The 113,317-nt window shown below is 72.9% G+C and carries 103 protein-coding genes (2 of these 103 running past the window's edge); 43 read left to right on the top strand and 60 right to left on the bottom strand.

What is annotated here, in order from left to right:
- Positions 1-665: the 3' portion of a mandelate racemase/muconate lactonizing enzyme family protein gene (locus EIY87_RS34480; protein ID WP_125314082.1), read on the top strand. The gene continues 589 nt to the left of window position 1, outside the view; 665 of the gene's 1,254 nt are visible here — the last part of the coding sequence; its start codon lies beyond the left edge, outside the window; the stop codon is at positions 663-665.
- Between the two features lie 228 nt (positions 666-893).
- Here the strand turns inward: EIY87_RS34480 and EIY87_RS34475 are convergent, their stop codons facing one another.
- Together EIY87_RS34475 and EIY87_RS34470 are read right to left on the bottom strand one after the other, a co-directional pair.
- On the bottom strand, positions 894-1,634 hold the full coding sequence (locus tag EIY87_RS34475) for a ribonuclease activity regulator RraA (protein WP_125314081.1): 741 nt from the start codon (positions 1,632-1,634) through the stop codon (positions 894-896).
- Positions 1,635-1,725: 91 nt separating this feature from the next.
- A complete protein-coding gene (locus EIY87_RS34470) occupies positions 1,726-2,745 on the bottom strand; it encodes a zinc-dependent alcohol dehydrogenase (RefSeq protein ID WP_125314080.1) in 1,020 nt (339 codons plus the stop codon).
- 65 nt (positions 2,746-2,810) lie between these two features.
- Between EIY87_RS34470 and EIY87_RS49345 the strand changes: the two genes are divergently transcribed.
- Positions 2,811-3,401, top strand: a complete 591-nt coding sequence (locus EIY87_RS49345; protein WP_125314079.1) for a TetR/AcrR family transcriptional regulator — start codon at positions 2,811-2,813, stop codon at positions 3,399-3,401.
- 9 nt (positions 3,402-3,410) lie between these two features.
- On the opposite strand, the gene EIY87_RS34460 is transcribed toward EIY87_RS49345, so the two are convergent.
- Entirely contained in the window at positions 3,411-3,974 is a 564-nt protein-coding gene (locus tag EIY87_RS34460; RefSeq protein WP_125314078.1) for a hypothetical protein, read from the bottom strand.
- 104 nt (positions 3,975-4,078) lie between these two features.
- Positions 4,079-4,669, bottom strand: a complete 591-nt coding sequence (locus tag EIY87_RS34455) for a TetR/AcrR family transcriptional regulator (protein ID WP_125314077.1) — start codon at positions 4,667-4,669, stop codon at positions 4,079-4,081.
- A gap of 103 nt (positions 4,670-4,772) precedes the next feature.
- Here EIY87_RS34455 and EIY87_RS34450 point away from each other — a divergent pair, with 103 nt between their 5' ends.
- On the top strand, positions 4,773-5,378 hold the full coding sequence (locus EIY87_RS34450; RefSeq protein WP_225440214.1) for a chorismate mutase: 606 nt from the start codon (positions 4,773-4,775) through the stop codon (positions 5,376-5,378).
- A gap of 20 nt (positions 5,379-5,398) precedes the next feature.
- On the opposite strand, the gene EIY87_RS34445 is transcribed toward EIY87_RS34450, so the two are convergent.
- Positions 5,399-6,433, bottom strand: a complete 1,035-nt coding sequence (locus EIY87_RS34445; RefSeq protein ID WP_125314075.1) for an aldo/keto reductase — start codon at positions 6,431-6,433, stop codon at positions 5,399-5,401.
- Positions 6,434-6,506: 73 nt separating this feature from the next.
- On the opposite strand from EIY87_RS34445, the gene EIY87_RS34440 reads away from it, so the two are divergent.
- From EIY87_RS34440 to EIY87_RS34425, 5 genes are all read left to right on the top strand, one after another.
- Positions 6,507-7,043, top strand: coding sequence for a TetR/AcrR family transcriptional regulator (locus EIY87_RS34440; RefSeq protein WP_125314074.1), 537 nt, complete (start codon positions 6,507-6,509; stop codon positions 7,041-7,043).
- Positions 7,044-7,101: 58 nt separating this feature from the next.
- On the top strand, positions 7,102-7,278 hold the full coding sequence (gene trpM / locus EIY87_RS48150; RefSeq protein WP_191984375.1) for a tryptophan biosynthesis modulator TrpM: 177 nt from the start codon (positions 7,102-7,104) through the stop codon (positions 7,276-7,278).
- Between the two features lie 79 nt (positions 7,279-7,357).
- Positions 7,358-8,587, top strand: a complete 1,230-nt coding sequence (trpB, locus tag EIY87_RS34435; protein WP_125314073.1) for a tryptophan synthase subunit beta — start codon at positions 7,358-7,360, stop codon at positions 8,585-8,587.
- On the top strand, positions 8,584-9,378 hold the full coding sequence (trpA, locus tag EIY87_RS34430) for a tryptophan synthase subunit alpha (RefSeq protein ID WP_125314072.1): 795 nt from the start codon (positions 8,584-8,586) through the stop codon (positions 9,376-9,378). Before trpB ends, trpA begins: the two co-directional genes overlap by 4 nt.
- 103 nt (positions 9,379-9,481) lie before the next feature.
- Complete coding sequence (locus EIY87_RS34425; protein WP_125314071.1) at positions 9,482-10,186, top strand: DJ-1/PfpI family protein; 705 nt, start codon at positions 9,482-9,484, stop codon at positions 10,184-10,186.
- Between the two features lie 9 nt (positions 10,187-10,195).
- Here EIY87_RS34425 and EIY87_RS34420 read toward each other — a convergent pair whose 3' ends face one another.
- Complete coding sequence (locus EIY87_RS34420; RefSeq protein ID WP_125314070.1) at positions 10,196-11,056, bottom strand: helix-turn-helix transcriptional regulator; 861 nt, start codon at positions 11,054-11,056, stop codon at positions 10,196-10,198.
- 126 nt (positions 11,057-11,182) lie between these two features.
- Between EIY87_RS34420 and EIY87_RS34415 the strand changes: the two genes are divergently transcribed.
- The gene (locus EIY87_RS34415) at positions 11,183-12,070 is read left to right on the top strand and encodes an oxidoreductase (RefSeq protein ID WP_125314069.1); all 888 of its coding nucleotides are present in this window, start codon (positions 11,183-11,185) and stop codon (positions 12,068-12,070) included.
- 112 nt (positions 12,071-12,182) lie between these two features.
- Here EIY87_RS34415 and EIY87_RS34410 read toward each other — a convergent pair whose 3' ends face one another.
- Positions 12,183-13,070 carry a LysR family transcriptional regulator gene (locus EIY87_RS34410; RefSeq protein WP_125314068.1) on the bottom strand — a complete coding sequence of 296 codons (888 nt, stop codon included), beginning with the start codon at positions 13,068-13,070 and terminating at the stop codon, positions 12,183-12,185.
- 89 nt (positions 13,071-13,159) lie between these two features.
- On the opposite strand from EIY87_RS34410, the gene EIY87_RS34405 reads away from it, so the two are divergent.
- Positions 13,160-14,002, top strand: a complete 843-nt coding sequence (locus EIY87_RS34405) for a TIGR03620 family F420-dependent LLM class oxidoreductase (protein ID WP_125314067.1) — start codon at positions 13,160-13,162, stop codon at positions 14,000-14,002.
- 50 nt (positions 14,003-14,052) lie between these two features.
- Positions 14,053-14,928 carry a fumarylacetoacetate hydrolase family protein gene (locus EIY87_RS34400; RefSeq protein ID WP_125314066.1) on the top strand — a complete coding sequence of 292 codons (876 nt, stop codon included), beginning with the start codon at positions 14,053-14,055 and terminating at the stop codon, positions 14,926-14,928.
- Positions 14,929-14,937: 9 nt separating this feature from the next.
- On the opposite strand, the gene EIY87_RS34395 is transcribed toward EIY87_RS34400, so the two are convergent.
- From EIY87_RS34395 to EIY87_RS34365, 7 genes are all read right to left on the bottom strand, one after another.
- Complete coding sequence (locus EIY87_RS34395) at positions 14,938-16,239, bottom strand: MFS transporter (RefSeq protein WP_125314065.1); 1,302 nt, start codon at positions 16,237-16,239, stop codon at positions 14,938-14,940.
- A 2-nt stretch (positions 16,240-16,241) separates the two neighbouring features.
- Positions 16,242-16,952 carry a VOC family protein gene (locus tag EIY87_RS34390; protein WP_158641416.1) on the bottom strand — a complete coding sequence of 237 codons (711 nt, stop codon included), beginning with the start codon at positions 16,950-16,952 and terminating at the stop codon, positions 16,242-16,244.
- Positions 16,953-17,215: 263 nt separating this feature from the next.
- Positions 17,216-18,211, bottom strand: a complete 996-nt coding sequence (locus tag EIY87_RS34385) for an amidohydrolase family protein (protein WP_125314063.1) — start codon at positions 18,209-18,211, stop codon at positions 17,216-17,218.
- A complete protein-coding gene (locus EIY87_RS34380) occupies positions 18,208-18,648 on the bottom strand; it encodes a cupin domain-containing protein (RefSeq protein ID WP_125314062.1) in 441 nt (146 codons plus the stop codon). The genes EIY87_RS34385 and EIY87_RS34380 overlap by 4 nt, the downstream gene beginning before the upstream one ends.
- Before the next feature lie 17 nt (positions 18,649-18,665).
- On the bottom strand, positions 18,666-19,856 hold the full coding sequence (locus tag EIY87_RS34375; protein WP_125314061.1) for an FAD binding domain-containing protein: 1,191 nt from the start codon (positions 19,854-19,856) through the stop codon (positions 18,666-18,668).
- A complete protein-coding gene (locus tag EIY87_RS34370; protein WP_125314060.1) occupies positions 19,856-21,235 on the bottom strand; it encodes an MFS transporter in 1,380 nt (459 codons plus the stop codon). Before EIY87_RS34370 ends, EIY87_RS34375 begins: the two co-directional genes overlap by 1 nt.
- 20 nt (positions 21,236-21,255) lie before the next feature.
- Entirely contained in the window at positions 21,256-22,746 is a 1,491-nt protein-coding gene (locus tag EIY87_RS34365; RefSeq protein ID WP_191984374.1) for an aldehyde dehydrogenase family protein, read from the bottom strand.
- Positions 22,747-22,865: 119 nt separating this feature from the next.
- Here EIY87_RS34365 and EIY87_RS34360 point away from each other — a divergent pair, with 119 nt between their 5' ends.
- The 3 genes from EIY87_RS34360 (at position 22,866) to EIY87_RS34350 (ending at position 27,499) form a co-directional block, all read left to right on the top strand.
- Positions 22,866-24,599: a helix-turn-helix domain-containing protein gene (locus EIY87_RS34360; RefSeq protein WP_125314059.1), complete on the top strand. Its 1,734-nt coding sequence runs from the start codon at positions 22,866-22,868 to the stop codon at positions 24,597-24,599.
- Between the two features lie 385 nt (positions 24,600-24,984).
- Positions 24,985-26,601, top strand: a complete 1,617-nt coding sequence (locus EIY87_RS34355) for an enoyl-CoA hydratase-related protein (protein WP_225440213.1) — start codon at positions 24,985-24,987, stop codon at positions 26,599-26,601.
- A gap of 79 nt (positions 26,602-26,680) precedes the next feature.
- Positions 26,681-27,499, top strand: a complete 819-nt coding sequence (locus tag EIY87_RS34350; RefSeq protein ID WP_125314058.1) for an IclR family transcriptional regulator — start codon at positions 26,681-26,683, stop codon at positions 27,497-27,499.
- Between the two features lie 19 nt (positions 27,500-27,518).
- Here the strand turns inward: EIY87_RS34350 and EIY87_RS34345 are convergent, their stop codons facing one another.
- The 9 genes from EIY87_RS34345 to EIY87_RS34305 are packed head-to-tail and all read right to left on the bottom strand — an operon-like array spanning position 27,519 to position 37,061.
- Positions 27,519-28,988 (bottom strand): dihydroorotase, encoded by a 1,470-nt coding sequence (locus EIY87_RS34345; protein WP_125314057.1) that lies wholly within the window; start codon positions 28,986-28,988, stop codon positions 27,519-27,521.
- An 8-nt stretch (positions 28,989-28,996) separates the two neighbouring features.
- The gene (locus EIY87_RS34340) at positions 28,997-30,376 is read right to left on the bottom strand and encodes an FAD-dependent oxidoreductase (protein ID WP_125314056.1); all 1,380 of its coding nucleotides are present in this window, start codon (positions 30,374-30,376) and stop codon (positions 28,997-28,999) included.
- On the bottom strand, positions 30,373-31,005 hold the full coding sequence (locus EIY87_RS34335; protein WP_125314055.1) for an aspartate/glutamate racemase family protein: 633 nt from the start codon (positions 31,003-31,005) through the stop codon (positions 30,373-30,375). The genes EIY87_RS34340 and EIY87_RS34335 overlap by 4 nt, the downstream gene beginning before the upstream one ends.
- On the bottom strand, positions 31,005-32,354 hold the full coding sequence (locus EIY87_RS34330; RefSeq protein WP_225440212.1) for an MmgE/PrpD family protein: 1,350 nt from the start codon (positions 32,352-32,354) through the stop codon (positions 31,005-31,007). The genes EIY87_RS34335 and EIY87_RS34330 overlap by 1 nt, the downstream gene beginning before the upstream one ends.
- Positions 32,351-33,052: an ABC transporter ATP-binding protein gene (locus EIY87_RS34325; protein ID WP_125314054.1), complete on the bottom strand. Its 702-nt coding sequence runs from the start codon at positions 33,050-33,052 to the stop codon at positions 32,351-32,353. The genes EIY87_RS34330 and EIY87_RS34325 overlap by 4 nt, the downstream gene beginning before the upstream one ends.
- Entirely contained in the window at positions 33,039-33,773 is a 735-nt protein-coding gene (locus EIY87_RS34320) for an ABC transporter ATP-binding protein (protein ID WP_225440211.1), read from the bottom strand. Before EIY87_RS34320 ends, EIY87_RS34325 begins: the two co-directional genes overlap by 14 nt.
- Complete coding sequence (locus tag EIY87_RS34315) at positions 33,770-34,810, bottom strand: branched-chain amino acid ABC transporter permease (protein WP_125314052.1); 1,041 nt, start codon at positions 34,808-34,810, stop codon at positions 33,770-33,772. The genes EIY87_RS34320 and EIY87_RS34315 overlap by 4 nt, the downstream gene beginning before the upstream one ends.
- Positions 34,807-35,820, bottom strand: coding sequence for a branched-chain amino acid ABC transporter permease (locus EIY87_RS34310; RefSeq protein WP_225440210.1), 1,014 nt, complete (start codon positions 35,818-35,820; stop codon positions 34,807-34,809). The genes EIY87_RS34315 and EIY87_RS34310 overlap by 4 nt, the downstream gene beginning before the upstream one ends.
- On the bottom strand, positions 35,817-37,061 hold the full coding sequence (locus EIY87_RS34305; protein WP_125314050.1) for an ABC transporter substrate-binding protein: 1,245 nt from the start codon (positions 37,059-37,061) through the stop codon (positions 35,817-35,819). The genes EIY87_RS34310 and EIY87_RS34305 overlap by 4 nt, the downstream gene beginning before the upstream one ends.
- A 246-nt stretch (positions 37,062-37,307) precedes the next feature.
- Between EIY87_RS34305 and EIY87_RS34300 the strand changes: the two genes are divergently transcribed.
- The 6 genes from EIY87_RS34300 to EIY87_RS34275 all read left to right on the top strand — a co-directional run bounded on the left by EIY87_RS34300 (position 37,308) and on the right by EIY87_RS34275 (position 44,643).
- Positions 37,308-38,495 carry a CaiB/BaiF CoA transferase family protein gene (locus tag EIY87_RS34300; RefSeq protein ID WP_125314049.1) on the top strand — a complete coding sequence of 396 codons (1,188 nt, stop codon included), beginning with the start codon at positions 37,308-37,310 and terminating at the stop codon, positions 38,493-38,495.
- Positions 38,492-39,307 (top strand): HpcH/HpaI aldolase/citrate lyase family protein, encoded by an 816-nt coding sequence (locus tag EIY87_RS34295; protein WP_125314048.1) that lies wholly within the window; start codon positions 38,492-38,494, stop codon positions 39,305-39,307. Before EIY87_RS34300 ends, EIY87_RS34295 begins: the two co-directional genes overlap by 4 nt.
- Positions 39,304-40,125: a cyclase family protein gene (locus EIY87_RS34290; RefSeq protein WP_125314047.1), complete on the top strand. Its 822-nt coding sequence runs from the start codon at positions 39,304-39,306 to the stop codon at positions 40,123-40,125. The genes EIY87_RS34295 and EIY87_RS34290 overlap by 4 nt, the downstream gene beginning before the upstream one ends.
- Positions 40,122-41,525 carry an MmgE/PrpD family protein gene (locus EIY87_RS34285; protein WP_191984372.1) on the top strand — a complete coding sequence of 468 codons (1,404 nt, stop codon included), beginning with the start codon at positions 40,122-40,124 and terminating at the stop codon, positions 41,523-41,525. The genes EIY87_RS34290 and EIY87_RS34285 overlap by 4 nt, the downstream gene beginning before the upstream one ends.
- Positions 41,526-41,950: 425 nt before the next feature.
- A complete protein-coding gene (locus EIY87_RS34280) occupies positions 41,951-43,621 on the top strand; it encodes a PQQ-dependent sugar dehydrogenase (RefSeq protein ID WP_125314046.1) in 1,671 nt (556 codons plus the stop codon).
- Between the two features lie 53 nt (positions 43,622-43,674).
- A complete protein-coding gene (locus tag EIY87_RS34275; RefSeq protein ID WP_225440209.1) occupies positions 43,675-44,643 on the top strand; it encodes an SMP-30/gluconolactonase/LRE family protein in 969 nt (322 codons plus the stop codon).
- A 199-nt stretch (positions 44,644-44,842) separates the two neighbouring features.
- Here the strand turns inward: EIY87_RS34275 and EIY87_RS34270 are convergent, their stop codons facing one another.
- On the bottom strand, positions 44,843-55,765 hold the full coding sequence (locus EIY87_RS34270) for a calcium-binding protein (RefSeq protein WP_125314044.1): 10,923 nt from the start codon (positions 55,763-55,765) through the stop codon (positions 44,843-44,845).
- 96 nt (positions 55,766-55,861) lie between these two features.
- Positions 55,862-56,557, bottom strand: a complete 696-nt coding sequence (locus EIY87_RS34265; RefSeq protein WP_125314043.1) for a helix-turn-helix domain-containing protein — start codon at positions 56,555-56,557, stop codon at positions 55,862-55,864.
- Between the two features lie 150 nt (positions 56,558-56,707).
- On the opposite strand from EIY87_RS34265, the gene EIY87_RS34260 reads away from it, so the two are divergent.
- Both EIY87_RS34260 and EIY87_RS34255 read left to right on the top strand, forming a co-directional pair.
- Positions 56,708-57,118 carry an ArsR/SmtB family transcription factor gene (locus EIY87_RS34260; RefSeq protein ID WP_125314042.1) on the top strand — a complete coding sequence of 137 codons (411 nt, stop codon included), beginning with the start codon at positions 56,708-56,710 and terminating at the stop codon, positions 57,116-57,118.
- Complete coding sequence (locus EIY87_RS34255) at positions 57,115-58,749, top strand: SulP family inorganic anion transporter (protein ID WP_125314041.1); 1,635 nt, start codon at positions 57,115-57,117, stop codon at positions 58,747-58,749. Before EIY87_RS34260 ends, EIY87_RS34255 begins: the two co-directional genes overlap by 4 nt.
- Here EIY87_RS34255 and EIY87_RS34250 read toward each other — a convergent pair.
- Both EIY87_RS34250 and EIY87_RS34245 read right to left on the bottom strand, forming a co-directional pair.
- The gene (locus EIY87_RS34250; protein WP_125314040.1) at positions 58,734-59,345 is read right to left on the bottom strand and encodes a hypothetical protein; all 612 of its coding nucleotides are present in this window, start codon (positions 59,343-59,345) and stop codon (positions 58,734-58,736) included. The two genes, EIY87_RS34255 and EIY87_RS34250, sit on opposite strands and share 16 nt — an antisense overlap.
- Positions 59,342-60,229, bottom strand: a complete 888-nt coding sequence (locus tag EIY87_RS34245; protein WP_125314039.1) for a helix-turn-helix transcriptional regulator — start codon at positions 60,227-60,229, stop codon at positions 59,342-59,344. The genes EIY87_RS34250 and EIY87_RS34245 overlap by 4 nt, the downstream gene beginning before the upstream one ends.
- Positions 60,230-60,364: 135 nt before the next feature.
- Between EIY87_RS34245 and EIY87_RS34240 the strand changes: the two genes are divergently transcribed.
- Positions 60,365-61,303 carry an aldo/keto reductase gene (locus EIY87_RS34240; RefSeq protein ID WP_125314038.1) on the top strand — a complete coding sequence of 313 codons (939 nt, stop codon included), beginning with the start codon at positions 60,365-60,367 and terminating at the stop codon, positions 61,301-61,303.
- A gap of 4 nt (positions 61,304-61,307) precedes the next feature.
- Here the strand turns inward: EIY87_RS34240 and EIY87_RS34235 are convergent, their stop codons facing one another.
- The 4 genes from EIY87_RS34235 to EIY87_RS34220 all read right to left on the bottom strand — a co-directional run bounded on the left by EIY87_RS34235 (position 61,308) and on the right by EIY87_RS34220 (position 67,234).
- Entirely contained in the window at positions 61,308-64,028 is a 2,721-nt protein-coding gene (locus EIY87_RS34235; RefSeq protein ID WP_125314037.1) for a helix-turn-helix transcriptional regulator, read from the bottom strand.
- Between the two features lie 57 nt (positions 64,029-64,085).
- Positions 64,086-64,556 carry a hypothetical protein gene (locus EIY87_RS34230; RefSeq protein WP_125314036.1) on the bottom strand — a complete coding sequence of 157 codons (471 nt, stop codon included), beginning with the start codon at positions 64,554-64,556 and terminating at the stop codon, positions 64,086-64,088.
- Between the two features lie 32 nt (positions 64,557-64,588).
- Positions 64,589-65,161: a VOC family protein gene (locus EIY87_RS34225; protein WP_125314035.1), complete on the bottom strand. Its 573-nt coding sequence runs from the start codon at positions 65,159-65,161 to the stop codon at positions 64,589-64,591.
- A gap of 288 nt (positions 65,162-65,449) precedes the next feature.
- Complete coding sequence (locus EIY87_RS34220) at positions 65,450-67,234, bottom strand: putative Ig domain-containing protein (protein WP_449657969.1); 1,785 nt, start codon at positions 67,232-67,234, stop codon at positions 65,450-65,452.
- A gap of 277 nt (positions 67,235-67,511) precedes the next feature.
- Between EIY87_RS34220 and EIY87_RS34215 the strand changes: the two genes are divergently transcribed.
- From EIY87_RS34215 to EIY87_RS34205, 3 genes are all read left to right on the top strand, one after another.
- A complete protein-coding gene (locus tag EIY87_RS34215) occupies positions 67,512-68,531 on the top strand; it encodes a LuxR C-terminal-related transcriptional regulator (RefSeq protein WP_125314033.1) in 1,020 nt (339 codons plus the stop codon).
- A gap of 188 nt (positions 68,532-68,719) precedes the next feature.
- Positions 68,720-69,622 (top strand): universal stress protein, encoded by a 903-nt coding sequence (locus EIY87_RS34210; protein WP_125314032.1) that lies wholly within the window; start codon positions 68,720-68,722, stop codon positions 69,620-69,622.
- Positions 69,623-69,631: 9 nt separating this feature from the next.
- Positions 69,632-70,531 (top strand): DMT family transporter, encoded by a 900-nt coding sequence (locus tag EIY87_RS34205; RefSeq protein WP_225440207.1) that lies wholly within the window; start codon positions 69,632-69,634, stop codon positions 70,529-70,531.
- Here the strand turns inward: EIY87_RS34205 and EIY87_RS34200 are convergent.
- From EIY87_RS34200 to EIY87_RS34155, 11 genes are all read right to left on the bottom strand, one after another.
- Complete coding sequence (locus tag EIY87_RS34200; RefSeq protein ID WP_125314031.1) at positions 70,507-71,184, bottom strand: helix-turn-helix transcriptional regulator; 678 nt, start codon at positions 71,182-71,184, stop codon at positions 70,507-70,509. The genes EIY87_RS34205 and EIY87_RS34200 overlap by 25 nt on opposite strands.
- An 8-nt stretch (positions 71,185-71,192) precedes the next feature.
- Positions 71,193-71,375 (bottom strand): hypothetical protein, encoded by a 183-nt coding sequence (locus EIY87_RS34195; protein ID WP_125314030.1) that lies wholly within the window; start codon positions 71,373-71,375, stop codon positions 71,193-71,195.
- Positions 71,372-71,734, bottom strand: coding sequence for a DUF488 domain-containing protein (locus EIY87_RS34190; protein ID WP_125314029.1), 363 nt, complete (start codon positions 71,732-71,734; stop codon positions 71,372-71,374). The genes EIY87_RS34195 and EIY87_RS34190 overlap by 4 nt, the downstream gene beginning before the upstream one ends.
- Positions 71,731-72,159, bottom strand: coding sequence for a MarR family winged helix-turn-helix transcriptional regulator (locus tag EIY87_RS34185; protein WP_225440206.1), 429 nt, complete (start codon positions 72,157-72,159; stop codon positions 71,731-71,733). Before EIY87_RS34185 ends, EIY87_RS34190 begins: the two co-directional genes overlap by 4 nt.
- A gap of 17 nt (positions 72,160-72,176) precedes the next feature.
- Positions 72,177-73,076 carry a universal stress protein gene (locus EIY87_RS34180; RefSeq protein ID WP_158641415.1) on the bottom strand — a complete coding sequence of 300 codons (900 nt, stop codon included), beginning with the start codon at positions 73,074-73,076 and terminating at the stop codon, positions 72,177-72,179.
- A 70-nt stretch (positions 73,077-73,146) separates the two neighbouring features.
- The gene (locus tag EIY87_RS34175; protein WP_125314026.1) at positions 73,147-73,608 is read right to left on the bottom strand and encodes a GreA/GreB family elongation factor; all 462 of its coding nucleotides are present in this window, start codon (positions 73,606-73,608) and stop codon (positions 73,147-73,149) included.
- A gap of 90 nt (positions 73,609-73,698) precedes the next feature.
- Positions 73,699-73,875: a hypothetical protein gene (locus tag EIY87_RS47845; protein WP_158641414.1), complete on the bottom strand. Its 177-nt coding sequence runs from the start codon at positions 73,873-73,875 to the stop codon at positions 73,699-73,701.
- A 5-nt stretch (positions 73,876-73,880) separates the two neighbouring features.
- Positions 73,881-75,143: an NAD(P)/FAD-dependent oxidoreductase gene (locus tag EIY87_RS34170; RefSeq protein WP_125314025.1), complete on the bottom strand. Its 1,263-nt coding sequence runs from the start codon at positions 75,141-75,143 to the stop codon at positions 73,881-73,883.
- Positions 75,144-75,252: 109 nt separating this feature from the next.
- Complete coding sequence (locus EIY87_RS34165; RefSeq protein ID WP_125314024.1) at positions 75,253-76,791, bottom strand: PucR family transcriptional regulator; 1,539 nt, start codon at positions 76,789-76,791, stop codon at positions 75,253-75,255.
- Between the two features lie 35 nt (positions 76,792-76,826).
- Positions 76,827-77,258 (bottom strand): hypothetical protein, encoded by a 432-nt coding sequence (locus EIY87_RS34160; RefSeq protein WP_125314023.1) that lies wholly within the window; start codon positions 77,256-77,258, stop codon positions 76,827-76,829.
- A gap of 44 nt (positions 77,259-77,302) precedes the next feature.
- Complete coding sequence (locus EIY87_RS34155) at positions 77,303-78,151, bottom strand: LysR family transcriptional regulator (protein WP_125314022.1); 849 nt, start codon at positions 78,149-78,151, stop codon at positions 77,303-77,305.
- A gap of 90 nt (positions 78,152-78,241) precedes the next feature.
- Here EIY87_RS34155 and EIY87_RS34150 point away from each other — a divergent pair, with 90 nt between their 5' ends.
- Positions 78,242-79,072: a TIGR03620 family F420-dependent LLM class oxidoreductase gene (locus EIY87_RS34150; RefSeq protein ID WP_125314021.1), complete on the top strand. Its 831-nt coding sequence runs from the start codon at positions 78,242-78,244 to the stop codon at positions 79,070-79,072.
- Positions 79,073-79,079: 7 nt separating this feature from the next.
- Here the strand turns inward: EIY87_RS34150 and EIY87_RS34145 are convergent, their stop codons facing one another.
- Positions 79,080-79,466: a Dabb family protein gene (locus EIY87_RS34145; protein ID WP_125314020.1), complete on the bottom strand. Its 387-nt coding sequence runs from the start codon at positions 79,464-79,466 to the stop codon at positions 79,080-79,082.
- Between the two features lie 68 nt (positions 79,467-79,534).
- On the opposite strand from EIY87_RS34145, the gene EIY87_RS34140 reads away from it, so the two are divergent.
- The 4 genes from EIY87_RS34140 (at position 79,535) to EIY87_RS34125 (ending at position 83,335) form a co-directional block, all read left to right on the top strand.
- The gene (locus tag EIY87_RS34140; protein WP_125314019.1) at positions 79,535-80,146 is read left to right on the top strand and encodes a TetR/AcrR family transcriptional regulator; all 612 of its coding nucleotides are present in this window, start codon (positions 79,535-79,537) and stop codon (positions 80,144-80,146) included.
- Positions 80,147-80,368: 222 nt separating this feature from the next.
- Positions 80,369-80,614 carry a hypothetical protein gene (locus EIY87_RS48145; protein WP_191984371.1) on the top strand — a complete coding sequence of 82 codons (246 nt, stop codon included), beginning with the start codon at positions 80,369-80,371 and terminating at the stop codon, positions 80,612-80,614.
- Complete coding sequence (locus tag EIY87_RS34130; RefSeq protein ID WP_125314018.1) at positions 80,571-81,266, top strand: VOC family protein; 696 nt, start codon at positions 80,571-80,573, stop codon at positions 81,264-81,266. Before EIY87_RS48145 ends, EIY87_RS34130 begins: the two co-directional genes overlap by 44 nt.
- Positions 81,263-83,335 carry a WD40 repeat domain-containing serine/threonine protein kinase gene (locus tag EIY87_RS34125; protein ID WP_404800126.1) on the top strand — a complete coding sequence of 691 codons (2,073 nt, stop codon included), beginning with the start codon at positions 81,263-81,265 and terminating at the stop codon, positions 83,333-83,335. Before EIY87_RS34130 ends, EIY87_RS34125 begins: the two co-directional genes overlap by 4 nt.
- Positions 83,336-83,348: 13 nt before the next feature.
- Here EIY87_RS34125 and EIY87_RS34120 read toward each other — a convergent pair whose 3' ends face one another.
- Entirely contained in the window at positions 83,349-84,428 is a 1,080-nt protein-coding gene (locus tag EIY87_RS34120) for a helix-turn-helix domain-containing protein (RefSeq protein WP_125314016.1), read from the bottom strand.
- 186 nt (positions 84,429-84,614) lie between these two features.
- Here EIY87_RS34120 and EIY87_RS34115 point away from each other — a divergent pair, with 186 nt between their 5' ends.
- Complete coding sequence (locus EIY87_RS34115) at positions 84,615-86,918, top strand: ATP-binding protein (protein WP_125314015.1); 2,304 nt, start codon at positions 84,615-84,617, stop codon at positions 86,916-86,918.
- Here the strand turns inward: EIY87_RS34115 and EIY87_RS34110 are convergent, their stop codons facing one another.
- Entirely contained in the window at positions 86,919-87,797 is an 879-nt protein-coding gene (locus EIY87_RS34110; protein WP_125314014.1) for a dienelactone hydrolase family protein, read from the bottom strand.
- A gap of 163 nt (positions 87,798-87,960) precedes the next feature.
- Here EIY87_RS34110 and EIY87_RS34105 point away from each other — a divergent pair, with 163 nt between their 5' ends.
- From EIY87_RS34105 to EIY87_RS34095, 3 genes are read left to right on the top strand one after another with little or no spacing between them, the layout of a single operon-like run.
- On the top strand, positions 87,961-88,455 hold the full coding sequence (locus EIY87_RS34105; RefSeq protein WP_158641413.1) for an SRPBCC family protein: 495 nt from the start codon (positions 87,961-87,963) through the stop codon (positions 88,453-88,455).
- A gap of 45 nt (positions 88,456-88,500) precedes the next feature.
- On the top strand, positions 88,501-88,833 hold the full coding sequence (locus EIY87_RS34100) for a hypothetical protein (protein WP_125314013.1): 333 nt from the start codon (positions 88,501-88,503) through the stop codon (positions 88,831-88,833).
- The gene (locus EIY87_RS34095) at positions 88,820-89,401 is read left to right on the top strand and encodes a carboxymuconolactone decarboxylase family protein (protein ID WP_225440205.1); all 582 of its coding nucleotides are present in this window, start codon (positions 88,820-88,822) and stop codon (positions 89,399-89,401) included. The genes EIY87_RS34100 and EIY87_RS34095 overlap by 14 nt, the downstream gene beginning before the upstream one ends.
- On the opposite strand, the gene EIY87_RS34090 is transcribed toward EIY87_RS34095, so the two are convergent.
- Positions 89,392-89,973: a DUF4328 domain-containing protein gene (locus EIY87_RS34090; protein ID WP_158641412.1), complete on the bottom strand. Its 582-nt coding sequence runs from the start codon at positions 89,971-89,973 to the stop codon at positions 89,392-89,394. The genes EIY87_RS34095 and EIY87_RS34090 overlap by 10 nt on opposite strands.
- A gap of 265 nt (positions 89,974-90,238) precedes the next feature.
- Here EIY87_RS34090 and EIY87_RS34085 point away from each other — a divergent pair, with 265 nt between their 5' ends.
- The 4 genes from EIY87_RS34085 to EIY87_RS34070 all read left to right on the top strand — a co-directional run bounded on the left by EIY87_RS34085 (position 90,239) and on the right by EIY87_RS34070 (position 95,050).
- Positions 90,239-91,285 carry a hypothetical protein gene (locus EIY87_RS34085; protein WP_125314011.1) on the top strand — a complete coding sequence of 349 codons (1,047 nt, stop codon included), beginning with the start codon at positions 90,239-90,241 and terminating at the stop codon, positions 91,283-91,285.
- A 130-nt stretch (positions 91,286-91,415) separates the two neighbouring features.
- On the top strand, positions 91,416-92,675 hold the full coding sequence (locus EIY87_RS34080; protein ID WP_125314010.1) for an esterase/lipase family protein: 1,260 nt from the start codon (positions 91,416-91,418) through the stop codon (positions 92,673-92,675).
- 11 nt (positions 92,676-92,686) lie between these two features.
- Entirely contained in the window at positions 92,687-93,742 is a 1,056-nt protein-coding gene (locus EIY87_RS34075; RefSeq protein ID WP_125314009.1) for an alpha/beta fold hydrolase, read from the top strand.
- A gap of 84 nt (positions 93,743-93,826) precedes the next feature.
- Positions 93,827-95,050 (top strand): hypothetical protein, encoded by a 1,224-nt coding sequence (locus EIY87_RS34070; protein WP_125314008.1) that lies wholly within the window; start codon positions 93,827-93,829, stop codon positions 95,048-95,050.
- Here EIY87_RS34070 and mhpA read toward each other — a convergent pair.
- The 5 genes from mhpA to EIY87_RS34045 are packed head-to-tail and all read right to left on the bottom strand — an operon-like array spanning position 95,047 to position 100,745.
- Positions 95,047-96,495 (bottom strand): bifunctional 3-(3-hydroxy-phenyl)propionate/3-hydroxycinnamic acid hydroxylase MhpA, encoded by a 1,449-nt coding sequence (gene mhpA, locus EIY87_RS34065; protein ID WP_318531909.1) that lies wholly within the window; start codon positions 96,493-96,495, stop codon positions 95,047-95,049. The two genes, EIY87_RS34070 and mhpA, sit on opposite strands and share 4 nt — an antisense overlap.
- Positions 96,492-96,833 carry a DoxX family protein gene (locus EIY87_RS34060; RefSeq protein WP_125314007.1) on the bottom strand — a complete coding sequence of 114 codons (342 nt, stop codon included), beginning with the start codon at positions 96,831-96,833 and terminating at the stop codon, positions 96,492-96,494. The genes mhpA and EIY87_RS34060 overlap by 4 nt, the downstream gene beginning before the upstream one ends.
- On the bottom strand, positions 96,830-98,698 hold the full coding sequence (locus tag EIY87_RS34055) for an acyl-CoA synthetase (RefSeq protein ID WP_125314006.1): 1,869 nt from the start codon (positions 98,696-98,698) through the stop codon (positions 96,830-96,832). Before EIY87_RS34055 ends, EIY87_RS34060 begins: the two co-directional genes overlap by 4 nt.
- Positions 98,695-99,624 (bottom strand): fumarylacetoacetate hydrolase family protein, encoded by a 930-nt coding sequence (locus EIY87_RS34050; RefSeq protein ID WP_125314005.1) that lies wholly within the window; start codon positions 99,622-99,624, stop codon positions 98,695-98,697. The genes EIY87_RS34055 and EIY87_RS34050 overlap by 4 nt, the downstream gene beginning before the upstream one ends.
- Positions 99,621-100,745: a VOC family protein gene (locus EIY87_RS34045; RefSeq protein WP_225440204.1), complete on the bottom strand. Its 1,125-nt coding sequence runs from the start codon at positions 100,743-100,745 to the stop codon at positions 99,621-99,623. Before EIY87_RS34045 ends, EIY87_RS34050 begins: the two co-directional genes overlap by 4 nt.
- 136 nt (positions 100,746-100,881) lie before the next feature.
- On the opposite strand from EIY87_RS34045, the gene EIY87_RS34040 reads away from it, so the two are divergent.
- Complete coding sequence (locus EIY87_RS34040; RefSeq protein WP_125314003.1) at positions 100,882-101,628, top strand: TetR/AcrR family transcriptional regulator; 747 nt, start codon at positions 100,882-100,884, stop codon at positions 101,626-101,628.
- Here the strand turns inward: EIY87_RS34040 and EIY87_RS34035 are convergent.
- Together EIY87_RS34035 and EIY87_RS34030 are read right to left on the bottom strand one after the other, a co-directional pair.
- Complete coding sequence (locus tag EIY87_RS34035; protein WP_191984370.1) at positions 101,555-102,274, bottom strand: DinB family protein; 720 nt, start codon at positions 102,272-102,274, stop codon at positions 101,555-101,557. The two genes, EIY87_RS34040 and EIY87_RS34035, sit on opposite strands and share 74 nt — an antisense overlap.
- Positions 102,275-102,284: 10 nt before the next feature.
- Positions 102,285-103,118 (bottom strand): helix-turn-helix transcriptional regulator, encoded by an 834-nt coding sequence (locus EIY87_RS34030; protein ID WP_404800120.1) that lies wholly within the window; start codon positions 103,116-103,118, stop codon positions 102,285-102,287.
- Between the two features lie 170 nt (positions 103,119-103,288).
- Between EIY87_RS34030 and EIY87_RS34025 the strand changes: the two genes are divergently transcribed.
- Together EIY87_RS34025 and EIY87_RS34020 are read left to right on the top strand one after the other, a co-directional pair.
- Positions 103,289-104,059 carry an SDR family oxidoreductase gene (locus tag EIY87_RS34025; RefSeq protein ID WP_125314000.1) on the top strand — a complete coding sequence of 257 codons (771 nt, stop codon included), beginning with the start codon at positions 103,289-103,291 and terminating at the stop codon, positions 104,057-104,059.
- Positions 104,060-104,364: 305 nt separating this feature from the next.
- Complete coding sequence (locus EIY87_RS34020; RefSeq protein WP_125313999.1) at positions 104,365-104,577, top strand: three-helix bundle dimerization domain-containing protein; 213 nt, start codon at positions 104,365-104,367, stop codon at positions 104,575-104,577.
- A 7-nt stretch (positions 104,578-104,584) separates the two neighbouring features.
- Here the strand turns inward: EIY87_RS34020 and EIY87_RS34015 are convergent, their stop codons facing one another.
- The 4 genes from EIY87_RS34015 to EIY87_RS34000 form a co-directional block, all read right to left on the bottom strand.
- A complete protein-coding gene (locus EIY87_RS34015; protein WP_225440203.1) occupies positions 104,585-105,373 on the bottom strand; it encodes a hypothetical protein in 789 nt (262 codons plus the stop codon).
- Positions 105,360-106,883, bottom strand: a complete 1,524-nt coding sequence (locus EIY87_RS34010; protein ID WP_125313998.1) for a vWA domain-containing protein — start codon at positions 106,881-106,883, stop codon at positions 105,360-105,362. The genes EIY87_RS34015 and EIY87_RS34010 overlap by 14 nt, the downstream gene beginning before the upstream one ends.
- Positions 106,880-108,103: a hypothetical protein gene (locus tag EIY87_RS34005; protein WP_125313997.1), complete on the bottom strand. Its 1,224-nt coding sequence runs from the start codon at positions 108,101-108,103 to the stop codon at positions 106,880-106,882. The genes EIY87_RS34010 and EIY87_RS34005 overlap by 4 nt, the downstream gene beginning before the upstream one ends.
- Positions 108,104-108,257: 154 nt before the next feature.
- Positions 108,258-108,437 (bottom strand): hypothetical protein, encoded by a 180-nt coding sequence (locus tag EIY87_RS34000; protein WP_225440202.1) that lies wholly within the window; start codon positions 108,435-108,437, stop codon positions 108,258-108,260.
- Positions 108,438-108,691: 254 nt separating this feature from the next.
- Here EIY87_RS34000 and EIY87_RS49170 point away from each other — a divergent pair, with 254 nt between their 5' ends.
- Complete coding sequence (locus EIY87_RS49170; RefSeq protein ID WP_125313996.1) at positions 108,692-111,502, top strand: ATP-binding protein; 2,811 nt, start codon at positions 108,692-108,694, stop codon at positions 111,500-111,502.
- A gap of 1 nt (position 111,503) precedes the next feature.
- Here EIY87_RS49170 and EIY87_RS33990 read toward each other — a convergent pair whose 3' ends face one another.
- From EIY87_RS33990 to EIY87_RS33980, 3 genes are all read right to left on the bottom strand, one after another.
- Positions 111,504-112,031 carry a DUF6328 family protein gene (locus EIY87_RS33990; RefSeq protein WP_125313995.1) on the bottom strand — a complete coding sequence of 176 codons (528 nt, stop codon included), beginning with the start codon at positions 112,029-112,031 and terminating at the stop codon, positions 111,504-111,506.
- Between the two features lie 71 nt (positions 112,032-112,102).
- On the bottom strand, positions 112,103-112,507 hold the full coding sequence (locus EIY87_RS33985; protein WP_125313994.1) for a ribonuclease domain-containing protein: 405 nt from the start codon (positions 112,505-112,507) through the stop codon (positions 112,103-112,105).
- A 122-nt stretch (positions 112,508-112,629) separates the two neighbouring features.
- Positions 112,630-113,317: the 3' portion of an alpha/beta fold hydrolase gene (locus EIY87_RS33980; protein ID WP_125313993.1), read on the bottom strand. 191 nt of this gene lie beyond the right edge of the window; only the last 688 of its 879 coding nucleotides appear in the window; the start codon falls outside the window, past its right edge; the stop codon is at positions 112,630-112,632.

Raw genomic sequence — 113,317 nt, 5'->3', positions numbered from 1 at the left:
TCGAGCACCTCGTGTCCTATGTGGACATCGTGCGGTCGGTCGTCGGCTACGACGTCGCGCTCGCCGCCGACCACTTCGGTCACATCGCCCTGGACTCGTGCATCCGGATCGGCCGCGCGCTGGAACCGTTCACCCTGGCGTGGATCGAAGACCTGCTCCCCTGGCAGCTGACCGACCAGTGGCGCCAGCTCACGGCGTCGGTCGCGGTGCCGACGTGCACCGGGGAGGACATCTACCTGCTGGACGGCTTCCGGCCGCTGCTGGACGCCGGCGCCATCCGCGTCGTGCACCCCGACCCAGCGACATCGGGCGGGCTCGCGGAGACCAAGCGGCTCGGCGACTACGCGCAGGAGCGCGGGATCGCGATGGCGCTGCACCTGGCGGCGTCCCCGATCGCGACGATGGCGTGCGTGCACCTGGCCGCCGCCACGGAGAACTTCCTGGCCCTCGAACACCACGCGGCCGACGTCGAGTTCTGGAGCGACCTCGTCACCGGCCCGCTGATCCGGGACGGCCACATCGCGGTGCCGGACACGCCGGGCCTGGGCTTCGGCGACCTCAACGAGGACCTGCTGCGCCGCCACCTCGACCCGCGCGATCCGGTGTTCTTCGCCGAAACGACGCACTGGGACGCCGAATCCAGCCACGACCGCCTGTGGAGCTAGGGCCTGTACCGAAATCGGCGTCGGTGTCGGTGTCGGTGCGGACAGCCGGCGGGTGGTCCGCCGACCATCCGCGATGTCATGAAAGGGTCGTTCATCTCGCCGGACGACATGAACGACCCTTTCATGACATCCCCGCGACGCCGGGCAGACCACGCGGCCAGGACTTTGCCGCGGCCAGGAGGCGGGGCCACGGTCGCCGAACGGCTCTGAACGATTTCGATACAGGCCCTAGGCGCGGTCCTGTTCGGCACGCCACCGCTCGTACTCGGGCCGGGCCTCGTCCGAGAGCGGGTAGTACCGCCGCAGGTCACCGCCTTCGGCCAGCCGGATCCGCGAGAACTCCTCCCATTCCGCGTGTTCCTGCGCATGAGCCACCAGCGCGGGCGCGAGCTCGACCGGCACGACGACCGCCCCGTCGTCATCGGCGACGACGATGTCGCCGGGCTCGACGAGCGTGCCCCCGCAGGCCACCGGCACGTTGACCGCGGCCGGGACGATGCCGGTCTGGGCGTGGAAGTTCGGGGTGGCGCCCCGGATCCACAGCCCGAGACCGAGTTGCTTGGCCTCACCGGTGTCGCGCAGGCACCCGTCGACGACCACGCCGACGCCGCCGCGGCCCTTGAAGTAGGTCAGCATCATTTCGCCGAACACGCCGCTTTCCATGTCCCCGCGCGCGTCGACGACGATCATGTCGCCGGGCTGGGCGTGGTACATGACGTGGCGGTGCAACTGCTTTTCCGGTTCTTCGTACTCGTCGACCGGGTAGCGGTCTTCGCGCTTCGGCAGGAATTGCAGCGTCAGCGCCGGACCGGCCACGCGCACTCCGGGCGTGACGGAGACCGGGCCACGGATGAAAGCGCTGCGAATCCCCATGCGGCTGAGTTCGCCGCTGGCCGTCGCGCTGCCGATGGCGGCGAGGGCCGCACTGAGCTCGGCGGGCGGGCGAACGATGTCGTGCGTCTCGGCCAAGTCGGTAGCTCCCTCGGATCCGCGGTTCGCTGAGCCTCACTTCGAACGAGTCTTTCACCTCGCCGGACGAGAGGAAAGGGTGCGCTGCCGCTCAAGGGCGGACGAAGACCGGCTTCCCGGGCGGCGGATCCAGCAGCACCCCGACGGCGTCGTCGTAACCGAACGGACCGGCCAGCATCGGCGACGGGTCCAAAGTCCCGTCACCGACCAGCTTCAGCACCCCGGGAACGTGCGGGCTCGCGTGCGGCGGCCCCACCACGAGGGTGATTCCCGTGCCGTACAAGGAGAAGTACGGCAGCCGCGGCTCTCCGAAGTAGACGGACCGGATCACGCACGTCCCACCCGGGCGGGTCGACAGCAACGCACACCGGAACCCCGCGCTCGCCGCCGACGCGTCCACGACGAGGTCGAAGGTCCCCTCGAGCCGCTCGGGGTACGCATCGGCCGCGACGACCGTCGCACCCGCGGCGGCGGCCTTGGCGCAGCGTCCCGCGTCGACGTCGAGGTACGTGACCTTCCCCGCGCCCAGCGCGACGGCGCTCAGGACGGTCAGCAGCCCCAGGCTCGCCGTCCCGCCGACGACGAGCACTTCCGCGCCGGGCTGGGCGTCGAGGGTCGGGCGGACGGCCTGGAACGCGTCGGTGAGGTTGTCGGCGGCCGAGGCGGCCAGGAACGGGTCGACGGCCGCGGGCAGCGGCGTGAGGGTGTGGCGAGCCCACGGAACCCGGACCAGCTCGTCGAACAACCCGCCCCAAAGCCCGCCGGCGCTCGTGCCGAAGGACGCCAGGCGCGGCACCGAAGCGCAGGCGCCCGGCAGGTCCCGACGGCAGTTCTCGCAGGTGCCGCAGCTGATGTGCCACGGGATCACCACCCGCTGGCCGACGCGCAACGGCGAATCGCCGTCGTCGAGGTCGACGATCTCGCCGACCGCTTCGTGGCCGAGCGCGAACGGGGTTTCGAACGGCGCGGGCGACACCACGAGCCTGCGGTCGAGGTCGCAGGCGGACGAGGCGATCGGCCGCACCAGCGCGTCCCCGGGTGCGGACAGGCGCGGCGCCGGCCGGTCCTGCCATTCCAGGGCGCGCGGACCGGTGACGACGAGGCTCTGCACGGCACTCCTTAGACGTTGCTCTCTAGAGAGCAGACTCTAGAAGGAGCGTTCGGTATCGTCAACCCATGGCCCGCCTCGTGCACGACACGTCGACGATCCTCGACGCGGCCACCCGGCTGCTCGCTGCGGGCAGCGCCGACGCGATCACCATCGCCGGCGTGATCCGGGAAGCCGCGGTGTCCAGCGGGTCCGTCTACCACCGGTTCCCCAACCGCGCGGCCCTGCTCGCCGCCGTCTGGAACCGGGCGGCGCGGAGCTTCCACGCCGAGCTGCGCCCGCTCTTCGACGACGAGCCGGTGGCCGCGGCGGTCGCGCTCGGGCGCCGGACGGTGTCCTGGTGCCGCGCCAACCCGGCCGACGCCCGAGTGCTGCTTACCGGCCTCGGCTCCTTCGAACCCGCCGCCTGGCCCGCGGAAAGCAGGCAGGCCCGGGAGACCGACCAGGCCGAGTGGGACCGGCACATCCGCCGCCTGGTGACCGACCTGAAGGCGGCGACCGGGCGCGGCACGGCGGAGATCCTGCTCATCGTCGTCGACCTGCCCTACGCCGCGGTACGCCGCTACCTCGGCGCGGACCGGCCGATCCCGGCGGCGCTCGAAGACATCGTCGAGCGTGCCATCCGGTCGGCGCTCACCGCCGAGGCCACCCCTCGCTGACGGGCGGGGTCAGTTCCCCTTGGCGGCGCGGCCGAGGCGGAGCGCCGAGACGAGGAAGAAGATGCCGCCGAGGACGGCGTAACCGGCCACACTGGACAGTGCGGGGCTGGCCGCGGCGGCGCTGATGACGAAGTTGGCCCCGGCCAGCACGGAGATGCCGCCGCTGAGGATCATCGGCCACTGGCCGCCCATCTTGCGCCGGGAGACGCCGACGGCCAGCTGGACCAGACCGGCCACGATCGCCCAGGCACCCCACACCCGCAGCACCGCCGGGATGCCCGACGCGGCAGCGATCCCGATGCCGACGGTGGCGAGCAGGCTGATCGCCATGTTCACGTAGAGCCCGGTGACCGAGCCGGTCCCCTTCGCCGATCGAGCGTCCACAACGGCCGCACCGACGTCGAACAGCGGGTACACGACGACCAGCGCGACGCCGACCGCCCCCAGCCCCGACTTGGTCGTCAGGAACACCAGGGCCGCCCACACGATGGCGAACGCGAACCGCACGAAGTACAACCGGCGCAGCGCCGGGGCGAACCCACCAGCAACGGGCGTGTCGACAGTAGTCACCATGATCCCTTTCACAAGACCGAACGTTCTATCTCATCTCAGGGTGTCGGTCCGGCGAGGTCATGTCAAGACAGATCGTTCTATCTATTTTCTTACGCGCGCGGCGGTCAGTTCCCCGCGGCGAGCCGGTGCTCCAGGATCCCGTCGACGCCCTGGAGGAACGTTTCGCAGACCTCAGCGGGATCCGAGAGGCAGCCGGCCGTCATCGCGCCGTCGCGCAGCATCACGAAGTGCCGTCCCGCGGGCTCCGGCGGGGTCTCGCCCACCTGCGCGAGCAGGTCCGTGACCGTGCGGAGGAACCACTCGCGATGCGCGAGGACGGCCTGGTGCACGGGGTGCGCGGGGTCCGGGTACTCCGCCACCGCGTTGAGGAACGCGCAGCCCCGGAAGTGCGGCGACCCGATGCCGTCGGCGATCGTCTTGGCGATCGCCCGCAGGCCGTCGGCCGCCGGCAGACCACCGGCGACGGCCTTGTCGATCCCGTCGCGCTCCATCTCGTGGACACCCTGCAGGTACGCGACGACGAGGTCGTCCTTGCTCGGGAAGTGCCGGTACAGCGTGGCGCGGGTGACCTTCGCCTCCGCGACGACGCGGTCGATCCCCACGGAGTGCAGACCCTCGGCGTAGAAGATCCGCGTGGCCGTCGCGAGCAGCCGCGACCGCGCTTCGGAGACCTGACCTCGAGCAGTGCGCACCATCCGGCCGAGTTTAGCGGAGAGAACGGTCAGTCTTGCGCGGTACGCCATGATGGACCGGCGGCCGGCCCCCGCCGGGCGCGTACCGAGGAAAGCGAGCAAGCAGGTGAGGACGAGCACCGTGGCCCGCGGCATCGCCGCCATCGCACTGACGGTGGCCGGCACGATGACGCTGACCGTTCCCGCATCCGCCGCCGGTTCCGCGCCGAGCGGCTCGCTCGGCAGGCTCGGCGCCCTGACCGACCTGGTCGTCGACCGCCTGCGCGTGGGCGACGACGTGGCGGCGGCCAAGTTCGGCACCGACTCCCCGATCGACGACCCCGCGCGCGAGGAGCAGGTGCTGGCCCAGGTGCGCACGCAGGCCGGCGCCCTCGGACTGGACCCGGACGCGGCGGCGGTGTTCTTCCGCGACCAGATCAGCGCGAGCAAGGTGGTGCAGCGGGGGCTGTTCGCCCGCTGGACCGCGCACCCCGACGAAGCGCCGGTCACCCGTCCGGACCTCGGCCAGATCCGCGCGCGGCTCGACCGGCTGACCACGGAGCTGCTCGCGCAGCTGAAGGCCACTGTGGACGTTCGCGCCCGGCGGATCCCGTGCACCGCCCAGCTGGCGCTGGCCGCCGGCTCGGCGGTGGTCCTGGATCGGCTGGACGAGCTGCACCGCCAGGCGCTCGGCACCGCCGTGCACTCCGTGTGCCCTGCCGACCCGGCGTAACGCGCTTCGGACAGGCGGCTTCACCGCACGGGAACGGGCGGGGCGTCGAGGAGGCTCCGGTCCCCGTCGACGCCGTGGGCGAGCGCGGCCGCCACGTCCTCGTGGGGCGCACCCAGCCGGAGGGCACCCGCCGCCGTCAGCCGCCGGTCGTGCTCGTCGGCGAGTTCGACGTCCAGCGCGTCGAGGTAGCCCCGCAGGTGGGCCGGGGTGCGCGGGCCCACGATGGGGACCAGCGAGGTCCGGGCCTCGGCGGCGCGACGGCGCAGCCACGCCAAGGCGACCTGGACCGGCCCGATCCCGGTGCGCTCGGCGACGTCGAGGACGGCGTCCGCCACGGCCGCCTTCCCGGCGTCGGCGGGCCGGGCGCTGAGCCTGCCCGGCTCGCCGCGCCGGTACTTCCCGGTCAGCAGCCCGCCCGCCAGCGGCGAGTACAGGACGACGCCGAGCCCGTGGGCCTCGGCCATCGGGAGCAGCTCCCGTTCCGCGGACCGCTCGGCCAGGCTGTACTCGGTCTGGATGCCGGGCAGCGCGGGGTGGCCGCCCAGCTCCGCCCGGACCGCGGCGCCGGCGACCCGCCAGGCCGGGAAGTTCGACAGCCCGCCGTAGCGGATCTTGCCCGCGCGGATCAGGTCCTCGAAGCCGGCGAGGATCTCCTCCGTCGGCGTCACGCCGTCGGGGAAGTGCGGCATGAAGACGTCGACGTAGCCGGTCTTCAGGCGCCGCAGGCTTTCCTCCAGGGAGCGGATCATCGTCTTGCGGCTGTTGCCGGTGGTGCCCGGCCGGACCGCCGCCTGCCGGCTGCCGCTGTACTTGGTGATCAGCACGAAGTCGTCGCGCTCGCGGCCGACGAGGTCGCCGAGGACGGTCTCGGCCTCACCGTCCTGGTAGATGTTCGAGACGTCGAACGTGGTGCCGCCGGCCGCGACGAAGTCCTCGAAGATCGCCTTCGCGCCCGCGACGCCCGCGGCGGTGGGTGCCGAGCCGAAGTTGGCCGTGCCCAGCACGTACTCCGAGATCCGCAGCCCGCTGTTTCGTCCGAAAGCCTGGTAACGCACGGAAGTCTCCTGAGGGGACGAGCGGTGGGGTATGGTCGGGACGCTACCACAAAAAACGAATGGTCGTTCTTTTATGCCGAGAGTCACGCAAGCCCACCTCGACGCCCGCCGCCGGCAGATCCTCGACGCGGCCCGCGCCCGCTTCGCCACGCACGGCTTCGCCCGGACGTCCATGACCGACCTCGTCGAAGCGTCCGGCCTGTCGGTCGGGGCGATCTACCGGTACTTCAAGGGCAAGGACGAGATCGTCACCGCCATCTGCGAGGAGGCGAGCCAGGCGCTGCCCGCCGAGCTGACGGCCCGGACGGCGCGCGAGTTCCTCGAGCACATCCGCGCCATGGCCCGCGAAGAGGACCACGCCCGGCTGGTCGCGCAGATCTACGCCGAAGCCGCCGTCTCCCCTCCTCTCGCGGCGCTCGTCGACCGGCAGCTCGCCGACCTGCGCACCGCGGTCGCCGCGCTCCTGCCCGGCCGCAAGCGGGCCGACGCGGCGCGGATCGCCGAGGCGTTCGTGGCCCTCTGCCACGGCTACACCCAGCAGCTCGCCGTCCGCGGCGACCTCGACCCCGCTCCCTTCACCGCGGCGCTGGTGGCGATCCTCGGGTCGTGACCGGTCCCACGGCGAAACGGCTTGCCGGAACCGCGCTCCGGCGGGCTAAGCTGCGTTCGTGCCCCTCACCGTCCGTTTCGCCCGTGGCCGCCGGCCGCGTGGCTGCCAGGCGCCCGCTCGGCGCGTGCGCGGACGCCGGGTGCGGTACGCGATCGGCGCCGAGGCGGGCCAGGTCGACGGGATGCGATGGCAGCGCTCACCGCGCGTCGCGAGGGAGCACCGGCTGACCCGGTGAGCCCGCGCGTTCGTGCGCTCCGGTGATCCCCGACCAGCCACGAACCACCCGGGACGTCCCGGGTCAGGAGCACATCGCCATGCCGCACACCTTCTTCTTCCCGGTCGCGCCGGGACTTTCCCCCGACGCCAAGGGTTACTTCGGCGCCTTCGGCGGCCAGTTCGTCCCGCAGGCGCTGGCCGCCGCCGTCGAGCAGGTCGCCGCCGAATACGAGCGGGCGAAAGCGGATCCCGCGTTCCTCGCCCGCTTCGACGACCTGCTCGCCCACTACGTCGGCCGCCCGAGCGCGCTGACCGAGGTGCCGCGCTTCGCCGGGCACGCCGGGGGCGCGCGGGTCTTCCTCAAGCGGGAAGACCTCAACCACACGGGCTCGCACAAGGTGAACAACGCGCTCGGCCAGGCGTTGCTGGCCCAGCGGATGGGCAAGACCCGCGTCATCGCGGAAACCGGCGCGGGCTCGCACGGCGTCGCGACCGCCACCGCGTGCGCGCTGACCGGTCTCGCCTGCACCGTCTACATGGGAGAGACGGACATGCGCCGCCAGTCGGTCAACGTGGCGCGGATGGAACTGCTCGGCGCGCGGGTGGTCCCCGTGACGTCGGGGTCGCGCACCCTCAAGGACGCCATCAACGAGACGTTCCGCGACTGGGTCGCCCACGTCGAGGACACGCACTACCTGTTCGGCACGGTCGCCGGGCCGCACCCGTTCCCGGCCATGATCCGCGACTTCCAGCGCGTCATCGGCGTCGAAGCCCGCCGTCAGCTCCTCGAGCGCACCGGACGGCTGCCCGACGCCGCGATCGCCTGCGTGGGCGGCGGGTCCAACGCGATCGGGCTGTTCCACGCCTTCCTCGACGACCCCGGCGTGCGCCTGATCGGCTGCGAGGCCGCAGGCCACGGCGTGGCCAGTGGGCAGCACGCGGCGTCGCTGTCGGCGGGCGAACCCGGTGTCCTGCACGGTTCCCGCTCCTACGTCCTGCAGGACGACGAGGGCCAGATCCGCGAAGCCTGGTCGATCTCGGCCGGGCTCGACTACCCCGGCGTCGGCCCGGAACACGCGTACCTGCACGACTCCGGCCGCGCCGAGTACCGCCCGGTCACCGACGACGAAGCCATGGCCGCGTTCCGGCTGCTCGCCTCGACCGAGGGGATCGTCCCGGCGATCGAAAGCGCCCACGCGCTGGCGGGCGCGCTCCAGGTCGGCGCCGAACTCGGCCCGGACGCCGTCCTCCTGGTGAACCTGTCCGGGCGGGGCGACAAGGACCTCGGCACGGCCGCCGTCCACTTCGGACTGGAGGCCGCGCGATGAACCTGCTCACCGAGACGTTCGCCCGGACGAAGGCGGCCGGCCGGGCCGCCCTGATCGCCTACCTGCCCGCCGGGTTCCCCACCGTCGACGCCGGGATCGCGGCGCTGCGGGCGACCCTCGACGCGGGCGCGGACATCGTCGAAGTCGGCCTCCCCCACAGCGATCCGGTGCTGGACGGCCCGGTCATCCAGACCGCGGACGACATCGCGCTGCGCGGCGGCGTCCGGATCGCGGACGTCCTGCGCACGGTGCGCGAAGTCCACGCGGCGACGGGCAAGCCGGTGCTGGTGATGTCGTACTGGAACCCGGTGTCCCGCTACGGCGCCGAGCGGTTCGCGCGCGAGCTGGCCGCCGCGGGCGGGTCCGGCTGCGTGCTGCCCGACCTGCCGGTGGCCGAGTCGGCGCCGTGGCGGCGGCACGCGGCGGAGCACGGGCTGGCCACGGTGTTCGTGGTGGCCCCGAGCAGCACGGACGAGCAGCTGGCGGAGACGGCCGCGGCCGGCACCGGGTTCGTCTACGCGGCCGCGTTGATGGGCGTCACCGGCACCCGGTCCACTGTGGACGCGAGCGCCGAGGTGTTGGCACGACGGCTGCGCGCGGTCACCGACCTGCCGGTGTGCGTCGGCATGGGGGTGTCGGACGCGGACCAGGCCGCGGAGGTGGCCGGGTTCGCCGACGGGGTGATCGTCGGCTCGGCGCTGGTCGAAACCCTGCTGGCGGACCAGGACGGGGGCACGGCGGCACTCGAGCGGCTCACCGGCAGGCTCGCGTCCGGGGTGCGCGCCGGTTGAGCGGAGCGGCCGGGCTGGCGGCGACGCGGGCCCGGCCGCGCCGGGAACTCCGGCCGGCGCGCGCACGACTGCTAGGGCGAGACCCACGGCAGAAAGGCGCCCCATGGAACGCAGGGACTTCCTCCGGCTCTCCGCCGCCTCGACGGGCACCGCGGCCCTCGCCTCCCTCGGCACCGCCGGGACCGCGTCGGCCGGTCAGCGGGGCCGGCTCCGCGTGCAGATCCTGCTCTTCGACGGCGTCGAGGAGCAGGACGTCATCGGCCCCCTCGCCGTGCTCGGCCACGCCGGGCACCAGAACGGCCAGGCGCACGTCACGCTGGTCAAGCGCGGCGCGCCCGGCGAGGTGACCGGCACCTTCGGCACCAGGTTCGCCGTCGCCACGACCTGGAGCCCGGACGCCGCCGTCGACGTCCTCATCGTGCCCGGCGGCGGCTACGCCATGAAAGACGGCCCCGGCGTCCACGCCCTCATCAAGGACACCGCCTTCCTGCGCGACCTCGGCCGCGCCCGGCACGCCGTCGTCGCCGGGGTGTGCACCGGCGTCCTGGTGCTCGCCGCCGCCGGGCTGACCAAGGGCCGTCCGTGCACCACGCACCACCTCGCGAAAGCCGACCTCGCCGCCCAGCAGGCCCGGGTGATCGACGCCCGGGTCGTCGACGACGGCGACCTCGTCACCGCCGGCGGTGTCACGTCGGGCCTGGACCTCGCGCTTTGGCTGGTGACGCGGGAACTCGGCGCCGAAACCGCCGTCGGCGTGGAATCCGTGCTGGAGTACGAACAACGGGGAGCCGTGTGGCGCCGTCCGTGACGCGGCCGGTCAACAGCCCGGCGCGCGGGACGCGTGCCACGAAGCCAGGAGCCGCAACCGGTCCGCGTCGGCGCTGCCCGGCTCGGCGGTGAACACCAGCAGGACCGGTCCGGGGTTGCCGGGCAGCGGATAGGTGTCCCAGTCCAGCCGGAGCTCGCCCACCTCGGGCACGCGGAACGTCTTGGTCCCGTGCACCGACCCGCGGACGTCGTGGCGGGCCCACAACCGGCGGAACTCGGCGCTGCGGATGCTCAGCTCGCCGACGATCGCGGTGGCGCGGGGGTGGGTCGGGTCGGTGGCGACGGCGGCGCGCATCATGCCGATGTAGTCCAGCGCCCGCTGTTCCCAGTCCTGGCAGGTCCGGCGGCCGGTGCGCGCGTCGTCGAACAGCAGCAGGAGCATGTTCAGCCGGTCCGGCGGGTAGGCGCCCGGGTCGCCGAGCAGCGCCTCGGCCAGCGGGTTCCAGTCGAGCAGGTCCAGGTGCCTGCCGAGCACGACCGCCGGGGTGTCGGTCACCCGCAGCAGCCGGCGGGTGCCTTCCGGAACCCGCTCGGGCGCGCGGTCCACCGGGACGGGCACCGGCCGGCGGGCGGCGTGACCCAGCGCGAACAGGTGCCGGCGTTCCTCGTCACCGAGGCCCAGTGCGCCGGCGAGCGCCGCCAGGACGTCGTCGGACGGGCGGACCTCGCGGCCCTGCTCGATCCGCTGGTAGTAGTCGGTGCTCAGCCCGGCCAGCAACGCGATCTCCTCGCGCCGCAGCCCGGCGACCTTGCGCCGGCCACCCGGCTCCAGGCCGACGTCTCGCGGGCTCAACCGGCTGCGCCGCGCGCGCAGGAAGTCGCCGAGCTCGCGCGCGTAGGGACTGCTCATGCCCCCAGTGTGCCTCCCGCGCGGGCACCCGAGGTGGGTCTGGCAAACCCAGGGAACCGAGTCCGACCGACCCCGGCCGGAGCGCTCCTAACGTCGCCAGCACACCGACTTCCCCAGGAGCAGCAGATGACCGACCAAATACCCGACCAGCACGGCCGCGTCGCCGTCGTGACCGGCGCGAACTCGGGCCTCGGCCGGGTCACCGCCACCGAGCTCGCCCGCCACGGCGCCCACGTCGTCCTCGCCGTCCGCGACACCGCCGCCGGCGAGCGGGCCGCGCGCGGGATCGACGGCGCCACCGAGGTGCGCGAGCTGGACCTGGCGTCCCTGGCGTCGGTGCGCGCGTTCGCCGCGAAGCTGGCCGTCGACCACCCGGCGATCGACCTGCTGGTCAACAACGCGGGCGTCGTCCTGCTCGGCCCGCGCCGCACCTCGGCCGACGGCTTCGAGCTGCAGTTCGCCACCAACCTGCTGGGCCACTTCGCCCTGACCGGCCTGCTGCTCGGCAACCTGGCCGCGGGGTCGCGGGTGGTCAACCTCAGCTCGATAACGCACAAGAGCGCGCACCTGGACTTCGACGACCTGATGTCCGAACGCGGCTACCGCGCCACCACCGCCTACGGCCGGTCCAAGCTCGCGACGACGGTCTTCGGTCTCGAGCTGGACCGCCGCCTGCGTTCCGCGGGCTTGCCGATCGCCGCCGTGCTGGCCCACCCGGGCCTCACCCGCACCAACCTCACGCCGCGCGCCTGGGAACACCGCGGCCGCGCGGGACGGCTGATCGCCCGGCTCGGCTTGCTGGCGACCCAGCCGGTGGAACGCGGCGCACTACCGCAGCTGCACGCCGCAACGGCGCCCGGCGTGCGGGGCGGCCAGTTCTTCGGACCGGCGGGGTTCGGCGAGACGCGCGGCCGGGTGGGCGACGCCAAGCTCAACCCGGAAGCAGCCGACCCGGCCGTCGGCAGGCGGCTCTGGGCTGCGGCCGAGGAACTGACCGGCGTCAGCTACCTCTGACCGCGGGGCGCATTCCGCGGTGGCCAACCCGCGCGCGGCGGCTCGCCCGGCGGCGGCTTCGCCGACGTCTTGAATGACTCATTCAGGTCTTCGGAGGTCCTGAATGACTCATTCAAGACACCGCCGCCCCCGTCGTGACCCCGTGCGCGATCGTCCCGTCGCCGAAAGCCGACACCGCGCACTCGGCCGCGGCGGCGGCCGTCCCCGGGGCGACCACCACGCTGCCGGTGATCGTGATCGGCGGCTCGAGCGGGATCGCGCGGACCCGGGTCGAGCGGATCTCGGCGACCTGGTCGGCGGTCAGCACCGTCCAGCTGCGCGGCTCCGAGCCGACCTCGACGATCGTCTCCTGCAGGGTGCCGGTCGGCCGGCCCGCCGGGTGCGATCCCGTGTCGCGCAGCGCCAGGACCACGGCGTCGTCGTGCTCGGGGGCCGGGAGGCGCAGGGTGTCTTCGGCCAGGTCGGCGAGGCCGATGGCCGGCCGGTCCGCGGCCGGGTGGTGCCGGGAGACCACCGCGTACAGGCGTTCGGTCCACGCGGGCAGCACCTCGAGGCCGGGCGCGGAGCGCACGCCCCGGGTCAGCGCCAGGTCGAGGTCGCCCTGCCGGAGGGCGTTGAGCCGGGCCTCGACCGGAAGATCGGCCAGCACCACGTCGAACTCGGGCGTGCGCTCGCGGAAGGCGTCGATGCCGCGTTCCAGGCGGACGGTCATGCCCGCGGCCGTGCCGATGCGGACGGTCGTCACGACCTGCTCGGCCGCGATCCGCACCTGACCGGCCGCCGCGAGCGTGCCCCGGGCGGCGGCGAGCACGCGCTGCCCGGCCGCGGTGAGCCGGACCCGCCGGGGTGACCGGTCGAGGAGGCGGACGCCGAGTTCCCGTTCCAGCCGGGCGATCTGCTGGCTGACGGCGGGCTGCGCGACGTGCAGCCGCTCGGCGGCCCGGCCGAAGTGCAGTTCGTCGGCGACGGTGACGAAGTACCGCAGCGCCCGCAGCTCCACGTTCCCCTCCTCCACGATAAGGCGAGCTTATCGCAGCACGGACGAGCTGGGTCTGGTTCGCGTCGCCGTCCGGTGGTGGAGTCGTGATCATGACGATCGAACTCGGACCGCTCGGCGCCTACCTGACCACCGCCGAGGCGACCGCTGCGGACGCCGTCGCGCTGGAAGAAGCCGGCTACGGCGCGATCTGGCTGGCCGCGTCGCCGACCGCCGACCTCCACGCGGCCGAACGGCTGCTCGACGCCACCGGCCGGATCGTGGTCGGCACCAGCGTGCTCAACGTGTGGCAGGCGGACGCGGACGAGGTCGCCGGCTCCTACCACCGCATCACGCGAAGGCACGACGGCCGGCTCCTCGTCGGCATCGGCGCGGGCCACCGGGAGGTCGACGCCGGGTACACCTCCCCGCTGGCGAAGGTCGCGAGCTACCTGGACACCCTGACCGCCGCCGGCGTCCCCGCGGACCGCGTGCTGCTGGCCGCGCTCGGCCCGAAGATGCTGCGGCTGGCGGCCGACCGCGCCGCGGGCACGCTCACCCTCCAGGTGACGCCCGAGCACACCCGGCGCGCCCGCGCGGCCCTCGGGCCGGGCAAGCTGGTGGTGCCCGGCCACGGCGTCGCGCTGGACACCGACGCCGGACGGGCCCGCGAAGCCGGCCGCGCGGCCGTGCGCCCCATCCTGGGAATCGCGAACTACGCCAACAACCTCCGCCGGGTCGGCTACGGCGACGAGGACCTCACCGACCCCTTCAGCGACCGGCTGATCGACGCGCTCGTCCTGCACGGCGACGAGGCGGCCGTCGCGGCGGGGATCGAGGCGGAACTGGCGGCGGGCGCGGACCACGTCGGCTTGCACGCGCTGGGCGCGGATCCGATCGGCGTGCTGCGCGCGGTCGCCGTGCGGGTGCACGGGAGCAGCGCCGTCGCTCGTTGACCACCGCACTCCCCCTTCCGTAGGTTCGGTACCGAACGAGGAGGTCCGGGTTGAGCCATCTGGTGCGCTTCGCCGACGGAACCGGCGACATCCGAGTCGGCCTGCTCACCGGAGAGCGGTTGCGGCCACTCGCGGTGACGTCGATGAGCGACCTGCTTCGCCGCACTGTGGCGGAGATCCGCGAACTGGCCGAGGCCGCCGGGGAGCCGGTGCCGACGGCCGGGACGCGCCTGCTGCCGCCGCTGGACGGGCGGACGGAGGTGTGGGCCGCCGGGGTGACCTACCGGCGCTCCGAGGAAGCCCGCCGCGAGGAAAGCGCCGACGAGGACGTCTACGCGCGGGTGTACCGCGCGAAGCGGCCGGAGCTGTTCTTCAAGTCGGCCGCGTGGCGCGTGGTCACCGACGGCGAACCGATCGCCGTCCGCGTGGATTCCGCCAACAACGTGCCGGAACCGGAACTCGGCCTGGTGCTGACCGCCGGCGGGGAGATCGCCGGGTACGTCGTGGTCGACGACGTCAGCTCCCGCAGCATCGAAGGCGAGAACCCGCTGTACCTCCCGCAGGCCAAGATCTACACCGGTTCGTGCGCGGTGTCGGCGCGCGTGCGCCCGGCGTGGGAGGTGCCGGACCCGCTGTCGCTCGGCCTCCGCATGCGCGTCCTGCGCGACGGCGCCGAGGTGTTCGCGGGCGAGGCCAGCACCGCCCAGCTCAACCGCGAACCCGCCGAGCTGGTCGAATACCTGTGGCGGGACAACGACTTCCCCCACGGCGCCGTGCTCTCGACGGGCACGTCCGTCGTGCCGGGGCTCGACCAAGGGCTGCGGCCGGGGGACGTCGTCGAGATCGAGATCGACGAGGTCGGCTCGCTGCGCTCCCCCGTGGTGCTGGGCGCCGACGAAGTGCGCCGGGTGCTCGCCGCGCGCTGACGACCCGGCTCACCGCCGGCCGAGCCGATCCGTGGGAACCCGGTGGGTCTCCGGCCCCACCAGCGCCGCGACGGACGCCAGCACCGCGACTCCGGTGCAGATCCACACCGTGGGGTGCCAGGTGCTCCGGCCTTCGCTGAGGGCTTGGGCCAGTGCCGGCGCGAACCCGGACGCGAGCAGGCCGAGCATGAGCCCGACGGCCATGCCGGTGTAGCGGACCCGGGCGGGGAACTGCTCCGGGTACCAGGCCGCGCCGACGCCGACCGGCATGATGGCGAACACGCCCATCCCGAGCACCCCCGCGGCGAACACGAGCGGGACGTTCCCAGCGTCGATCGCGGCGAACAGCGCGAACAACGACAGGCTGGAGCCGGCCGCCCCGAGCACGAAGACCGGTTTGCGGCCGACCCGGTCCGACCACCGCCCGACCAAGGGGGCCGCCACGACCGCGGCGAGGTTGCCCAGCGACACCACGGTGAGCATCACCGGCCGCGACAGGTGCCCGGCTCCGGTCGCGTAGGCGAGCGCGAAGACGGTGAAGATCGTGCCCATGACGTTGATCGTGCTGCAGATCGCGACCCGCAGCGTGGTCAGCCCGTGCTCGCGCAGCAGCGTCACGATCGGCAGCGAAGCACGCTCCCGCAGGCCGGTGAACACCTCCGGTTCCTCGAGCTTGCGCCGGAGCAGGTAGGCGACCAGCGTCAGCACCCCGCTCAGCAGGAACGGCAGCCGCCAGCCCCACGTCAGCAGCTGCGGCTCGGGCAGGGCCGCCAGCGGCAGGAACACCAGGCTGCCCAGCGCCATCCCCAGCTGCATCCCGCTCATGGAGAAGCCGGCGTAGTACGCGCGGCGGTCGTCCGGGGCGTGCTCGACGGTCAAGGACGTCGACCCGGGCGACTCGCCACCCGCGGAAAGGCCCTGCACCAGGCGGAGCACGACCAGCAGGACCGGTGCCGCGACGCCGATCGAGGCGTAGGAGGGCACCAGCCCGATCGCGAACGTCGCGAGGCCCATCAGGCCGATCGTCAGCACCAGCGCGAGCCGGCGGCCGAGCTTGTCCCCGAGGTGGCCCCACAGCACGGCGCCGAACGGGCGGGCGACGTAGGCGACGCCGAACGTCCCGATCGACAGCAGCGTCCCGGTCGCGCCGGAGTGCGGGAAGAAGACCTTGCCGAAGACGAGGGCGGCGGCCGACCCGTAGATCAGGAAGTCGTAGTACTCCAGCGCGCTGCCGAAGAACCCGGAAACCGCGGCCCGGCGGACCTTCCGGGATCTCGGCACCGCGGGGGCGTGCGGAACGGCGGTGGCCATGGTCAGCTCCTCGGTGCTCGGTGGGTGATCGGGTTCAGGCGGATGGTCCGTGGCCCGTCGGTGGTGTCGAAGGCGACCGCGTAGAGCCCGTCGGGACCGCCGTTGTAGCGGAGGTCGACGCCGAGGTCCGAGGGGGCGGCGACGTCGCCGAGCCAGGCCTTCAGATCGGCCTCGGTGCCCCCGAGTTCGAGCGCGGTCACCCCGGTCCCCCGCACGTCGCCGGTACCCGGCTGCGGCGCGAGCAGGCTGGAGTGGTTCGCCAGGTCGGGCACGTGGTAGAGGTTGGGCTTGCCGCGCAGCCACGAGTTCCGGAAGTCCGGCGCGTGCACCGAAGGCGCGCTCCCCTGCGCGGGCACCATCCGGACCTTGCCGCCGTCGATGTCCCCGGACGGCGCGACCCCGTGGTGCCGCGCGAACTCCGCGACTTCGTCGACGTCGTCGGTGCGCAGGCACAGCCCGGCGAAGCAGTCCCCGCCCGCGGTCCGGCGTTCCAGCTCGAGCGCCAACGGGGCGCGTCCGGCGATCATCCGGTGGTCGACGATGCTTTCGACTTCCATGTAGACGTACCCGCCGAGCGACAACAGCTTCTGGCCCAGCCCCAGGCCGGGGAAGTAGCCGCCGTCGGCGCTGCCGAGGCCGGTCGCCCGGCTCAGGTCGACGGTGGCGCGGTAGAGGTTGTCCGACCAGACGGCGATGTGGTCGATGCTGATCAAGGCGTTCCCTGTTCTTTCGGGCCACTGTGGACGGTTGCGGGACGGCGCGGCCGGTCGCGCCGGCGAGCGGGTGACCGGCGGCGGGGACGCCGGGCCGCACGGTCCGGCCGGACGCACCCAATGTGGCGTTCGGTGCGTCCCACGCACCCAATGTGGCGTTCGGTGCGCCCCACGCACCCAACGCCACATTGGGGCGCGTGCGCCGGCCGCTCCGCCGCCGCAGCTTCGCGGGAGTCCTGGCGTTCACGCGGTGAACGACGTGTTCATGACGGTCCGCTCGCGCCGGTCCGGCTTTGCCCGGGCTCTGGGGCCCGCCCCAGGAAGGCGCGGGCGTTCGCGGAGAGCGTGGCGACGTCCAGGCCGCCGCCGGTGGCGAACCCGAGCGGATCGCGCTGGGCCATGTCGAACGGGTAGTCGCTGCCGCACACGACGGCCTGTTTCCCGGCCCGCTCGGTGAGCAGGCCGAGCAGCGCCGGGTCGTGGGTGACCGTGTCGAACCACAGGTCCCGCACCGCTTCGCCGGGCGGGCGGCCCGAATCGCGGCGGACGTCGGGCCGGGTCCGCCACCCGTGGTCCCAGCGGCCCAGCAGGCCGGGGGTGCAGCCGCCGCCGTGCACGAAGCAGATCCTCAGCCCGGGCAGTGCGTCGAGAACGCCGCCCAGCAGCAGCGCCGCCACCGCGGTCGCCGTCTCCACCGGGTTGCCGATCAGGTTGGCCAGGTAGTGGCCGCCCCATTCGGGCCTCGGCAGCTGCATCGGGTGCACCAGCACCGACAGCCCGAGCCGGGCGCACTCGGCGAGCACGTGCCGCAGGACCCCCGAGTCCAGCGAGGTGCCGCCGAGCAGCGGCGGGATCGCCACGCCGGCGATCCCGGGCGCCGCCGCCAGTCCTTCGAGCCGGGTGGTCGCCGCAGCGGCGTCGTCCAGCGGCACCAGGCCGAGCCCGGCCAGCGCGCCGTCGGAGCCGGCGACCACCGCGGCGAGCGCGTCGTTGAACGCGTCGACGTAGTCCGGCGCGGGACCGGCCACCGGGAAGGCGAACGGCGGTGCGGAAAGCACCCGCAGGGCGAGGCCGGCTTCGGCCATGTCGGCGCGGATCGCCGGGACGTCGCTCATCGCCCGGGTGGCGATCGACAGCGGCACTTCGCCGAGGTGCAGTTCGCCGCCGCGGTCGCGCAGCGGCCCGTACGGCGCGCCCGGCGGCAGCCCGAAGAGGTCCGTGGGCAGCCAGTGCGCGTGGACGTCGATCCCGCCGGTCACGCGCGGTCCAGCGGGAGCGGCGCGTTGGCGCTGTCGAGGTGCTCGACGGTGGTGAACACCAGCTCGGTGTCGCCTACGTTCTCGATGTCGTGCAGCAGGTACTGCCCCTCGGCGAAGGTGAAGTGCCGGGTCTCCCCCGCGGTGTAGGACACCTCCCGGGTGGTGCCGTCGCTGGTGTGCTGACGGCTGCGGCCGGCGTTGACGGCGGTCCAGAAGTAGTCCAGGACGTGCCGGTGGGCGTGCCACCGCTCGCCGGGCGCGAGGCGGATCTCCCAGACGCGCACGCGGTCGTTCTCGCTGAGCAGCCGGGACCCCACTTCGCCGTCGTGGGCGTGGGCCTCGAACTCGGCACGCAGCTCGGGGCTCCAGCCCTCGAAGCCGGTGCCGGTCAGCTCGCCGGCGAGCGGGAGGTCGGACAGGAATCCGGTGTCGGTCATCGCGAATCCTTTCGGGGTCAGCGGACGGGGCCGTAGAGGCCGAAGCGCAGGTCGGGGTCGCCGGGAGTCCAGGTGTTGTGGAACTGGGACCGCTCGCCCATTTCCTTGACCCGGGCCAACAGGCGGGCGCCGAGGTCGAGCTGGGCCGGCTCCCACTTCCGCAGTGCGGCGGGGATGTCGCCGTCGGCGGCGGTCAGCGCGTCGGCGAGCGCCCAGGCGTCGGCGGCCGCCTTGGCGGTGCCGGCGGCGGCGTGCGGGCGGGCGGCGGAGGCGGCGTCGCCGAGCAGCGCGACCCGGCCGTCGGCCATCTTCGCCGACCGGACGTCGGAGACGACCTGGATGTAGGGCTGCTCGGTGGCGCTGACGACCTCGGCCGCGGCCGGCGCGAGCACCTGCGCGGCGGTCGCGCGCATTTCGTCGACGTAGCGGTCCTGGACCTGGCCCGGGTGCAGCGAAACGGTGCCCGTGAAGCCGCGTTTGTCGATCAGCAGCTCGGCCAGCTCGCCACCGGCGGGCACGTTGCGGTACCACACGTAGTTCATCAGCCGGTCCCGCGGCCCGGTCCCCGTTTCACCCGGGATCGGGTAGAGCGTGATGTGCGAGTGCGGGACGACGCTGTAGGTGATCGCGTTGCCCATCAGTTCCCGGACTTCGGCGGGCAGGGTGTGCTCGGGCACGGTGCCGCGCCAGCCGACGTACCCGGAATAGTCCATGGTGGACTCCGGGTCGAGGACCCGGCGGCCGACCGAGGTGATCCCGTCGGCGAACACCACCAGCTCCGCCTCCGCCCGCCGGCCGCTGACGAACCGGACGGTCGCGTGGTCCGCGTCCTGCGAGACACCGCAGGCGAATTCGCCGAGGTGGTAGTGCTCGGTGCCGAAGTCGGCGAGCAGCGCGCGGTAGAAGGTGCCCCACGAGGTGTAGGTCCAGCGGCGGCGCTCGCGGTGCAGGATGTCGTTGCCCGGGCCCAGGTACTGGACGTACTCGGTCGCCGTGGACAACGTCTCCGGGTCCTGGCCGCTGCGTTCGGCGAACCAGCGGACCGTGTCCGGCTGCAGCACGATCCCGCCGCCCCGGCCGTCCAGCGGCGTGGGGGTGCGTTCGAAGACGTCGACCTCGAAGCCGAGGTCGCGCAGCAGCAGCGCGGTGGTCAGCCCGCCGATGGAGCCGCCGATCACGACGGCGCGGACGTGGGCGTACGGGGGCATCAGAGCTTCTCCTCGGCAGGGGCCGCGGCTTCCGCGGCCGGGACGGTGACGGGATCCGACGGCAGCGGCAGGCCGCGGGTTTCCGGCGCGAACAGCAGCCCGAACGCGCCGAGCAGGCCGACCGCGACCACGCACGTGGTGGCCAGGCCGAGGTCACCGCCGAACCAGGACGCGGCGATCACCCCGGCGACCATCGGGCCGGCCGCGGTGAAGTACCGGCCGATCCCGTTGTACAGCGCCATTCCGGTGGCTCGGACCGACGGCGGGAACAGCTCCGGGCCGTAGACGAGGATTCCGGACAGAGCGCCGTACAGCCCGAAGCCGGCGATCGGGATCAGGCCGAGGAACAGGCCCCAGCCGGGGCCGAACGGGAAGAGCAGCACGACGCTGACCGCCGAAATCGCGAAGCTCGTCAGGAACGCCCGGCGCCTGCCGATCGCGTCGGCGAGGAAACCCCAGGTGGCGTACCCGAACACGCCACCGGCGTTGAACAGCATGGACGCGATCGCGACACGCGAGTTCGCCACGTCCGGGGGCAGCGCGGCGGCCGCGGCGGCCTGCCGGATGACCTGCGGGTACCACGTGGACACGCTCCAGAACGCGACCAGCGAGCCGGTGGCCAGCGCCGTACCGACCAGGGTGGGCCGCAGCAGCGGCCGGGTGCACAGCCGGCGCAGCACGAACCGGTCGTGCTCGTGGCGCTGTCCCGCGGCCCGCCGGGCGCGGCGGGCGGCGATCGTGCCCTGGATCTCCGGCGGTTCCGGGACGTGCCGCCGGATGAAGTAGACCAGCAGCGCGGGCAGCACGGCGATCCCCATCATCAGGCGCCAGCCGTAGCCGCCCAGGATCGAGTAGCACAGCGCGGAGATGAAGAACCCGAACGCGTAGCCGGACATCATCACGCCGCAGGCGCGGGCCCGGTAGCGGTTGCGCCAGACCTCGGCGACCAGTGCGGCCCCGACCGGCGCCTCCACCCCGGAGCCGAGCCCGGCGACGAACCGCAGCAGGCCCAGCTGCCACCACGTGTCCGCGAAGGCGGCGAGTGCGGTGAACACGGCGTAGGTGACGATCCCGGCCGAGAGCACCCGGACCCGGCCGAAGTAGTCGGCGAGGATGCCGAAGAGGATCCCGCCGGTGCCCCAGCCGACCAGGAAGAGCGCGACGGTCAGGCCGCCGTACAGGCCGATGGAGCCTGCCGCGGGGTGGATCCCGCTGTGCGGCAGCAGCTCCGTCATGGCCGGGCCGAGGATCAGCGCGTACAGGCTGCCCGCGAACCCGTCGAGGGCCCAGCCCATGGTCGTGCCGGCCAGCACGAGCCACTGGGTGCGGGTGACGACGGTGCGCCAGGACCCCGGCGCCGGGGTGGGGGTGTTCGCCATGGTCGGCTCCTTTGCCGAGGTCAGTTGAGGCGGCCCGGGACGGCGGAGCCGTACCAGTCGACGTCGTCGGCGGCGGTGCGCACGACGACGGTCTTGAGCCAGGTGAAGTCGTCGAAGGACTCGGTGCCGGCGTCGCGGCCGGTCCCGGACTCCTTGATCCCGCCCCACGGCAGGGACGGTTCGAGCCGGTGGTGGTCGTTGACCCAGACCATCCCGGCGTGGATCCGGTCGGCCACGCGGTGCCCGCGGGCCAGGTCGCGGGTCCAGACGCCGGCACCGAGCCCGAACCGGTTGTCGTTGGCCTTCGCGATCGCGTCGGCTTCGTCGTCGAAGGGCACCACGACGGCGACCGGGCCGAAGATCTCTTCCCGCGCCACCCGCATGTCCATCGTCGCGTCGGCGAGCACGGTGGGCCGGACGAAGAACCCGCCGTCCAGCGGCGCGGGCAGGTCCGGGACACCGCCACCGGCGGCGACGCGGGCGCCCTCGGCGCGGCCGGCCTCGACCAGCGCCAGGACCTTGTCCCGCTGCGCCGCGCTGACCAGCGGCCCGAGCTGCGTGGCCGGGTCCGACGGGTCGCCGATCCGGATCGCCTCGGCGCGCCGGGCCAAAGCCGTGACGAACCGGTCGTAACCCGCGCGCTGGACCAGGAACCGGGAACCGGCCACACAGGACTGCCCGGCCGCCACGAAGGCGGCGAACGCGGCACCTTCGGCGGCGGCGACGGGGTCGATGTCGTCGAACACGACGATCGGGGTCTTGCCGCCGAGCTCGGCGGTCACCCTGGCGAACCGGTGCGCGGTGGCGACGGCGGCCGCGCGCCCGGCCTCGGTGCCGCCGGTCAGGGTGATCTTGGCGATGTCCGGGTGCCCGGTCAGCCGCTCCCCGACCTCGCGCCCGCCGGTCACCACGTTCACCACGCCGTCCGGGATCCCGGCCTCCGCGAGCAGTCCGGCCATGGCCAAAGTGGACAGTGGCGTGGTCTCGGACGGCTTCACCACGACGGTGTTGCCGGTCGCCAGCGCCGCGGACAGGCTGCGCGCGAGGATCAGCAACGGGTGGTTGAACGGGGTGATGATCCCGCAGACGCCGAGCGGGGCCCGGCGCTGGTAGGTCAGGTACGGCCCGTCGGACGGCAGCACGGCGTCCCGCTGGGCGGCCAGCAACCCCGCGTTGTAGCGGAACCACTCGGGGACCCGCGACAGCTGGGCACGGGTCTCGGTGACCGGGCGGCCGTTGTTGCGCGTCTCGAGCCGGTAGAGGTCCTCGGCGGCCGCCTCGACGACGTCCGCCGCGCGCAGCAGCAACCGGCCGCGCGCGGTCCGGGTCAGGGCCGGCCACGGGCCGTCGAGGAACGCCGCGCGGGCGCGGGCGACGGCCGCATCGACCTCGGCGAGCGAGCTGTCGGGCACGGTGCGGAGGACGGCGCCGGTGGCGGGGTCGAGCACCGGGCGGCCGGCGCTCTGGTCGGACTGGGCGTGCACGGGGGTCGAAGCGGTCGTCGTCGACATTCCGGCCCTTTCTCTGGCGGGTGGGTCGCTTCGGAGTCTGACTTCCGCGGCCCCCGCTTCGATATGTCGCAGGAGACACAATTCGACGATCACGGTGTCTTCTGAAACACTCCTTGCTCGTGGACGACGAGCACGAGCTGCACACCTGGCTGGCGGCGATCGGCACGCTCACCTCGGCCGTGAACTCCGGCCGTGGCCTGCGGGAAGTCCTGAACCTCATCGCCTCGACCGCCCGGCAGCTGCTCGGGCTCGACTTCTGCGGCGTGCTGGTGCCCGACGCCGGGGAAACCGCTCTGGTGATCGCGGGGTGGAGCGGGCTGTCGGACACCTACGTCGCGCGGGTCAACTCCGATCACCCGGTCCGGCTGGAGACCGACGCGCACAGCGGCGCGCCGTCGAGCCGGGCCTACCGCTCCGGACGCCCGGCCGCCGTCAGCGACATCTCGCTCGAACCGGGGTTCATCTGGGGCGGGGTCGCCCACGACCAGGACTACCGGTCGATGCTGTCGGTCCCGCTCGTCACCGCGTCCGGCGTGATCGGCACCCTCAACAGCTACCGCTCGGCGGTGCACGAGTTCGACGCCGAGGAGACCGGGCGCCTGCAGCTGCTGGCCGAGCACGCCGCGATCGCGATCACCTCCGCCCGGCTGGTGGAGAACCTGCGCGAGCAGCACGAGCTGGTGACCCGCTCCGAGCGGATCCACGAGCGCCTGCTCCGGGTGGCCGTCCGCGCCGGTGGGATGTCCGGCATCGCCGCCGCCCTCCACGACCTGCTCGACACCCCCGTGGTGCTGCAGGACGCGCGCGGTGAGGTGCTGGCGGCGGCCGGCCCGCCCGCCGACCCGCCCGGGGGCGGCTGGACCCCGGCCGCGCCGGGCGGCGAGCTGGTCCGCGAACAGGACGGCCACGTCGTCGCCGACGTCGTCCTCTCCGGGGAGGTACCCGCCCGCGTCTGGCTCCCCCGCCACCCCGGCCCACTGTCCCCTGTGGACCGCCGGGCCCTGGAACACGCCTCGGTGGTGCTGTCGCTCGAGCTGCTCCGCCGGCGCACCGCCCTGGAAGTCGAACAGAACCTGCGCGGCGAGCTGCTGGCCGAGCTGCTCGCCGGCGCGGACCCGCGCGCGGAGGCGGTGCGCCACCGCGCCCGCCTGCTGGGCCACGACCTGACCCGGCCCCACCGCGCACTGGTCGGACGGATCGACCCCACCGGACGAGGCAGCGCGACCCAGGCGCGGCGCCGCGCGACGGACGAGGCCAACCGGCTGGCGTCCACCATCACCCCGCGCCCCCTGGTGGCCCAGCACCGGGACGCCGTCGTGGCCCTCTGGCCGCTCCCGGCGACCGGCCCCGAAGCCGCCGAATCCCTGCGCAGAGCTCTTTCCGCCGCGGTCGGCGTCGCCTCCGCGACGGTCGCGGTGTCCGAACCCACCGACCACGAGTTCGCCGAGGCCTACCGCACCGCCAAGGGCGCACTCGCCGTAGCCGGACCGGGCGGCGGCGTCGTCACCCTCGACGGACTGGGCGTGGCCGGCCTCCTGCTCCGCCTCGACGACCCGGAACCGCTGCACCGGTACGCCGAACGCACCCTCGGCCCGCTGCTCCGCCACGACGAGCAACACGGCACCGCACTGGTGGCCACCCTGCGCGCCCACCTGACCCACCACCTGGACCGCCAAGCGACCGCGCAGGCGCTCTTGGTGCACCCCAACACGATCAGCCAGCGCCTGCGCCGCATCGAGACGTTGACGCAGCTGGACCTGCGCAACCCGTCGGCGGCCGTCGAAGCCCGGTCGGCGTTGACGGTCCTGGACGTCGCCCGCGGCCTGTCCCGCCGTCCTCCGCAGCCGGGTTGACGCGCCCGGATTGGGGTCTTCTCAGTAGCCGCGATGTCCTGAATGAGTCATTCAAGACGCGAGCGCCAGCGGCACGTGACGTCCAGCGCTCCCGCACCCCGAAAACAGGAAACCCGAATGAACGGGTTGTTTCCCATCGGAATCGAAAACCGTCAAAAGAATTCGGACCACGGGTAAGTGCGCTGCGTATCCGGGCCACCCCGGTCGGTCGAATCCGCAGACACTATTGGCAGCGTCGCGCCGCGCGGTCCACCAGGTACCGTCGGACGATCCCGACGGCCGGCCGAGCGGAGGCGCGTTGAAGATCCTGTTGCTGTGCACCGCGTTCAACGGACTGAGTCAACGCGCGTGGGCCGGTTTGCGGGCCGGCGGACACCGCGTCACCGTGCGAACGGCAGCCGATCCGGAATCGATCGCCGCCGCCGTGGCGGACGTCGAGCCCGAACTGATCCTCTGCCCGTTCCTGCGACACCGGGTGCCCGAAGCCATCTGGCGGCGGTATCGCACGATCATCATCCACCCCGGACCGCCCGGGGACCGGGGTCCGGCCGCGCTGGACTGGGCGATCATGGACGGCGAACCCACCTGGGGCGTGACGGCCCTGCAGGCGACCGGCGACCTGGACGGCGGCCCGATCTGGGGGTCGCGGCTGTTCCCGATGCCGTCCGACCCGCCGCGCAAGAGCACCCTCTACAACACCCAGGTGGCCGACGCGGCGATGAGCCTGATCGCCGAAGTCGTGCGCAAGGCGGAAACCCCGGGCTTCACCCCGCAACCCCTCCACCGCCACCGGCCCGGCGCCACCGCGCGGTCCCGTCCCCCGGTGCGCCAGGCCGATCGGGGCTTTTCCTGGCACGAGCCGGCCGCGCACATCCTCCGCCGCATCCGCGCGGCCGACGGCAGGCCCGGGGTGCGGACCAAGCTGGCCGGGGTACCGGTCGCCGTGTTCGACGCTCATCCCGGCGACGCTCCGCCCGGCGAGCCCGGCACGATCGCGGCGCACAGCCACGGCGCCGTGCTGGTCCGCACCGGGGACGGCGCGCTCTGGGTGGGACACGCCCGGCGGCTGGCCGCACCCGGCGTCCCGGTCAAGCTGCCGGCGGTACTCGCCCTCTCGGGTGTTCCCGAGCCGCCGGAAGCCAAGGAGCTGCCGGGCTTCCGGGAGATCGGCTACCGGCGAACCGGCGACGTCGGGCTGGTCAGCTTCGACTTCTACAACGGCGCGATGTCCACCACCCACTGCCGGCGGCTGCTCTCGGCGCTCCGCCACGCGATGGCGCAGGACACCAAGGTCGTGGTGCTGGCCGGCGGCGAGGTGTTTTCCAACGGCCTGCACCTGGGCGTCATCGAAGCGCACCCGGACCCCGCGGGGGAAGCGTGGCGCAACATCACCGCGATCGACGACCTCTGCCGGGAAATCATCACCTGCACCGGCCAGCTCGTGGTGTCGGCGCTGTCCGGCGGCGCGGGCGCCGGCGGGGTGATGCTGGCGCTGGGCGCGGACAAGGTCATCGCCCGGGACGGCATCACGCTCAACCCGCACTACCGGACCATGGGCCTCTACGGTTCCGAGTACTGGACCTACGTGCTGCCCCGCCGGGTCGGCGAAGCACAGGCACGACAGCTGACCACGCGCTGTGAGCCGATCAGCGCGACCGAAGCGGCCGGGCTCGGCCTGGTCGACCGGCTCGCCGCGAGCGACCGGAAAGCGTTCACCGCGGCCGCGCTCGACTACGCCGCCGAATTGGCCGAAGGGCCGCGGGCCCGCGCGCTGCTTGCCCGCAAGCGTGCCGCCCGGGCCGCCGACGAGCGGCACCGGCCCCTGGAGACCTACCGCGTGCGCGAACTGGCCGAGATGACCGGCGACATCTTCGACGACCACCGCGGTTTCGCCCGCGCCCGGCGCGCGTTCCTCACCAACCAGCCGGGCCCGAAAGCGCCCGCCGTGCCCGCACCCCGCGTCCCGGAAGCGGCCCACCGTATCGCCCACCGGAACGAATGACTCAATGCACACCTCGGAAGTGCTACAATTTCGGCGAAAACGTTCCCGCCAGCGAAACAGAATTCCGAGGACGACGAGGGTGGCTGTCAACAGTACCGCCGGGCGCAAGCCCGCCAGCGCGCCGGACAACGCCGGCACCGAGGCCGCCGCCCGGGTGGCCGACGTGCTGCTGCTCTTCACCGGCGGCCCCCGGCACCTGGGCGTCAGCACGATCAGCCGTGAGCTCGACCTCTCGAAGGCGGTCGTCTACCGGATCCTGCAGTCGCTGGTCTCGCGCGAGATGCTGGCCACCGACCCCGGCGTCGCCGGCTACCGGCTCGGCCCGGCGGCCGTCGCGCTCGGGGCGAGCGCCCTGCGGCGGTTCGACGCCCGGGTCGCCGCCACGCCCGTCCTGCGGCGGCTGCGGGAAGAAACCGGCGAAACGACGACGCTTTCCGGGCTGGTCGGCGACGAACGCGTGTACCTCGACCAGTTCGAAAGCCCGCGCGAGATCAAGATGACCGTCGAACTCGGCCGCCGGTTCCCGCTGCACGCCGGGTCTTCCGGCAAGGTCATCCTGGCGTCGCTGCCCGAGGAGCGCCGGGAAGCCGTGCTGCACCGGGAACTGCCCGCGCTGACCGAGCACACGATCACCACCGCCGAGGAGCTGCGCGCGGCCCTCGCCGAGGTGGCCCGCGACGGCGTCGCCGTCTCGCTCGGCGAACGGCAGCCGGGCGCGGGGTCCGTCGCCGCTCCCCTGTTCGGGCCGGACGGCGAAGTCCACGGTTCCATCAGCATCTGCGGCCCGCAGTACCGCTTCACGCCCGACGCCGTGGCCCGCTACCGCGATCTCGTGCGCGAAGCTGCGGCCGAGATCCGGCAGAGCTGGGCCTGGCTGCAGGAGCCGGGCGGCCGGTGAGGCACCGGCCGCCCGGGGCTCAGCGGCCGCGCTTGAGGTAGCGGCCCACGGGGTCACCGGCGATCTTGCCGTCGGCGAACACGTGGTTCCCGCGCACGAACGTGTCGGTCACCTTCGCCGTCATGTCGAAGCCCTCGAACGGCGTGTACTCCTGAGTGGACTCCGACTCCGCCGCGCGCACCGTCCACCGGACGTCCGGGTCGACCAGCGCGAAGTCCGCGTCGAAGCCCTCGGCGATGTCGCCCTTCTTCAGCAGGCCGTAGCGGCGCGCCGGGTTCCGCGAAGTCAGCTGCGCGATCCGCTGCAGCGACAAGCCCCGCTTGGTGCCCTCGCCGACCAGCCCGGGCAGCAGGTACTCCGCACCGCCGAAGCCGGACTTCGCCAGGAAGACGTCGTCGCGGTCCGCACCGAACTTCAGCTCGTCGCGGCAGCACGCGTGGTCGCTGACCACCCAGTCGACCTCGCCAGCGAGCACGTGCCGCCACAACGCCTCGACGTCCTCGCGCTCGCGCAGCGGCGGGTTGACCTTGCCGCCGATGCCCGACGCGGTGTCCACATCGGCCAGCAGGTGGCCGATCGTCACCTCGCGCCGGAAGTCGATGTGCGGGAACGCCTTCGCCATCGTCAGCGCCGCCGACAGCGCCTTCTCCGACGACAGGTGCAGCAGGTTGATGTTCGGCAGCCCGGTTTCGTGCGCCAGGTAGGACGCGATCGTGACGGCCAGGCCTTCGGAGTGCGGCGGCCGCGACGCGCTGTAGGCCCGCAGGCCCGACAGCGAGCCGTCCTGCTCGACCAGCTTCGTGTACGCGGTCATGATCTCGGCCGTTTCGCAGTGCAGCGACAGCGAAAGGTGCGGCGCGTACTCGGTCAGCACCTCGCGCGCGTGCTGGACCCCGCGCATGACGAACTCGAAGTGCGCGATGTCGTAGCGCTCGTCCGGCGGGATCATCAGGAAGTCGCTCTGGCTGGTCGACCGCCCGTGCAGGCCGTGGCTGCCGTAGAACATGAAGATCTTGAACGACGTGACGCCGAATTCCTCGACCAGGTAAGGAATCTCGGAGATGTGCTGCGAGCTCATCGGCGCGAGGTGGAAGGCGTAGTCGACGTAGGCATTGCCCTCCGACGCGCTCAGCACCTCGGGGAAGAAGTCGCGGTAGCTGCCGCCCTTGTTGAGGTAGTACTGGCCGGTGCGCATGTACGTCAGCGACGTCGTGACACCGCCCTGCGCGCTCGCGCGGCTTTCGGTGCGGGTGTCGGTGGCCAGCTCGTTGTAGATGCCCCAGTGCTGGTGCGCGTCGACCACGCCGGGGAAGGCGAGCAGCCCGCGGCCGTCGACGACCCGCGCGGCGTCGTCGACGGGCAGGTTCGGCGCCACGCGCGTGATCGTGCCGTCGTTCACGGCGATGTCCAGCAGTTCGGGCTCGGACCCGTCGGCGTCGCCGGGGCGGACGACCCGGACGTTCTTCACGAGCAGTTCCGTGGTGGCCATTTCTCTCCTCAGCTTGCGGTGTGCGAAGTCAGGCGCCGGGCGACGGCGCCGGCGGCCAGGTAGGCCAGCCCGAAGGCGGGCAGGAGCCCGTTGCCGGGCAGGTAGCCGGCGGCGCCGTGGCCGGAGATGCTCGCCGCGGCGCCACCCGCGGCGTACAGCCCGGGGATCGGGCGGTCGTCGGGGTCGACGACGGCGGCGTGCTCGTCGACCAGCAGGCCGCCCTGGGTGTGGAACAGCGCGGGCACCACCCGGACGGCGGCGAGCTGGCCCGAAAGGGGGCGTTCCCAGTGGGTGCGGCCGTGCTCGTCCGGACGCTCGCCGCGCGCGATCGCGGCCGCCGTGGCGATTTCCGGCTCCAGGGCGTCCGGTGGCAGGCCGGTCGCCTTCGCGAGCCCACGAGCGTCGTCGGCCCAGACGAGAGCGCCCGCCGAAACGACGTCCCGGAAGTCCTGGAACGGCTGGCACTGCTCGAAGATCGTCTCGTCGAGGACGATCCAGCCGGTCGACCCGGGCCGCGCGGCCAGTTCGGCGGCGTACTCGGAGTAGCCGCGGGTTTCGTTGCCGAAGCGGCGGCCGTCGAGGCCGACGAGGAACCCGCCGTGGATGATCGTCGCCCAGCCGACCAGGGTGCCCGCGGCGGCGGAAACCGCGCCGTGGCCCTGGTACGCGTCGAGGAACCCGGTGGCGGCACCCAGCTTCTCCCCGATGCGCAGCGCGTCGCCGAGCGACTGGTCGCTCCCCTGGTACAGCGCTCCCGAGATCTCGGGAACGTGCTGCGCGACGAGGTCGGCGTCGGCACCGAAGCCGTTGGTGGCCAACAGAACCGCCCGGGTCGGGATCTCCTCCTTGGTCCCGTCCGGGTACCGGACCACGACCGCGCGCACACCGTCCACATCGGACAGGACGTCGACGAGCCGGGCGGGCGCGAGCAGCTCGATGTTCTCGTGCTCGGTCACGCGCCGCGCCAAGTGGTCGATGACGCCGGAGCCGTGCCGTCCCGGGATCGAGTGGCAGCGGGGCACGGAGTGGCCGGGGTAGTTGAAGTCCGTCACCAGCGACAGCGGCAGCCCGGCGGAATCGGCGAGCCATTCGACCAGCGGGGCGCTCACCTCGGCCAGGGTGCGGGCCAGCCGGGCGTCGGCCTGCCCGTGCGTCTTGGCCATGATGTCGGCGACGAACCGCTCGGGCGAGTCGTCGACGCCTGCCGACGTCTGCCAGCGGGAGCCCGCACCGGGGAACATCGCCGTGGACATCGAGGTGTTGTTGCCGCGCCGGAAGTGCTCGCTCGCCTCGACCACCAGGACGGAAAGTCCCAGTTCGGCGGCCCGCAGTGCGCCCGCGAGGCCGCCGCCCGCGCCGGCGACGACGAGATCGGGTCCGTCGGTCACAGGTCCTCCACGGTCAGCAGCCGCAGCGCCAGTTCGGTCGGGTCGACGATGCGCGCGGGCAGGTCGGCGGGCTCGACGTCGACGGCCGAGCAGCCGTTGATCACCGCCGTCGCGCCCAGTGCGGCGAGTTCGCGCACCGCCGTGCCGAGCGCCGCGTTCCACGTTTCGGTCTCGGCGATCGCGGAGAACGGCAGGTCCAGCACGCGCACGCCGGCGAAGTACCCGGTCAGCCGGTAGGCCGCGATGCGCTTGGCGAACTCCTCGGCGATGGCTTCGTTGCGCACGACTGCGCCGAACCGGACGCCCTTCGCGGCGAGATGGGACGCCGACAGCTTGAGCAGGCCGTGCACCGGCACCGGCGGCTGCGCGACGGCGTCGGGCACCGCCGGGTCCAGCACGCAGTCCGGGAAGGCCAGGTCCCAGCCGTCGCCGGCCGCCGCGAGCACGGCGGCGACCTCGCGTTCGGAGGCGCGCACGGACTCGCCGGTGTCCAAAGTGGCCGGTGCGGCCGGGCCGACGTCGCGCAGCTCGATCTCCAGGCCCGGTGGCGCGAGCCGGTCGTAGCGCTGCTGCCGCCGCCGGATCTCGTCGGGCGGCAGGTGGATGGGCGTCACCGCGAGGGCACGCATCAGTTCGGCTCCTTCTCTCCGGTTCCGGCCAGCTCGCGCAGCGCCGCGCCGACGCGGGGCAGCCCGGGCAGGTCCCGGCCCAGTGCGGCGGCGCGGTCGACGACGGGCGCGGGGAGCCACGTCTCGAGCAGGCCGGCCAGCTCGGGTCCGGTCAGCGGGTGGTGGTCGGCGTCGCCGACCGGGTTGGGGACTTCGTGGGTGAGCGACGTGCCGTCGTCGAACGCGACGGTCACGCGGGCGGCCCGTTCGCCGGGCAGCCGGGCGGTGAGGTCGGGGGCCTCGACGAGCCGCACCCGGCTCGCCAGCGCCCGCACGTCCGCGTCGCAGAGCGGGCTTTCCGGCCCGACCTCGCCGGTCAGGGCGGCGGTGGCGACGACGAACGGCGTCGAGAACATCGCCGAAAGCCGGTTCGACCAGTCCACATCGGACAGTCCGGCGCCGAGAACGTGGGTTTCGACCAGGACGTGGGTGATGCCGCCGACCCGGAACCCCGGTCGCGAGCGCAGTTCGAGCACGGCGTCGGCGGCCGGGTGGGTGAAGGAGCAGGACGCGTGGCGCTTGAAGTAGCCGCGCGTGATGTCCCAGCGGGTACCCAGCTCCGCGGCCAGCTCCCCGGCGTCCAGCGAACCGAGCAGCGTGCCGAGCGAGAGCGCGGCCGTGCCGGTGGTGCGGGCCAGCCCGGCCGCCGCCATCCGCGCGGCGGCGAGCCCGGACGTCGCCGACGCGCCCAGCCAGGCGTTGCGCACCGGGTTGCCCTGCGTCGCCGAGTCGAAGTGCCCGGCGATGCCCATCCCGGCCGCGGTGTCGATGGCGGCCGACACCGCGCCGGGCGGGAGCCCGAGCAGCCGCGCGCAGCCCGCCGCCGCGCCGGGGACGCCCCAGCTGCCGTGCGGGTGCGCGCCCGCGCGCAGGGTGGTCGCGCGGCCGAACCGCGCGGCGACCTCGTAGGCGGCCAGCAGCGCCGCCGCGGTGTCCGCGCCGGTGCTGTCCAGCTCGGCCGCCAGCGCCAGCACCGCGGGGAAGCCGTGCGCGGCCGGGTGCCCCTTGGCGTACTTGTGGCCCTCGTCCAGCTCGAGCGACACCAGCGCGACGGCGTTGAGCCACGCGGCCGCGTCGGTGCTCACCAGCCGTCCGCCGCCGATCAGCGGAGCCGGTCCCGCCGGCGCGCGCCAGGCGTCCACCAAGGCCCGCTGCTCCGGCAGCGAAGCACCCAATGCGGTGACGCCGACGATATCGAGCAGGACGAGGGCGAGCCGATCGAGCACCGCGGCCGGCACGCTCGCGACGTCCAGTTCGGCCACCCACGCTCCCAGCGCCGCGGTGGCGGAAGCGGCTTGTTCGGTCTTCACAGTCCCAGGTACGCCTTCCTGACGCGCTGGTCGCCGGCCAGTTCGGCGCCGGTGCCCTGCAGCACCGTCGACCCGCTTTCCAGGACGTACGCCCGGTCGGCGATGGCCAGCGCCTGCTTCGCGTTCTGCTCGACCAGCAGCACCGCCACCCCGCTGTCCCGGATGCGCTGGACCGCCTCCAGCACCGTCCAGGTCAGTTTCGGCGAAAGCCCGGTCGACGGCTCGTCGAGCATCAGCAGCCGCGGCCCGGCCATCAGCGCGCGGCCGATCGCGAGCATCTGCTGCTGGCCGCCGCTGAACGTCTGGGCGACCTGCGTCCGGTGCTCGGCGAGCACCGGGAACAGGTCGTAGACCTCCTTCAGCGACGTCGCGGCCTGCGCGGGCGTGCGGGTCCACGCGCCCATCCGCAGGTTCTCCTCGACGGTGAGCGTGCCGAACAGCGCCCGGTCCTCGGGCACATGCACCAGGCCGTCGCGGACGAGCTGATCGGGACGGCGCCCGGCCGTCGGTGCGCCGTCGAGCGTGACGCGGCCCGAGAGCGGCTTGAGCTGGCCGCAGATGCTGCGCAGGGTCGTGGTCTTGCCCGCGCCGTTGGCGCCGACGAGCGCGACGATCTCGCCCGCGTCGAGGTGCAGGTCGACGTCGTGCAGGATCCGCATCCGCCCGTACCCGGCGCACACCTTCTCAAGCGTCAGCATGGGTCGGCTCCTCCCCGAGGTAGGCGTCGATGACGCGCGGGTCGCTGGTGACGGCTTCGGGTGAGCCGACGGCCAGCACGCGGCCCTGGTCGAGCACGAGGACGCGGTCGGCCAGCCGCATCACGGCGGCCATGATGTGCTCGATGAACACCAGCGTGACGCCCTCCCGCTCGCGCAGGGTGGCGAGCAGGTCGAGCACCGGTTCGCGCTCGGCCGGGACGAGCCCGGCCAGCACCTCGTCGAGCAGCAGCACCTTCGGCCGGGTGGCGAGTGCCCTGGCCAGCTCGAGGCGCTTGAGCCCGGCGGTCGGCAGGTCGGTGGCGCTGCGGTGCGCCCACGGCCCCAGGCCGACGCGCTCCACGACGTCGAGCGAATGCTCCCGCAGCTCCTTCGCGCTCAAGCGGTGGTGCTGGGCGGCGAGGCTGACGTTCTGCGCGACCGTCATGCTCGCGAACGGCCGCATCAGCTGGAACGTGCGGACCATCCCAGCGCGCGCGATCCGGTCGGGGGCGCGGCCGGTGACGTCGTCGCCCGCCAGCCGCACGCGGCCGGTGTCCGGGGTCAGCGCGCCCGAGATCACGTTGAACAGCGTCGTCTTGCCCGCGCCGTTCGGCCCGATGACGCCGAGGATCTCGCCCTCGGCCACGGTCAAGTCCACATCGGACAGTGCGTGCACGCCGCGGAACGCCTTGCCGACGCCGCTCACCTCCACGATGCTCATCGACGCCACCTCGCAGCGAGAGTTCCGACGATCCCCTTGGGCAGCAACCGGACGATCAGGATCACCAGCACCGCGTACAGCACCACGTCCAGGCCGCTGCGGCCCTGCAGGAAGCCCAGGAACTCCGGTGGCGTGCGCAGCAGCGTGGCGGTGACGTCGGTGAGCGAGCCGATGATGATCGCGCCGACCACCGGGCCCCACACCGTGCCGATGCCGCCGATGACGACGGGCACGATGGCCTGGATCGAGATGGCCGAGCCGAACCCGAGGTCGGGGTTCACGAACAGGTAGTACTGCGTGTAGAACGCGCCCGCCACGGCGGTGATCGCCGCGGACAGCGCGACCGTGAGCAGCTTGTGCCGCAGCACCGGGGCACCCAGGGACGCGGCCGCCAGCTCGTCGTCGCGGATCGCCGTCACGTAACGCCCGGCGCGGGAGTGCAGGAAGACGATGCTGACCGCGACCGCCGCCCCGGCCAGCACGAGCGCCACCCAGAAGTACGCGGGCGAGTCGGCCGGGAACTGGATCAGCCACAGCGACGAGTCCTGGATCAGCGGCACGCTGAAGCCGACGGCCTTGTTCGCGAACGCGCTGCTGGTGACGATCAGCCGCAGCATCTCCGCGAAAGCGAACGTCGCCAGCGCGAAGTAGGCGCCTTGGAGCTTGTAGCGGAAGGAGAAGTAGCCGATGACCACGGCGACCGCGGCGGCCACCGCCATCCCGGCCAGCATCCCGATCCACGGCGACACGTTGTGCTTCACCAGCAGGTACGCGCTCGTGTAGGCACCGAGGCCGAAGTAGGCGGCGTGGCCGAAGCTGAACATCCCGCCGAAGCCGCTCATGATGTTCCAGCCGACGGCCATCAGCAGGAAGATCAGGATCCGGACGGCGACCGCGCCCTGCGCGGCGGGGAGGATCAGCGGCAGCGGGATCGCGACCAGCACGAGAACCGCGAGGATCGCGAGCTGCTTGTTCTGCGGCCGAAGCGGCGGCGCCTTGACGGTAGACCCGGTGGGCGCTTCGATCGTGATGCTCATGCGCGCCTCCCGAACAGGCCCTGCGGACGGAGGAACAGCACGAGCAGGAACACCACGAAGACACCGAGCAGGGAACTCTGGCCGCCGAGGTAGATGGTCGTGAGCTGTTCGACCAGGCCGATCAGCAGGCCGCCGACGAGCGCGCCGACGACGTTGCCCATCCCGCCGAGCACCACGACCACGAACGCCGTGATGTTGAACTGCTCCCCCAGCGTCGGGGTCACCGTGACGAGCGGCCCGGCGAGCACCGCCGCCGCCCCCGCGCACGCCGTGCCGATGGCGAAGGTGAGCGTGTGCATCCGGCGGACGTTGATGCCGACCAGCGCCGCGCCGGGTGCGTTCGCGGCGACCGCGCGGATCGCCGTGCCCAGCCGGGTGCGCCGCAGCAGCCAGTACAGCAGGCCGCCGAGCACGATCGCGCCGAGGAACGCGTACAGCCGCGAACCCGCGACGACCGCGCCGAGCAGCGGGAACTGGAAGTCGCCGGGCAGGTCGATGGTCTTCGGCTCGGCGCCGAAGAACATCAGCAGGCCGTTTTCCAGCAGCAGCGACAGGCCGAGCGTGATCAGCAGCTGGTTCTCCAGCGACCTGCCGCCCGCGCCGGACAGCAGTCCACGATGGACGGCCGCACCGAGCAGGAACAGCACGGGCACCGCGACCACGAGCGTCAGGTACGGGTGGAGCCCGGTCGCCTGGATCATCCCGAAGGACAGGAACATCGCGACCGTGAGGAACGCGCCGTGGGCGAAGTTGACGATGTCGAGCACGCCGAAGATCAGCGTCAGGCCCATCGCGATCAGGCCGTAGAGGCCGCCGGTCAGGATGCCGGTGACCACCGACTGCCAGACCACCAGCCCGCTGCCGGACTGCAGCAGCGCGACCACGACCGCCACGACCAGGACGGCGGCCACGATGCCGGCGCGGCCGAGGAAACCCTTGTCCGCCTCGGCTTTCCGTTCGGGTGGTGCGGTTTCGGGGACGACGGGCGCCCCGGTGTCGAGTTCGGTCATGGACGCCACGCCACCCTGTAGTCGGGCCGGGATTCGGCTTTTTCGGGGGGATAAACCTGCTGGACGCGCCCGTCCAAGACCTGCATCAGGACGGGGAAGGCGTTGCTGTTGTCGCCGTTGGGCGCGAACCGGATCGGCCCGCGGCCCACGGTCAGGGGTGCGACCTGGGACGCGGCGATCGCGTCCCGCACCTTCCGCGGGTCGGTGCTCGCGGCCTGCTCCACGGCGTGCGCGATCACCTGGACCGCGTCGTAGGACAGCACGGCGCCGGTGCGCATCGGGTCGCCGTAGAGCTTCTGGTACTTCTCGCGCAGCGCGACGGTTTCGGGGTTCGTCGCGTCGTAGTGGTAGTTGGTGCTGAAGTAGAGGTTGCCGAGCGCGGCCGCGTCGGCGACGAACTTCGGCTGGTCGTACGCGCCGTTCGAGACGCCCCAGACCGCGCTGAGGTCCGGCTTCACCGACGCGATCGCCTTGGCCGCCAGCAGGCTGTCGCGGTAATAGCCGGCCACCGCGAGCACGTCCGCGCCCGCGGCCTTGACCTGCGTGACCTGCGCGGTGAGGTCGCTGACGGTCGCGGCGTCGTAACTGATGTTGGGGCCGACCTCGATGCCGAGCTGCTTCGCCGCGGCGGTGAAGGCGTCGGCCGCGCCGCTGCCGAAGTCGCTCTGCTCGTGCAGGAACGCCACCTCGCGGACCGGCTTGCCCGCCTGCTCCGACACGGCCTTCAGGTACTGCGCGGCGGCCGTCGCGATCGCCTTGCTGCCCGGCTGCACCCGGAACGAGTACTGGTAGCCGTGCGAGAAGATGGCGTCGGACGCGGTCACGTCCATGACGAACGGGACCCGGTTGCGTTCGGCCACGACGGCGACGTTGGTGCTCACCGCGCTCTGGTAAGTACCGACCAGGCTGACCGCGCCGGCCGAGATCAGCCGCTGGGCCTCGCTCTGCCCGATGTCGGCCTTGCCTTGCGTGTCCCCAGTGACCAGCTCGACCTTGCGGCCGCCGAGCGACTTGATGCCGCCGGCCGCGTTGATCGCGTCGACCGCCAGCTGCGCGCCACGGCGCATCTGCAGGCCGTCGACCGCGTTCGAGCCGCTGACCGGGTGCAGGGCGCCGATCTTGACCGGGCCCTCGTCCCGCCCCGCGGCGGCTCCCCCGGCTCCCATCGGAGCCGATCCCCCGCACCCGGTCACGAGCAGGGCCACCGCCCCGAGCCCCGCGACGAGCATTCGTGCGGACATGTCACCTCTTCCCCTTCGGCAGGGCTGTCGTTCCGCTTAGCGAAACGGCAGGTTTGTTGCCGGTCATCGTGACACCCGCCCCAACGTCAGGTCAACATCTGCGCACAACTTGACGGATGAGCGTGATCAGTGCGAACTTGGACAACACCGAACGACGTCGCTACGAAACTCGACGTTCACAAGTGTTCCTCTCGGCGAAACGGTGGTCCGCCCCGGCTCGCTGGACGAGAAAGGCAGGTAAGCCCCATGACGGGCGCTTTGTCCGGGATCCGGGTGCTCGACACCGCCACCCTGTTCGCCGGCCCTCTCGCCGCGACCCTGCTGGGCGACTTCGGCGCCGAGGTGATCAAGATCGAGCACCCGAACGGCGACCCCGTCCGCAGCCACGGCGCGCACCGCGACGGCGTCGGCCTCTGGTGGAAGATGCTCGGCCGCGGCAAGAAGGCGATCACCCTCTACCTCGGCTCCCCCGAGGGCCAGGAGATCTTCAAGAAGCTGGTGGCCGACGCCGACGTCGTCGTGGAGAACTTCCGCCCCGGCACCCTCGAACGCTGGGGCCTCGGCTACGACGAACTCAGCAAGATCAACCCCGGCCTGGTGCTCACCCGCGTGACGGGGTTCGGGCAGGTCGGCCCGTACGCCAAGCGCCCCGGGTTCGGCACGCTCGCCGAGGCGATGAGCGGGTTCGCCGCCATCACCGGCGAACCCGACGGGCCGCCGACGCTGCCGCCGTTCGGCCTCGCCGACGGGATCGCCGCGCTGACCACCGCCTACGCCGTGATGACCGCGCTGCGGGCCCGGGAACGGACCGGCCGCGGCCAGGTCGTCGACCTCGCCATCATCGAGCCGATCCTGACCCTGCTCGGGCCGCAGATCATCGCCTACGACCAGCTCGGCACGCTGCAGCCACGCACCGGCAACCGGTCCACGAACAACGCCCCGCGCAACACCTACCGCACCCGCGACGGCAGCTGGGTCGCCATCTCCACCAGCGCGCAGTCGATCGCAGAGCGCGTGATGCGGCTGGTCGGGCGCCCGGAGCTGATCGACGAGCCGTGGTTCGCCAGCGGCGCCGAGCGCGCCCAGCACGCCGACCTGCTCGACGACGCCGTCGGGTCGTGGATCGCCGACCACGACCGCGACGAGGTCGTCAAGGCGTTCGAGGAGGCCCAGGCCGCCGTCGCGCCGATCTACACCGCGGCCGACGTCATGACCGACCCGCAGTTCGCGGCGCTGGGCACGATCGCCACGGTCGACGACGAGGAACTGGGGCCGGTGAAGATGCAGAACGTGCTGTTCCGGCTGTCCGAGACGCCCGGCGGGATCACGTCCGCCGGGGCTCCGCTCGGCGCGCACACCGCCGAGGTCCTCGGCGGTCTCGGCCTCGGCGAGCCGGAACTGGCCGCGTTGCGCGAAAAAGGCGTGATCAAGTGATCCCGCGCAGCTGGCTCTACGTGCCCGGCGACCGGCCGGACCGGATCACGAAGGCGCTGAACGGCCCGGCGGACGCGGTCATCATCGACCTCGAGGACGCCGTCGCCGCGGCCGCGAAGGACGAAGCGCGGCGGAACGCACTGTCCGCTTTGGACGGTGGCGCGACCGCGTACGTCCGGATCAACGCACCGGGCACTCCCGCCGGGGAAGCCGACATCAAGGCACTGCGCGGCGCCGCGGGCGTTCGCGTGCCGAAGTGCGAGGACCCGGGTGAGGTGCGCCGGGTCGCCGACGCGCTCGGCGACCCGGTGTACCCGGTGCTGGAATCCGCGCTGGGCGTGGAAAACGCCCGGGACATCGCCACCGCGCACCCGCTCGTCGCGGGGATCTCGCTCGGTGAAGCCGATCTCGCCGCGGACCTGCGCGTCGCCGGCGGGGACGCGCTGACCTGGCCGCGGTCTCGCGTGGTCGTCGCCGCGCGGGCGGCCGGGCTGCCGAGCCCGGTGCAGAGCGTCTGGACCGCCGTGCGCGACCTCGACGGCCTGCGCGCGAGCACCGAAGCCGGGCGGGCGGCCGGGTTCTTCGGCCGGTCGGTGATCCACCCCGCGCAGATCCCCGTGGTGCACGAGGTGTGCGCGCCCGATCCCGGGGAAACCGCCTGGGCGAGCGAGCTGCTCGACCACCTCGAAACGACCGGGTCGGCGGCCTGGATCGACCACCGCGGACAGTTCGTCGACGCCGCGATCGTGGCGCGCGCCCGCTGGGTGCTCGCGATCGCGGGCTCGGAAGCAAAGGAAGGCCAGCACTCATGACGCGTCCCCAGGATCCGCTGCTGTCGGCGGTCGCCGGCGGGGTCCGGCTGATCGAGCTCGGGCAGCCGTTCTTCACCGGCATGCCCTGCTCGCCGAACCACCCCGGGTTCCGGATGACCCTGATCCGCCGCCACGGCGACATGCGCCGCCCGGACGGCGGCTCGGCCGCCAACGAGATCATCGTGACCGGCGGGCACGTCGGCACCCACATCGACGCGCTCTCGCACGTCAGCCACGACGGCAAGCTGCACGGCGACGTCGACGCCGCCGAGGCCCAGCAGGGCGGCGTGTTCCGCACGCACGGCGCGGAGAACCTGCCCGGCCTGCTGCGGCGGGCGGTCCTCCTGGACGTCGCCGCCGTCCACGGCGTTCCCACGCTGGAGCCGGGTTACGGCGTCACGGCCGAGGACCTCGACGCGGCGGCGAAGCGGGCGGGCACCGAGCCCGGCGCCGGTGACGTCGCGCTGATCCGCACCGGCTGGGCGCGGAACTTCGACGACCCTGTTTCCTACATGGGCAAGGAAACCGGCGTTCCCGGCGCGACGACGTCGGCGGCGGAATGGCTGGCGGCGCGGGGTGTCGTCGCGACCGGCGCGGACACGACGGCCTACGAGCAGATCCCGGCCGGCGCCGGGCACGCGGTGCTGCCGGTGCATCGGATCCTGCTGGTGCAGTCGGGCATCTTCATCATGGAGCACCTGAACCTGGAGGCGGTGGCCGAGGAGGGCGTGCACGAGTTCGTGTTCGTGCTGGCACCGCTGCGGATCGTCGGCGGGACCGGCTCCCCGGTGCGTCCGCTCGCGGCGGTGAGCGCATGACCGCGACGATCGTGCAGCAGCTGGCCGCGTTCGCCACGTCGGTGCGCGCCAAGGGACTGCCGCCGGAGCTGCGGGACGACGCCGCCCGGCGCGTCCTGGACGTGCTCGGCAACAGCCTGGCCGCGACCGCCGAGCGGCCCGCCGCGGCCGTCGGCGCGCTGGTGAAGGAGTGGGGCGGCACCGGCCGGGCCACGGCGATCGGCACCGGCGACCGGCTGCCGGAGCCGAGCGCGGCCCTGCTCAACGGCACCCTCGCGCACTCGCTCGACTTCGACGACACGCACCTGCCCTCGGTGCTGCACCCGTCGGCGTCCGTGGTCCCGGCGGCCCTCGCGGTGGCGGAGTCCCGGGGCACCACGGGCGCCCAGCTGCTGGACGCGATCGGCGTCGGCGTGGAGATCACGGTCCGGCTCGGCATGGCGGGCTACGACGAGGAACTCGGCAACTCCGTGTTCTTCGAGCGCGGCCTGCACGCGACGGCGATCTGCGGCGCCCTCGGCGCGGCGGCGGCCGCGGCCATGCTGTCCGATGTGGACGAAGCAGGGATCGCCGACGCGCTGGGCATCGCGGCCAGCATGGGTTCGGGCCTGCTGGAGGCCAACCGCACGGGCGGCACGGTGAAGCGCGTCCACTGCGGCTGGGCGGCGCACGCGGCGGTGACGGCGGCGGGCATGGCGCGCCACGGCATCACGGGACCGCCCACGGTGCTGGAGGGCCGATTCGGGCTGCTGCAGGCGTTCTGCGGCGACCAGTCCGATGTGGCCGCGATCCTCGACGGCCTCGGTGAGCGCTGGGAGCTGCCCGGCATCTTCTTCAAGCCGTACCCCTGCAACCACTTCACCCACGCGGGCATCGACGCGGCCCGGCGGCTGCGTTTGCGCGGTGTCGACCCGGCGGACATCGTGGAGCTGGAACTGGGCGCGCCGACGGCGGTGCTGCGCACGATCGCCGAACCGCGCGAAGCCAAGATCCGGCCGCAATCGGGCTACCACGCGGCGTTCTCGGGTCCGTACACGGTCGCGACGGCGTTGCTGGGCGGCGGCGGGCTCGGCGTGTTCCACGACGACTTCACGGACGTGGCGGCCGCGGACCCGGACCGCCTGGCACTGGCGGCGAAGGTTCGTTGCGTCCCGGACGCCCGGTGCGACGAGATCTTCCCCCACCAGTTCCCGGCGGTCCTGCGCGCCCGCCTGCGCGACGGCAGTGAGCTGGAGGAACGCGTCGACGCCAACCGCGGTGGGCCCCGGAACCCGCTCTCGGCGGACGAGCTGGCGACGAAGTTCCGGCTGAACGCGTCGCGGGTGCTGCCGGACGAGGTCGGTTCGCGGATCACGGAGCTGACGTACGGGCTCGCGGAGCTGGCGGACATCACCGAGCTGACGGGGTTGCTCCGCAGCTGAAGGCAACCCCGCCTGCCGGGAATTCCGGAAGCGGGCCCGCCGGGGAAATCCCGGCGGGCCCGTTCTGCTCACCGGCCCACGGTCCCCGACGACCGGCTCGCGATCATGCCGCTGATGCGCCCGCGACCCCGCGCTCACGGCGTCCTACCTCAGGGTCCCGGCAAAGTCGTGGCGGTTTGCCCGGCGGTGGCTTCGCCGGCGTCTCGAATGAGTCATTCAGGTCTTCGGAGGTCCTGAATGACTCATTCAAGACCTCCGCGGGGCTGCCCGGCGCCACTCGCCGCGGCGTCCCACCTCATCCACCCGTCCCCAGTGCTGGACGCGGTTGGAAACCCGCTCACCGGTCTTGTCGGCGGCAAACCCTTTGCGCTACGGTCCTCGGGAGCGCTCCCAGTGGCTTCGCATCCCCCTGAGAGAGGAACACCATGCGAGCTACTCCGAGAAGGACCCGCACGGGCCTCCGGGCGGCGACCACCGTGGTGCTGCTGGGCCTGGGTGCCGTGCTCCCGTCCCCCGTCGCGTCGGCCGCGGACGGCGACACCACACCCCCGACCGCGCCGGCCGATCCCCGCACCTCGGACCTGTCGTGCACCGGCGTGACGTTCTCGTGGGCGGCGTCGTCCGACGACGTCGGGGTGGCCTTCTACGACGTCTACCACGACGGCCAGCTCATGACCTCGGTACCGGGCACGGCGCTGTCGGCCGAGCTGACCGTCGTGCCCGGGGCCACCTGGGGCCTGTACGTCAACGCCCGCGACGCCGCGGGCAACGTCTCCCAGGCCAGCCCCACGGTCCCCGTCACCGTGCCGCAGTGCCAGGCCGACACCGAGCCGCCCAGCACCCCGGCCGGCGTGACGGCCACCGCGTCGGGCACCACGGTCACCGTGCGCTGGTCGCCGGCCACCGACAACGTCGGCGTCACGGGCTACGAGGTGCTCCGCGACGGCATCCAGGCCGGCTCGACCGGCGGCGCCACGACTTCCTTCACCGACAGCGGCTTGGCCGCGAACACCCGCTACCAGTACCAGGTGCGGGCCCGCGACGCCCAGGCCAACCGGTCGGCCCCGAGCACCGCGGTCGCGGTCACCACCGGTACCTCCTGCGCCACGGCCATCTGCTCGGTCACCAGGGTCGCCACCGAAACCGACCTGCCCTGGGGCCTGACGACCCTCCCCGACGGACAGGTGCTCTACAGCCGCCGCGACGCGTTCGAAATCGTCCGCCTCGATCCCGCCACCGGCACGCAAACCGTGGCCGGGCGGATTCCCGACGTCGTCGGAACCGACGGCGAGGGCGGGGTCCTGGGTCTCGCCGTGGCTTCCGGCTTCGCGGCCGACCCGTGGCTGTACGTCATGCACACCAGCGCGACCGACAACCGGGTGGTGCGCGTGCGCTACCGCGGCGGTGTGCTCACCGGCACCCCGGAGGTGCTGCTCACCGGCATCCCGCGCAACAAGTACCACAACGGCGGCCGGCTGCGCTTCGGCCCCGACGGCAAGCTCTACATCTCCACCGGCGACGGCCAGAACGGCGACTGGGCCCAGGATCTCACCGTCCTCGCCGGGAAAGTCCTGCGCATCAACCCCGACGGCACCGTTCCGTCGGACAACCCCTTCGGCACCCCGGTGTGGAGCTACGGCCACCGCAACCCGCAGGGCCTGGCCTTCGACGCCCAGGGCCGGTTGTGGGAACAGGAATTCGGCAACAACGTCATGGACGAGACCAACCTGATCGTCCGCGGCGGCAACTACGGCTGGCCCCGCTGCGAGGGCACCACGGGCAGCTGCGCCGAGCCCGGCTTCATCGCGCCCAAGCACACCTACCCCGTCGCCGAGGGCTCGTGCAGCGGCATCGCCGTGGTCCGCACCGGCCTCTACGTCGCCTGCGAGCGCGGGACACGGCTGTACCGGGCCGAAATCTCCGGCGACAGCCTGACCGACGTCCAGCCGTACCTCACCGGCACGTACGGGCGGCTGCGCACCGTGGAACCGTCCGCCGACGGCGGCTTGTGGCTGACCACCAGCAACTACGGCGACAAGGACAGCATCCCGGACAACAGCGACGAAAGCATCCTCAAGGTCGAGCTCGGACGGTGAAACCCCCTTGCGGAAGGAGAGCCGCCATGGCTCATCGAAAAACACTCCGTCGCATGTGGACGGTGACGACGGCGATCGTCGCCGCGGGTGTGGTGACGCCCGCGGCGTCCGGCACCACCGCCTCACCGTGCGCGCCGGACGGCACCTACGGTCCGCCGTTGCCGAGCCAGTCGGTGACGGCCCAGCTCATCCGAGGCGGGTTCAACTTCCTCGAAGGGCCCACGTGGGACCAGCGCACCGGCACGCTGCTGCTGTCGAACATGCAGAACCCCACCGGCCCCCAGGGCGTGCAGCCGTCGGCGATACTGCGGTACACGCCGCCGGCCGGCTTCGAGACGTTCATCGCCGACTCCGGCAGCAACGGCCTGGCGATCACCGCCGACGGCACGCGGGTGCTCGCCGCCACCCACGACAACCGCACGGTGTCTTCCTACAGCCTGGCCGACCGCAGCCGGACGACCGTCGCGGCGAACCACCTCGGCCACGCGTTCAACTCCCCGAACGACCTGACCACCGGCCGGGACGGCACCACCTACTTCAGCGACCCGAACTACCAGCGCGGCAACCGCGCCGACGAGCAAGGCGGCCGCACGAGCGTGTTCCGCGTCCGCGACGGCGTGGTCGGCCTCGTCGACGACACGCTGCCGCAGCCGAACGGCGTCGTCCTGTCCCCCGACGGCAAGACGCTCTACGTGGGAGCAACCGGAGCCGACGCGATCGTGAAGTACACCGTCTTCCCCGACGGCAGCACCGGGAACCGCACGACGTTCGCGAACATGCGAACGCCCGACGGCGCGACCATCGACTGCGCGGGCAACGTCTACTGGGCCTCCTTCGACGAAGGGCTCGTCCACGTCTTCTCGCCGTCAGGCGTCCAGCTCGGCACGATTTCCGCCGGCCGCAACACCACCAACGCGGCGTTCGGCGGCCCGGACGGCCGGACCCTGTACCTCACCTCCGGGGTTTCCGGCGCGTTCGGCCTCTACCAGGTGCGGCTCAACGTGCCCGGCAACCCGTACTGAACGCCGCCCGCCACGCCGAGGGCGGTTTCGACTTCGTCCGTGCCGTGGTGGGGTGATGTCTTGAATGAGTCATTCAGGACCTCCGAAGACCTGAATGACTCATTCAAGACGCGAGTGCAGCCGCAGGGCGCCGTCGCGGGCGCAGTAGAACACGAGCGGGCGCCCGGATTCCGGGCGCCCGCTCGTGTTCGCTCTCCTCTCAGGGTGCGCAGGCGTTCGGGTTGTCGAAGTGACCCGGGGTGGTCGGGAACGCCGGCCCGGACCCGTGGTCCTGCAGGTCCGCCTGGTACACCAGCGCCAGCTCGTCGTACGCCGACGTGCCCGCCGTCGTCACGTCCGCCGGGCCCTGGCCCGCGCCCAGGGAGTGCGCCCACCGCTGCAGGAAGTCCTGCTGCGTCGGGCTGAACTGGCGGACGTCGTTGTACCCGCCGTACGCCGCATTGCAGTGCGTGTACAGGTTGTACGCGCCGCCCCAGTCCAACAGGCGGTCGCCCTGGTTGGGGCCGTTGTCGGCCACGTCGGCCTGCAGCACGTCCCGGTCCCAGCCGCCGTAGATCCAGTCGATGCCCTGGTGGTGCTGGTTGTCCGCGACGTCGGCGTTGTCCAGGTTCGTCATCTCGAACCACGAACACGGATCCACCGTCACCGCGTTCTTGCCGTTGCCGAACGTCTGCGGCCACGGGTTCGCCGAGCACGTCGACGATCCCGGTGTGCCGTAGGTTCCGCGCGGGCGCCAGTCGATGATGTCCGAACCGAGGGCTCCCGTCACCGGGTCGACCGACGGGCCGGTCGTCGCGCCCTTGCCGCCGAGCACGTAGTCGACGAGCGAGTCGTTGACGCCGCGGTCGTTCGGGTTGGCCGCGTCGGTGCCGCCCTTGCCGCCCCACAGCACGTCCGCGCCGTCGTCGCCGAAGACGTTGTCCCCGCCCGAATCGCCGTTGGCCAGGTCGTCGCCGTAGCCGCCGTGGATCGAGTCGTGGTCGTCGCCGCCGCGGATGCGGTCGGTGCCGCCTTCGAGGTCGCCGCGGTGCGGCATCGCCGGGGCGGTGCCGGGTGCGGCGAACGTGTCGCCGTTGACGTCGTGCTGCAGGTCGACCTGCCGCGTGACCGAGCCGGCCAGGAAGCCCTCGTAGTGGATCTGGGGTACCTGGCTGTTGTCGATCACGAACTTGTTCGACCCGTTCTGGTACACGTCGACGATGCCGCCGCGGTCGCCGACCATGGCGTCGTCGCCGCCGGTGCCCCACATCCGGTCGTCGCCGAGTTCGCCGTACATGTCGTCGGCGCCGTCACCCGGAGCCGTCGCCGTGCCGGTGTCGCCGTACATCAGGTCGTTGCCGTCCTGGCCGTACAGCGTGTCCTCGCCCGCGTCGCCCCACAGGTTGTCCCCGCCCCAGGCGCCGGGCGCCTCGCAGGTGGCCTGCGTGGTGGTGCAGAAGCGGGTCGGGGCTCCGTTCGCGCCGTGGCGGACGAACGCCGCCCCGGCCGGCGGGGTCGCCGGGTAGCGCTTGGCGTAGATCCGGTTGGTCAGCGGCAGCGAGACCTTCGACAGGTCGTCGCCGAGCGCCACCGGCTTCCCGGTCTGGTCCACGATGTCCCGCACCGCGGTGCCGCCGTCGCCGAGGATGAAGTCGGCGGCGCCGTCGCCGTGGACGTCGTCGGCCGTGTCCCGGAACACCGCCAGCGAGCTGCCGCCGAGCAGGTCGTCCTGCCCGTTCGGCGCGGAGACGTCGCCGAGGTCGGCCGACGCCGTTCCCGGCCACGCCGGGGTGGCCGGCGCGATCGCGATCCCGGCTTCGGCGAGCGTGCGGTCGCCGAATACCGTGTCGTGCCCGCCGTTGCCCTCGGCGTAGTCGTCGTTCGCGCCGCCGGAGATCTGGTCGTCGCCGTCCTGGCCGAAGATCACGTCGACGCCGCCACCGCCGGACAGCTGGTCGCCGCCCGCCACCGGACGCGTCGGCGCGCCGAGGAACCCGTTGCTCCACGAGAGGTCGAGCAGCCGCAGCGAACGTTGTGTTTCGAACGTCCCGTTGCTGCCGACGCGGAGCAGGTACGGCGACGGCGGCGCGATCCGGTCGGTGATCGCGTTGTCGCCGAGCACCACGTCGTCGCCCGCGCCACCGAACACGGCGTCACCGGTGTCCGGCTGGCCCTGGGTGGTCAACGCCGTGTCGGTCCCGAAGATCACCGAGCTGCCGCCGACGAGGTCGTCGTCGCCGCCGTTGCCCTCGAGCCAGTCCCGGCCGGGCCCGCCCTCGGCGTAGTCGCCGTCGGCGTTGCCCTTGATCCGGTCGTTGCCGGACTGGCCGAGGATCGCGTCGCACCCGTTGTCGCCGGTGATGTCGTCGCCACCTGAGGTGTTCGGCACCGGCCCGTCGCCCAGGTCGTACAGCTGGATGCTGCGCTGGACCATCGGCGCCGCCGCGGGCACGTCGGTGTCGAAGCGCCCCTGCGTGATCGGGCTCTTCGCGATGCCCGCGTCCCGGGTGAGCAGGGCGTTGTCACCCGTGATCAGGTCGGCGTCGTCGCCACCGGAGATGGTGTCCCCGGTGTCGAGCTGGCCCGCGGTGCCCTGTCCGGTGCCCGACTCGACGTACGAGCTACCGCCGACGAGGTCGTCCTGCCCGGAGTCGCCGAACAGCTTGTCCGCGTCCTGGTCACCTTCGGCGTAGTCGTCCCCGGCGTCGCCGTGCACGGTGTCCGTGCCGCCCTGGGCGTAGATGACGTCCGTGGCTTCGCCGCCGAAGATCGAGTCTCCGCCGGAGGTGCCCGCGGCCGGGGTGTAGCCGAGGTCGAACAGCACCACGTGCCGTCCGGCCGACAGCCCGCGGCCGCGCGTGACCGGGTCGCCGGTGTCGCCACCGCCGGTGCCGGTGATCGTGGCGTTGTCCCCCGCGATCACGTCGTCGCCGCCGCCGCCGGAGATCGTGTCGCCCGCGTCCGGGTAGCCGGTCGCGTTCTTGACCGCCGGGTCGCCCGGTGTCTGGTGGCTGCCGCCGATGATGTCGTCGGCGTCCGCCTCGCCGTTCAGCTTGTCGGCACCCGGGTTGCCTTCGATGCGGTCGGGGTCCTTCCCGCCGAAGACCGTGTCGTTCTCCAGCCCGCCGAACAGCGCGTCATTGTCGAACCCGCCGGAGATGGTGTCGTCGCCGCCCAGCGCCGGGTCGGCACTGGCCAGGTCGAACACCGGGCCGCCGGGCACCAGCGGATCACCGTTGTCGCCGATGATCGTGTCCGGGCCGCTGTCGCCGAACAGCTGGTCACCGTCGTCGGGCTGCCCGGCCGCCCGGGTGCCGCCGACGATCGTGTCGCCGGCCAGGCCACCGGAGACCCAGTCCTTCCCGTTGTTGCCTTCGATCGTGTCGGGGTCGTCGCCGCCGAACATCGTGTCGACGCCGTCGTTGCCGTACAGCGTGTCCGCGCCGGAGTCGCCGTAGACGGCGTCGTCGTCCGAGCCACCCCAGACCTGGTCGGCGTCGCGGCCGCCGTGCAGCGCGTCCTTGCCCTTCTCGCCGCACACCAGGTCGTCGTTCGCCTCGGCATCGACGTTGTCGTCCCCGCCACCGGCCCGGATGTTCTCCACGCCGGCACCGCCGATGATCCGGTCGTTGCCGTCGAGCGGGTCGTCCACCGACTCGTCGACCGGGGTCGAGGAGAGCGGCGTCCCGGCCTTGCACGGCGTCGTCTGCTTGTCGCCGTAGACGTCCGCACCGCCGTCGCCGCCGATGACGTGGTCGAAGCCGAGGCCGCCGACCAGCGTCTTGTGCGACGGGGTGATCCCCGTCGGCAGCGGGGTGTGCGTGACGACGTAGAACGGCCCGAAGCCGTCGGTCTTCCCCGGGTTCGGGAAGTCCAAGGTGGACGGTTCGGCGATGACGTAGTCGTCGTCCGGCCCGCCGTAGAGCGTGTCGGGCCCGTACCCGCCGAACAGGATGTCGTTGCCGCCGCCACCGCGGAAGTCGTCGTGCTGGTCCTTGGCGGAGTGGCCGGTGACGCGGTCCTGGCCCTTGCCGCCGTAGACCGTGTCGCTGCCGCTGCCGGTGTCGATCGTGTTGATCGGCCCGCCCACCGGGCCGCCGGTGGTGTTGGCGTCGTCGGAGCCGTAGCCGTCGATGCCGGGATCGACCTGGCCCGCCGGGTAGATCTGGTCGGCCCCGGTGCCGCCGGCGAACCGGTCGCTGCCGTCGCCGCCGACGAGCGTCGCGCCCTGGGACACGAACAGCGCCCGCGGGTAGGTGGGCACGTCCTTGAGCGGGTCGTCGGCCGCGACGCTCAGGGTGTCGTCGCCGCCGTTGCCGTACGCCGTCGACTTCGCGAGGCCCAGCTTGATCGTGTCGCCGGCGTCGCCGGTTCCGGTCCCGCCGGCCGGGTCGGGCAGCGACGCCCAGTTCGGCACGGAGACGGTCGGCCCGCCGCTGCCGTCGGCGATCGGGTCGCCGCCGTCGCGGCCGTCGTTCGGCAGCTCCTTGAGCCCGACGGACGTCAGCGGGGGTGGCGCGCCGAGGCTCGAGTCGCCCGCGACGACGTCCACGCCGTTGCCGACCGTGATGCTGTCGACGCCGGGACCACCCGCGACGCGGGCCTTCGCGTCGTCGCGGACGTAGCTCGTCTTGTTCGCGGCGAGCACGGTCCGGTCACCGGTGACGACGACGTCGTCCCCGTCACCGCCGTCGACCCACGAGTTGCCGATGCCGGTCTTGATCTGGTCGTTCTTGGTGCCGCCGAAGACGATGGCGTCGCGGTCGAACTGCGCGGTGGGCGGCGGTGGGCCGTCCTTCGCGGTGTCGGCCTTGGCGTCCCCGATGAACGTCACGCTCATCGGCTTGGTGTAGCCGCGGCCGTCCACGACGACCCGTTCGATGTTCGCGTTCCGGAACTCGCGCCGGATGCCGAGCATGTCCACGGCCACGCCGGTGAACGCCGGGTTCGCCGCGTTGGCGTAGTCGTGCAGCGAGGTGATCTTGACGGTCTCCTTCTCCTGCTTGTCCGACTCGTAGGGGTCACCCGCGCCGCCGCCGCGCTGCGTGGTGTGGCCGAGCGCGGCCGCGTACACGACCAACGTCTTGCCGTCCCCGCTCAGCCCGCCGAGCTTCGGCGGTGGTGGCGTGCAGTTCGGGGTCGCGGTGAAGTCGAGCAGCGTGACGTCGACGATCGTGAAGCTGAACGACACCGAGAACGGGCCGAACCCGACCGTCACGTACAGCTTGAGGAAGACGTAGAGCCGCCCCGACACGGTGAACAGACAGATCGGGTTGTTCAACGCGGTTTGCAGGAACTCCGTGATCCGGAACTTCCCGTCGTGGTTGGGGTCGTTCCACAGGAAGGACACGGTGAGCCCGAGCCCGCCTTCGATGCCGACCGTGATGATCACCGCCGTGACCGCGGCGCCGGCCGCGATCTCGCCCGTGAACGACACGACCGGGATCGGCTTGCCGTTTTCCGTGGTGTAGAAGAACAAGCTTTGCAGGAAGGCGTTGCCCACGGTGCCCAGGTCGAGGTTGCCCGCGCGGGCGGCCTCGAACGCCTTGCGGATGCCGTAGGTGTCGAACCCGGCGACGATCCGCAGCGACACCGTCGCCGAGCCGTGCAGGGTGATCACCACCGGCGGCGGCGCGTACACCGGCCCGAACTGCTGGCGCCAGTCGAAGCCGAGGCGCAGCGGCCCGGAGTCGAACTTGACCAGGTCGACGTCCCCGCCGAGCAGCACGTTGAACAGCGACGCCGGCTTCTCGAACACCGGGAAGCTGAACCCGGCCGCCGATGCCTGGGTGGTCATCGGGTCGACCGACTTCGGGTTGGCGTTCTTGCCGTTGATCGCGCCCAGCAGCGGCGCGAACGCGGTGCCACCACCGGCATCCTTCTTGTCGCTGATCAGGCTTTCCGTGTTGTCGGGTGTCGCGGTGGTGTCGAGTGCCTTCTGGCCGCCCAGCTCGAACGAGCCGAGCGGGATCAGGCACTTGGTGGTGCACGTCGGGAAGTTGTTGATGAAGTTGACGATCCCGGCGATCGTGTCGACGAACTTCAGGTCCGGTCCGCCGGCGATCGTGGTGAACGCCTTGCCGAGCGAGACGAGCGTGACGTCGCCGCCGCCGGCCAGGTGGGACAGGTCCGACAGCACCGGGATCGGCGCGTAGAGCGTCTTGATCACCGGGTCGAGCGGGCCGGTCACCTGCTTGACCTTGTTCACGATCGGGCCGAGGATCTTCCCGAAGATCTCCCCGCTGTCGATGCCGACCTTGTCGAAGGCCAGCGTCAGCGGGCTGTTGCCGCCGTCGGCGCTGTTGGTGCCCGGCTTGGCGTTGTTCCACGCCCAGTGCAGCCGGAAGTTCGCCTGGATGCCCGGGAACCCGGCGTCGTCGCCCGGCCGCGCCTTGAGCAGCCAGTTGATGTCCGCGCTCGCGTGCAGCTTGACGTCGGCGAGCCGGTCCAGTCCGGCGTTCTGCAGGTCGCTCAGGTGCAGCCGGCCGTTGGTCGGGTCGTCCGGCGCGATCAGGTCGATCTTGAACGCGCCACCGAACAGCGGCAGGACGGCGTTGGCCGGCGGCGCGGCCGCGGCGTTGCAGTCGTCGGCGCTGAAGTCCTTGGTGCAGTTCTCCGCGGTGATGTTGATGAACGCCAGCTGCGCGTTGATCTTCTGCGGCAGGGTGACGTTCAGCCCGACCGCGAACTCCGGCTGCGCGGAATCCTTGGTGCTGACGAAGAACCCTTCGCTGCGGCTGATGCCCATGGCCAGGTGCAGCCGCCAGCCCAGCTGGACTTCGGGACCCGCGCCGCCGTCGGCCTTGAGCGAGAACCCGGGGATGCCCAGGTCCAGCGGCACGGACTTCTTGAGGCACTCGTGACCGGCCGGGAGCCCGGCGCAGTTGAGCAGGTCGCCGCTGAAGTCGCCCTGGCTGACGTTGAGGCTGATGGTCACGGCGTCCAGGTCGTTATACGCGCAGTCGTGCGGCTGCGGGTTTTCGGCCGGGTTCTCCGGCGCCCCGCCGATCGCGGCGGCACCGGTGTCGGTGGTCTTGGTGTCGGTGACGTCGGCGATGAGCTTGAAGACGCCGCCTTCCTCGCGGAAGACCATGTACCCCGAAGCACTGTCGACCGGCTCCCACGAGATGTCCAGGGAGTCCGTTGTGGACAGTGCGGCCGGCCCGTTCGTGATCGAGCCGGGGTCGCTCGCCTTGGCCTGCTTCTTCTCCCCGTTGATCGTCGCGTAGGAGGCGACGACGTACCGGTAGGTCTTGTCCGCCGCCGTGGCGCCGTCGTGCAGCTTGACCGTCGGGACGCCGACGGTGCCCAGCCGCGTCTTGCACACGGTGTCCACGGTGACGGTGTCCGGGTTGAGCCCGGCACTGGCGAGCTTCGCGCCGAGCTGGTCGTTCACCCAGCCGCGGACCGCGGCCATGTCGGTGAAGTGGCCGTCCGCGGGCAGCTGGTCCAGCGCGGTGTGGATCGCCGTGCGCAGCTTGCCGATGAAGTCCGCGCCCTGCTGGAGGTCGTCGCCGAGCAGCGGCAGCTTGCCGCCGAAGCTGGCCGTGTTGAGGGCCTGCTCCGCCAGGTTGAGGTAGCTGTCGAGGCCGTCGAGCCTGCCGAAGTCGATCAGCCGCTTGCCCAGTTCCTGGCCCAGCAGCGTCGGGTCCGGGGTCTCCAGCCGCGGGTGGCCGTCGATGGCCGCGCCGGCGAGGGTGAAGTAGTCGTCCGGCGTCGTCGACTTGGGCAGGCGCAACGCGAAGTCGTTCGCCTTGGTCTCGTCGGTGATCACCTTCGTGTAGGTCGCGCCGCCGTCTTCGCTGATGTACAGCGGCAATTTCGCGCACAGAGCCAGTGGTGTGCTGCCGTCGAGGCCGCAGTTCACGGCCGTGCTCGCGGCGTTCACCGCCGGGCCGACCGCGCCCACGAACTCGGAGAACGTCACCGGCGCGCCGGTGCCGCCGCTCTTCGCGAGGTCGAGCGAGTAGGACGCCTTCGCGGTGGCCTTGTCCGCCGACTTCGGGTTGCCGAGCGAGACGGTCAGCGGGCCGAGCGTCGTCGCGATGGTGGCGTTCTCGACGGCGGCGTCGAGCTTCACGCCGATCGACGAGTCGTCCAGGATGCGCAGCGCGTTCGCGTCGGCCGGGCCGGGCCCGGGCGCCAGCGGCACGACCAGGCCCATCTTGACCTCGCCGCCCACGCCGAGCGACACCGAGCCGTCGCCCTGCACGCCGGCGACGCGCTGGTTGCCCGCGGGCAGGCTGAAGTCGAACTGCACCGGCGTGCTGGTGTGGTACGCGCGCTTCCAGTCCAGCCGGATGATCAGCGACGGCGTCCCGGCGAGGTCGGCGTACTCGAACTGCACCGGCACGCTGCCCTTGAACCGGTCGTTGACCGTCTGGACGAGCCGCTGCAGGTTGTCCGACGGCGCGGCCTCCAGCATCGAGATCACGTCGTCCAGTTCGGACCGGATCACGTACGACGTCGAGGGCGAAGGCTGGCTGGCCCACGGCCCGGCCAGGGTGAGGGTGTCGGCCGAGACGCTGCCGACGATGCCCACCTGGGTCCCGGCGACGACGGTGCGCCCGACGAGCGTCGGCGGGAACGCGTTGCCCTTCTCGGCGCTGCGTGCGATGTCCTTCACGAAGTTCGGCCCGTAGGTCACCTTCGGGCCGGAGCCGGCTTCGTCGGCCCGAAGCAGGTCGCGCAGCGAGCGGCCGATCAGCGGGATCTTGGTGCCGAACACCGCGGCACCGGCCGGGGACGCGTCGCTGATCGACGCGTTGAGCGTCTGCAGCGTCTTGAGGATGATCGAGAACAGCGCCTTCGGGTTGGCCGGGTCGAAGTCGAAGTTGGCCAGCTCGGAAAGGTCGCTCGTGCTGAACTGCGGGCCCTCGGTCCCGGACAGCTTGGTGAGGTCGTTCCAGGTGAACCCGGCGTGCGCGGTGGCGCCCTTGAGGAAGTCACCGGTGCCCGGCGCGCTCGCGTCGACCCCGCCCGCGCCGCGGACGTGCACCTGGAAGTCCAGCAGCGAGCCGGGGTCGTGCAGCAGCTTGTCGACGACCCCGCCGAAGGTCAGGTCGCCCTGGTCCTTGAGGTTGACCTGGAGCATGTGGTCGTCGGTGCCGGGGGTCCCGGCGCAGTCGGCGCCCGCGGCCGGGTGGCAGACGTGCGCCGCGCCCTTCAGCTCGACCTGCAGGAAGCCGGCGTTGGCGAACAGGTCGATGCCCGCGTCCATCGGGAAGTCCGCGGTGAACAGCGCTGGGCTGCCGGACGTGCGGAGCAGCACCCGGTCCGGCCCGGTCGGGGTCGCGCCGACCAGCGTCGTGCTGCCGTCGGGGTTCTTCTGCTCGATCGGCGGGTTGTGCACGGTCGGGTTCTGCAGGTCGAGCACGAGGGTGACGGCGGCGTCGTAGGACGGCCGCACCTTCGCCGTGGCGTTGACCGCGTTGGCCTCGCCGACGCCGCGGCCGCCGGTCTTGAGGTCGTTGCCGAGCTGGACGACGCCGACGTCGCCCTGCATCCCGGAAATCGTGTACGGCGCGTTGGCCACCGGGATCACCGGCGTCCAGCCGGGCGCCTGGAGGAAGAGGGTGTGCTCGTCGTTGTTCTCGACGGTCGCCCCGGCCGCGCCGGCGACGACGTGCCGCCCGGCGAACTCCCCCGGCTTCCACGTCTGGTTCTCGTCCTTGAGGGTGGTCTGCGTGTACGTCGTCTTCGCGGGGCTGCCCGCGGGACCGGACGACGCCGCCGCGGCCGCGTTGAGGTCGATCGCCGTCGCGGGTGCCTGGCGGGACAAGGTGATCTTGAAGTCCAGCTTGGTCGTGCCGGGCGGGAAGTGGACGTCGGAGATGCCGATCTTCGAGTCACCCGGCAGGTTCGCCGCGGTGTTGAGCTTGTCGAGCATCTCCTGCAGGGAAACGAACTTCGGCTCGCCGGCCTGCGCGGGGTCCGCCGCGGTCTTGGTGTTGTCCGTCAGGAACTTCTTGATCGACTCGTTGAGCTGGATCGCGTCGGCCAGGCTTCCTTTGAGGAACGGCAGGTCGAGGTTGCCGATCGGGGTGGTCGCGCCGCCCCACTTGGCGCGCTGGATCGACGTCAGCGTGGTGGCCAGCTGGGCCAGGCCGGTGGCCAGGTCGCGCGGCGTCATGTTGAGGAACGGGCCGACCGTGCCGATGCCCTCCGGCGTGATCTGCGGCGTGCCGGTGGCGATGTCGGGCCAGCTGAGGCCGATCTTCGCGTCCACCGCGGGCAGGTCGAGGGAGAACGAGCCGGCGGGGGCCGCGGCGAGGTGCAGCGAGCCGGTCAGCGACCCGGCCGGGCTCGCGAAGCCGAAGCTGACCAGGCCGGCCAGGGAACCGTTCTGGGCGAGTTCTCCCGCGGTGCCGTCGAAGTTGGTGAAGGCCAGCCTGCCGTCGTTGTCGGGATCGTTGACGGTGGCGGCGAAGTGCGCCTTGAGGCTGAGCGAGGAGTCGGCCTCGACGAGCTTGACCCCGAGGATGCCGACGGCGGCTTTGACGGCCTTGGCGTCGGCGATGTTCGCCTCGGCGTCGACCGTCAGCGACGGCGTCGTGCCGTCGTTGACGAAGTACGCCTTGTCGTGCGCCTTGTCCCAGACCACGGTCAGCTTCAGCGTGGTGGCGACGGTGAGCCGCACGCCGCCGGTGGAGGAGAACGCCGACTGCGGGGCGTTGGTGCCGTCGCCGATCGGGATCGGGACGCTCAGCGCCTGGTCGTTCAGCACCCGGGAGATCGTCAGGGTGAGGTCGAGCTTCTTGTCCTCGCCGACGGTGCTCAGCGTCGTCTTCAGGGTCCCGGCGCGGTCACCGGAGAGCGTGATCGGCTGGTCGATGTCGAGGTCGGCGTCGTCGACGGCGTCGGCGAGCTTCTTGGTGCCGGTGTGGAAAGCCTCCTGCGCCAGGGTGTCGAACCCCAGCGCGGCACCCGGGCTGGTCTGGACGGCGGGCAGCGGCTTGGCGAGCTGCCCGAGCGTGCCCAGTCCCTTCGACCACGCGGCGAAGCTGTTCGCCGGGGCGGCGAGCGCGTTCGCCAGGGTCCCGACGCCGGGGCTCGCGGCGTGCGCCGGAGCGGCGGTGACGACGCTGCCGCCCAGTGCCAGCGCGAAAACCGTGATCAGTCCGAGCCACCGTCTCGAGCCCATGGTCACCCTCCACGTCCGCGGGCACCCGGCAGCCGGGCACCGCCCACCGGGCGAGATTGACAAAGGGGACGGATCTCCGGGAAGGCCCGGTTCCGCTCAGCGGACCCGCGGGGAACCGGTCAGTTCACGCGCGGCTTCGCCCGCGGCGAGCACGACCAGGTACCGCAGCCGCGCCAGCTCGGCCGGGCACGAACCCAGCACGCCGAGCGCGGCGACGACCCGGCCGTCGGGGGCGTGGATCGGGGCCGCGGCACAGCTCAGGCCGGCCGCCCGCGCGGATCCCAGCGCTTCTTCGGCGCCGTTGAACAGGACGTCGACGAGCGGTGTCGGCGACGCCAGTACCGTGCCGGGGCGGAGCACCGGGAGCCGGGCCGAGTGCCCGGCGAAGGTCGCGACGACGAGCACCTCGGACCCGGAGGACACCCCGACGACGACGTCGGACCGCGACAGCTTGGCCAGCCGCACGGCGGGCCGCCCGACGGCGGCGCGGAGCCAGGCGTGGGTGCGGCCGCGGCCTTCGCACAGCCGGCCGAACATCGGCCCGACGCCGTAGCCGCGGATCCGGTGCTCCGCCGCACCCATCCCGCACAGCTGCTCGAGCAGCCGGTGCGTGGTCGACTTCGGCAGGCCGGCCCGGCGCGCGGCTTCGGTGAGGCCGAGCTCGGCTTCGGCGTCGGCGAGGACCTCCAGCAAGGCGAACGCCCCGGCGAGCACACTCCGGCCCCGGGCCCGGCCGGCCTCCCCTTCGGCGTCGGCTTCGGTCAAGCGCACGTCGGACCCGTCCGTGAGCATCCGCGCCTCCCGTATTGGGCCGGATGGCCCCGCCGGGGTGACAGTCGCACGACGCCACCGGGACGTTACGGGGCGGAAGCCGCGCGGGTGACGGAGCCGCCGCGGCAGTGAATTGATGGATTGATAGAATCATCAATCCAGGAGGTGCCCATGCCCGCCCGCTCCCGCCCGACCGAGCCGCTCTACCGGATCAAAGCCGACCTCTTCAAGTGCCTGGCCCACCCGACCCGGATCCAGGTCCTCGAGGTGCTGGCCGCGGCCGGGGACGAAGGCGTGCCGGTCACCCGGCTGCTCGACGTGACCGGCTGCGAGGCGTCCCAGCTGTCCCAGCACCTCGCCGTGCTGCGCCGCACCGGCGTCGTCACCTCGTCCCGCACCGGCAACGCGGTCGACTACTGGCTCGCCCAGCCGCTGGTCGCCGAACTCCTCGTGGTGGCGCGGGCTTTCCTGCTGGCGAGCCTGCGGCCCGGCTCCGACCAGCTGCGGGCCGCGCGCGGGCTGCCGCCGCTGCCGGGCGCCAGCCCGAAGGCCATCCTCGACGCCGTCGCGGTCCAGGCGTGAGCGTCCTCGGCGGCACGCGCGAGTTCCTGCCCGGCCGCGCCGACTACGACCTGCGCGGGCCGGCCGTGCGCGCGGACCTCCTCGCGGGCATCACCGTCGGGGTCGTGGCCCTGCCCCTGGCGCTGGCGTTCGGCATCAGCTCGGGCGCCGGCGCGGCCGCGGGGCTCGTCACCGCCGTCGTGGCCGGGATCGTGGCCGCGGTGTTCGGCGGCTCGCCGGTCCAGGTGTCCGGCCCGACCGGGGCGATGGCCGTCGTCCTGGCCCCGATCGTCGCCGCCCACGGCCCCTCGTCGGTGGCGCTCGTCTCGATCCTCGGCGGCGCGCTCGTGCTCGTCGCGGGCGCGGCGCGGCTGGGGCGGCTGGTGGGTTTCCTGCCCTGGCCGGTCGTCGAAGGCTTCACGCTCGGGATCGCGTGCATCATCTTCCTCCAGCAGGTCCCGGCCGCCGTCGGCACGACCGTGCCGGCGGGGCTCAATCCCCTTGTGGGAGCGGGAAAAGCGCTCGCCGCGGGAGTGTCCGGCTGGGCGGTGGCGACCGTCGCCGTCGTGGCGGTGCTCATGCTCGTCCTGCCCCGGCTGCACCGCGGGCTACCGGCTTCCCTGGTCGCCGTCGCCGTGGCGGCCGTCGGCGCGGAACTGGCGCACGCGCCCGTCGCCCGCATCGGGAACCTGCCGAGCAGCCTGGCCCCCGCGTTGCCGTCCTTCAGCTTCGGCGCGGTCCACGACCTCGCCGGCGCGGTCGTCGCGGTGGCCGCGCTGGCGGCGATCGAATCCCTGCTGTCCGCCCGCGTGGCGGCGACGATGACCCGCGGCGGCCCGCCGGTCGGCCCCACCCGGCCGGACCGGGAACTCGTCGGCCAGGGCCTGGCCTCGATCGCGAGCGGCCTGTTCGGCGGCATGCCGGCGACCGGCGCGATCGCCCGCACCGCGGTCAACGTCCGCTCGGGCGCGCGCACCCGGCTCGCCGCCGTCGTGCACGCGCTGGTCATCCTCGCGGTGATCTACGCCGCCGCCCCGCTCGTGTCCCGGATCCCGCTCGCCGCCCTGGCCGGTGTCCTGCTGGTCACCAGCCTCCGCATGGTCTCGCTCGCGACGATCCGCGAGGTGGTCCACGCGAGCCGCGCCAGCGCGATCACCTTCGCCGTGACGGCGATCGTCACGGTCGCGGCCGACCTGATCCTCGCCGTCGAGATCGGCCTGCTGGTCGCCGCGTTCTTCGCGTTGCGCCACCTCGCCCGAGCGGCCCGCGCCCGCCGCGACGACCTCCCCGGCCCGCCCACCCCGGCCGACGAGCACATCGCGGTCTTCCGCTTCGAGGGCGCGATGTTCTGGGGCGCCTCGGAACGCGTCGTCACCGACATCGCGGCAGCGGCGGACGGTGCCCTCGTCGTCATCCTGCGCCTGTCCCGCCTGCACCTCCTCGACGCGACCGGCGCCAAGGCCTTGGGTGACGCGATCGAAGAGCTGGAAGCGCGGGGGGTGACTGTGCTGTTGAAGGGGATCCAGGACCAGCACCAGCACCTGCTGGCCACGACGGGAGCGTTGGCCAAGCTCCGCCACGGCAACCACCTGTTCGCGAGTTTCGACGACGCCGCCGCCCATGCGCGGTCCCACGTTCAGCGGGCGGGGTAGTACACCGTCGGCAGCGGCCCCCGGATCTGCCCGGCGGAGAAGTCGAATCCGAACTCCTGGGCCAGCACTGCGAGTGCGGCGGCGAACTCGGTGCGCGAGTCCCGTGGTGTCCCGCGGTCGATCAGGCCGGCTTCGCGCATCGGCCGCTCGAGCCGCGAAGTGGCCTCACCGGCCAGGCTGTCGTAGGCCTGGCCGACCTCGAGCCCGAACTGCAGGCGGCCGCGCGCGAGGTGACTGACCCAGCCTTGGCCCAGGAAGTTCATGGTGGCCACCACGACGTCGGTTTCGTGCGACAGCGCGGTTCCGCCCGCGTTCGGCATCGTGCTCGCCCTGATCGGTTCGATCGCCGCCGACCACGCGCCCGAGGTGGCCACCCTCAGGCATGGGCGTCCGTCGTAGGCGGTGCCATCGGCTGACCAGCAGTCGGTCAGGCTTTGCGGTGCCGCCTGCGTTGCGTCCACACCGAACGCGTCGAAGATGGCCTCGGCATCGGTGCCACGGACGAAAGTGATCCGGCCGTCGTCCTCGAAAACCGTGGGATGCCGCAGGATCCACGCCCAACCGGGTTCGCCGGCCGCCCCGGAACCGGTGCTCATCGGCTTCCGGCACCGTCCCGGTCCGCGGACTGCGTGGCTGCCCAGCTGGCAAGGACCTTGAGCCGCTCCTCGGACGCGGTCCCGGGTTCGGCCGTGTACGTGACCAGGTTGTGCACTGCTCGACCGGACAACGGCAAGTCCAGCGACTGAAATGTCAGTTCCAGAAATCCGACATCCGGATGCCGCAGCCGCTTGACGCCGTCGTGCCGGATCAGCACGTCGTGCGCCGCCCACCGGCCGCGGAACTCGGGGCTGAGCGTCGACAGCTCCCCGATGAGGTCACGCAGGGCCCGGTCGCCCGGCTCACGCCCGGCCTCCGCGCGCAGCATCGCGGCTGTGGCGTCGCCCGCGGCGTCCCAGTCGACGAAGAAGTCCCGCGCGCTGGGGTCGAGGAAGATGTACCGGGCGATGTTGGGACGGCCGCCGGTAGCGAACATCGGCGCGTACAGCGCTCGCGCCAAGGGGTTGGCGGCGACGACGTCCGTGCGGCCGGTGCGGACGAACGCCGAGGACAGCGTCATCGAGTCGAGCAGCCACTGGACCCGGGGCGGGACCTCGACGTCCCGGCGGCGCGACGGCGTGCGGCTCTTGGGCCGCGACGCCCGGGCCAGGTCGAACAGGTACGTGCGTTCGTCGTCGTCCAGGCGCAGGGCGCGGGCGACCGCGTCGAGGACCTCTTCGGACACGCCGCCGATGTGGCCCTTCTCCAGCCGCGTGTACCACTCCGTGCTCACGCCGGCCAGCACCGCGACCTCCTCACGGCGCAGGCCGGCGACGCGGCGGCGGGTGCTGGTCGGCAGCCCGACCTGCGCCGGGGTGATCTTGGCGCGCCGGCTGGCGAGGAAGTGCCGGATTTCGCCGCGGTTGCCGGGCTGCTGGTCCATGCCGTCCACGGTAGCCGCCGGGCACGGCGCGAGGGGGGTTGAAGTCGTACCCCCCATGAACGCGACCTTCTCCCCCGCCGGACGGCGCGGTCTCCTGGGAAGCGAAGGTTCCGCCGGAGAACGAAAGCAGGGCACATGACGAGCAAGACGGTGGCACTGGGCACCTGGGCCTGGGGAGACAGCGGCGAGGCGGGCGACGGCTACTTCGGCAGTCAGCTGACCGCGTCCGGCCTGCGGGAGGTCGTCGAGAAGGCGCAGGCGAGCGGGTTCACCCTCTGGGACACCGCGGTGGTGTACGGCATGGGCCGCTCGGAGACGGCCCTCGCCCAGGCGCTGAAGGGCTACGACCGCGGCGAATACCAGCTGTCGACGAAGTTCACCCCGCAGATCGCGGGCGACGGCGACGACCCGGTCGCGGACCTGCTGGAGCAGAGCCTCGACCGCCTGGGCACGGACTACGTGGACCTGTACTGGATCCACAACCCCGCCGACGTGGCCCGCTGGACGCCGCCGCTGATCCCGTTGCTGCGGCGCGGAAGGATCAAGCACGTGGGCGTCTCGAACCACAACCTGAAGGAGATCGCGCTCGCCGACGAGATCCTCGGCGAGGCCGACTTCCGGGTGGAGGCGGTCCAGAACCACTACAGCCTCCTGTACCGGAGCTCCGAGCGCGCGGGCATCCTCGACCACTGCCGCGAGCACGACGTGCGGTTCTTCTCCTACATGGTCCTCGAGCAGGGCGCGCTGACCGGCCGGTACAGCTCGGCCCGCCCGTTGCCGGAGGGCAGCAGCCGGGCGGCCGTGTACAACGGCGTCCTCCCCCGGCTGCAGGCGCTGACGGACCGGATGGCCGCGATCGGCGAGGAGCGCGGCGCGTCCGCCGCCGACGTCGCCACGGCCTGGGCCATCGCCAAGGGGACCACCCCGATCGTCGGGGTCACGAAGGCGGATCACGTCGACGGATTGGTGCGAGCGCAGGGCATCGCGCTCACCGCCGAGGAGATCGCGGAGCTGGAGGCGCTGGCCGATGCCACGGACGTCGACACGCGCGGCAGCTGGGAGCGCGAGATGTGACGGCTCAGGCGGTGACGAGGGCGGCGTCGCGCAGCTGACGGCGGGAGCTGATCCCGAGCTTGGTGAAGATCTTGCGCAGGTGCCATTCGACCGTGCGCGGGCTGAGGAACAGCCGGGTGCCGATCTCGGGGTTCGAAAAGCCTTCGGCGGCCAGCCGCGCGATCTGGAACTCCTGGGCGGTCAGCTCACCGGTGGTCTCCGCCACGCGTTTGCGCGCGGTCTCCCCCGTGGCCAGCAGTTCCCGCCGGGCGCGGTCGGCGAACGCCGTCAACCCCATGGCGGACAACAGTTCGTGGGCCGTGTGCAGCTGCGCGCGGGCGTCCACGCGGCGGCCCTCGCGGCGCAGCCATTCGCCGTACAGCAGGTGGCTGCGGGCGAGGTCCACGCGCAACCCGGTCGGCTCGAGGCACGCGATCGACTCGCGGAAGAGGCGGTCCGCGTCCGGGCCGGTGCTGGCCAGCGCGCGCACGCGGGCATCGACGCCGAGGGCTTCCGCGGTTCCGGCCGCCGGGGCACGCTCCGCCGACCGGGCGGCCGCCGCCCGCAGCAGTGCCTCGTCCCCGGTCCTCGACGCCGCCTCGGCCAGTTCGGCGGTGGCGAGGCCGGGGAAGCCCGCGACGTCGTCGTCGAACACCCGGCGGGCGGCGTCCAGCGCGAGGTCGTGGCGGCCGAGGCCGTTGTACAACACCGCACGTCCGTAGCCGGCGAGGTGCGCCAGGTGGAGCTGACCGCGGGCCGCGTCCTCTCCGGGCAGCTCTTGGCCGCGGAACGCCGCCAGCAGCGCTGCGGCGTACCCGACCGACGCGTTGCCGGTCGCGTCGGCGAGGGCACGGTCCTCCTCGGCCGACGCCGTCGCCGCGGTCAGCTCGCCGGCGAGCAGCTCGGTCACGGCGAGGAAGTTGAGCGCGGACTGCAGCTGCAGGAAGGCGCCGGCGTCGCGGGCCAGCCGGACCTGACGCCCGGCCAGCTCCCGCGCCGCCGCGAAGTCCGCGGCTTCGACGGCGAGCACCCCGCCGGCGCGGTCGCCGAGCAGCCACCGCAGCCCGGGGTCCTCGGCGGCGGGGTCCAGGGCGCGGACCGCGGCCAGCGCCGGGGCCAGCAGCGGGGCCGCGGCCTCGTAGCCGTCGGTGAACCGGGTGGCCAGCGCGTCCAGGACGAGGTCGACGGCCCGGGGCGGCACGGGCGCCGGGGGCGCGGCACGGCCCGCTTCGGCCACCGCGGTGAGATCCCCGCCGGTCCACAGCGCGGCCGCCAGTGCTTCGAGGTAGGTCTCGCGCGCCCGGGCCGGGTCGAGCGGGGCGAGCCGCTCGGCCGCGCGCACCAGGAGCCGGGCCGCGTCGCCGCGTCCCCGGTCGAACGCGATCCGCCCGCGCAGGTGCTCGGCTTCGGCGGCACGCTCGGCGTCCGGTGGTCCGGCCGCCACCGCGTCGAGGAGGCCGAGCGCCGCTTCGAGCGCGCCGGCGTCGCGTTTGACGGCGGCCGCGGCGAGTTCGCGTCGCGCGCGCCGAGCCGGGTCGGGCGTCAGCAGCGCCGCGTGCTCGAAGAACGCGGCCGCCGCGACCAGTCCCCCGCGGGCCCGGGCCCGGCCCGCCGAGCCTTCGAGGTCGGCCGCCACGTCTTCGTCCGGGGACACCGTCGCCTGCCCGCGGTGCCAGGCCCGGCGGTCGGGGTCGACGTCCGGGTCGGTTACCTCCGCCAGCGCCCGGTGCACGTCCTGCCGGTCCTGGGCGGTCGCCGTCCGGTAGACCGCCGAGCGCACCAGCGGGTGGCGGAACCGGATCCGGCGGCCGAACTCGATCAGCCCGGTCGCCTCGGCCGCGGTCGCCGGGTCGGCGCCGAGCCCGAGCCGGCCGGCCGCGGCCCAGAGCAGGGTGGCGTCCCCGAGCGGCTCGGCGGCGGCGATGAGCAGGAGCCGCCGCGTGTCGGCGGGCAGCGGCTCCAGCTGCCGGACGAAGGACTGTTCGATGCGCCCGGCCAGCGGCAGCGCCCCCGGCGCCCCGAACCCGTCGGCCAGCTCGGCGGCCGTCCACGCGCGGGGCAGCTCCAGCAGCGCCAGCGGGTTGCCGTGGGTTTCGGCGACGATCCGGTCGCGCACGCGGCCGTCCATCGGCCCCGTGAGCACCGAGGCCAGCAGCGCTTCCGACTCGGCCTCGTCCAGGCCGCCGATCGGGAGCTCCGGCAGCCCGGCCAGGTCGGGATCGGGCTCGCGGCCGGTCTCGCGCAGCGCGAAGACCACGGCGATCCGCTCGGCGAGCAGCCGGCGCGCGACGAAGGCGAGGACCACCCCGGACATCCGGTCGAGCCACTGGACGTCGTCGACCAGGCAGAGCAGCGGCTGCTCCTCGGCCACGTCGGCGAGCAGCGTCAGCACCGCCAGCCCGACCAGGAACCGCGTCGGCCGGGCGCCGGAACTGAGCCCGAAGGCCGTGGCGAGCGCTTCGCGCTGGGGTTCCGGGAGCCGGTCGAGCCGGTCGAGGTACGGCGCGCACAGCTGGTGCAGCCCGGCGTAGGCCATCACCTGCTCCGATTCGACGCCGACCGCGCGCGCGACCCGGAAGCCGGGGGCCTGCGCCCGCGCGTACTCCAGCAGCGCGGTCTTGCCGATCCCGGCCTCGCCGCGCAGGACCAGCACCTGACCCCGGCCGGCCCGGGCGTCGGCCAGGAGCCGGTCGAGGGTGGCGCGTTCGCCGTGCCTGCCGATCAGCGCGGGCCCACGCCCCGGCATGCGAACCTCCCACGGCCGGCCGGCGAAGGCGGGACGACCGTGCCGGATGACCGAACACTATCCCAGCGGTCCGCCGTCACGCGTCGTCGCGTACCGCGCTTCGATGGCCTTCGCCGTCTTCGCCAGCTCGCCGCCGAGGACGCGCTTGCCCAGCAGCCCGAGCAGGCCGCCGAGCAGCCGGCCCTTGAAGTTCTTGCCTTCCCGCACCACCACGGCGTCGATCCGCGTCGTCCCGTCCGGCAGCCGGGTGAAGGTGTAGGTGTGGCCCGACGCGCCACCCCAGGTGTTGGAGTCGGTGGTCTTCATCACGACGCGGGCCGGGTCGGACCAGTCGTAGCGCAGCCGTTCCCAGACTCCGCCCGAGCCTTCGGTGACGTCGGCGTGCGCCGCGCCCTGCTCGTGCACCCGCAGGTACTCGTTCGCGCTGCGGCCGAAGAGCTTCGCGCGCTCCGGACCGAAGTCGGTGAGCCCGGCGAGGAACTGTTCGGGTGTGGCGGTGGTCAGCTGACGCAGGTGGATCGTGGACATCTTCGGGGTCTCCTCGGTGGTGGTGCGGGGGTTCAGGCGTCCTGGTGCTCGGCCATGTACCGGGCGTACCAGGAGGGCCACTCTTCGTCGTACTGACCGGTTTCCTTCTCGTGCTCGCCGTGCGCGGCCGCGGCGCGCCTCAGCGCCTGCTCCAGCTCGTCGGCCGAGGCGTAGGTCGCGCCGGAGGTGCGGCCGGGGAACCGGGTGGTGATCTCCTGCAGCAGCCAGGTGTTGCCGTCGGGGTCGCTGAAGGAGGCGAACGACCCGTAGGTGCCGCGGTCGGGGTGCACGCCCGGCGCGAAGGCCCCGGTCGCGTCGCGGTGGAACACCTCGCTGACGGCGACGCCGTGCCCGGCGAGCTCGGCCCGCGCCGCCTCGATGTCCTCGACGACCAGGTAGGTCCCGCGGACCGAGCCGGGCGCCGCGTCGGTGATCCCGGTGCCGAAGTGCACCGACGCCGCCGACCCCGGCGGGGTCAGCTGGACCACCCGCGAGCCGCCGAAGACGATGTCGGCGTCTTCGCGCCAGCCGAGCGTCTTGTAGAAGTGCTTGGTCCGGTCGGCGTCGGCGACGGGCAGGACCACGACCTCGAGCTTCATGTCCATGGTGAGCAACTCCTCGGTGTCCGGCGGCGGGGTGCGCCGCTCGAGACCCAGAGTGGTCCCCGGCGGGTCCCGTTCGCCCCAGGGAGACACCCTGGTCGACCCCGGGCCAGTGCCCCGGGGTCGTGGCCGCGCGGTCTGCCCGGCGCCGCAGCGACGCCATGAAAGGGTCGTTCATGGCGTCTGACGAGGTGAACGACCCTTTCATGACATCGCGGACCCGGGCTCCGGCACCGCGGACCGCGAAAGGCCGCCCCGGGGAGCCCGGGACGGCCTTCCACCTGGTTTCACTCAGCTCAACGTCAGCGCCGTGTCGTCGACGCAGAACGACGTCTGCAGGGACGAGTCCTCGGTGCCGGTGAAGGTCAGCGTCACCGTCTGCCCGGCGAACGCCGAGACGTCGACGGTGCGCAGCTGGTAGCCGGCCGCCTGGTTGAGGTTCGAGTACGACGCGAGCGTCGTCGAACCGGCCTTGACCGTGAGCTTGTCGTACGCCGTCGTCGTGGTGGTCTCGGCGGTGTCGATGTGCAGGTAGTAGGTCAGCGTCGCGTGGCAGCCCGCCGGGATGGTCACCGGCTGCGAAACCGTGTCCGTGTGCGTGCTGCCGTAGCCGTCGAGGTAGGCGAGGTAGGTGCCGCCGTGCGGGGCCTCACCCGAGGACGACGTCGAGATCACCCCGCTGGACGCGGTCCACGGGCTGGTTCCGCTCTCGAACCCGGGGTTGCCCAGCTTCTGGCCGGTGCAGCCACCGCCGCCGGACGAGGTGATCGTCCAGGTGAACGTGGTGCTGCCGGTGGCTCCGGAGGAGTCCTTGGCCGTGGCGGTGACCGAGTACGTGCCGGCGGTCGTCGGGGTGCCCGAGATCAGGCCGCCCGAGCTGATCGACAGGCCGGCGGGCAGGCCGCTCGCCGTCCAGGTGTAGCCGCCGCTGCCGCCGGACGCGGACAGCTGGAGGCTCGCCGCCGTGCCGACGACGCCGCTCTGGCTGCCCGGGTTGTTCGCCGTGACCGGGCCGGGGCCGCTGCCGCCGCCGGTGAAGGCCGCGGTGCCGTTGGGGGTGCCGAGCCCGGTCGGGCCGTCCCAGCCCGCGCCCGCCTTGCACTGCACCGCGGTCGAGCAGCTGCCGTTGCTGCCCGAGGTGACGTCGTAGAGGTTGCCGGTGTGCGAGTACGGGTAGGCGCCCGGGGTGTCGGACGCGGCGGGCGTGCCGGCGAGCGCGTACACCGACGCGATGATCGGCGCCGAGGCGCTGGTGCCGCCGTACACGGCCCAGCCGCTGCCGCCGTAGGTCTGGTACACCGCGACACCGGTCTGCGGGTCGGCCACCGCCGAGACGTCGGCGACCGCGCGCTTGGCGCAGCCGGTGGTGACGTTCTGGAACGACGGCTTGGCCACCGAACCCGAGCAGCCGCTGCCCGCGCCGCTCCACGCCGTCTCACCCCAGCCGCGCGTGCTGCTGTTGCGGCTCAGGGAGGTCCCGCCGACGGCGGTGACGTACTGCGACGACGCCGGGTAGCTGATGCCGTAGCCGTTGTCGCCGGTGCTCGCCGTGATCGCGACGCCGGGGTGGTGGAAGTAGCTGGTGTCGTAGGAGTTTTCGCTGCCGTCCTCACCGCCGCCGTAGCTGTTGGAGACGAACTTCGCGCCCAGGGACACGGCCGTGTTCACCGCCGTGCCGAGGTCGGCCATGCTCGGCTGGTTCGCCTCGACGAGCAGGATGTGGCAATTCGGGCAGATCGCCGAAACCATGTCGACGTCGAGGGAGATTTCGCCCGCCCAGCCCGAATCCGCCGTCGGCAATGGACTGGTTTGGCCGTTTTCGTTCACTTTCTTGAAACAGCCGTTCGCGGTCGTGCAGGCGGGCAGCCCGTAGGCGGACCGGTAGGCCGCGAGGTCCGATTCCGCGTTCGGGTCGTCGTTGGAGTCCACAATGGCCACCGTGGCCGACGCGCTGCCGCTCGCGGTGAGGTTGTAGGCGGACCGCAGGTCCGTTGGCCCGAACCCGCTGGGCAGCGCGTCCGGGGCGAGCTGGGCGCGCATGGTGTCGGTCTGCCGTTCGGCGAAACACGTGACCATGCCGGGCCGCGCGTCCTGGGCGCAGACGCGGGCGGTCGGGTGCGTTGTGGACGGTGCGGCCACGGCGGGCAGTGCCGGGGCGGTCAGAGCCAGGGCCGCGAAGCCGGCCACGGCGAGGATTCTTCGAGCTGAACGGGACACTATCCCTCCAGGGAATTTCCTACGAACGGCGATGGGATGCCGGTGTCCCGTTGTCTACAGTTCGTTCGGCCCTGGTGGTGACGCACTGGTGCCAGTGGCGCAATGGTGTCGGTCCGCCCGGTGGAGGTGCCCCCGAATGGTCCCCGAATCAATTGGCCATCTGGTGACGCTCGGCCTCAAACCGGACGAAGCCGAAATCTACCTCGGCCTACTTTCGTCGGGCCCCGTTCCGGTCGAGCGGCTCGTCGCCGCCACCGGCCGCGAGCCCGGCGAAGTCCGCCGTCTGCTCGACGTGCTCGCCGCGGTGGGCCTCGCCGGCGCCGTCGACGGGCCCGGGTCGCCGATCGCGGCGCTTCGCCCGGAACCCGTGCTGGAGGTGCTGAGCCGGGAACGCGAGACCGAGCTCGCCAGGGCCCGGCTGGCGATGACGCGCCTCTACGAGCAGTGCCGCCGGTCGTCGGGCGCCGAACCCGGCGCGTCGATGATCGAGGTGGTCAGCGGGACCGTGGCGGCCGAGCGCGTGCGGCGGCTGGAGCGGGCCGCGCGGACGGAGGTCCGCGGGCTGGATTCGCCGCCGTACTACGCCGACGCGGACGCCAACGAGATCGAGCTGGAGAACCTCGCCCGCGGCGTCCGGTACCGCGCGGTCTACGGGCGGCTCGCGCTGGAACGGCCCGAGTACGTCGCGGAAAACATCCTGGCGTGCGGGAAACTGGGCGAGGAAGCCCGGATCCTGCCGGAGGTGCCGGTCAAGCTGCTGATCATCGACGACGACTGCGCGGTGCTCTCCGGCGCGGACCGCACGGTGCTGCTGATCCGACCGTGCGGCTTGTTCGACGCCTTGGCCGGGCTGTTCGACATGTGCTGGCAGGTCGCCCTGCCGCTCGGCCTGGCCGACGACGGCTCCGGGTCCCCGATCCGGCCCAGCGAACGACGGCTGCTGGGCCTGCTCGCCGCCGGTCTCACCGACGACCAGGTCGCCCGCGTCCTCGGCGTGAGCCGGCGGACGATGTTCCGCTACCTCGAGAACCTGATGGCCCGCACCGGCGCGGCCAACCGGTTCCAGCTGGCCCTGCACGCCACCCGCAACGACTGGATCTCCGTCCCCGCGCGGCCGGTCCGGGCCGTCACGATTGGCCGGGCCCCGACCGGGTAGCCGAGGGGTGTCCCAGGGGCCCGGCGAAGTCGTGGCGGTTTGCCCGGCGGCGGCTTCGCCGACGTCTTGAATGAGTCATTCAGGTCTTCGGAGGTCCTGAATGACTCATTCAAGACACCGCAGGGCCCCTGAGGGGTATCCGGTGGCACGGGCCGGCGGCCACCGACTGATCGTGATCGGAGGTTGTGATGTCCGGAGCGTCCCCGGCACCGCGATGGGTTGTGGCCGGCTACGACGGATCCGGCCCGGCCAGGGCGGCGGTGGACTGGGCGGCCGAAGAAGCCGCCAGCCGCGGCTGCGCGCTGGCCGTGGTCCAGGTCGTCCACTGGTCACCGGGCGGCCCGCAGCCGGTGCCCGGCACGGACGAGGCGGAGCAGGAACTGACCGCTCGCACCCACGCCGAAGCCCTGCTCGCCGACGTCGCCGACGAGCTCGCCAAGTCCCGGCCGGAGCTGACCGTGCGAACGAGCGTCGAATCGGGCCGGACCGGCGAGGCGCTGGCCCGCGCCGCCCGGGAGGCGGAACTGCTGGTGATCGGCGCGTCCGGGCGGGGCGCGCTGCCGCGGGTCGTGCTCGGGTCGACGGCCGCCGAGCTGCTGCATTCCGGCGAGCGCCCGGTGGTCGTGGTCCGGTCTTCCGACTCCTACTCCGCGAACGGGCCGGTCGTGGTCGGCGTCGACGGGTCCGACCTCAGCGCCGAAGCCGTCGCCTTCGCCTACGACTTCGCCGACCGGCACGAGCGCGAACTGCTGGCCGTGCACTCCTGGGCCGACCTGCCCATGCACGCCATGGAACCCGTCGCCGGCTGGGCGGAGGACTGGCAGGACATCAGCCGGCGCGGGCAGGAGGTGCTCGCCGACGCCCTGGCCGCGCACGCCGAGCAGCACCCCGGCGTGGTCGTGCGCCGGACCGTCAGCATCGACCGGCCCGCCCGCGCGCTGCTGGACACCGCCGACGGCGCCGCGCTGCTGGTCGTCGGCAGCCACGGCCGCGGCACCCTCGGCAGGCTGCTGCTCGGCTCGGTCAGCCACGCGATGATCTACCACGCCCCCTGCCCGGTCGCCGTCGTGCACCCGCCCGCGAAGGCCTGAGCGGAGCCGATGCCTGTCAACGCTCACCCGACGTGGGCGATGGCCGCCGGAGCGCTCGGGGTCTCGACGTCGGCGGTGCTGATCGGCGTCTCGGGTGCGTCACCGGGGACGGCGACGTTCTACCGGTGCGCGCTGGCCGCGGCGATGCTGCTGCCGTTGGTGATCTTCGAGTGGCGCCGCGAAGGCCCGCCGTCGAATCGCCAACGGCTGTACGCGCTGGCCGCCGGGACGCTCTTCGCCGGCGACGCGCTGTGGTGGACCCAGGCGATCGGCGAGGTCGGGGCGGGACTGTCGACCGTGCTGGTCAACGCCCAGGTGGCGCTCGTCCCGCTGCTCGCCCTCGCCGTGGACCGGGAGCCGGTCAGCCGCCGCTTCCTGCTGCTCCTGCCCGTCATGCTCGCCGGGATCGTGCTCACCGGCGGCGTCCTCGACCAGGACGTCGGCGGTACCGACCCGCTCGCCGGCACGATCCACGCCCTGTTGGCGGCGGCGTGCTACTCGGGGTTCCTGTTCCTGCTGCGCCGCGGCGGGAGCGCGGGCCGGACCGTGCAGACCTACCAGTACGTGGTCGTGAGCGCGGCGCTGGTGTCGCTCGGCGCGGGGTTCCTCTGGCACGGCATGACACTGGCGCCGGGCTGGGCGCAGTTCGGCTGGCTGGTGCTGGTCGCGTTCGGCGGCCAGGTCGCCGGGTGGCTGCTCGTCGCGCTCGCGACCCCGCGGCTGCCCAGCGAGGTGGGCGCGGCCCTGCTCATGCTGACCCCGATCGGCGCTTTGGCTTTGGGCGCGATCGTCCTGGGCGAACGCCCGACACCGCTGCAGCTCACCGGCAGCGCGCTGATCCTGGCGGGCGCGTACTTCGCGTCCCGCCGCGCCCCCCGCCGTAGTCAAGAGCTCGACACGGCCAGGTGAGCCAGGCACAGGGACGGTTCGACGAAGGGGTCGAGCCGGTGCGCGTCGACCGGCGCGCGCACTTCGGCCAGGACGCCCTGCATCAGCCCGAGGTGCAGCGAGCACACCACCGCCTGGTGCTGCTGCGCGATTTCCCGGAACGGGCAGTGCCGGAGCGGGATGACCGGGTGGCCGTCGTCCTCGACGGCACCGGGCGCGAAGCCGGCGTCGGCGAGCACGGCCGACAGGCGCCGGATTCCCTCCTCGGCGTCGACGCGCTCGAACGGCGCCGGCCGCTCGGCCAGGTAACGGCCCCATTCCCGCCCCGCGGTGATGGCCGCCTGCCGTGGCTGCGGCAGTTCACCGGCGACCAGGGTGGTCAGCATGGTCGCGAGCAGCCGGTAGCTCCGCTGGCCGGCGTCCTGCACGGTCGCCCGGTAGACCATCCGGGGCCGGCCGGGCTGGGTGCGCTCCTCGACGTGCCGCTCGGCCAAGCCGGTGTCGACCAGGTTGTCCAGGTGGAAGCGGGCGGTGTTCGCGTGCAGGTTCGCCGCCGCCGCGACCTGCTGCACGCCGAGCGGCTCCGCCGCCGCGCGCAGCAGGTCCAGCACCCGGGCCCGGCTCTCGCCCGGCGCGGCCCTCGATGTGGCATCGGTCAACGGCCGTTCACGCATGCCTGATTTTAACCGAGTGGATTCGGTAGAACACCCGGCTCGCGGGACCGCGGGCTCGGGCAATGCGTCTCGGGATCGGCCTCGGCGTCCTCGATGAACTGGCCGCACTCCGGGCAGACGCGGTTCAGCCAGCACACCGGATCGCCGCCGGACGGCGGTTCGGCAGCGGGCGAGCGCGACGGCGTGGTCATCGGTCCTCCCCGAGCAGCCCGGCCAGGACCGCGGCGTGGCTGTGCGTCACGTCCTTGGTCGCGGTGAGCAGGGTCAGCGGCCCGCCGCGCGACAGGGCACGGAGGCGTTCGAGCGCCGCCCGGCCCGGGTCCGTGGCCAGTTCGTCGCGGTACCGGGCGGTGAAATCGGCGAACTTCCCCGGATCGTGGCCGAACCACTCGCGCAGCTCGGCCGAGGGGGCGACGTCCTTGGTCCAGTCGTCGAGGTCCAGCGCGTCCTTGCGGATCCCGCGGGGCCACAGCCGGTCCACCAGGACCCGGACGCCGTCCTCGGACGCGGGTTCGTCGTACACGCGCCGCACGCGCGGTCGTCCCGTCATTCTCCGCCTCCGTCGCCGTTGTCGTCCCAGCTGGGCAGGGTGAGCGCGGTGCCGAGGCGCCGGAGTTCGTCGCGGTGCAGCGCGCTCAGCTGCGCGAGGGCCCGCTGCCCGCCCGCGGTCAGCTGCACCCGCACGACGCGGGCGTCGGCCGGGTCCGGCGCCCGCTCCACCAGATCCTGCTTCTGGGCCCGGTCGACCAGTTCGACGACGCTGTGGTGCCGCAGCTGCAGCCGCTCGGCCAGCTCCCGCATCGTCGCCCACTCGCGACCGGGGAAACCCTTGAGCGCCAGCATCAGCTGGTAGTGCTGGGGCGTCAAGCCGTGGCGGCGCACCGTTTCCTCGCTGAAGCGCAGGTAACGCCGGATGCCGAAGCGGAAGCGCGCGAGCTCCTCGAAGTCCTGCTTGGTGAGCTGCTTCGATCGCACGCGCTCGTCCTTCGCCGTCATCGTTCCATGAGACCACGTCCACCCACCCGGACGACGGCGACGGGGCAGCCGGCGCGCTGCAGGACGGCTTGGCTCACCGACCCGGCCAGCGCCGCCCGCACACTCCCCCGGCCCCGGGTCCCGACCACGACGAGGGCCGCGCCGGCGGACTCGGCCACCAGCGCGTCCTGGGCCCGCCCCGGGACGAGCCGGAGGTCGATCCGCGCGGGGCCCAGGCGGGACCGCCACGGCGCGAAGACGCGCTGCAACGTCCGCCACTCGGCGGCTTCGGCGAGCGACCAGTCGTCGGTGACCGCGGCGAGGTCGGCCGTGCCGCGCGGGGCCCAGGCGTGGACGGCGGTGACGCCCACCCCGCGCTGCGCCGCGGCACGCACGGCGAATTCGACGGCGCGCGTGGAGCCGGACGAACCGTCGACACCGACCACGACGCGCGCGGCCGAGCGCCCGGGTTCCGCGGGCCGCATCGGGCGGACCACGACGACGGGGCACGCGGCGTGCATGGCGACCCGGCAGCTGACGGAACCGCCGAACACCCCCCACACCCCGCCCCGCCCGCGGCTGCCCAGGACGAGCAGCTCGGCGTCGTCGCACTGGGCGAGCAGCGCGGGCGCCCCGGCGCCGAGCACCAGCCGGGTGCTGATCTCCAGCTCGGCAGCCACCTCCCGCGCGCGTCGCACCGCCTGCTCGGTCACCGCCCTCGCGACGTCGGGAACACCGAAGTTTTCGTACGGGCACGGCACTTCACCCGTGACGGCCCACGACGGCGCCGCCGCGTAGGCGTGCACGACACGCAACGGGAGCTGCCGGACCGCGGCTTCCGCGGCCGCCCAGTCGAGTGCGTCGCGGGCGGACCCGGTGCCGTCCACGCCGACGACGATCGAACGTCCGCGCCGCATCGCCTCACCTCGTTCTCCGCCGTCGGTGAACCCCACATGTATCGTAACACGATATATGTGGCCCGGTCGCCTACCGGGCGAGCCGCCGGAAGCGCCCGTAAGGCTCGGCATCGATCAGGGTGACGCGAACCGTGGCGCCGTTGGGGACGCGGTAGGTCCGTTGCTCGCCTCGTTTCGCGCCGGCCAACGCGCGACCCAGCGGCGAGTCCGGCGAGTAGACGTCGAGGTCGTCCTGCCCCGTTTCGTCGAGCGAACCGAGCAGGAAGGTTTCGGCGGCGGCGCTGTCGTCGTACCGGACGGTGAGCACCATGCCCGGTTCGGCGATCCCGTCGTCGGGCGGATCTTCACCGACCACGGCGTCGCGCAGGATGTCGTCGATCTGGCGGATCCGGTTCCGGCGGTGGCGTTCCTGCACGATGCCGTCGGGATCGTCGCCGCCGGAAGCGCTTTCCCCGCGCATCAGGTCGGCGCGCTCCCGGAGCAGGCTGCGGTGGGTGTGCGGTGTCAGCCACGGACGAGCCGAGGTGGTCATGGTGTTCTCCTTCCGGGTGGTGGGCGTCCGTGGGGGCTGGACGGGAGGGGGAGGTCCCAGCCCCCACGGACATCGGTGAGCCCGCGTCGGTCAGCGGGGCTCTGGCTTGCCGAGCGCACCCGGCGGGAGGGCACCCGCGTCGATGGCGAACCCGGTGGCCGCCTTCAGCAGGATGTCCTTTTCGGTGCGCAGCAACGCGTTCTCGGCGCGGAGCCGGATCAGCTCGCTCCGCTCGCCCGGAGTCAGCGCTTCACCGTTCGCGGGCACGGCGGTCAGCGCAGGGGGTCGAACGGGCGGAGGGCTTCGGGCTGCTTGCCGGTGGTGATGTGCTCGGCGAGCAGGCGCCCGGTGACCGGTCCGTGGGTCAGCCCCCACATGCCGTGCCCGCCCGCGACGAACAACCCCGGCGCGCCGGCCGCGCCGATCACCGGGCGGCCGTCGGCGGTGACCGGGCGGGAGCCGACCCAGACGTCGGTGCGCTCGTCCCACCGGATGCCGGTGAGCAACGGCCGCGCCGAGGCGACGATCGCCTCGACCCGCGCCTCGTCGAGCGGCGCGTCCGGCTTCCGGAACTCCATGGTCCCCGCCACCCGGAGGCCCCCGCGGTACGGCGTGCACGCCACCCGGATGCCGGGCAGGTAGATCGGGCCCGGCACGGGGTCGTCCGTCGGGACGGTGAACGAGTAGCCGCGCCCGGCCCGCACCCCGGCGGTGACCCCGAACCGCTTGCCCAGCTCGCCGAGCCACGCCCCCGTGGCCAGGACCACGGCGTGCGCGGACAGCGTCTGCCCGGCCGCCGAGCGCACGGCGACGGCGTGCGGGTGCGGGCGCACGGAGGTGACGGCGAAGCGGTGCCGGATAGTGCCGCCCCGGCTGACCACCGCACGCGCGAGCGATTCGGCGAACCGGCCGGGGTCGACGTACCGCTGGCCGTCGAGCCGGACGCCGGCGCCGCCGGGGACGTTCACCTGCGGGAGCCGCTTCGCGAGATCGGTGGCGGTCAGGCCGGTGCAGGCGATTTCCTGGCCGGCTTCGCGCATGCGCCGCAGTTCCGCGAGCAGCCCGGCCGCCTGCTGGGCGGACTCGAACACCGCCGTGATGGGCGCGTCGATGGTGGGGGCGTCGACGCCGTTCGCGGTGAGGACGTCGAACGCTTCGAGGCATTCGTCGTTCAGCGGCAGGTTGGCCCGGACCGCGCGGGTCCAGGACGCGCCGGTGCAGTGCGCGGCGAACCGGGCCAGGAACGCCCACAGCCCGGGGTCCGGGGTCGCGGGGACGTGCAGCGGTGCCTGCCGGTCGAACAGCGTCCGCAGGCCGTAGCGCAGCACGCTCGGCTCGTTGAGCGGGATGGCGAGCCCCGGCGAAAGCCAGCCGGCGTTGCCCCAGGACGCCCCCGCGGCGACGCCCGCGCGGTCGACCACGGTCACCCGGACCCCGCGTTCCTGCAGGAACCACGCGGTCGACAGGCCGACCACGCCGGCGCCGATGACGATCACCGAGCGCGGGCCGCCGTCCAGCCGGTCGGGTTCGGGCATGAGGTCCTCCGGGGCGCGAGTGGTGCTGGTGCGGCCAGGATGACCCGGATCGGGGCCGGCGTGGTTGTCCGAATCGGACAATCCCGGCCGGCGCGTTTGTCGCTTCCGGTCAAACCGGCGGCTGGGCGACGGCCAGCTCGATGATCATGGCGAGCCGCTTCGCGGGCACGTCGAGCTGCAGGGTCGTCACCTCGGCCATCTTCCGCAGCCGATAGCGGATCGTGTTCGGGTGCACGCCGAGCCGCTCGGCGGCCTGCGCGAGGTCGCCCTGGGTCTCCAGCCACGCGCGCAGGGTGCCGAGGTAGCCGGTGCCGTTCTCCGCGTCGTGGCGGGCGAGGTCGGCGATCGGCCCCCGGGCCGGCGCCCGGCCGGCCGCCGCGGCCGCCCGCAGCCGCTGCACCAGGATGTCGTCCCAGGACTCGTCGTAGGCGATGGCCGCGTCGCCGCCGGGGTGCGCGTCGTGGAGGGCGACGCACTCGTCGGCTTCCTGCCGGCTCGCCGGCAGCTCGCCGAAGGTGGCCGCGGCCCCGATCCCCGCGACGACCGTCACCGGCCCGGGCAAGGCGGCCCGCATGCCGTCGACCCACTTCCGCGCCGCGGTGACCTCCTCCCCCGGCAGGACGGTGTACACGGTGTTGCTGAACAACGTGCTGCGTCCCGGCCGCGACCAGCCGAACCCGGTGGTGGCGCGTTCGAAGGCCAGCAGGAGCGCGGCGTGGCGCTCCTGCGCGATGTGGGCCTGCAGGGCGATCACCCGGAACCGCCCGGGCGCCAGCCCCAGCCGGCTGAGCACCGACGCCGCGTCCGGCGTGCCCTCGAGCAGCCGGATCACCAGATCGGACTCGACCTGCCGCTCGAGGTCCGCGCTCGCCCGCGACCGCAGCAGGTGCACCCCGACCGTGCGCGCGCTGTCCCGCAGCACGGCCCGCCGGGCGTCGTCGAGCGGGCGCTCGCACTCGACCCAGATCGAGCCCAGCGACTCGCGGCCGGCCCGGACCGCGACCACCATGCGCCCGCTCAGCCCCTGCTCCGGCGCGGCCTCGACGAACACCGGCTCGTCGGACGCCGCGAGGTGGGCGAACACACCCCGCCGTTCGAACAGCTCACGAGCGCGGTCCGGCACCCGGCGGCCGAGGATCGTCTCCAGCCGGACCTGGTCGGCGCCGTGCTGCAGGCTGGAATACGCGAGGACGCGGGAAAGCTGGTCCTCGATGGTCACCGTGCTGCCGAGTGCGTCGGCCAGGCTGTCGGCGAGGGCGAACAGGTCGGTCGGCCCGCGCCCCGACTCGGTCTCGCGCCCTTCGAGCACCAGCCCGTAGACGACACCGGCGAGCTCGCCCCACGACACCTCCGGCTCGACGGCGAGCACCGCGACCCCACCGGCCTCCGCGGCCGCGACCACCGCGGGTTCCACGGGCGCGGCCGCACGCACCAGGACAACCGACGCCCGGGCGGCGGCCGCCAGCTCCACGGCCGCGACGGCGGACTCCGCCCCGACGGCGAGGTACACGTCCCCGCGCGGCCGGCGGGCCTCACCCGGGTCGTGCATCACGACATCGCGCAGCGACACGTCCCGCGAGACCGGGCAGCAGCACAGCCGCACGCCGTACCCGCCGAGGACGTTCACCAGCCGGTCCAGGGTCACCATGACCCGTTCCTACCCCACAACGGCGTCCGGCCCGGTCAGCGGGCGGCGATGCCCAGCGCCACCAGTGCGGCGACCTTCAGCACCTCGGCACCGACGTAGGCGAGGTGCGCGCGCGACCGCGGCAGCTCCGCGCCATCCGGCGCGCTCAGCACCCGGTCCGTGCGGCGGTTCAGCCGCGGCCGGACCACGGCGAGCTGGATCGCCAGCAGGACGAGAACGGCGATGACCAGCACGCTCGCCGGTGTCGCGAAACCCCCGACGGCCACGGCGACGACGAGCCCGGCGGCCAGCACGCACTCGACGACGTTGAGCGCCCGGAACACCAGCCTGCCAATGCCCAGGCCGAGCGGGATCGTCACCCCGGGCGCGCGGAACTTCAGCGGTGCCTCGATGAAGGAGATGCCGATCACCAGGCCGAGCCAGGTGAAGCTGAAGGCGCTCAGGAGCGCGCCGGAGGTCTGGTCCACAAGCGTATTTTACATGAGTAGGTGTTGTAAAAACCGGCGAGCGGTCAATCGCCGAAAGCCGCTCGGTGGGCCACCGCGCAGCCGGACGGGAGGTCGGCCGGGATGACGACACTGCCCGTGATCGTCGTGCGCGGGTCGAGCGGGATCGCGCGCACCCGGGTCGAGCGGAGGTCGGCGACCTGGTCGGCGGGCAGCACCGTCCAGCTGCCCGGGTCGGAGCCGACCTCGACGATCGTGTCCCCGACCGTGGCCGCCCGGTGTCCCGCGCGGACCGGGACACCGGCCTCCCGCAGCGCCGTCACCACCGACGGGTCGTGGTCCTCGGCCGTCCGGAAAGGACCGTCGGCCAGTTCCGCCACGCCGACGGCCGCGCGATCGGCGGCCGCGTGCCGCGCGGACACCACCGCGAACAGCGACTCGGTCCACGTCGGCAGCACCCGCAGCCCGGGCGCGGCCCGCACCCCCCGCGCGAGTGCCAGGTCGACTTCGCCCTGCCGGAGGGCGTTCAGGCGCGCGGGCAGCGGCAGGTCGACGAGCACCACGTCGAACGCCGGCGCCCGCTCGCGCAACGCGTCGATTCCCCGCTCCAGGCGCGCGGTGAACTGCCCGGTGCCGGTGCCGATGCGCATCACGCCCGCCCGCGGGGTCGCCGCGACGCGGACGCGGTCGGCGGCCGCCAGTGCCTCGCGCGCCGCGTCGAGCACCCGGAGGCCCTCCGCCGTGAGCCGGACCCGGCGCGGTGAGCGGTCGAAGAGCCGGACGCCCAGCTCGCGTTCCAGCCGGGCGATCTGCCTGCTGACCGCGGGCTGGGCGATGTGCAGCCGGTCGGCGGCCCGGCCGAAGTGCAGTTCGTCGGCGACCGTGACGAAGTACCGCAATGCCCGTAGTTCCACCGGTCCTCCCCTGCGACGATGCCGCCAGGTTATCGCTGCGCGTGCGGCCTCGTCCTGGTTCGCGCCGCGCCGCCGTGCTGAAGTCGCGGCATGACCATCGATCTCGGCCTGTTCGGCGCGCACCTGCGCGAGCACCAAGTCACCCCGGAGAGCGCGGCGGAAGTCGAGCGGGCCGGCTACGGCACGCTCTGGCTGGACGCCTCGCCGCCGGCCGACCTCGCCCTCGCCGAGCGGCTGCTCGACGCGACCACCCGGCTGGTCGTCGGCACCAGCGTGGTGAACGTCTGGACCGCCGACGCGGACACCGTCGCCGCCTCCTACCACCGCATCGAAGCCAAGCACCCCAGCCGGTTCGTCCTCGGGGTCGGCATCGGGCACCGCGAGGTCCACGCCGAGTGGGCGTCGCCGTACGACACCCTCGTGTCCTATTTGGACCGGCTCGACCGGGCGGGCGTCCCGGCCGGGCGGGTGGTGGTGGCCGCGCTCGGGCCGAGGATGCTGCGCCTGGCCCGCGACCGCACCGCGGGCACCATCCCGTGCATGGTGCCCGCCGAGCACACCCGCCAGGCGCGTTCCGCCGTCGGCACGGGCAAGCTGCTGCTGCCCGGGCACTTCGCCCTCGTCGAGCCGGACGCCGGACGAGCGCGCGCGATCGCCCGGAACGCGCCACCCGGAACGGCGCTGGCGGTCGCCAACTACGCGAACAACCTCCGGCGGCTCGGCTACACCGACGAGGACCTTTCCGGCGCCGGCAGCGACCGCCTCATCGACGCGCTCGTCGCCCACGGCGACCCGGCCACCGTCGCGACCCGGCTGCTGGCCCACCGGGACGCCGGCGCCGACCAGGTCGGCGTCTACCCCCTCGGCGACGAGCCGGTCGCCACGCTCCTCGCGGTCGCCGAAGCCGTGCGGGCCGGGTGAGCGGCGCTCACGCGGGGATCGCGTTCAGCTGCCGCTCCCAGTCCGGGTACTTCGCGAGCTTCGCCTGGTGCAACGCGAAGATCTTCGCGCCGGTCTCGGGGTCTTCGTCGTCGGTGAACCGCACCGCCGAGAGCCGCGCCAGACGCGGCAGGATGACGTCGTCCCCGGCCAGGTGCACCGGGTCGTGCATGTACCGCTCGAGCGCGGCGAGGTCTTCGACGCCGACGCAGTAGGCGTGGGTGAAGCCGTCGGCCGGGTCACCGAGGTCCCGGCCGACGGTGCCGAACGCGGCGGATTCGACGCCCGCCGTCCGCCGCATGGCTTCGAGGACGGCTTCGCGCTCGTCCTCGGTGACGTCGTCGCGGAAGCGGAACCGCAGCAGGTTGACGATCAAGGTGTCCTCCCAAAGTGAACTCGTGAGTTCAAATTAGCGAACTGATGCGGCCGTTGTAAACTACGTCCATGACCAGGACCGGTGGCCGCATCGACAAGCGGCAGGCGATCCTCGACGCCGCGTTCGCCGTCTTCGCCCGTGCCGGCTTCGACGCGGCGAACGTCCAGGAGATCGCCGACGCGGCCGGGGTGGCGAAACCCACGGTCTACAACCACTTCCAGGACAAGGACACCCTGTTCCGCGCCGCGCTCGCCGCGGCCGCGGAGCAGGTCGCGGCGGCCAACCTCGCGGCGGTGGCGCGGATCGCCCCGGACGGCGACCCACGCCGGAGCCTCACGCGCGCCGCCCGCGCCCTGGCCCGCCGCTGCTGCGACGAGCAGTCCCGCGCCCTCCGCACGCTCACCTACGCCCAGCTGGGCCGGTTTCCGGAGCTGCTGACCGACGTCCACGCGGTCACCGCCGGACGGCTGGCCGACGCGCTCGCGGACCGCCTCGCCCGGCTGGTCGTCGGCGGGCAGCTGCGCCACTGCGATCCCGCGGTCGTCGCGGAGCAGTTCCTCGCCCTGCTGACCGGCCCGCTCGAACGCCGCTCGCAGCTCGGAACCCGCCGGCTCCCGGCCGCCGAGATCGACGCGGTCGCCGACAACGCCGCCGAAACGATCGTGCGGACCTTCGCCTGACGTTGCACAACAAACCGGCGACCCGGCACCGGCAGGCAGTCTCCCGTGGCCGGTCGCGATCGGGTTTCTCGCCGACTGCCGTTAAGGCCACCTTACGGGCGTCAGACGCCCGTAAGGTGGCCCTGACGGCATGGGGTTCCAGGCGACCGACCACTCATCGACCTCTGCGGCCGAGCACAGAAGGCGGAGCCGCCCGCCGCGGGCGGCGCGCACGGGCACCACGTGATCGTCCACTACCGCGCGAACGCCGCTCACGCCGCCGAAGTCGTCCGGGAGATCGAGGCCGCGGTCGCGCTGGCGGCCGACCCCGCGCTGCGCGCGGCCACCGGGACGACGCTGCGGATCGACGGCGGCTGGTCGGCGGCCCGGCCAGCTGACCCATATTGGCTTGCCGCCCGCCCGGGCCGGTGGCTACGTTCCGGGAATGCGTTCGCTGGCGGTGACCTTCGAGGCGGAGAACCCGGCTGAACCGGCACGCTTCTGGGCCGCTCTGCTCGGTCGGGACGTCGTCGAGGACGCCGGCGGTGTGCTGCTGCCGGGCGGGGACACCCAGCTCGGCCTGCGGTTCGTCCCGGGCCGCGCCGGCCGGGTCGGCGCGCACCGGATGCACCTGCACCTGACCAGCGCCGACCTCGACGACCAACAGCACACAGTGGCCACGGCGATCAGCCTCGGCGGCCGCCACACCGACGTCGGGCAGCGCCCCGAGGAGCCGCACGTCGTCCTGGCCGACCCGGCGGGCTACGAGTTCTGCGTGATCGAGCCCGGCAACGACTACCTCGCCGGGTGCGGCCCGCTGGGCGAGCTGACCTGCGCCGGCAGCCGGCGGGCCGGCCTGTTCTGGAGCAAGGCGCTGGGCTGGCCGCTGGTGTGGGACCAGGGCGAGCAGACCGCGATCCAGTCACCGCGCGGCGGCACGAAAGTCGCTTGGGACACCTGGGAAAACCCGCCCGCGCCGGCGAACCGGCAGCGCTTCGAACTGCTCCCGGACGGCGACCGGCGAGCGGCGGTCGAGAAGCTGATCTCCCTCGGCGCCACTCGGCTCGGCACCCGCGACGACGGCACCGTCGTACTGGCGGATCCGGACGGCACCGAGTTCCGCGTGCGCCACGGCGGCTGACCGGTTCCCGCCAACCGCCCCCACGGCTGCCGCCGAGGTGCCAGGATCGGTGCGATCACAGGTTTCTGGAGGACACCATCGACCACCGCAGCACGATCGGGCCGTACCGGATCCTCGGGCAGCTGGGCAGCGGCGGCATGGGCCAGGTGGTGCTCGGCAGCGGCCCCGACGGCAGGCTCGTCGCGCTCAAGCTCGTGCACCGGCACCTCGCCGAAGACCCGGGCTTCCGCGCGCGGTTCCGCGAGGAAGTCCGTGCCTCGCAAGCTGTTTCGGGTGCCTACACCGCGGCCGTCGTCGATGCCGATCCCGACGCCGAGACCCCGTGGCTGGCCTCCGTGCACATTCCGGGGCCGTCGCTGGACGAAACGCTCACGGCGCTCGGCGGGCTGCCCGAAGCCGCCGTGCTCCGGCTGGCCGCCGGGCTCGCCGGCGCGCTGCGCCAAATCCACCGCGCCGGCCTGGTGCACCGCGATCTCAAGCCGTCCAACGTGCTGCTCGCCGACGACGGGCCGCGCGTCATCGACTTCGGCATCGCCCGCGCCGCCGACGACCGGCCCGGCATCACGCGGTCGGGCTGGCTGATCGGCTCGCCCGCGTTCATGTCCCCGGAGCAGGCGCGCAGCGAACCGGCGACCCAAGCCGGGGACATCTTCTCCTTCGGCGCCGTGCTCGTCGCCGCCTGCACCGGCGCCAGCCCGTTCGACGGCGGGAACACGTTGCAGACGCTGAACAACGTCGTGCTGGCCGACCCCGACCTCGGCGCGCTGCCGTCGTCGATCCGGGAGATCGTCCGGCCCTGCTTCGCCGCCGCTCCCGACCGGCGGCCCACCGCCGCGGAGCTCGTCGAATCGATCGGCCCGCAGGCACCCTCCGCGCGGCCGTGGCCGCCCGAGGTGGAAGAGCTCATCCGGCAGCGGCACGCCGAGGTCGCGAGACTGGCCGGCAGCGCACCGGACGCGCCGACCCGGGTCGCGCCGCCCGCGCCGGCCCGGCAGGCCACGGCCGTCCTCGCCCGGCCCCGGCGGCGCGTGCTCGCCGTGGCGATCGCCGTGGTCGTCCTCGCCGCCGGCGGCGTCACGGCCTGGAAGCTCTGGCCACCACCGCAACCCCCGGCACCGCCGCCGGCCGCGCCCCACCTCGTCCCGGCCGGCACCATCGCGGGGACCGAGCAGGCGCGCTGGGCGCAGTTCAGCCCGGACGGCCGGGTGCTCGCGGTCGAGAACACCGACGGGACCGTGCAGCTGCGGGAGGTGGCCACCGGCCGTCAGCTCGGCCAGATCCTCGGCCCGTTCGGCGAAAACGGCGCGGAGGACTTCACCTTCACCGCCGACAGCCGCACCCTCGTCACGGCGAAACTCGACAGCGACCACGCGGTCGTGCAGCAGTGGGACGTGGCGACCGGCAGCCCGGCGGCCGCGCCCCTCGACGCCGGGAAGGTCGACACCCGGTTCCTGCACCCGACGCTCAGCCCCGGCGGCCGAACCCTCGCCGTCGCCGCCGACGACACCGGCCACGAATCGGGCGTCTACTTCTGGGACGTCCCCGGCCGCCGGCAAACCTGGTTCGCCGACACCACGGCCAATGTCACGCAGGCCGCCTTCAGCGAGGACGGCCGCACCCTGGCCATCCGCGACTGGGCCGCCGGCAGCGCGCCCGAGCCGCTGACCCTGTGGGACGCCACCACCCGGCAGCAACGCGGACCGGCGATCACGCTGCAGAAGGACGATTCATACCGCTGGGTCTCGTTCGCCCCGGGCGGCCGGTACCTGATCACGGTCGACGAAACGGCGGAGACCTGTTACGTCCGGCTGTGGGACCCGGTCACCCACAACCAGGTCCGCGCCCCGATCACGATCGCACCGGCCCCGGACAACCAAGCCCAGCTGAACGCGGACGGCACCCGCCTGCTCACGCTGTCCGACGCCACCCTCACGTTCACCGACCTGGCGGACGGCCACGCGATCGCCACCCTCACCGACGTCCGTTGGGCGAGGTTCAGCCCGGACGGTCGGACCATCGCCACCTTCGGCAAGGACGGGCCCGTCCGCCTGTGGCACCCACCCGCCTGATCGCGACCCACGGTCAAGCGGTTCGCGCCACGGACTCGGCCTCGGCGGCCAGCACCCGCTCGGCCCGCAGTGCGATCCGCAGGCCGAGCCGTTCTTCAGGATCGTCCAACCGCGCCCCGAACAAACTACGCAACCGGCGAAGGCGGTTTCGCGCGGTCTGCGGGTGGATACCCAGCCTTCCCGCAACTTCGGGCGCACCGCCGCGGGCATCGAGCACCGCGTCGAGGGTTTCGGCGAGCTTCGCGCGCTGGTTCGGGGCCAGCCCGGACAACGGCGCCAGGCTGCGTGCGGCGAGCGCGCCGGTCAGCAGCTCGTCCGCGACCAGCCAGTGGGTGGTCAGGTGGTCGGGCCACCGGACGAGGCCGTCACCGGGCAGCACGCCACGGCCTCGCAGCTCCCACGCCCGCTGCGCCCAGTACAGCGACGTCGCCGCTTCGGGCACGGGGACGACCGGCCCCGTCGCGGCCGGGCCGTGGCCCAGTACCCGCGTCAGGTCGGCACTCGCCGGGAGCAGCAGGTAGGGCGGTGCGGCCGTGAGGTCGGTGAGCATTCCGGGGGTGAACGGCGCGACGCGCGCCCCGGCCGCCACGACGACGGCCACGACGCGCTCGGGCGGCTGCCAGCCCGCACGCGCGGCCAGGTCGGTCCACGGCCCGCCGGTCACCAGCCGGCGCACCAGGTCCCGGCGCAGATCGGTGGCGGTCGGCACGTGCGCGGCCCGGAACGCCTCGGTGGACAGCCGGATCAGGATGTCGACGCAGCGGAGCACGGCGTCCACCCCGGCACCGACGACACCCGCGTCCGCCCGGCGGCCCAGCTCCGCCACGATCGGGAGCGCGCGGCGGCCGCCCGCCTGGTAGGCCCGGGACAGGCGGTCGAGGTCGCCGCCTGCCGCGTGCTCCGCGACGCCGGCGCGGCGGAAGGCGTCCGTGCGCCCGACCGGCGCCGGCCGGGAGCCGCTCAGCAGCGCCGCCACGAACTCCGCGGCGTCCGCGTCGAACAGCGGGGCGTGCTCGGGGACGGCGTGCCGGATGCCCGCGACGATCGCGCGGGCGAGCGGCGCCGCGGCACCAGGGGGCAAGGGGGTGGTCATCGTCGACCTCCGGAGCGGGCGGGCAGCGCTGGAGCGCCGAGTCTGGCCCGCCGTCGCCGCCGGACGCGTCGACAGAAACACGTATCCCCGCGATACGTACCCTGCCGCCGATCGGCGCATCGGGCGTTGGGCCACATGGACAGCGCGGCCGGGACCGATCAGGATGTCGGTGGTGGACGGATTCGGATGACGGCGGGCGGAGCGCGACGCGACCTCACGAGCTACGTGGGGCGCGCCGAGGACGAGGGTGAAGTGCGGCGCCTGCTCGGCGAGGCCCGCCTGGTCACGCTGACCGGTCCCGGCGGGGTGGGCAAGACCCGGCTCGCCGGCCGGGTCGCCGGCTCGGTGACCCGCGCGTTCCCCGACGGCGTCGCCGTGGCCGGCCTCGCCGAGCTGCGCGACGGCACCATGGTCACCCGCACGCTCGCCGACTGCCTCGGCCTGCACGACACGGCCGCCCGGACGGCCCGCGACACCGTCCTGGCCCACCTGCGCGAGCGGCGGATGCTGCTGGTGCTGGACAACTGCGAGCACCTCGTCACCCACTGCGCCGAGCTGGTCGAGGTCCTGCTGCAGCGGTGCCCGGACCTGGTGGTCCTGGCGACCAGCCGGTGTTCGCTGCGGGTCGCCGGGGAGCGGGTCCTGCCGATCGCGCCCTTGGCGGTGCCTCCGGAAAGCGCCCTGACCGCCGGGGACGCGCTCGTGTACGACGCGGTGCGGCTGTTCGTCGACCGGGCGGCCGAGGTGCTGCCGTCGTTCCGGCTCACCGAGGACAACGCGGCCGCCGTGGTGGGCTTGTGCCGGCAGCTGGACGGCCTGCCACTGGCCGTCGAGCTGGCCGCGGCACGCATCCGCGTGCTCTCGCCCGGCCAGATCGCCGAGCGGATGAGCGCGAGCCTCGCGGTGCTGACCACCGGCGCGCGGTCGCTGCCCGAACGCCACCGCAGCCTGCGGGCCACCATCGAGGGCAGCCACTCGCTGTGCACGGACGTCGAGCGCACGGTCTGGGAGTGCTGCTCGGTGTTCGCCGGCGCGTTCGACCTGTCCGCCGCCGAGGACGTCTGCGCGGCCCCCGGCCCGGCCGGGCTCGACGGCCTCGCGGTGCTGGACGCCGTCGACGGCCTGGTCGACAAGTCGGTCCTGCTGCGCGTCGAGGGGGTGACCGCGGTCCGCTTCCGGATGCTGGAGGCGCTGCGCGAGTTCGGTCAGGAACGGCTGGCCGGCGCCGGGATCGCCGAGGCGATCGCCCGGCGGCACCGCGACCACCACGTACGGCTGCTCGGCCAGGCCGACGCCGAATGGTTCGGCCCCCGGCGCGACCACTGGTTCGCGCGCCTGTCCGACCAGCACGCCGACCTCCGGGCGGCGCTGTCGTGGTCGCTGCGCGACCCGGACGAGGCCGTGGTCGTCCTCCGGATGGCGAGCGGCGTGATCGAGTACTGGATGGCGCGGGGCGCGGCGTGGGAGATCCGGGAGTGGCTCGACCGCGCCCTCGCCGTCACCGCCGAAGACGCCCCGGGCCGGGCGAGGGCCCAGGCCCGCGCGGCTCTCTGCGCGGCCCTCCACGCGGATCTGGACGGGGCGAGGCACCGGCTGAAGCTGGCCGAAAGCATCGGCGACGAAGACGCGGTTCCCCACCTCTGCCACGCACGCGCCTTCGTGGCGCTGATCGCGGTCGAGCCGCACGCGCTGGAGAACGCCGCCGAAGCCGTGCGGATCTTCGACGCGCGAGGAGCCGTCCGGAGCCGGCTGCACCCGATGTTCATCCAGGCGGTGGCCACGGCGTACCGCGGCGACCTCGCCGGCGCCCGGCACCTGCTGGCGGAGATGCGGCGGCTGTGCGAATCGGCGCGCGACGATTCCTACCGGTCCATGGCCCTGTTCGGGCTGGGCACGGTCGAGATCTTCTTCGGCGGCGACCTCGACGTCGGGGAACGCGCGATGCGAGACGCGCTGGAGATCGACCTTCGGGGCCCGGACGTGCTGTCGGCGGCGTACCGGGTGGACGGACTGGCGTGGGCGTCGGCCCGGCGCGAAGACTGGCCGCGCGCGGCGAGGCTGTTCGGCACGGCGGCGACGTTGTGGGACCGATGCGGTGCGGAGCCGGACATCGCCGTGTCGCTGGCCCACCGGCAGCTGCTGCAGGCCACTCGCGACGCGCTGGGCGACACGCGGTTCGAGGAGGCCTTCGGCGAAGGGCAGGCGCGGAACCCGCACGACATCCTGGCACCGCCGGCGAGCCCGGCGCCCGCGGACGGCCCCGCCGTGCTGCCGCCCCTGACCCAGCGCGAATCGGAGATCGCCAGGCTGGTCGCGACCGGGCTGAGCAACCGCGAAATCGCCGTCCGCCTGGTCATCGCCCAGCGGACCGCGGAAACCCACCTCCAGCACATCTTGAACAAGCTGGATCTCGCCAACCGGACCCAGGTCGCCATCTGGGTGAACGAAAAGCACGCCACCGGGACGGGACCCGGACCCGGTCCGGCGTGATCAGCCCAGCGGGCAGGTGCCCCGGTACGCGGCGATCGCCGGGTCACCCGTGGGCAGCGGGCAGAGGAACTGCTCGTACCGCGTGTCCTCGTCGACGAAGCGCTTGAGCCAGGAGATGCTGTACTCCGCGATCGTGGTGTTCGGCTTGGTCGGCGCCAGGTGCCCGACCCCGGCGAGCAGCAGGTACGCCTTGTCCAAAGTGGACGGCAGACTCTGGTAGAACGGCCGCGAGAAGGTCCCGTCCGGGGCGATGAAGTCGTTCTGGGCGCTCACCACGAACGTCGGCACCCGCAGGTCGGAGAAACTCGTGTTGGGGCTCCAGCCGGTGAGCGGGATCGCGGCCTTCAGCGTGGGCGCCTTCCGGGCGGCGATCAGCGTCCCGCCCCCGCCCATCGAATGCCCCATCACGGCCAGCCGGTTCCGGTCGACCCGGTCCTTGGCCTGGCTGGCATCGGTGACGTACCGCAGCGCCGCGAGCAGCTCTTCCGAGCGGGCGTCCGGGGTGTCCCACACGCTGTTCGTGGCGATCGTGATGACGACGAACCCCTGCGACGCGAGCCGCGGGCCGTACCAGGCGATGGCGCTTTCGGCTTCGAGAAAACCCGGCGCGACCGCCACGGCGCCGAACGTGCCCTGGCCGGTGTCGGTCGGGAAGTAGATCGTTCCCCCACCGAACCCCTGTCCGGCGCCGACCTTTTCCGTGCCGACGGCGAACGGGCCTTGCTCCGCTTCGACGGAGGCTTCGGTCGGGGCCGGCCCCCGCGCGAACGGGTTGTCGCCGGCGAGACCCGCCGACGCCGGGCTCGTACCCGATGCGGCGAGGAGAACAGCGCCCAGGGCGCCGGCGGCCCATGATTTCCATCGTGCTTTCCGCGACATTGCGAACGTCCTCTCCGGAATCCCCCGTCGACGACGGGAGGCCCAGGTATAGCGAGCGCGTGAGCTGCCGCGCGTCGGGAGAACTACGTATCCGCCGGCGTGAGCTGTCGAGAAGCCGGGCGGCCGTTCGTCCTCTGGTGCGTCAACCGACGAAAGGACCCCGATGAGCACCACGTCACCGGACTCGACCGCACTGCACGCCGACGTCGTCGTCGACGTCACCCCGGAGCACGCCTTCCGCGTGTTCACCGAACGGTTCGACGAGGTCAAGCCCCGCGAGCACAACCTGCTCCCGGTGCCGATCGAGCGGACCGTCCTCGAGCCCGAAGCCGGCGGCACCGTGTACGACGTCGGTGCCGACGGGAGCCGGTGCACCTGGGCGCGGGTCCTCGCCTGCGAGCCGTCGGAGCGGCTGGTCCTCAGCTGGGACATCAGCCCGCGCTGGCAGCTGGAGACCGACCCCGGCCACACCAGCGAGGTGGAGATCCGGTTCACCCCCGACGGCGCCGGGCGCACCCGGGTCGCGCTCGAACACCGGCACCTCGACCGCCACGGCGACGGCTGGCAGAGCTTCACCAGCCTCGGCTCCGGCTCGGGCTGGCCGCTCTACCTCGACCGGTTCCGCGCCGCGACGCGACGGGATGCCGCCGGGGGCTGAAGCGGCTACCGTCACCCGATCCCGACGGAGCAGCGGAGAGGCCACATGAGCACCGACGACTCCCACCGCCACCGCGCGGAAAAGTTGCGCGCGGCGATCGCGGGCGGCACCGGAATCACCGAGGCGGCACTGCGGACCGCGGTAGCGGCCCGGGCGGCGGGCGGGCCGCCCGTCGCCGAACCGTACGACGAGCTGGCCCGGCAGATCGGTGCCGCCTCCTACCGGGTGACCGACGCCGGCGTCGACGCCGTCCGGCAGGCGGCAGGCAGCGACAAGGCCGCGTTCGAGATCGTCATGTCCGCCTGCGTCGGGGCGGGCCTGGCCCGGTGGGACGCCGCCGCCCGGGTGATCGCGGAGGCGACCGATGCGCCTGCCTGAAGTCGAACGCGGCGACGGTCTGCGCAACCGGGTGCTGATCCGGGTCATTTCCCTGGCGCTGGGCGCACGTCTCCCGGACGCGGCCCGGGTCGCGTTCTACCACAAGGGTTTCGTCGGGACGGCGCTCGGCGCGTGGACGCAGGCCGCGATGCGCGGACCGAGCGGATGGTCCGTGGCGGAGCGGGAACTGATGGCCGCGGTGGTCGCGAAGTGGAACTCGTGCCCCTTCTGCGTCGGGGCGCACCGCGCCATCGCCGTGCACGGGATGGACAAGACCATCGCCGACGCCACCCTCGCCGACTACCGGACGGCGCCGATTCCGGAACCCCTGCGCGCCACCCTCGCGGTGCTGGAAACCATGACGCTGCGTCCCGACGAGCTGACGGGCGACCAAGTACGGGCGGCGCTGGCCGCGGGGGTGACCCGGCGGCAGCTCGAAGACGCCGTCGCGGTCGCGGCCGTGTTCGACACCATCACCCGCTACGCCAACGCGCTGGGCTTCGCCATCCCGACCGACGCCGAGTTCGCCAAGGCCGCGGGCATGATGCTCAAGCGCGGCTACGCCTGATGCGGAACTCCCGGGTTCGCCTGCCAGGCGGTGATCCGGGCGCTGATCACGATGACGAGCGCGGCGGACGCGACCGTGGCGGCGGCCGCCACGGTGTCGACGTCGCGCGCGGTCACCGTGTCGCCGGTGAGGCGGCCGCCGATCGTGGAGAGCACCTGGTCCGTGAGGTAGGCGGCCCACCACCAGGAGATCAGCTCGCCGCCGGGTGCCGGGTACAGCAGGCCCGTCCCGCGCGGGCGCTGGGGGTTGCTGGCGTTCCAGACGTCCCGGACGACCATCTGCGGGAACCAGAAGCTCACGATCGGCACGATCCAGCCGAGCACCACCCAGACGCGCGAGTGCCGGTGCGGGGCGGGTTCGATCACCTCGGCGTTGGCGCGGGCGAGCCACAGCCACCGCACGAAGACGATGCCGGTGACGACCTGGATCCCCAGGTAGGTCCAGGCCAGCCCGGCGGAAACGGGGAAGGCACCCCACTCGCCGGCGACGTCCGCGACGCCGACCGCGGTGGTCACGGTGATCAGGATCGCGGACGCGCTCTGCCACGCGGCGAGCGGCCGAACCCGCGGCATCGGTCTCTGCGGAACAGGCGCGGAGAATTGTGGCTGCATCGGCCCCCCCAGTCCAGTGCGTGAAGCACGAACAAAAGCAAGTGCGGCCCCGCGTGTCAAGCGAACTTCTTGCCGTGCCCCGAATCGTGATGCGGTGGCGGCGTCGCGGTCCCCGTGTTGCATCATGTACCACGTCTTGGCGCGAGAGGAGCACCATGCCCGCCACCGAACGTCGAGTTCCCGGCCCGATCCTCGGCCGGGCAACGGAAATCGGCAGGGCGCGGCGGTGAACGTCAGCCGGCAATCCGATCGCGTCCGGCTCTGGGAGCCCGATCCCGCCCTGCCAGCGGGCGCACTACCCGTCTTCGGCGAACTCCACGCAGCCGCACGCCGCCGGGCGGCCGCTCACGTCGTTCTTCCGCTGCCGTTCGTCGTCGGCGGGGTGGCGCTGCTCTTCGGCCGGTTCGGGATCGCCGCTCCGCTCTTCCTCGTCGTGTTCTTCGGCGTTCTCCTGTTCACGACCGTCGCCGTCCTGACGACGCTTCGGCGGGCCGTGCCGTTCCTGCGGGCCCGGTTCGAACCGGTTGTCCCGGACGAGCTGCTCGTCGCCGGGCGCCGAGTCGGCGTGCGGCTGCCCGACGGCCGCTGGCTGCACGCCAAGCTGCCCGCGCCGCTGCGGGTGCAGCTGGCCGGGGAACGCCGGCTTTGGCTGCTGCGCCTCGGTGACCGGGCGATGGTCATGCTGCCGGGGACCGGCGTCCTCGGTGCGGCGCGCATCGCCGACCACCCGCTGCCCGGCGCGCGTCCGCTGCCCGCCGAATCCCGGGTGCCGACCCCGCCGCGGCACGACCCGGTGCTCACGGCCTACCGCCGCCACATCGCGCACCTGATGTGGTACTCGGCGGCGGTGTACGGCGTCACCGCCGCCCTCGCCGCGTGGGCGGCGGCCGACCTGCCGGACGAGCGGGCCCTGGTGGCGGCCAAGGGCGGGGCGGTTTTCCTCGCCGGGTTCATCGGGCTCTTCGCGCTGGTCGTGGCGGGCCGCGCGATCCAGTTCCGCGCTCCGGTCCCGGCCGGCTCCTGGACCGAGCTGACCGTCGTCGTCGACCGGCCGATCGGCATCAACCGGTACGGCCTCGTCCGCATCCAGGGCCGGGCGGTGCTGCCCGACGGCCGCACGATCGGGTTCCGGATGCGGAACGTGGCCGTGGCGTTCGCCCTCGCGACAACCGGGACGGGACAGCTGTGGATCGCCGGCGCGCCGCGTCCGGGCAAGTTCGCGATCGCCGGGATCCCCGGTCACGCCGTGATGGGCATGGCCCGGCTCGGCTGAGCGACCCGCCTCTCGATGTGGTGCCCACGACCATGTCCGACGCGCGCGGGACGTGGCCGGCGCACATTGCCCCCGGCTCGCCCGGTGGCCGATAGTTGCGGAGTTCTCCCGGTGTCGTGAGGAGCCCGTCGTGCGCCTGCTCAGCCTGGTGGCCGCTGCCGCCGTCGTCGTCGGTCTGCAGGTCGCGGCGCCGGCTCTGCCCGTTGCCTCGGCCGCTCCCGCCTACCTGACCAACGAGGCGACGTTCAGCACCGTCGCCAACGGGTGGGACAAGGTGGAGCGCTACCGCGACACCACACCGGGTTTCGCCGACGAGCAGTACCCGCCGGACGGGCGGGGCAACCAGGACGGGCAGCGGCTGACCTTCTTCGGCGGGGTGGCGCGGCCGTCCTCGTCGCGGTTCCTGCTGTACTCCGCGCCCGGCTGGTCGACCGGCGCGAAGGCCACGCCGGTGCTGCTGGTCCACGGTGCCAACGACAACCCCGACCGGGCGTGGGCCAATCCGAACGAGTCCGGCGGCTTCGGGTGCGGTTCGGCGACGTGCCCGTCGACCGGCCTGATGCAGTACCTCAGCTCGCGCGGGTACCGGGTGTTCGCCATCGGTTTCGCGCACAAGCAGGGCGAGAACCGCCAGCAGGCGCAGCAGGTCGGGGACGCGATCGCGCTGATCAAGTCACGGCTCGGGGTGAGCCAGGTCGATCTGGTCGGCTGGAGCAAGGGCGAGCTGTCCACCCGGATGTACGTGTCCTCGGTGAAGCCGCCGTGGGGACGGGCCTACGCCGGCGACGTGCGCAAGCTGATCACCCTCGGCGGGCCGAACGGTGGCTACGACTACCCGTTCGCGCACGGCTTCGCGCACGACCTGTCGATCTGGCCGGAGTGCGGCGTCGGCATCAACGCGCCGAGCCCGCACACCAGGATGACCTGCTACGGCGCGTACACCTACCACCCGGAACTGTCGATCACGCCCACCGCCGGCTGGGACACCTACCCCGGGCAGCGGCAGATGCTGGCCCGCTTCGACAGCGCGTTCGGCGTGGACGGCTCGCAGCAGGACTGGTACACGACCTACTACGGCGGCCAGGGCTTCTACACCGACGGGACGGGCATCCAGGCCGCGATCGACGCCGGGTCGATGATCTCCACCCTCCAGTCCGCCGGCACCCCGGCGAGCGTCTCGGTGTACCTGCTGGCCGGCGGCTCGCCCAGCATCGTCGGCGTGTTCAACGAGAACCGCGGCCCGAGCGACGGCATCGTGTTCGTGGCCAGCGCGTTGGACAGCACGGGCATCGGCCACCTCGCCGCGACGGCGCTGGTCGCTTCGGTGAACCACTTGCAGCTCGGCTGGGCGTCGGCGTCGATGTCCCAGGTGACGAGCTGGCTGGCGTGAAAGGGACGACGGTGACCACACTCCTCGACGGGATCACTTCGGCGAAGGTGCCGACCGACCGGCTGACCGTGCACGTGCTGGAGGTGGCCGGCCGCGAGCACGGCGAGCCGGTCGTGTTCGTCCACGGCAACGTGTCGTCCTCCGCCTTCTGGCAGGAGTCCATGCTCGACCTGCCGCCGCGGTACCGCCCGATCGCGGTGGACCTGCGCGGGTTCGGCGGCACCGACCCGTTGCCGGTGGACGCGACGCGGGGGGTGGGCGACTACGCCGACGACGTGGTCGCCACGCTGGGCGCGCTGGGCGTCGGCGCCGCGCACCTGGTCGGCTGGAGCATGGGCGGCGGCGTGGTGCTGCGGCTGCTGCGCGAGCACCCCGCGCTCGCGCGCACCGTCACGCTGGTCAACCCGGTCTCGCCCTACGGCTTCGGCGGCACCAAGGGCGCGGACGGCGAGCCGGTCGACGCCGTGGGTGCTGGCTCGGGCGGCGGGGGCGCCAACCCGGACTTCGTCGCCCGGCTCAAGGACGGCGACACCTCGGACGAGTCGCCGTTCTCCCCGCGACAAGTGCTGCTGGCCTTCTACGTCAAGCCGCCGTTCCACCCCGCCCGCCTCGACGACCTCGTCGAGTCGATGCTCACCACCCGGGTCGGCGACGACCACTACCCCGGCGACCTCACCCCGACCGACGCGTGGCCGGGCGTCGCACCGGGCACCCGTGGCGTGCTCAACACCATGGCGCCCGGCCACTTCCGCCTCGACGACCTCGACGCGCTCGAGCGCAAGCCCCCGATCCTCTGGGTGCGGGGCGCGGACGACCAGATCGTGTCCGACACCTCCATGTTCGACCTCGCCCACCTCGGCCGGCTCGGCGCGGTGCCCGGCTGGCCGGGTGAAGCCACCCACCCCGCGCAGCCGATGGTCACCCAGACCAGAGCGGTCCTCGACCGCTACGCCGCAGCGGGCGGCGACTACCGCGAGGTGGTCATCGCCGACGCCGGGCACAGCCCGCACCTCGAGAAGCCGAAGGAGTTCTCGGCGGCACTGCTCGAGGTGCTGGCCAAGGGCTGATCTCCCGCGCCCCGCCACCGCTCACCTGTGCACTGGACGACCGGATCGCCGCTCCGGGTGGCTCGGCCCTCTAGGGTGAGACACGTGGAGCCCATGACCGCCATCGCCACGATCGCCGCGAAGTACGGCGCCTCCCAGCTGATCCGGGCGCTCACCGGCAACGACGAGCTCAGCGGGCTGGCCTCGGAGCTGCTGGGCGAACTGGTGGCCAGCGAAGATCGCCTGAGCGAGCAGCTGAACGGCATCGGCCGTCAGCTCGACGAGCTGCTGGACCAGCGGTACACGATCGCGCTGGGCGCCGGCCAGCGGGCCCTGCGCGACGCGAGCACCGCGCCCGAGCCGAACTCGCGGGCCGCCGAGCTGTCCCGCGCGCGGGACTTGTTCCGCGAAGCCGCCGCGGCCGCGTCGGCCAAGTCCCCGCTGCAGATCGCGGTGGCCGAGCGGTACGTGGCGCTGTGCTCCCTCTCCGCCGGGCGTCCCGACGCCGTGCCCGCCGCGCTGAACACCTTGAACGAAGCGGCGTTCCGGGCGCTGACCGAGGCGCTGCCGCTGTTCGGCCCCAAAGCCTACGAGAAGGCCCGCGACCAGCTCCCCCGCTCGAGCCGGCTGGGCCTGCGGGGCCGTCGTGAGGAGCGGATCGACGAGCTGGGCAGCGACCTCGTCGACGCGGTCGACGACGTGGTGGACCTTTCCCTCAACCTCCTCGCCGAATCCGAGGCCCTCGCGCGCGGGCTGGGTCAGGACCTCGGGCCGGAAACCGACGTGGACCTGCTCCTGCCGCCGGGGTATGACGACGACGAGCGGCTGACCACGACCGCACAGGTGGTCGTCCGCCCGACCGCGCCCGGACCGCTGCGGTTCGGCCCGCTGACGGTCGCTTTCGGCGACGTCAAGCCGGTTCCGGGCCGCCCGTCACCGACCCCGCCCGATACCGCGGCCGCGGTGGTCGCCGCCAAGCTCGGACAGGCGCAGCCCTGGCCGTCGGAGTACGGCGCGCCGCCCCGGCCGCCCGGATTCGAAGTGGAAGTGGTCGTCCGGTCGGACTTCCCCGTCTCCCCCGCGCTGATCGTGTCGTTGCGGCCCGGGCTCGTCCTGGCCGACGAGGTACTGCGCGAAGTGCTGCCCGGCCAGCCGGCGTTCACCGGCGTGGCCAGCGACATGCTCGCCGCGAGGATGCAGGAGACCCGCCTGACCTACTTCCACCCGGAACGGTTCGTCAACGAGTGGACGGTGAACATCAACAACGTGCTGATCTTCCAGTCCTCCGACCGCCAGCTGCTCGATTCGGAGAGCGGCGGCGCGTACTAGGGATACCGGCACCGGGAAAGGCTGTTACCGACGCTCAGCACCGTGCCGTCCGGACGGACGACGGCCGCGCCGGTGCGCAGCCAGCGGCGCAGCTCGCCGGAACGCCGGGTGGGGACGAGAACCGCGCCGGATTCCCGGATGGCGGCCCGCTCGGTCTCCGACGGCGTGCTCGTGGTGACGACGGCGAAGCGCCCGGCGGCGACGTCGTCGAAACGGGTTCCGTCGTCGAGAAGGGCGTTGGGGCACAGCCGTCCCGCCAACGACCGCCCGAAACGAGGCCGCACGACCAGGTCCGTGCGGTGCAGCGGCGGCGTCGCGCTGTCGAGGACGTGGCCGTTCAGGCGCGGTGCGACCACCCGGCGGACGAGGTCGCCCCACCGGCCGCCTTCGGTCATGGCCTTGCCGACCAGCACCGCCCGCCGGATCATCGCGCGGGCGTGCGGCTTGCGTTCCGCCTCGTAGGTGTCGAGCACGGTCTCGGGCAGGCTCCCGTCGAGGACACCCGCGAGCTTCCAGGCCAGGTTCAGCGCGTCACGCAGCCCGGCGCCCATGCCCTGGCCGATGAACGGCGGGGTCAGGTGGGCGGCGTCGCCGAGCAGGAACACCCGGCGGTCGCGCCACCGGTCCGCGAGCTGCGCGCGGAAGGTGTACTCGGCGACGCGGACGATCTCCAGGTCGCTCTCCCCGGTCCACGGCGTGAGCAGCGGGCGCAGCCGGTCGAGGTGACCGAAGTCGTCGGCGGTCTCGCCCGGCAGCAGCCGGAATTCCCAGCGGTAGCGGGTTTCCCCGATGCGCATGTAGGTCGCGGCGCGGCGCGGGTCGCAGACCTGGTGCACACCTTCCCACTGACCGAGGTCGGCGGTGGTCGCCACGTCCACGACGAGCCAGCGCTGGTCGAACTTCAGGTCCGCCATCGTCGCACCGATCGCCGTCCGGGTGAGGCTGTTGGCGCCGTCGCAGCCCAGGACGTAGTCCGCGTGGATCATTTCGCGCGCGCCGGTGCCGCGGTCGGCCACCTCGACGCGCACGCCGGTGCCGTCCTGCCGGATCCCGGTGACCTCGGTGTTTCCGCGCAGGGTGACCGAGTCGACCGTCGCCAGGTGGGTGCGGAGCAGGCGTTCCAGGTCGGGTTGGTCGAACATGTTCGCCTCGGGGTAGCCGTGCCGGCCGCTGCCGGGCGAACGGCGGAACTCCGCCAGCACCCGCAGGTCCGGGTCGAGCAGCCGCAGCCCGTGGCAGGGCCGGGAGATGGCGGCGAACTCCCCGGCCAGCCCGAGCCGGCCGAGGATGCGGTGCACCTCGTCGTCCAGGTGGACCGCGCGGGGCTGCGGGTAGACCGACTCCCACCGCTCCAGCACCAGGCACTCGACGCCGTACCGGCCGAGCAGCGCCGCGGCGGTCAGTCCGGCCGGGCCCGCCCCGACGATGACGACGGGCACCCTCACGGCGACACCCCCAGTGCCACGAGGTAGCCGGCGACGAGCACCGCGCAGACCAGCGCCGGCACGAGGTCGCGGCCGCGGTCGTGGTTGCGCACGTGCGTGACGAGGGCGCCCGCGAGCAGGAGCAGCAGGCCGACCCCGGCCAGGGCGCCGAGCACCGGCACGGTCAAGCCGAGCAGGAGCCCGGCGGCCCCGGCGATCTCCAGCGCGCCGATGCCGCGGTAGGCGCCGACGGAGAACCCGGCGTGCGTGGCGCGTTCCCGCATCGGCGCGAGCGCGAACAGCTTGGCCGCGCCGAAGAGGAAAAAGACGGCCGCCACGAGGACGGACAACGCGATCATGAGGTTTCCCCGAAGGTCAGGCGGGCGGGGACGGCGTAGCGGCCGAGGGTCGCCCTGACCTTCGGTTCGTCCACTTCGGACGGAAGGGTGACGGCGGCGACCACGGTTCCGTCCTCGATCACCGCATCGACCGTCACCGCGTCGAACGGGGCGAGGGCCTCGGCGATCGCGCGGCGGGTCGCGTCGGCACGCAACGCGAGCTTGTAGGGCTTGCCGACGTCGGTCACGGGCAACGCGTCGAGCACGGTGACGGCGTTCGGCACGGCGGCGCGCTCGGGCACTCGGTCGGCCGCCCAGGCGAGCAGGTCGGCCTCGGTTGCCGTGGCCCCGGGCGCGAGGGTCACGTACGCGACGGGGACCTCGCCGGAATGCTCGTCGGGACGGCCGACCGCGCCGGCCGCGGTCACCTCGGGGTGGGCGAGCAGGGCTTCCTCGATCAGCGCCGGGTCGATGTTGTGCCCGCCGCGGATGATGAGGTCCTTGGCCCGGCCGGCCAGGTGCACGAACCCGTCGGCGTCCAGCCGGGCCAGGTCGCCGGTGTTCAGCCAGCCGTCGCGGAGCTTGCCGAGGCCGTCCAGGCGGTATCCGTCTTCGTCCCGGCCGACGACGTAGCCCGGGAACACCGTGGGACCGCTGATGGCCAGGACGCCGGTCTCGCCGCCGGGCAGCTCCTCCCCCGTTTCCGGGTGGACGACCTTCATCCGCTGGTAGGGCAGGCGCTGGCCGACGGTGCCCGGGCGCGCGATGTCGGGAAAGCTGCGCGCGCTGGCGCAGGTGGCCTCGGTCAGCCCGTAGCCCTCGACCAGCGTGACGCCGGTGTGCGCCTGGAAGCCTTCGCGCACGGCCGCGGGCAGTGGTGAAGCGCCGACCATGGCGAAGCGCAGGCTGGCGATGTCGGCGTCGACCGGGCACTGTGCGAGCACCGCGTACACGGTCGGTACCGCGCTCATCGCCGCGATCCGGTGGTGCTCGACGATCTTCCAGAACTCCCCGTACAGCGCGGGTTCCCGGTAGCCGAGCGGACCCGCCCACACCGCGTGCTGGCCCTTGAACAGCGGCGCGAGCAGCGTGACGACGAGCGCGTTGACGTGGAACAGCGGCAGCGCGGCGAAAACGACCGAGCCGACGTCGAGCAGCGAGTTGGCCGCGATCATCCACGCGTCGGCGACCTCGTTGGCGTGCGTGTGCGCGGCCAGCTTCGGGGCGCCGGTGGTGCCGCCGGTGTGGAACAACGCGGCCAGATCCGACGCCACCGGCGGTTCACCGGCGAAACCGGACGAGTCCATTGTGGAGGCCAGCTCGGCGAGGTCGCCGACGCGCACGCCCTCGATGGCAGGCACCGCGGGCGATGCGCCGGTCGGGCGCAGCACGAGGACGACGTCCAGCTCGGCGGCCAGCGTCCGGGCGGTGTCCCAGACCTCCGGCGCGAGTTCCGGCCCGGCGGTGATCAGCACGCGCGCGCCGGACCGGCGGAGGAGTTCGCCGAGGTGGTCGTGGGACAGGCCGCCGTTCAGCGGGGCCGCGATCCCGGCGAGCTGGGCGGCCAGGGTCGCCGGAACCAGGTCGGCGCAGTTGGGTGACAGCAACGCGACCGCGTCGCCCCGCCGGACCCCGAGGTCGCGCAGCAGGTTCGCGTAGCGGTGCACCTCGGCGAGCAGCTCGGCGAACGTGCGCCGGACGGGCTCGCGCCACCGCGCGGCCTCGGGCAGCACGGTGGTCGCCGGGTGCTCCGGCCACCACCCGGCGGCCCGCCGCAGCAGGGCGTAGGTCGACTCGGGCAGGCCGCGTTCGGCGAGCGGGACGGCCTCGATCGCGGCCAGGTCGGCGGGTCCGGCGTAGGACGGCCACAGGGAAGCGCCGGTCATCGCCGGTACCGCACGATCGTGCGCTGGGTGCCCAGGTCGAGGGCGCCGTCGTCGGTCGAGATCGTCGCCTCGACGACGTCGCCGTCGGCCAGGTACTTCGGGTTTTTCGCCTGGCCCTTGAAGAACAGCTTCCACTTCAGTGCGGGCGGCAGCAGTGCGGCGATCTTCTCCACGGCTTTCGGCGGCGCGGACAGCGCGGTGCCGGCCGGGGTCCCGGTCAGCACCAGATCGCCGGGATCCAGCCGCTGGAACCGGGCCAGGGCCCGCAGGGCCTCGTGCGGGCGGTAGATCATGTCGTCGCCGACGACCGCGTTCTGGCGGACCGTGCCGTTCACCGACAACCGCAGCCGCAGGTCGGCGAACCGCTTCAGCTCGTGGCCCTCCAGCAGCACAAGCGCGGGCCCGGCGGGGGTGAAGGTCGGGTACGACTTGGCCTCGTAGAACTGGGTTTGCGGCAGCTGGAGGTCGCGGGCGGAGACGTCGTTGGTCACGACCAGGCCCGCGACGCACTCCTCCGGCGCGCTGATCTCGTCGCCGACCGGGATCTCCCGGCCGATGACCAGCCCGATCTCCACCTCGTAGTCGAGCAGGCGCACGTGCGGCGGCTTGACGACGTCGTCGAACGGGCCGCTGATCGACCCGGACGCCTTGCGGAAGAACGTCAACGGCACGGTCTTCGGATCCATCCCGGCGTCCGTGACGTGCGAGGTGAAGTTGGTCATCTGGGCGACCACGCGGCAGGGCGCGGTGACCGGCGAGACCAGGTCGAGCGAGGCCACCGGCACGGTGTTCGTGGCTGCGTCGGAGATCGCCGCACGGTCGGCGAGCAGTTCGGCGGTGGTCTTCGCGGCCGTCGGGATCTTCGCCGCACCCGCCGGGGTGGCGAGGTACCAGGCGTCGGCGGTACGCAGGACGGTCAAGCTCATGAACGGGCCACCTTCAGCAGGCCCAGCAAGCGCCGGGCGTCGAATTCGTTGTCTTCGCGGAGCGCCGCGAACACCGCGCGCAGTTCGCGCAGCGATTCCTTGCCGGGCTTGACGCCGAGGAAGTCGGCGGTCGCCGGTGGCCCCCACTGGGCCAGCCCGGCCGCGGTCAGCGGGCCCCAGCCGGGCTCGAGGGTGTTGTCGAACAGGTCGCCGTCGCTGAAGTGCTCGACCATGAACCCGTCCGGGTCACGCCAGTAGTCGAACAGCTGGCTGCCTTCGACGTGCCTGCCGATGCCCCAAGAGTGGTGGTAGCCGTGCGCGCGCAGGTACTCGCCCCCGGCGGCCAGCGCGTCGAGGTCGGCGACCTGGTAGGCGGAGTGCACGTAGCGGTCGGCCGGGCCGAGGACCATGGCCAGCGTGTGGTGGTCGGCCGGGGTGGCACCCCGGTCGCACCGGATGAAGCTCATCACCGGGCCGCGCTCGCGCTGCCCGGGGTGGTACAGGAAGTCGCTGACGATCAGGCCCAGGTGGTCCAGGTACCAGTCCAGCGCCTCGCGGTAGCGGGTCGTCTGCAGCACCACGTGCCCGAGCCGTTGCGCCAGCGCCGGGGCCCGGGGCGGGCGTTGCGTGGCGTTGACCCGCCGGACGTCGTGCCCGAAGTTGAGCAGTTGCGGGTCCTGGGGCGGCAGCGCGGGTAGGACGTGGGTGTCCGAGACGACCCGGACCCGCAGGCCGCTCGGGTCGGGCAGGTCCACGACGACGCCGCCCAGCGTCTCCGGCAGCCGGTTCACCGGCCGGCCGGTGGCTTCGGCCAGCCGCAGGACGTCGCCCGGGGTGGCGGCCAGGAACGCCGGCCCGAGGAACTTCGACCGGGCGCCCTTGCGGATGAGCACGCACGGCGCGCCGGCGTCGGTTCCCCGCAGGTGCAGCTCGCGCCCGGTGCTGAGCACGGTGGTGAACCCGAAGGCCCGGGCGAACACCTCCGCCCGCTCCAGGTCCGGCTTCTCGAACTCCAGCCAGGCCAGGTCGTGCACCTTGATCACCGGGTTCGCCGCCCGGCCGGGGTGCTCACCCGCGAGCGCGCCGTGCTCGCTGTGCAGCCCGCTGTGCGGATCTCCCACGGCTGCTCCCTCCATCGACGTTGATGACGACATCGTCAGTTACGAGCAAGTCATCAGTCAAGAGTTTCTGACGAATTCATCACCACTGACGCGATGAGCTACGATGCGGCGACGACCTGCGAAGACGGGAGCACGGATGCCGGAGCACGCTCCGAGCCGGCTGGACCGGCGGAAGGCGCGCACCCGCGCGGCCCTGGTCCGGGCGGCCCAGGCACTCATCGCCGAGGGGAAGACCGCGGTGGCGATCCTGGAGATCACCCAGGCCGCGGACGTCGGGCTGGGGTCGTTCTACAACCACTTCGAGACGAAGGAGCAACTCTTCCACGCGGCGGTCGAGGACGCCCTCGACGTCCACGGCGCCATCCTGGACGAGCTGACCACCGACATGGACGACCCGGCGCAGGTCTTCGCGCAGAGCTTCCGGCTGACCGGGCGCCTGCACCGGCGGCATCCCGAACTCAGCAAGGTCCTCCTGCACCACGGTCTCGAACTAGCCACCTCGGAGCGCGGACTGGCGCCGCGCGCCCGCCGCGACATCGAGGCCGCCGTGCGGGACGGCCGCTTCACCGTCACCGACACCGAACTCGCCATGGTCACGGTCGCCGGGGCCGCCCTCGGCCTCGGTCACCTGCTGCACCGGCACCCCGAGCGTGACGACGCCGCCTCCACCGACCAGGTCGCCGAGGACCTGCTGCGCATGTTCGGGCTCACCGCGGCCGAAGCCCACGAGATCTGCGGCCGCCCGCTGCCCGGCCTCGACGCGATCGCGATCGGACCGGACACCGCCGCATCGCGGCTCGGCGGGACTCCTACCCGGCGTCCGGTGCCTCGATCAGATCCAGGTCGCGGACGCAGAAGCCGTGGTGCTCGAAGGTCTCGTTGAGCACGGTACCGAGGCACTGCCGCACCGAGCGGCCCCGGGCGTAGGGCGGCCAGACGTCGTCGTCGGGCACCGGCGCTCGCGCCGCGAGCCGCGCGGGGGTGACCTCCTCCAGCCACGCCTCCAGCTCGGCGGCCTGGGCGGCACGCACGCTCACGACCTCGTCGAGGTCCGGATCGAGCGAGAGGTCGATCCCGTGCGCTCCGCGGTAGGGCTCGACAGTCGTCCCGATGCCCATCGGCGTGAACAGCCCGGCCGAACCCAGGCAGCACCGGCGGAACCACGAGTCGTGGACGAACACCAAGTGGCGCAACGTCTGCAGCGCCGACCACTCGTCGTTCACACTGCGGCGTTCGATGCCCGGCGTGCGGCGGATTCGCTCGATCGTGGCGGCCCAGCCGGCGTGGAGCAGGCGTGCTGCCTCGCGCAGGTCGGCGGGATCCTCGGACCGGATCAGCACCCGCACCGGGTGCCGCCGGTCGAGCTCCGCTTCGACGTACCCGGTGACCTCGACGCCGTTCACCACGAGGTTGGTGACGAGCCCGTCGATCACGGCATCCTGCATGACGACGCCGATCAGGCGGGCCCCGGACAGCTCGCACTCGCGGAACTCCGCACCGTGCAGATCCTCGTCGACGTAGCGCGTCATGCTCCGCATCCTAGGTCCGGGTGCGCTGCTCGGGGTGGGAAAGAGCCGCGAGGAGCCGCAGTTTTTCGTCGCTGTCGCTGTCCTTGTCGGGGTAGTAGACGACGAGGATGACGTCGTCGACGGGGAGCTTGTCCCGGTGGAGGCGCAGCTCGCCGACCACGGGGTGGCGGACGGTCGCCGTGCCCCCGTCGAGGGTGCGGACGTCGTGGCGGGCCCACAAGGTGCGGAACCGCTGGCTGGACAGGGCGAGCTCGCCGACGAGCTCGACGAACCGGGGGTTGTCGGTGTCGTCGCCGATGGTGGTGCGGAGCGCGGCGACGAAGTCCGCCGTGGCTTTCGGCCAATCCTGCTGGAAGGCCTGTTCCTCCGGGTCGAGGAGCAGGGAACGCAGCCGGTTCTCACCGGGCCGCAGGCGGGGCGACAGGGCGAGCGCCATGGGGTTGGCCGCCAGGACGTCGAACGCGCGCCCTTCGACGAACGCCGGGATCTGCAGGTGGGCGAGCAGCTGGTGCACCCGCGCCGGTACGTGCTCCGGCCGCTTGCGGCGCGGCGCCCGGGGGCGCGCCGACGCGAGGCCGAGCAGATACGCCCGCTCGACGTCGTCGAGCTGCAGGACCCGCGCGAGGGAGTCGAGGACCTGCGGCGAGGGATTCCGGTCCCGTCCTCGTTCCAGGCGCAGGTAGTAGTCGGGGCTGATACCCGCGAGCAGGGCGACCTCCTCGCGGCGCAGGCCGGGCACGCGTCGGCGGCCACCGGGCGGGAGTCCGGCCTGGGCAGGCGTAACCAGTTCCCGGCGGGCGCGGAGGTAGCTGCCGAGCCGGTGGTCCGGCTCTCCGTCGTTCACGTCCCCCATCGTAAAGCGGTCCGGAAACCGCAGCGGGGGTCCTGAGAGGACCAGGCAAGAAGAGGGCTCTGCCTGTCTCCGCGCGTGCCGCCGACACTGGACCGGCACCGCATCGGAAGAGACAGCGAAAGATCGCCGTCCGCGGGCTTGGGAAGGAAGCGAAGGACCTCATGGATCTCTCCAACCGGACGGTTCTCGTCGTCGGCGGCACCTCGGGCATCGGACGGGAGCTGGCCCGGCGGTTCGCCGCGGCGGGCAGCACCGTGGCCGTGGCCGGCCGCCGCCCGGACGCGCTCGAAGAACTCGCCGCCGAAGGTTTCGGCACGTTCGGCATCGACGTCACCGACAGCGCCTCGGTCGCGTCCGCCCGGGACGCCGTGCTCGCCCGGTACCCCGGACTGGACACGGTCGTCACCATGTCGGGCGTCATGCTGCTGGAAGACCTGCGCGACCCCGCGCACTTCGAGGCGGCGCGGACGACGATCGACACCAACCTCCTCGGCACCATCCGGGTCGTCGACGCCTTCACCCCGCACCTGGTCCGGCGGGGCGACGGCACCTTCGTCACCGTCACCTCCGGCATCGCGTTCCTGCCGTTCCCGCCCATGCCCAGCTACGCCGCCTCGAAGGCGGCGGTGCACGCCTACTCCGAGGCACTGCGCGCACAGCTCGACGGCACCGGCGTCGACGTCGTCGAACTCGTCCCCCCGGCCGTCGCCACCGCGGGCCAGGAGAAGGTGAACCCGCACGCGCTGCCGCTCGACGACTTCGCCACGGAGGTCATGCACCTGCTGTCGGCGGACCCGACCCCGCACGAGATCCTCGTGGCGGGCGTCCGCATGCACCGCTGGGCCGAACGCGACGGCACCTACGCCGGCCTCGTCGCCCAGCGCTCCAAGGCGCTGGCCATGCTTCCCGGTCGTGGCCCGTCGGAGGGGTGATCGCGCCCCTGAACCGGTGGCCGCGACCGCGACGGCACCGGCAGTCCCCGTCGCCGGGGCCTTGGCGTCCACTGTGTCCGGTCCGGCGTGGTCGGCCACACGGGAGACTGGACCTGGTGTCGAGAGACCCCAGAACCGTCCGGATCTGGGACGTCCGCCAGGCGCTCCAGGCAGGCAAAGTTCCGGCGCTCGACCACCGGTGCGGCCGCCCGGATCGAGTGAATTCTTTTTGTTCACCTCCGGTTCACCTTCACGTCGTCTCATGGGGCAGTTACCCGGTACGACGGCCAACCGGAAGGTGAACGATGAGCACGCTGGACACGATGGCTTCCGAAGCGCTCGACACCCACTTCGCCCAGCTGGAGGACCGCTTGGACCGGGACTACGCGAACGTCGGGCGGCCCCGGCTGCACGACCTGGTCGACCACGAACGCGCCCGCTTCGCCGGTGCCCGCATCCACGCCTTCGTGCCGATCCTGGTCGAGCGGGCGGTCCGCGCGGCACTGGCGCCCCGCTGAGGCTCCGCTACTTGAAGATCGCGATGGGGTGCACGACCAGCTCGCCGCGGTGCGGGTCCCAGTCCTCGACGCGGCCGAGGCACTGGGCGTGGAACGTGCCGTCCGGGACCTCGTCCGCGTCGCGGAAGCCGCGGATGCCGCAGCGGAAGCGCACCCGCGGCGCGGCGAGCGGGTCGGCCGGGTCGCCGTAGGCGGCGATGAACGTCGTGTAGCCGGGTTCGTCGGAGCGGACCCGGCGGAACAGGCCCCGCATCGACACGAACGCGTCCATCCCGCGCAACCGCGCCGTCCGTAGCCGCGTGCGGTCCGGGCCGTCGGCCCAGCCGAGCGCCGTCACCAGGGCCTTGTTCTGGACCAGCTCCCGCTTGACGAGGTTGACGTACACGATGTCGTCCCGCTTCTCCAGCACCTCCATGACCATCCCGATGACGGTGATCGGCTCGGCGCGCTCGATGTACCGGCTGAACACCTCCTCGGTCTTCTTCTGCTCCCCCGCGCCTTCGGCCGCCGGGAACTTGATCTTCCCGCTGACCGACCGGCCGCGGCTGGTGCGCTTCTCGATCTCCTTCTCCAGCGCGTCGCTGTAGCGGTCCTGCTGGTAGAGGCCCATCACCGAGTTGTGGTGCAGGTAGAAGGCGATCCCGCTGATCGGCCCGGTCCCCTGCTTGCCGTGCGCGCGGCGCCAGTGCCGGACGAGGATCGCGACGGCGGCCAGCACGAGCAGCAGCGTCGCGATCCAGACGCCCCACCAGATTCCCCAGGTGCTCCAGTAGAGGGAGCTGTCACCGGCAGCCACGGGTCTCCTTGAAGGCGTCGAGCAGCGACGTCGCCGTCGCGTCGGACAGGCGGCCGCCGGTCGCCCGCGCGACCCGGCCGAGTTCGGCGCCGTCGGCCTCGCCGAACCGCACGGCGTAGGTGTGCACCCCCGACGGCGCGGGGCGGCGGAGGAACTCGTCGGCGCTCAGGCCGGCGTTGTTCTCGCCGTCGGTCATCAGCACGATCGACACGGACTCGGTCTTCGCGAACCCCGCCGCCCGGTCGTAGGCGTGCGCCAGCGCCGACCAGACCGCCGTGGCACTGTCGAAGTCCGAGGCGTCGAGGAAGCCGCGCACCGCGGCGAGGTCGGCCGGACCGTCGGCGACGAAGTCCCGCTCGCCGAGGATCCGGCCGCCGAACCGGATCACCGTGATCCGCTCGCCGCGGTAGAACCGCTCGAACTCCGCCGCGCCCGCCCCGGTCAGCGCGTCGAACGCCGTGCGCAGAGCGGCGATCCGGCCGCCCCGCATCGAGCCGGAGAAGTCGAGGACGAACACGACGTGCCCGGGCCCCCGCCCCCGCGGGTCCGCGTAGTACGCCAGCAGCTTGTCGACGACCTCCTGGTCGTCGGGGAAGTACAGCGCGGTGCCGACGCTCTTCGGCAGGCGCGGCTCGAGCGGCACGCCTTCGGTGGCCGGGCGCCGGAGCGTGCGGTCGGTGATCTTCCGTTGCGTCTCCGGCCGTTTCAGCCAGTCCGTGACGCGCTCGTAGGCGGCGCGCTTCCCGGGATCGAGGAGCAGCAGCGGGTATTCCGACTGCATGATCCCGTCCCGCGGGTAGATGAGTTCCAGTGGCGCGGCGAGCTTTCCGCTCGCGTTGAGCGAGAGCAACGTCGACTCGTAGCCGATCACGGCGTCGGCGCCGGCCTGGTGCGCGGTGAAGAGGTCGGCCAGTTCTCCCGAGCTGTTCGCGGTCAGCGACTGCCCGGCGCGGAAGCCCCGCAGCCGGTCGCAGGCGACGTCCCGCGGGCGCAGCGCGGCGCCGGTGCCCGCGGCCGCGGTCGCGACGCCGACCAGCGCGGACAGCCCGCTCGCCGACCGGGCCGGGTCGGCCATCGCGAACCGCAGTGTCCCGGCCGCGGCGGCGTCGGCGAAGTCGGCCCAGGTCACGTCCGCGTGCCGGGTCCGCAGCGCGGCCGCGACCGCTGGCTTCACGCCGATGACGATGGGCGAGAGCATGATCCGCGTGCTCGCCGGGCGCTCGCCGGTGAAGCCGGACTGGCGCAGCTTCAGCTGGAAGTACCGGTCGGTGGACAGCCAGGCGAGGTCGTGGCGGTACTGCCCGGGCGTGAGCGCGGTCCCGGCGTCGACGGTGCCCTGGAGGTCGAGGTCGAGCCGGATGCCGGTGTCCGCGCGCAGGTCGTCGAGGAGGGGGCCGAGGTCGGCCAGCTCGGAGCTGGCCAGCACGCTCAGCCGTTGCTCACCCGGCTCGCCGGAGCACGCGGTGGCCGCCAGGACCACGCCCAGCAGCACCGCGACGAGCCGCTTCACGGGCAGTCGCCGACGGTCTTGATCATCTCTTCCAGGACCGGGTTCGACGGCAGCGGCGTCGTGCTGTCGTTGTCGGCCTGCTGCGGGGTGGGCAGTCCCTGCTCGGCGAGGAAGCCGTAGAGCCGCCCGCTCTTGTTGCTCCCGGCGGGGGTGGCGACGCCGAAGCCGAGTTCCATCGCCCGCCGTTGCAGGTCCGGGTCGAAGGTGATCAGCTCGCCGAGCCGGTCCGCCTCCGGGCGCAAGGGCACGAACTGCGGTTTCGTCAGGATGTTGTCCTTCGGGTACAGCAGGACGTGGTCGGGGTCCGGCTTTCCGGTCGCGGCTTTGATCCGCAGCTGCTGTTCGAGGTACTGGTGCTCGTAGATGACGACGATCGGCTTGTCGCCCTCGGCGAGGTTCCAGTACGACTCGGAAAGGTCGGCGGAGGCGAAACCCTGCCGGGTCAGCAGCGGCTTGATCCGGTTGGCCAGCTCGTGGGCGTCGCGCAGCGTGGTGGGCCCCGCGGACGACGCCGGGTCGGCCAGCGGCACCTGCCTGCCGTTCTCCAGGTAGGCGATGAGCGTCAGGTAGGTCGCGCCGGAATTGGAGTCGCAGACGTGCGAGGTCTGGGCGAGCACCAGGTTGCTGTTGTTGACCCCTTGGATGCCGAGCGAGTTCCAGGTGGCCCCGGACTTCATGGCCTGCACGAACTTCCCGGTGTCCAGGGTGTAGTAGAGCGGTTCGCCGGGACCCTGCGGCACGGACGCGATGCCGTTGCGCCGCAGCGCTTCCGCGTACGGGCGGTAGGTCGCGAGCACGATCGGGCTGGTGAACGGCTGGCGGATCGTGCCGCCCAGGACGTCGGCGCGAGCCGCGCGGACCAGCCCCGCGGCCGGCTCGCCGGAGAGGAAGACGAAGTCGTACTGGTCCAGGTCGTGGGTGGCGACGTCGCGCGAGCCGGTGCGGGTCACGTGCACCCGGATGTGGTGGCGCATCAGGAGTTCCCGGACCTGCGGGTCGGCGAAGAAGTCCGCCTTCGAGCCCATCTTGCCGGACAGGTCCAGGGTCCGTTCGAAGGGAACGAGGATCGTGCCGGACACCAGCAGGCTCACCAGGCCGGCGACCGCCAGCGCCAGGACCGGGCCGAAGGAGCGCAGGAACCGGCGCCGCAGGAAGAAGGCCGACGGGCGGGGCTGGACCGTCAGGTGCGGCTCTTCCAGGGTGGGGCTCTCGGTCGTCACCGAATCAGACCTCCGGGCGGCTGTGCCGCGGAAACGGGCGTTTCTCCCGGAAAGTCTACCGAGCCGGACCGTGCGTTACAGGCAATTCGCCGGAACGACCGGAACGGCCGCGCCCGGAATGGCTCCGGTCGCGGCCGCAGGGTCGGTGTACCCCTTAGTTGTAGCCCATTTCGTCTGGCGACACGCCGTTGTACCCCATCTCGTCGGGGTTGTCGGCGAGGACCGCCGTCGAGGCCGCGCTCTCGGCGGCGACGGCGAAGGCCGCGGAACTACCCAGGACACCAGCCGCGAATAGGGTGAACGCGACCGTGGCGACCGCTCGGCGAACCCGCATCATTCCTCCGGTGGTCAATCGGGGCGAATCTGGCTTTCGGGCCAGGCGGACGTTCCCAGAGCCGGCGCAACCGGCGGACAACGGACGGTTAAGACACTCCCAACGCCGGGCGGCCAAATCACGCACCCCCGGAATTCCGAACAACGGCCGAACGCGATGTTTCCGAAATGGGAATGGCGGATTGCCGGACGACGGGACGGCTACGTCGAGTACACCTCTTGTTCAGCATCTGTTCGTCTTCTATTATCGATCGTGTGCAACCGCTCACGGACGGTGCTGACCTCCTGATCGGCCGGGACGGTGAGCTGTCCCGGCTGGCGAGCTGGGTGCACGACGTCGCCGCCGGCCGCGGGCAGGCCGTCCTCGTGGACGGAGAGCCCGGCATCGGGAAGTCCGCCCTCGTCCAAGCCGCCTGCGCGGTCGCCGCCCGGGCGGGGTGCCAGGTCTACCGGGGCGCCGGCGACGAACTGGGTCAGGCATTGCCCCTGCTCCCCCTGCTGGACGCGTTGCGCGTCACCGCCGCCGCACCGGATCCGCGGCGCGGCGCCATCGCCGGGCTCCTGCGCGGCGACACCGCGCCGGGCAAGGGCACCGACCTCGCGGCCACGGCCGCCGAACAGCTGATCACGCTGGTGGACGAGCTCTGCCAGGCCGGCCCGGTGGTCCTGGTGGTCGACGAGCTGCAGTGGGCCGACCGCGCGACCGTGGCCGTCTGGGGCCGCCTCGCCCGCTCGGTCCGGCAGCTGCCGTTGCTGCTGATCGGCGTGCTGCGCCCGGTACCGCGCCGCGACGACCTGCGGGCGCTGCGGCGGATCGTCGGTCCCGCCGAACGGCTGCGCGTCGGCCGCCTCACCGAACCGGCGGCGCTGGAGCTGGTGGCGAAGCTGGCCGGCGGCAAGCCGGGCGACCGGCTGGAGCGGCTGGCCGACGGGGCCGCCGGGAACCCGTTGTACCTCACCGAACTGCTCGACGCGCTGACCCGCGGCACCTGCCTGGACGTCGACGAAGCGGGCATCGCGGAACTGACCGGCGGCCCCATCCCGGACTCGCTGCCGGAGGCGATCGCCGACCGGCTCGACTTCCTGTCGGAACCGACGCGGACCGTGCTGCGGACGGCCGCGCTGCTGGGTGCCGGCTTCTCGGTCGCGGACCTCACGATCGTGGCGGAGGCCGAACTGGCCGGGCTGGTGGCCGCGCTCGACGAAGCCCGGGCGGCCGGGGTGCTGATGACGGCCGGCGACGACCTCGCGTTCCGGCACCCCTTGATCCGCCAGGCGTTGTACGACGAGCTGCCGCCGGGGCTCCGGGTCGTCTGGCACTGGGCGGCCGCGCGGGCGCTGGCCGAAGCCGGCGCCCCGGTCGAGCGGGTCGCCCGGCAGCTGCTGCCGTCGGTGTCCGATCCGGCGCCCGGCGAGCCGGTGCCCGCGTGGGTCGTCGGCTGGCTGCGCGAGGCGGCCGCCCCGCTCATCGGCCAGGCGCCGGAGGTCGCGGTCGCGCTGCTGCGCCGCGCGGTGCGCGACGGCGATCCCGCGACTTCCGCCGTGCTGGGCTGCCGGCTCGCCGACGCCCTTTACCGGGTCGGCGACTTCGCCGAAGCCGAGCGGGTCGCCGTCCGCGCCCGGTCCCGGACCGCCGACCCCGATCTGCTCGTCGACCTGCACACGACGGTGACGCAGTGCCGCGGGATGACCGGCCGCTCCGCCGAGTCCCTCGCCGCGCTGGCGGCGGCCGTGGACACCCCGGGCCTGACCGCCCGGCACCGGGCGCGGCTGCTGGTGCTCACCGCGCGGACGCACCGCGACCTCGGCGAGGTCGACACCGCCGCGCAGGTCGCCACCGCCGCACTGGCAGAGGCGCCCGAGGACCACTGGGCGAGCGGGTGGGCCCTGCACGTGCTGAGCCTGGTGGCGATGATGCGCGGCGAATGGACCGAGGCGCTGCCGCTGTTCGAGCGCGCGATGACCACCGCTTCGGACGACCCCGCGCTGACCGACCTCGGCCTGCTGCTGCGCATCAACCAGGCGGTCACCTTCGGCGCGCTCGACCGCTACCCCGAGGCGCTCGCCGCCGCCGAACGCGCCCGCGAACGCGCGGACCGCGCCGGCAGCGTCGTGCGGCTGGCCCAGGCGCAGAGCGCGCTCGGGCAGCTGCTGCTGGGCAGCGGCCGGTGGGACGACGCCGTCGCCGAGGTGGACGTCGTGCCGGACGACCTCAAGGACCCGAGCGTGGCGTGCTGCGACCACGGCGTCGCCGCGATCATCCACTTCCACCGCGGCGAAACCGAGGCGGCGCACCGGCACCTGAACGCGGCAGCACCGTGCGCGGAGCGGATCGGCGGCCGGGTGGTCGAATCCCTGACGCTCGCGCGCGGCCACGCGTTCGAGCAGATCGGCGAACCGGACCGGGCGCTCGCCACGCTGACCTCCGCGCTCGCGGGCGAAGACGAGGGAGAGGGCTTGCTCGGCGACGCGGTCCGGCTGGCCGTCGAGCTCGGCGACACCGCGACCGCGGCCGGGATCGGGGCCCGGGTCCGCGCGATCACCGCCGGGGCGGACGTCCCGCACCGGCAGGCGCTGCGCTGGTACTGCCAGGGGATGACCGAGCGGGACGCCGAGGCGTTGCTGCGCGCGGCCGACGGCTACCGCGACGCGGGCCGGCCGCTCCCCCGGGCCCAGGCGCTGGAAGCCGCCGCGGCCGTGTTCGCCGAAGCCGGCGACCGCGGTTCGGCGCGAGCGGCGTTCACCCGGGCGCTGGGCCTGTTCGAAGGGCTGGGCGCTCAGTGGGACGTGGCCCGGCTGCGGGCCCGCTTCCGCGCGCTGGGCATCCGGCGTGGCCCGACGGTGAAGCACCGCCAGGCCACGCACGGCTGGGACAGCCTCACGCCGACCGAAACCAAGATCGCCGGCCTGGTGGTGGAAGGCCTGTCGAACCCGCAGATCGCGGCCCGGCTGTTCCTGTCCCCGCGCACGGTCGCGACGCACGTTTCGCACATCCTGGCCAAGCTCGGCGCGCACTCGCGCATCGACATCGCCCGCGAAGCGACCCGCAAGGCGGCGTCGGGCTGAGTCACCGGGTGTGGCGGATCCGGCTCCACATCGGCACGACGAACCACCACAACGCGAACCAGCCCAGCGCCCCGGCGGTGAACCACCCGGCGAGCGCGGCCCCCAGCGTGACGCTGAGGATCAGCAGCAGCGCCGAGCCGATCGACAGCATCAGCAGGGTCAACCCGAACAACGCGAACCGGCTGGACGCGAGCACCAGCTGCCGCTTGAGCCGCCGCTGGAAGACCAGCCGGTGGAACGCCGCCGGCGCGATCAGCAACGCGGTGGCCGCGGCCCCGAGCACCAGCGCGCCGACGTAGACCCGCCGTTCGAAGTCCGTCAACGTCGCGAAACGCGGGGTGAAGGCGACGGTGAGCAGGAACGCGAGCAGCAACTGCACCCCGGTCTGCGCCACCCGCACTTCCTGCAGGATTTCGGCGTAGTTGCGGTCCAGCCGCTGGGTCGGCGTCTCGCGCCGCACCGCGAAGTTCCACTGGTCGTGGTCATCCGGCGGCACTTCGAGGTGCGGCCGGGTCTCGTTCGCCTTCATGCGTCAACGGTCCCGCGAACGGCGGGTCGAGACATCAGTAGATCAAACTACGCGGGAAGCCAACAGCCCGCTCAGATCTCGTAGAAGTCCGTGTAGTGGTTCGGCGAGAACCACACCACGCCGGTGGTCAGGTCGACGACGATCCGGTACGCGTCACGGGCGGCACCGCACGTGCGCGGGTAGACGTCGAACTCGCGGAAGGAGTGGCCGGCGGGCAGCTCGCCCTCGCGGTTCTGGTACGTGCCGCCCGCGTAGTTGCACTTGCCGCCGGGCCAGTCGTACCAGCCGCGCGTGCCGGGGTAGCCCTTGCTCTGCCAGGTCGTGTTGGCCGAGCGGGCATCGGCGCAGCGGGTCTGCGTGCACGAGCTGTACACGGTGGCGTCGGCGGCGGTGGTGCAGACACCGAGCGTGGCGGCCACCGCGGTGACGGTCACGGCGAGCCGCTGCGCGGTCCGGGAAAGCAGGGAAGCGGGCACGGAACCTCCTTCTCTCGTACGGGCACCGGAATGGTGGCCGCCGCGCCTCGCCGGAAGGCGACCGGAAGCGTGCCGATCCGGTGAACTTCCGGCGTCGAGTTGCGCCACGCTCGCCGTGCGCGTCAGCGGGCCAGCAGGTCCCGGATGGCCCCCGCGATCTCGTCCGGTGCTTCCTCGGCCATGAAGTGCCCGGCCTTGGTCAGCCGGTGGTCCAGGTCCGGCGCCCACGCCCGCCACACCGCGGCGGCGTCGTAGCCCAGCTGCGCGCCCCAGTCCTGCTGGACGACCGTCACCGGCATGGCCAGCTGCGACCCGGCGTCCAGGTCGGCCTGGTCGTGGGTGACGTCGACACCGGCCGAGGCGCGGTAGTCCGCGACGATCGACGGCACCGCCGCCGCGCTCGCCCGCAGGTACTCCGCGCGCACTTCCGCCGGGATCGCGGCCGGGTCGCCGGCCCAGGCGTCGAGGAACGAACCGAAGAACGCGTCCGCGCTGGCGGCGATCATCGTCTCGGGCAAGCCCGGCGGCTGCGCCATGAGGAACAGGTGGTAGCCGACCGCCGCCGGGACGCCGTGCAGCACGTTCCACATGTCCAGCGTCGGGACGACGTCGAGGATGCCCAGGTGCGAGATGGTCTCGGGGTGGTCCAAGCCGGCCCGGAAGGCGACCAGGGCACCCCGGTCGTGCCCGGCGAGGGCGAAGCGCTCGTGGCCGAGAGCGGCCGCCAGAGCCACCACGTCGGCGGCCATGGTGCGCTTGGCGTACACGTCTTCGCCGGTGGCCGCGGGCTTGTCGCTGGCGCCGTAGCCG

The sequence above is a fragment of the Amycolatopsis eburnea genome (assembly GCF_003937945.1).
Classification (GTDB): Bacteria; Actinomycetota; Actinomycetes; order Mycobacteriales; family Pseudonocardiaceae; genus Amycolatopsis; species Amycolatopsis eburnea.
The sequence above is the reverse complement of the archived record's forward strand: the minus strand, read 5'-3'. Positions and strand labels throughout refer to the sequence as shown.

What these genes read in the sequence shown, in the direction of transcription:
- EIY87_RS34425 (WP_125314071.1), top strand. Translation starts at nt 9,482, where the DNA reads ATGGAACGCAGGGACTTCCTCCGGCTCTCCGCCGCCTCGACGGGCACC.
- EIY87_RS34380 (WP_125314062.1), bottom strand. Translation starts at nt 18,648, where the DNA reads ATGACCGACACCGGATTCCTGTCCGACCTCCCGCTCGCCGGCGAGCTG.
- EIY87_RS34245 (WP_125314039.1), bottom strand. Translation starts at nt 60,229, where the DNA reads ATGGACCAGCAGCCCGGCAACCGCGGCGAAATCCGGCACTTCCTCGCC.
- EIY87_RS34050 (WP_125314005.1), bottom strand. Translation starts at nt 99,624, where the DNA reads ATGAGCTTGACCGTCCTGCGTACCGCCGACGCCTGGTACCTCGCCACC.
- EIY87_RS34165 (WP_125314024.1), bottom strand. Translation starts at nt 76,791, where the DNA reads ATGGTGACCCTGGACCGGCTGGTGAACGTCCTCGGCGGGTACGGCGTG.
- trpA (WP_125314072.1), top strand. Translation starts at nt 8,584, where the DNA reads ATGAACCTGCTCACCGAGACGTTCGCCCGGACGAAGGCGGCCGGCCGG.
- EIY87_RS34240 (WP_125314038.1), top strand. Translation starts at nt 60,365, where the DNA reads ATGACGAGCAAGACGGTGGCACTGGGCACCTGGGCCTGGGGAGACAGC.
- EIY87_RS34395 (WP_125314065.1), bottom strand. Translation starts at nt 16,239, where the DNA reads ATGGCCACCGCCGTTCCGCACGCCCCCGCGGTGCCGAGATCCCGGAAG.
- EIY87_RS34365 (WP_191984374.1), bottom strand. Translation starts at nt 22,746, where the DNA reads ATGTCGACGACGACCGCTTCGACCCCCGTGCACGCCCAGTCCGACCAG.
- EIY87_RS34270 (WP_125314044.1), bottom strand. Translation starts at nt 55,765, where the DNA reads ATGGGCTCGAGACGGTGGCTCGGACTGATCACGGTTTTCGCGCTGGCA.
- EIY87_RS34140 (WP_125314019.1), top strand. Translation starts at nt 79,535, where the DNA reads ATGACCAGGACCGGTGGCCGCATCGACAAGCGGCAGGCGATCCTCGAC.
- EIY87_RS34225 (WP_125314035.1), bottom strand. Translation starts at nt 65,161, where the DNA reads ATGGACATGAAGCTCGAGGTCGTGGTCCTGCCCGTCGCCGACGCCGAC.
- EIY87_RS34200 (WP_125314031.1), bottom strand. Translation starts at nt 71,184, where the DNA reads ATGCGTGAACGGCCGTTGACCGATGCCACATCGAGGGCCGCGCCGGGC.
- EIY87_RS34265 (WP_125314043.1), bottom strand. Translation starts at nt 56,557, where the DNA reads ATGCTCACGGACGGGTCCGACGTGCGCTTGACCGAAGCCGACGCCGAA.
- EIY87_RS34320 (WP_225440211.1), bottom strand. Translation starts at nt 33,773, where the DNA reads ATGAGCATCGTGGAGGTGAGCGGCGTCGGCAAGGCGTTCCGCGGCGTG.
- EIY87_RS34215 (WP_125314033.1), top strand. Translation starts at nt 67,512, where the DNA reads ATGGTCCCCGAATCAATTGGCCATCTGGTGACGCTCGGCCTCAAACCG.
- EIY87_RS34290 (WP_125314047.1), top strand. Translation starts at nt 39,304, where the DNA reads ATGACGCGTCCCCAGGATCCGCTGCTGTCGGCGGTCGCCGGCGGGGTC.
- EIY87_RS34120 (WP_125314016.1), bottom strand. Translation starts at nt 84,428, where the DNA reads ATGACCACCCCCTTGCCCCCTGGTGCCGCGGCGCCGCTCGCCCGCGCG.
- EIY87_RS34040 (WP_125314003.1), top strand. Translation starts at nt 100,882, where the DNA reads ATGCCGGAGCACGCTCCGAGCCGGCTGGACCGGCGGAAGGCGCGCACC.
- EIY87_RS34370 (WP_125314060.1), bottom strand. Translation starts at nt 21,235, where the DNA reads ATGGCGAACACCCCCACCCCGGCGCCGGGGTCCTGGCGCACCGTCGTC.
- EIY87_RS34095 (WP_225440205.1), top strand. Translation starts at nt 88,820, where the DNA reads ATGCGCCTGCCTGAAGTCGAACGCGGCGACGGTCTGCGCAACCGGGTG.
- EIY87_RS34335 (WP_125314055.1), bottom strand. Translation starts at nt 31,005, where the DNA reads ATGCGTGCCCTCGCGGTGACGCCCATCCACCTGCCGCCCGACGAGATC.
- EIY87_RS34020 (WP_125313999.1), top strand. Translation starts at nt 104,365, where the DNA reads ATGAGCACGCTGGACACGATGGCTTCCGAAGCGCTCGACACCCACTTC.
- trpB (WP_125314073.1), top strand. Translation starts at nt 7,358, where the DNA reads ATGCCGCACACCTTCTTCTTCCCGGTCGCGCCGGGACTTTCCCCCGAC.
- EIY87_RS34305 (WP_125314050.1), bottom strand. Translation starts at nt 37,061, where the DNA reads ATGTCCGCACGAATGCTCGTCGCGGGGCTCGGGGCGGTGGCCCTGCTC.
- EIY87_RS34150 (WP_125314021.1), top strand. Translation starts at nt 78,242, where the DNA reads ATGACCATCGATCTCGGCCTGTTCGGCGCGCACCTGCGCGAGCACCAA.
- EIY87_RS34210 (WP_125314032.1), top strand. Translation starts at nt 68,720, where the DNA reads ATGTCCGGAGCGTCCCCGGCACCGCGATGGGTTGTGGCCGGCTACGAC.
- EIY87_RS34235 (WP_125314037.1), bottom strand. Translation starts at nt 64,028, where the DNA reads ATGCCGGGGCGTGGGCCCGCGCTGATCGGCAGGCACGGCGAACGCGCC.
- EIY87_RS33990 (WP_125313995.1), bottom strand. Translation starts at nt 112,031, where the DNA reads ATGAAGGCGAACGAGACCCGGCCGCACCTCGAAGTGCCGCCGGATGAC.
- EIY87_RS34115 (WP_125314015.1), top strand. Translation starts at nt 84,615, where the DNA reads ATGACGGCGGGCGGAGCGCGACGCGACCTCACGAGCTACGTGGGGCGC.
- EIY87_RS34285 (WP_191984372.1), top strand. Translation starts at nt 40,122, where the DNA reads ATGACCGCGACGATCGTGCAGCAGCTGGCCGCGTTCGCCACGTCGGTG.
- EIY87_RS34455 (WP_125314077.1), bottom strand. Translation starts at nt 4,669, where the DNA reads ATGGTGCGCACTGCTCGAGGTCAGGTCTCCGAAGCGCGGTCGCGGCTG.
- EIY87_RS34420 (WP_125314070.1), bottom strand. Translation starts at nt 11,056, where the DNA reads ATGAGCAGTCCCTACGCGCGCGAGCTCGGCGACTTCCTGCGCGCGCGG.
- EIY87_RS34375 (WP_125314061.1), bottom strand. Translation starts at nt 19,856, where the DNA reads ATGCCCCCGTACGCCCACGTCCGCGCCGTCGTGATCGGCGGCTCCATC.
- EIY87_RS34310 (WP_225440210.1), bottom strand. Translation starts at nt 35,820, where the DNA reads ATGACCGAACTCGACACCGGGGCGCCCGTCGTCCCCGAAACCGCACCA.
- EIY87_RS49345 (WP_125314079.1), top strand. Translation starts at nt 2,811, where the DNA reads ATGGCCCGCCTCGTGCACGACACGTCGACGATCCTCGACGCGGCCACC.
- EIY87_RS34025 (WP_125314000.1), top strand. Translation starts at nt 103,289, where the DNA reads ATGGATCTCTCCAACCGGACGGTTCTCGTCGTCGGCGGCACCTCGGGC.
- EIY87_RS34060 (WP_125314007.1), bottom strand. Translation starts at nt 96,833, where the DNA reads ATGATCGCGTTGTCCGTCCTCGTGGCGGCCGTCTTTTTCCTCTTCGGC.
- EIY87_RS34175 (WP_125314026.1), bottom strand. Translation starts at nt 73,608, where the DNA reads ATGACCACCTCGGCTCGTCCGTGGCTGACACCGCACACCCACCGCAGC.
- EIY87_RS34415 (WP_125314069.1), top strand. Translation starts at nt 11,183, where the DNA reads ATGACCGACCAAATACCCGACCAGCACGGCCGCGTCGCCGTCGTGACC.
- EIY87_RS34250 (WP_125314040.1), bottom strand. Translation starts at nt 59,345, where the DNA reads ATGAGCACCGGTTCCGGGGCGGCCGGCGAACCCGGTTGGGCGTGGATC.
- EIY87_RS34000 (WP_225440202.1), bottom strand. Translation starts at nt 108,437, where the DNA reads ATGCGGGTTCGCCGAGCGGTCGCCACGGTCGCGTTCACCCTATTCGCG.
- EIY87_RS34315 (WP_125314052.1), bottom strand. Translation starts at nt 34,810, where the DNA reads ATGAGCATCACGATCGAAGCGCCCACCGGGTCTACCGTCAAGGCGCCG.
- EIY87_RS34035 (WP_191984370.1), bottom strand. Translation starts at nt 102,274, where the DNA reads ATGACGCGCTACGTCGACGAGGATCTGCACGGTGCGGAGTTCCGCGAG.
- EIY87_RS34130 (WP_125314018.1), top strand. Translation starts at nt 80,571, where the DNA reads ATGCGTTCGCTGGCGGTGACCTTCGAGGCGGAGAACCCGGCTGAACCG.
- EIY87_RS34195 (WP_125314030.1), bottom strand. Translation starts at nt 71,375, where the DNA reads ATGACCACGCCGTCGCGCTCGCCCGCTGCCGAACCGCCGTCCGGCGGC.
- EIY87_RS34260 (WP_125314042.1), top strand. Translation starts at nt 56,708, where the DNA reads ATGCCCGCCCGCTCCCGCCCGACCGAGCCGCTCTACCGGATCAAAGCC.
- EIY87_RS34440 (WP_125314074.1), top strand. Translation starts at nt 6,507, where the DNA reads ATGCCGAGAGTCACGCAAGCCCACCTCGACGCCCGCCGCCGGCAGATC.
- EIY87_RS34110 (WP_125314014.1), bottom strand. Translation starts at nt 87,797, where the DNA reads ATGTCGCGGAAAGCACGATGGAAATCATGGGCCGCCGGCGCCCTGGGC.
- EIY87_RS34220 (WP_449657969.1), bottom strand. Translation starts at nt 67,234, where the DNA reads ATGGTCACGTGTTTCGCCGAACGGCAGACCGACACCATGCGCGCCCAG.
- EIY87_RS34055 (WP_125314006.1), bottom strand. Translation starts at nt 98,698, where the DNA reads ATGACCGGCGCTTCCCTGTGGCCGTCCTACGCCGGACCCGCCGACCTG.
- EIY87_RS34325 (WP_125314054.1), bottom strand. Translation starts at nt 33,052, where the DNA reads ATGCTGACGCTTGAGAAGGTGTGCGCCGGGTACGGGCGGATGCGGATC.
- EIY87_RS34105 (WP_158641413.1), top strand. Translation starts at nt 87,961, where the DNA reads ATGAGCACCACGTCACCGGACTCGACCGCACTGCACGCCGACGTCGTC.
- EIY87_RS34170 (WP_125314025.1), bottom strand. Translation starts at nt 75,143, where the DNA reads ATGCCCGAACCCGACCGGCTGGACGGCGGCCCGCGCTCGGTGATCGTC.
- EIY87_RS34345 (WP_125314057.1), bottom strand. Translation starts at nt 28,988, where the DNA reads ATGGCCACCACGGAACTGCTCGTGAAGAACGTCCGGGTCGTCCGCCCC.
- EIY87_RS34190 (WP_125314029.1), bottom strand. Translation starts at nt 71,734, where the DNA reads ATGACGGGACGACCGCGCGTGCGGCGCGTGTACGACGAACCCGCGTCC.
- EIY87_RS34090 (WP_158641412.1), bottom strand. Translation starts at nt 89,973, where the DNA reads ATGCCGCGGGTTCGGCCGCTCGCCGCGTGGCAGAGCGCGTCCGCGATC.
- EIY87_RS34180 (WP_158641415.1), bottom strand. Translation starts at nt 73,076, where the DNA reads ATGCGGCGCGGACGTTCGATCGTCGTCGGCGTGGACGGCACCGGGTCC.
- EIY87_RS34405 (WP_125314067.1), top strand. Translation starts at nt 13,160, where the DNA reads ATGACGATCGAACTCGGACCGCTCGGCGCCTACCTGACCACCGCCGAG.
- EIY87_RS34275 (WP_225440209.1), top strand. Translation starts at nt 43,675, where the DNA reads ATGTGGACGGTGACGACGGCGATCGTCGCCGCGGGTGTGGTGACGCCC.
- EIY87_RS34100 (WP_125314013.1), top strand. Translation starts at nt 88,501, where the DNA reads ATGAGCACCGACGACTCCCACCGCCACCGCGCGGAAAAGTTGCGCGCG.
- EIY87_RS34300 (WP_125314049.1), top strand. Translation starts at nt 37,308, where the DNA reads ATGACGGGCGCTTTGTCCGGGATCCGGGTGCTCGACACCGCCACCCTG.
- EIY87_RS34230 (WP_125314036.1), bottom strand. Translation starts at nt 64,556, where the DNA reads ATGTCCACGATCCACCTGCGTCAGCTGACCACCGCCACACCCGAACAG.
- EIY87_RS34280 (WP_125314046.1), top strand. Translation starts at nt 41,951, where the DNA reads ATGCGAGCTACTCCGAGAAGGACCCGCACGGGCCTCCGGGCGGCGACC.
- EIY87_RS34460 (WP_125314078.1), bottom strand. Translation starts at nt 3,974, where the DNA reads ATGGTGACTACTGTCGACACGCCCGTTGCTGGTGGGTTCGCCCCGGCG.
- EIY87_RS34205 (WP_225440207.1), top strand. Translation starts at nt 69,632, where the DNA reads ATGCCTGTCAACGCTCACCCGACGTGGGCGATGGCCGCCGGAGCGCTC.